The 115343-nt window shown below is 47.7% G+C and carries 97 protein-coding genes, 6 tRNA genes, 7 rRNA genes, 8 pseudogenes and 1 riboswitch (2 of these 119 cut by a window edge); of the genes and pseudogenes, 42 read left to right on the top strand and 76 right to left on the bottom strand.

The genetic code is table 11. The annotated features are described in order from the left end of the window. Nucleotides 1–266, bottom strand: a 16S ribosomal RNA gene (locus G7083_RS06725); it reaches 1292 nt to the left of the window's first position. Between the two features lie 602 nt (nucleotides 267–868). On the opposite strand from G7083_RS06725, the gene G7083_RS06720 reads away from it, so the two are divergent. Next, on the top strand, nucleotides 869–1324 hold the full coding sequence (locus G7083_RS06720; protein ID WP_166014090.1) for an RNA-binding protein: 456 nt from the start codon (nucleotides 869–871) through the stop codon (nucleotides 1322–1324). Here G7083_RS06720 and murI read toward each other — a convergent pair. The 3 genes from murI to btuB are packed head-to-tail and all read right to left on the bottom strand — an operon-like array spanning nucleotide 1290 to nucleotide 4696. Continuing rightward, nucleotides 1290–2087: a glutamate racemase gene (gene murI / locus G7083_RS06715; protein ID WP_166014089.1), complete on the bottom strand. Its 798-nt coding sequence runs from the start codon at nucleotides 2085–2087 to the stop codon at nucleotides 1290–1292. The genes G7083_RS06720 and murI overlap by 35 nt on opposite strands. A gap of 53 nt (nucleotides 2088–2140) precedes the next feature. Continuing rightward, nucleotides 2141–2809: an adenine nucleotide alpha hydrolase gene (locus tag G7083_RS06710; RefSeq protein WP_166014088.1), complete on the bottom strand. Its 669-nt coding sequence runs from the start codon at nucleotides 2807–2809 to the stop codon at nucleotides 2141–2143. A 51-nt stretch (nucleotides 2810–2860) separates the two neighbouring features. Next, the gene (gene btuB, locus G7083_RS06705; RefSeq protein WP_166014087.1) at nucleotides 2861–4696 is read right to left on the bottom strand and encodes a TonB-dependent vitamin B12 receptor; all 1836 of its coding nucleotides are present in this window, start codon (nucleotides 4694–4696) and stop codon (nucleotides 2861–2863) included. A 42-nt stretch (nucleotides 4697–4738) separates the two neighbouring features. Beyond that, a riboswitch (cobalamin riboswitch) is annotated at nucleotides 4739–4942 on the bottom strand. Between the two features lie 149 nt (nucleotides 4943–5091). Here btuB and trmA point away from each other — a divergent pair. Continuing rightward, nucleotides 5092–6201, top strand: a complete 1110-nt coding sequence (gene trmA / locus G7083_RS06700; RefSeq protein ID WP_166014086.1) for a tRNA (uridine(54)-C5)-methyltransferase TrmA — start codon at nucleotides 5092–5094, stop codon at nucleotides 6199–6201. 139 nt (nucleotides 6202–6340) lie between these two features. Here trmA and G7083_RS06695 read toward each other — a convergent pair whose 3' ends face one another. Continuing rightward, nucleotides 6341–7093: an SDR family NAD(P)-dependent oxidoreductase gene (locus G7083_RS06695; protein WP_166014085.1), complete on the bottom strand. Its 753-nt coding sequence runs from the start codon at nucleotides 7091–7093 to the stop codon at nucleotides 6341–6343. Between the two features lie 272 nt (nucleotides 7094–7365). Between G7083_RS06695 and G7083_RS06690 the strand changes: the two genes are divergently transcribed. Next, a complete protein-coding gene (locus tag G7083_RS06690; RefSeq protein WP_166014084.1) occupies nucleotides 7366–8682 on the top strand; it encodes an aspartate aminotransferase family protein in 1317 nt (438 codons plus the stop codon). A gap of 342 nt (nucleotides 8683–9024) precedes the next feature. Here G7083_RS06690 and G7083_RS06685 read toward each other — a convergent pair whose 3' ends face one another. Then, nucleotides 9025–10305 (bottom strand): PLP-dependent aminotransferase family protein, encoded by a 1281-nt coding sequence (locus G7083_RS06685; protein WP_240911890.1) that lies wholly within the window; start codon nucleotides 10303–10305, stop codon nucleotides 9025–9027. Between the two features lie 232 nt (nucleotides 10306–10537). On the opposite strand from G7083_RS06685, the pseudogene G7083_RS06680 reads away from it, so the two are divergent. The 3 genes and pseudogenes from G7083_RS06680 to G7083_RS06670 form a co-directional block, all read left to right on the top strand. Beyond that, nucleotides 10538–10921: pseudogene (locus tag G7083_RS06680) on the top strand (transporter substrate-binding domain-containing protein); the annotation flags it as partial. Continuing rightward, a pseudogene (locus G7083_RS06675) lies at nucleotides 10897–11429 on the top strand (ABC transporter permease subunit); the annotation flags it as partial. The pseudogenes G7083_RS06680 and G7083_RS06675, both read left to right, overlap by 25 nt. A 141-nt stretch (nucleotides 11430–11570) precedes the next feature. Continuing rightward, on the top strand, nucleotides 11571–12317 hold the full coding sequence (locus G7083_RS06670) for an amino acid ABC transporter ATP-binding protein (protein WP_166015004.1): 747 nt from the start codon (nucleotides 11571–11573) through the stop codon (nucleotides 12315–12317). Nucleotides 12318–12338: 21 nt separating this feature from the next. On the opposite strand, the gene fabR is transcribed toward G7083_RS06670, so the two are convergent. The 5 genes from fabR to ftsY all read right to left on the bottom strand — a co-directional run bounded on the left by fabR (nucleotide 12339) and on the right by ftsY (nucleotide 17116). Beyond that, nucleotides 12339–12980: an HTH-type transcriptional repressor FabR gene (fabR, locus tag G7083_RS06665; protein WP_166014083.1), complete on the bottom strand. Its 642-nt coding sequence runs from the start codon at nucleotides 12978–12980 to the stop codon at nucleotides 12339–12341. A gap of 217 nt (nucleotides 12981–13197) precedes the next feature. After that, nucleotides 13198–14058 (bottom strand): RNA polymerase sigma factor RpoH, encoded by an 861-nt coding sequence (gene rpoH, locus G7083_RS06660; protein ID WP_166014082.1) that lies wholly within the window; start codon nucleotides 14056–14058, stop codon nucleotides 13198–13200. A gap of 169 nt (nucleotides 14059–14227) precedes the next feature. Then, entirely contained in the window at nucleotides 14228–15211 is a 984-nt protein-coding gene (gene ftsX / locus G7083_RS06655) for a permease-like cell division protein FtsX (protein WP_166014081.1), read from the bottom strand. Then, nucleotides 15201–15875, bottom strand: a complete 675-nt coding sequence (gene ftsE / locus G7083_RS06650; protein ID WP_166014080.1) for a cell division ATP-binding protein FtsE — start codon at nucleotides 15873–15875, stop codon at nucleotides 15201–15203. The genes ftsX and ftsE overlap by 11 nt, the downstream gene beginning before the upstream one ends. Before the next feature lie 65 nt (nucleotides 15876–15940). Beyond that, nucleotides 15941–17116 carry a signal recognition particle-docking protein FtsY gene (gene ftsY / locus G7083_RS06645; protein ID WP_166014079.1) on the bottom strand — a complete coding sequence of 392 codons (1176 nt, stop codon included), beginning with the start codon at nucleotides 17114–17116 and terminating at the stop codon, nucleotides 15941–15943. A 202-nt stretch (nucleotides 17117–17318) separates the two neighbouring features. Between ftsY and rsmD the strand changes: the two genes are divergently transcribed. After that, on the top strand, nucleotides 17319–17918 hold the full coding sequence (gene rsmD, locus G7083_RS06640) for a 16S rRNA (guanine(966)-N(2))-methyltransferase RsmD (RefSeq protein ID WP_166014078.1): 600 nt from the start codon (nucleotides 17319–17321) through the stop codon (nucleotides 17916–17918). Then, nucleotides 17915–18181, top strand: a complete 267-nt coding sequence (locus G7083_RS06635; RefSeq protein WP_166014077.1) for a DUF1145 domain-containing protein — start codon at nucleotides 17915–17917, stop codon at nucleotides 18179–18181. Before rsmD ends, G7083_RS06635 begins: the two co-directional genes overlap by 4 nt. 887 nt (nucleotides 18182–19068) lie before the next feature. Here the strand turns inward: G7083_RS06635 and G7083_RS06630 are convergent. Next, complete coding sequence (locus G7083_RS06630; protein WP_166014076.1) at nucleotides 19069–19437, bottom strand: DUF4145 domain-containing protein; 369 nt, start codon at nucleotides 19435–19437, stop codon at nucleotides 19069–19071. A 190-nt stretch (nucleotides 19438–19627) separates the two neighbouring features. On the opposite strand from G7083_RS06630, the gene G7083_RS06625 reads away from it, so the two are divergent. Continuing rightward, complete coding sequence (locus tag G7083_RS06625) at nucleotides 19628–19957, top strand: DUF2500 domain-containing protein (protein WP_166014075.1); 330 nt, start codon at nucleotides 19628–19630, stop codon at nucleotides 19955–19957. Between the two features lie 141 nt (nucleotides 19958–20098). Then, nucleotides 20099–20569, top strand: a complete 471-nt coding sequence (locus G7083_RS06620) for a Dps family protein (RefSeq protein ID WP_166014074.1) — start codon at nucleotides 20099–20101, stop codon at nucleotides 20567–20569. 128 nt (nucleotides 20570–20697) lie between these two features. Here the strand turns inward: G7083_RS06620 and G7083_RS06615 are convergent, their stop codons facing one another. Both G7083_RS06615 and rhtB read right to left on the bottom strand, forming a co-directional pair. Further along, nucleotides 20698–21924 (bottom strand): EAL and HDOD domain-containing protein, encoded by a 1227-nt coding sequence (locus tag G7083_RS06615; RefSeq protein ID WP_166014073.1) that lies wholly within the window; start codon nucleotides 21922–21924, stop codon nucleotides 20698–20700. A gap of 38 nt (nucleotides 21925–21962) precedes the next feature. Then, complete coding sequence (rhtB, locus tag G7083_RS06610; protein ID WP_166014072.1) at nucleotides 21963–22580, bottom strand: homoserine/homoserine lactone efflux protein; 618 nt, start codon at nucleotides 22578–22580, stop codon at nucleotides 21963–21965. A 72-nt stretch (nucleotides 22581–22652) separates the two neighbouring features. Here rhtB and G7083_RS06605 point away from each other — a divergent pair, with 72 nt between their 5' ends. The 3 genes and pseudogenes from G7083_RS06605 to G7083_RS06595 form a co-directional block, all read left to right on the top strand. Continuing rightward, nucleotides 22653–23645: an alpha/beta fold hydrolase gene (locus tag G7083_RS06605; protein WP_166014071.1), complete on the top strand. Its 993-nt coding sequence runs from the start codon at nucleotides 22653–22655 to the stop codon at nucleotides 23643–23645. A 108-nt stretch (nucleotides 23646–23753) separates the two neighbouring features. Further along, on the top strand, nucleotides 23754–24581 hold the full coding sequence (locus G7083_RS06600; RefSeq protein WP_166014070.1) for a Cof-type HAD-IIB family hydrolase: 828 nt from the start codon (nucleotides 23754–23756) through the stop codon (nucleotides 24579–24581). A gap of 228 nt (nucleotides 24582–24809) precedes the next feature. Beyond that, nucleotides 24810–25916 (top strand): annotated as a pseudogene (locus tag G7083_RS06595) (hypothetical protein); the annotation flags it as partial. 8 nt (nucleotides 25917–25924) lie between these two features. Here G7083_RS06595 and G7083_RS06590 read toward each other — a convergent pair. The 6 genes from G7083_RS06590 to G7083_RS06565 form a co-directional block, all read right to left on the bottom strand. Then, a complete protein-coding gene (locus G7083_RS06590) occupies nucleotides 25925–28411 on the bottom strand; it encodes an EAL domain-containing protein (RefSeq protein ID WP_166014069.1) in 2487 nt (828 codons plus the stop codon). Between the two features lie 199 nt (nucleotides 28412–28610). After that, nucleotides 28611–29552, bottom strand: coding sequence for a tyrosine recombinase XerC (gene xerC, locus G7083_RS06585; protein WP_166014068.1), 942 nt, complete (start codon nucleotides 29550–29552; stop codon nucleotides 28611–28613). Next, a complete protein-coding gene (locus G7083_RS06580) occupies nucleotides 29512–30216 on the bottom strand; it encodes a DUF484 family protein (RefSeq protein ID WP_166014067.1) in 705 nt (234 codons plus the stop codon). Before G7083_RS06580 ends, xerC begins: the two co-directional genes overlap by 41 nt. 13 nt (nucleotides 30217–30229) lie before the next feature. Then, nucleotides 30230–31060 carry a diaminopimelate epimerase gene (gene dapF / locus G7083_RS06575; RefSeq protein WP_166014066.1) on the bottom strand — a complete coding sequence of 277 codons (831 nt, stop codon included), beginning with the start codon at nucleotides 31058–31060 and terminating at the stop codon, nucleotides 30230–30232. An 11-nt stretch (nucleotides 31061–31071) separates the two neighbouring features. Beyond that, a complete protein-coding gene (gene lysA / locus G7083_RS06570; RefSeq protein ID WP_166014065.1) occupies nucleotides 31072–32325 on the bottom strand; it encodes a diaminopimelate decarboxylase in 1254 nt (417 codons plus the stop codon). A 32-nt stretch (nucleotides 32326–32357) separates the two neighbouring features. Next, complete coding sequence (locus G7083_RS06565) at nucleotides 32358–32570, bottom strand: lipoprotein (protein WP_206212082.1); 213 nt, start codon at nucleotides 32568–32570, stop codon at nucleotides 32358–32360. On the opposite strand from G7083_RS06565, the gene cyaY reads away from it, so the two are divergent. Then, nucleotides 32550–32864 (top strand): iron donor protein CyaY, encoded by a 315-nt coding sequence (cyaY, locus tag G7083_RS06560; RefSeq protein WP_166014063.1) that lies wholly within the window; start codon nucleotides 32550–32552, stop codon nucleotides 32862–32864. The two genes, G7083_RS06565 and cyaY, sit on opposite strands and share 21 nt — an antisense overlap. A gap of 70 nt (nucleotides 32865–32934) precedes the next feature. On the opposite strand, the gene G7083_RS06555 is transcribed toward cyaY, so the two are convergent. Beyond that, nucleotides 32935–35466, bottom strand: a complete 2532-nt coding sequence (locus G7083_RS06555; RefSeq protein WP_166014062.1) for a class I adenylate cyclase — start codon at nucleotides 35464–35466, stop codon at nucleotides 32935–32937. A gap of 270 nt (nucleotides 35467–35736) precedes the next feature. Between G7083_RS06555 and hemC the strand changes: the two genes are divergently transcribed. The 4 genes from hemC to G7083_RS06535 are packed head-to-tail and all read left to right on the top strand — an operon-like array spanning nucleotide 35737 to nucleotide 39815. After that, on the top strand, nucleotides 35737–36669 hold the full coding sequence (hemC, locus tag G7083_RS06550) for a hydroxymethylbilane synthase (RefSeq protein ID WP_166014061.1): 933 nt from the start codon (nucleotides 35737–35739) through the stop codon (nucleotides 36667–36669). 32 nt (nucleotides 36670–36701) lie between these two features. Further along, nucleotides 36702–37466: a uroporphyrinogen-III synthase gene (locus G7083_RS06545; protein ID WP_166014060.1), complete on the top strand. Its 765-nt coding sequence runs from the start codon at nucleotides 36702–36704 to the stop codon at nucleotides 37464–37466. Continuing rightward, the gene (locus G7083_RS06540; protein ID WP_166014059.1) at nucleotides 37450–38643 is read left to right on the top strand and encodes a uroporphyrinogen-III C-methyltransferase; all 1194 of its coding nucleotides are present in this window, start codon (nucleotides 37450–37452) and stop codon (nucleotides 38641–38643) included. Before G7083_RS06545 ends, G7083_RS06540 begins: the two co-directional genes overlap by 17 nt. Further along, a complete protein-coding gene (locus tag G7083_RS06535) occupies nucleotides 38640–39815 on the top strand; it encodes a heme biosynthesis HemY N-terminal domain-containing protein (protein WP_166014058.1) in 1176 nt (391 codons plus the stop codon). Before G7083_RS06540 ends, G7083_RS06535 begins: the two co-directional genes overlap by 4 nt. Before the next feature lie 104 nt (nucleotides 39816–39919). Here the strand turns inward: G7083_RS06535 and hemN are convergent, their stop codons facing one another. From hemN to G7083_RS06510, 5 genes are all read right to left on the bottom strand, one after another. Then, nucleotides 39920–41308: an oxygen-independent coproporphyrinogen III oxidase gene (gene hemN / locus G7083_RS06530; protein WP_166014057.1), complete on the bottom strand. Its 1389-nt coding sequence runs from the start codon at nucleotides 41306–41308 to the stop codon at nucleotides 39920–39922. A 138-nt stretch (nucleotides 41309–41446) separates the two neighbouring features. Continuing rightward, the gene (locus tag G7083_RS06525; protein ID WP_166014056.1) at nucleotides 41447–41935 is read right to left on the bottom strand and encodes a DUF2489 domain-containing protein; all 489 of its coding nucleotides are present in this window, start codon (nucleotides 41933–41935) and stop codon (nucleotides 41447–41449) included. Nucleotides 41936–41944: 9 nt separating this feature from the next. Continuing rightward, a complete protein-coding gene (gene yihI / locus G7083_RS06520) occupies nucleotides 41945–42487 on the bottom strand; it encodes a Der GTPase-activating protein YihI (RefSeq protein WP_166014055.1) in 543 nt (180 codons plus the stop codon). Continuing rightward, entirely contained in the window at nucleotides 42487–43125 is a 639-nt protein-coding gene (locus tag G7083_RS06515; RefSeq protein ID WP_166014054.1) for a class I SAM-dependent methyltransferase, read from the bottom strand. Before G7083_RS06515 ends, yihI begins: the two co-directional genes overlap by 1 nt. Nucleotides 43126–43318: 193 nt before the next feature. Continuing rightward, nucleotides 43319–43936 (bottom strand): c-type cytochrome, encoded by a 618-nt coding sequence (locus G7083_RS06510; protein ID WP_166014053.1) that lies wholly within the window; start codon nucleotides 43934–43936, stop codon nucleotides 43319–43321. A gap of 151 nt (nucleotides 43937–44087) precedes the next feature. Between G7083_RS06510 and yihA the strand changes: the two genes are divergently transcribed. Next, on the top strand, nucleotides 44088–44744 hold the full coding sequence (gene yihA / locus G7083_RS06505) for a ribosome biogenesis GTP-binding protein YihA/YsxC (protein ID WP_166014052.1): 657 nt from the start codon (nucleotides 44088–44090) through the stop codon (nucleotides 44742–44744). Between the two features lie 771 nt (nucleotides 44745–45515). On the opposite strand, the gene polA is transcribed toward yihA, so the two are convergent. The 3 genes from polA to hemB form a co-directional block, all read right to left on the bottom strand. Further along, the gene (polA, locus tag G7083_RS06500) at nucleotides 45516–48311 is read right to left on the bottom strand and encodes a DNA polymerase I (RefSeq protein ID WP_166014051.1); all 2796 of its coding nucleotides are present in this window, start codon (nucleotides 48309–48311) and stop codon (nucleotides 45516–45518) included. 674 nt (nucleotides 48312–48985) lie between these two features. After that, nucleotides 48986–49423 (bottom strand): GNAT family N-acetyltransferase, encoded by a 438-nt coding sequence (locus tag G7083_RS06495; RefSeq protein ID WP_166014050.1) that lies wholly within the window; start codon nucleotides 49421–49423, stop codon nucleotides 48986–48988. Between the two features lie 178 nt (nucleotides 49424–49601). Further along, a complete protein-coding gene (hemB, locus tag G7083_RS06490; RefSeq protein ID WP_166014049.1) occupies nucleotides 49602–50645 on the bottom strand; it encodes a porphobilinogen synthase in 1044 nt (347 codons plus the stop codon). A 177-nt stretch (nucleotides 50646–50822) separates the two neighbouring features. Between hemB and G7083_RS06485 the strand changes: the two are divergent. From G7083_RS06485 to glpG, 3 genes and pseudogenes are all read left to right on the top strand, one after another. Then, a pseudogene (locus G7083_RS06485) lies at nucleotides 50823–51589 on the top strand (TatD family hydrolase). Nucleotides 51590–52066: 477 nt separating this feature from the next. Further along, a complete protein-coding gene (gene glpE / locus G7083_RS06480) occupies nucleotides 52067–52387 on the top strand; it encodes a thiosulfate sulfurtransferase GlpE (protein ID WP_166014048.1) in 321 nt (106 codons plus the stop codon). Between the two features lie 5 nt (nucleotides 52388–52392). Continuing rightward, complete coding sequence (gene glpG, locus G7083_RS06475) at nucleotides 52393–53220, top strand: rhomboid family intramembrane serine protease GlpG (protein ID WP_166014047.1); 828 nt, start codon at nucleotides 52393–52395, stop codon at nucleotides 53218–53220. Between the two features lie 70 nt (nucleotides 53221–53290). Here glpG and G7083_RS06470 read toward each other — a convergent pair whose 3' ends face one another. Beyond that, complete coding sequence (locus G7083_RS06470) at nucleotides 53291–53704, bottom strand: flagellar basal body-associated protein FliL (protein ID WP_166014046.1); 414 nt, start codon at nucleotides 53702–53704, stop codon at nucleotides 53291–53293. 203 nt (nucleotides 53705–53907) lie between these two features. Here G7083_RS06470 and G7083_RS06465 point away from each other — a divergent pair, with 203 nt between their 5' ends. Both G7083_RS06465 and ubiA read left to right on the top strand, forming a co-directional pair. Next, nucleotides 53908–54450, top strand: a complete 543-nt coding sequence (locus G7083_RS06465) for a chorismate lyase (protein ID WP_166014045.1) — start codon at nucleotides 53908–53910, stop codon at nucleotides 54448–54450. After that, nucleotides 54447–55307 (top strand): 4-hydroxybenzoate octaprenyltransferase, encoded by an 861-nt coding sequence (gene ubiA / locus G7083_RS06460; protein WP_166014044.1) that lies wholly within the window; start codon nucleotides 54447–54449, stop codon nucleotides 55305–55307. Before G7083_RS06465 ends, ubiA begins: the two co-directional genes overlap by 4 nt. A 108-nt stretch (nucleotides 55308–55415) precedes the next feature. On the opposite strand, the gene plsB is transcribed toward ubiA, so the two are convergent. Beyond that, nucleotides 55416–57842 (bottom strand): glycerol-3-phosphate 1-O-acyltransferase PlsB, encoded by a 2427-nt coding sequence (plsB, locus tag G7083_RS06455; protein WP_166014043.1) that lies wholly within the window; start codon nucleotides 57840–57842, stop codon nucleotides 55416–55418. 319 nt (nucleotides 57843–58161) lie between these two features. Between plsB and lexA the strand changes: the two genes are divergently transcribed. Both lexA and dinF read left to right on the top strand, forming a co-directional pair. Beyond that, nucleotides 58162–58791, top strand: coding sequence for a transcriptional repressor LexA (gene lexA / locus G7083_RS06450; protein WP_166014042.1), 630 nt, complete (start codon nucleotides 58162–58164; stop codon nucleotides 58789–58791). A 217-nt stretch (nucleotides 58792–59008) separates the two neighbouring features. Then, nucleotides 59009–60352: an MATE family efflux transporter DinF gene (dinF, locus tag G7083_RS06445; RefSeq protein ID WP_166014041.1), complete on the top strand. Its 1344-nt coding sequence runs from the start codon at nucleotides 59009–59011 to the stop codon at nucleotides 60350–60352. Nucleotides 60353–60405: 53 nt separating this feature from the next. Here dinF and tatC read toward each other — a convergent pair whose 3' ends face one another. From tatC to ftnA, 10 genes and pseudogenes are all read right to left on the bottom strand, one after another. After that, entirely contained in the window at nucleotides 60406–61155 is a 750-nt protein-coding gene (gene tatC, locus G7083_RS06440) for a twin-arginine translocase subunit TatC (protein WP_166014040.1), read from the bottom strand. A gap of 179 nt (nucleotides 61156–61334) precedes the next feature. After that, nucleotides 61335–61664, bottom strand: a pseudogene (gene tatB / locus G7083_RS06435) (Sec-independent protein translocase protein TatB); the annotation flags it as partial. 3 nt (nucleotides 61665–61667) lie between these two features. Continuing rightward, complete coding sequence (gene tatA / locus G7083_RS06430) at nucleotides 61668–61922, bottom strand: Sec-independent protein translocase subunit TatA (protein WP_166014038.1); 255 nt, start codon at nucleotides 61920–61922, stop codon at nucleotides 61668–61670. Nucleotides 61923–61978: 56 nt separating this feature from the next. Beyond that, entirely contained in the window at nucleotides 61979–63613 is a 1635-nt protein-coding gene (ubiB, locus tag G7083_RS06425) for a ubiquinone biosynthesis regulatory protein kinase UbiB (protein WP_166014037.1), read from the bottom strand. After that, nucleotides 63610–64215, bottom strand: a complete 606-nt coding sequence (locus G7083_RS06420; protein ID WP_166015003.1) for an SCP2 domain-containing protein — start codon at nucleotides 64213–64215, stop codon at nucleotides 63610–63612. The genes ubiB and G7083_RS06420 overlap by 4 nt, the downstream gene beginning before the upstream one ends. A 26-nt stretch (nucleotides 64216–64241) precedes the next feature. After that, a complete protein-coding gene (ubiE, locus tag G7083_RS06415; RefSeq protein ID WP_166014036.1) occupies nucleotides 64242–65024 on the bottom strand; it encodes a bifunctional demethylmenaquinone methyltransferase/2-methoxy-6-polyprenyl-1,4-benzoquinol methylase UbiE in 783 nt (260 codons plus the stop codon). Nucleotides 65025–65068: 44 nt separating this feature from the next. After that, nucleotides 65069–66601, bottom strand: a complete 1533-nt coding sequence (rmuC, locus tag G7083_RS06410; protein ID WP_166014035.1) for a DNA recombination protein RmuC — start codon at nucleotides 66599–66601, stop codon at nucleotides 65069–65071. A 145-nt stretch (nucleotides 66602–66746) separates the two neighbouring features. Further along, the gene (locus G7083_RS06405; RefSeq protein ID WP_166014034.1) at nucleotides 66747–67934 is read right to left on the bottom strand and encodes an NAD(P)/FAD-dependent oxidoreductase; all 1188 of its coding nucleotides are present in this window, start codon (nucleotides 67932–67934) and stop codon (nucleotides 66747–66749) included. A gap of 125 nt (nucleotides 67935–68059) precedes the next feature. Further along, nucleotides 68060–68383: a universal stress protein UspB gene (gene uspB, locus G7083_RS06400; protein WP_166014033.1), complete on the bottom strand. Its 324-nt coding sequence runs from the start codon at nucleotides 68381–68383 to the stop codon at nucleotides 68060–68062. A gap of 75 nt (nucleotides 68384–68458) precedes the next feature. Beyond that, complete coding sequence (gene ftnA / locus G7083_RS06395; protein WP_166014032.1) at nucleotides 68459–68986, bottom strand: non-heme ferritin; 528 nt, start codon at nucleotides 68984–68986, stop codon at nucleotides 68459–68461. 164 nt (nucleotides 68987–69150) lie between these two features. Here ftnA and G7083_RS06390 point away from each other — a divergent pair, with 164 nt between their 5' ends. Together G7083_RS06390 and G7083_RS06385 are read left to right on the top strand one after the other, a co-directional pair. Continuing rightward, a complete protein-coding gene (locus G7083_RS06390) occupies nucleotides 69151–69576 on the top strand; it encodes a universal stress protein (RefSeq protein WP_166014031.1) in 426 nt (141 codons plus the stop codon). 56 nt (nucleotides 69577–69632) lie between these two features. Beyond that, the gene (locus G7083_RS06385; RefSeq protein WP_166014030.1) at nucleotides 69633–70520 is read left to right on the top strand and encodes a carboxylate/amino acid/amine transporter; all 888 of its coding nucleotides are present in this window, start codon (nucleotides 69633–69635) and stop codon (nucleotides 70518–70520) included. Between the two features lie 111 nt (nucleotides 70521–70631). Here G7083_RS06385 and G7083_RS06380 read toward each other — a convergent pair whose 3' ends face one another. Next, on the bottom strand, nucleotides 70632–71009 hold the full coding sequence (locus G7083_RS06380; RefSeq protein WP_166014029.1) for a hypothetical protein: 378 nt from the start codon (nucleotides 71007–71009) through the stop codon (nucleotides 70632–70634). A 123-nt stretch (nucleotides 71010–71132) separates the two neighbouring features. Beyond that, nucleotides 71133–71918 (bottom strand): class I SAM-dependent methyltransferase, encoded by a 786-nt coding sequence (locus tag G7083_RS06375; protein WP_166014028.1) that lies wholly within the window; start codon nucleotides 71916–71918, stop codon nucleotides 71133–71135. A gap of 194 nt (nucleotides 71919–72112) precedes the next feature. Between G7083_RS06375 and asnC the strand changes: the two genes are divergently transcribed. Further along, nucleotides 72113–72568 carry a transcriptional regulator AsnC gene (gene asnC / locus G7083_RS06370; protein WP_166014027.1) on the top strand — a complete coding sequence of 152 codons (456 nt, stop codon included), beginning with the start codon at nucleotides 72113–72115 and terminating at the stop codon, nucleotides 72566–72568. A gap of 86 nt (nucleotides 72569–72654) precedes the next feature. Here the strand turns inward: asnC and G7083_RS06365 are convergent, their stop codons facing one another. Beyond that, entirely contained in the window at nucleotides 72655–72939 is a 285-nt protein-coding gene (locus tag G7083_RS06365) for a hypothetical protein (protein WP_166014026.1), read from the bottom strand. A 332-nt stretch (nucleotides 72940–73271) separates the two neighbouring features. Here G7083_RS06365 and G7083_RS06360 point away from each other — a divergent pair, with 332 nt between their 5' ends. Together G7083_RS06360 and G7083_RS15120 are read left to right on the top strand one after the other, a co-directional pair. After that, entirely contained in the window at nucleotides 73272–75068 is a 1797-nt protein-coding gene (locus tag G7083_RS06360) for an aminopeptidase P family protein (protein ID WP_166014025.1), read from the top strand. Between the two features lie 261 nt (nucleotides 75069–75329). Next, nucleotides 75330–75490 (top strand): annotated as a pseudogene (locus tag G7083_RS15120) (ATP-binding protein); the annotation flags it as partial. Nucleotides 75491–75620: 130 nt separating this feature from the next. Here the strand turns inward: G7083_RS15120 and crcB are convergent. Next, nucleotides 75621–76001 carry a fluoride efflux transporter CrcB gene (crcB, locus tag G7083_RS06355; RefSeq protein WP_166014024.1) on the bottom strand — a complete coding sequence of 127 codons (381 nt, stop codon included), beginning with the start codon at nucleotides 75999–76001 and terminating at the stop codon, nucleotides 75621–75623. Nucleotides 76002–76225: 224 nt separating this feature from the next. On the opposite strand from crcB, the gene G7083_RS15310 reads away from it, so the two are divergent. The 8 genes and pseudogenes from G7083_RS15310 (at nucleotide 76226) to G7083_RS15100 (ending at nucleotide 81310) form a co-directional block, all read left to right on the top strand. After that, the gene (locus G7083_RS15310) at nucleotides 76226–76696 is read left to right on the top strand and encodes an IS630 family transposase (protein WP_166014023.1); all 471 of its coding nucleotides are present in this window, start codon (nucleotides 76226–76228) and stop codon (nucleotides 76694–76696) included. Next, nucleotides 76650–77165 (top strand): IS630 family transposase, encoded by a 516-nt coding sequence (locus G7083_RS15305; protein WP_166015002.1) that lies wholly within the window; start codon nucleotides 76650–76652, stop codon nucleotides 77163–77165. Before G7083_RS15310 ends, G7083_RS15305 begins: the two co-directional genes overlap by 47 nt. 12 nt (nucleotides 77166–77177) lie before the next feature. Beyond that, a pseudogene (locus G7083_RS06340) lies at nucleotides 77178–77333 on the top strand (helix-turn-helix domain-containing protein); the annotation flags it as partial. A gap of 59 nt (nucleotides 77334–77392) precedes the next feature. Next, nucleotides 77393–78428 (top strand): IS630 family transposase gene (locus G7083_RS15110; protein WP_240911888.1). Its coding sequence is split into 2 segments (ribosomal slippage): nucleotides 77393–77851 and nucleotides 77853–78428, totalling 1035 coding nucleotides; the frame shifts between segments, so codons are not numbered across the junction. A 17-nt stretch (nucleotides 78429–78445) separates the two neighbouring features. Next, nucleotides 78446–78784 (top strand): annotated as a pseudogene (locus G7083_RS06325) (transposase); the annotation flags it as partial. Then, nucleotides 78763–78945 (top strand): hypothetical protein, encoded by a 183-nt coding sequence (locus G7083_RS06320; protein ID WP_166014021.1) that lies wholly within the window; start codon nucleotides 78763–78765, stop codon nucleotides 78943–78945. The pseudogene G7083_RS06325 and the gene G7083_RS06320, both read left to right, overlap by 22 nt. 215 nt (nucleotides 78946–79160) lie before the next feature. Further along, nucleotides 79161–80196 (top strand): IS630 family transposase gene (locus G7083_RS15105; RefSeq protein WP_240911889.1). Its coding sequence is split into 2 segments (ribosomal slippage): nucleotides 79161–79619 and nucleotides 79621–80196, totalling 1035 coding nucleotides; the frame shifts between segments, so codons are not numbered across the junction. Between the two features lie 78 nt (nucleotides 80197–80274). Continuing rightward, a protein-coding gene (locus G7083_RS15100) for an IS630 family transposase (protein ID WP_240911888.1) occupies nucleotides 80275–81310 on the top strand; the annotation gives its coding sequence in 2 pieces (ribosomal slippage) (nucleotides 80275–80733 and nucleotides 80735–81310; 1035 coding nt in all). Nucleotides 81311–81417: 107 nt separating this feature from the next. On the opposite strand, the gene G7083_RS06295 is transcribed toward G7083_RS15100, so the two are convergent. The 15 genes from G7083_RS06295 to G7083_RS06225 form a co-directional block, all read right to left on the bottom strand. Continuing rightward, nucleotides 81418–81508, bottom strand: a tRNA-Ser gene (locus G7083_RS06295). Nucleotides 81509–81610: 102 nt separating this feature from the next. Then, nucleotides 81611–81726: ribosomal RNA gene (gene rrf / locus G7083_RS06290) — 5S ribosomal RNA — on the bottom strand. A gap of 111 nt (nucleotides 81727–81837) precedes the next feature. Continuing rightward, nucleotides 81838–84724 (bottom strand): 23S ribosomal RNA (locus G7083_RS06285). Between the two features lie 286 nt (nucleotides 84725–85010). Beyond that, a tRNA-Ala gene (locus tag G7083_RS06280) sits at nucleotides 85011–85086 on the bottom strand. 8 nt (nucleotides 85087–85094) lie between these two features. Next, nucleotides 85095–85171, bottom strand: a tRNA-Ile gene (locus G7083_RS06275). 62 nt (nucleotides 85172–85233) lie between these two features. Continuing rightward, a 16S ribosomal RNA gene (locus tag G7083_RS06270) occupies nucleotides 85234–86791 on the bottom strand. Between the two features lie 377 nt (nucleotides 86792–87168). Next, a 5S ribosomal RNA gene (gene rrf, locus G7083_RS06265) occupies nucleotides 87169–87284 on the bottom strand. A gap of 111 nt (nucleotides 87285–87395) precedes the next feature. Further along, nucleotides 87396–90282, bottom strand: a 23S ribosomal RNA gene (locus G7083_RS06260). A 344-nt stretch (nucleotides 90283–90626) separates the two neighbouring features. After that, nucleotides 90627–90702: transfer RNA gene (locus G7083_RS06255), tRNA-Val, on the bottom strand. A gap of 30 nt (nucleotides 90703–90732) precedes the next feature. Next, nucleotides 90733–90808: transfer RNA gene (locus G7083_RS06250), tRNA-Lys, on the bottom strand. An 18-nt stretch (nucleotides 90809–90826) separates the two neighbouring features. Further along, a tRNA-Glu gene (locus G7083_RS06245) sits at nucleotides 90827–90902 on the bottom strand. Nucleotides 90903–90969: 67 nt separating this feature from the next. Next, nucleotides 90970–92526 (bottom strand): 16S ribosomal RNA (locus tag G7083_RS06240). Together the 16S, 23S and 5S rRNA genes with 6 tRNA genes alongside form the textbook arrangement of a ribosomal RNA operon. Nucleotides 92527–92997: 471 nt before the next feature. Continuing rightward, nucleotides 92998–93522: a menaquinone-dependent protoporphyrinogen IX dehydrogenase gene (hemG, locus tag G7083_RS06235; RefSeq protein ID WP_166014020.1), complete on the bottom strand. Its 525-nt coding sequence runs from the start codon at nucleotides 93520–93522 to the stop codon at nucleotides 92998–93000. A 36-nt stretch (nucleotides 93523–93558) separates the two neighbouring features. Further along, nucleotides 93559–95016 (bottom strand): TrkH family potassium uptake protein, encoded by a 1458-nt coding sequence (locus G7083_RS06230; protein WP_166014019.1) that lies wholly within the window; start codon nucleotides 95014–95016, stop codon nucleotides 93559–93561. Nucleotides 95017–95067: 51 nt separating this feature from the next. Then, entirely contained in the window at nucleotides 95068–95691 is a 624-nt protein-coding gene (locus tag G7083_RS06225) for a YigZ family protein (RefSeq protein WP_166014018.1), read from the bottom strand. Between the two features lie 205 nt (nucleotides 95692–95896). Between G7083_RS06225 and fadB the strand changes: the two genes are divergently transcribed. Together fadB and fadA are read left to right on the top strand one after the other, a co-directional pair. Continuing rightward, nucleotides 95897–98122, top strand: coding sequence for a fatty acid oxidation complex subunit alpha FadB (gene fadB / locus G7083_RS06220; protein ID WP_166014017.1), 2226 nt, complete (start codon nucleotides 95897–95899; stop codon nucleotides 98120–98122). Nucleotides 98123–98219: 97 nt separating this feature from the next. After that, nucleotides 98220–99383, top strand: a complete 1164-nt coding sequence (gene fadA, locus G7083_RS06215; protein ID WP_166014016.1) for an acetyl-CoA C-acyltransferase FadA — start codon at nucleotides 98220–98222, stop codon at nucleotides 99381–99383. 97 nt (nucleotides 99384–99480) lie between these two features. Here fadA and punR read toward each other — a convergent pair whose 3' ends face one another. Further along, nucleotides 99481–100386, bottom strand: a complete 906-nt coding sequence (gene punR / locus G7083_RS06210) for a DNA-binding transcriptional activator PunR (protein ID WP_166014015.1) — start codon at nucleotides 100384–100386, stop codon at nucleotides 99481–99483. A gap of 156 nt (nucleotides 100387–100542) precedes the next feature. Here punR and punC point away from each other — a divergent pair, with 156 nt between their 5' ends. Next, nucleotides 100543–101736, top strand: a complete 1194-nt coding sequence (punC, locus tag G7083_RS06205; protein WP_166014014.1) for a purine nucleoside transporter PunC — start codon at nucleotides 100543–100545, stop codon at nucleotides 101734–101736. A gap of 163 nt (nucleotides 101737–101899) precedes the next feature. Here the strand turns inward: punC and glmU are convergent, their stop codons facing one another. From glmU to mioC, 15 genes are all read right to left on the bottom strand, one after another. Further along, nucleotides 101900–103258: a bifunctional UDP-N-acetylglucosamine diphosphorylase/glucosamine-1-phosphate N-acetyltransferase GlmU gene (gene glmU / locus G7083_RS06200; RefSeq protein ID WP_166014013.1), complete on the bottom strand. Its 1359-nt coding sequence runs from the start codon at nucleotides 103256–103258 to the stop codon at nucleotides 101900–101902. Between the two features lie 240 nt (nucleotides 103259–103498). After that, on the bottom strand, nucleotides 103499–103921 hold the full coding sequence (locus G7083_RS06195) for a F0F1 ATP synthase subunit epsilon (RefSeq protein WP_166014012.1): 423 nt from the start codon (nucleotides 103919–103921) through the stop codon (nucleotides 103499–103501). Nucleotides 103922–103939: 18 nt separating this feature from the next. After that, the gene (atpD, locus tag G7083_RS06190) at nucleotides 103940–105343 is read right to left on the bottom strand and encodes a F0F1 ATP synthase subunit beta (protein ID WP_166014011.1); all 1404 of its coding nucleotides are present in this window, start codon (nucleotides 105341–105343) and stop codon (nucleotides 103940–103942) included. A 34-nt stretch (nucleotides 105344–105377) separates the two neighbouring features. After that, entirely contained in the window at nucleotides 105378–106244 is an 867-nt protein-coding gene (gene atpG / locus G7083_RS06185) for a F0F1 ATP synthase subunit gamma (RefSeq protein ID WP_166014010.1), read from the bottom strand. A 49-nt stretch (nucleotides 106245–106293) separates the two neighbouring features. Beyond that, a complete protein-coding gene (gene atpA / locus G7083_RS06180; RefSeq protein ID WP_166014009.1) occupies nucleotides 106294–107835 on the bottom strand; it encodes a F0F1 ATP synthase subunit alpha in 1542 nt (513 codons plus the stop codon). A gap of 13 nt (nucleotides 107836–107848) precedes the next feature. Continuing rightward, nucleotides 107849–108382 (bottom strand): F0F1 ATP synthase subunit delta, encoded by a 534-nt coding sequence (gene atpH, locus G7083_RS06175; RefSeq protein WP_166014008.1) that lies wholly within the window; start codon nucleotides 108380–108382, stop codon nucleotides 107849–107851. 12 nt (nucleotides 108383–108394) lie between these two features. Then, a complete protein-coding gene (gene atpF / locus G7083_RS06170; protein ID WP_166014007.1) occupies nucleotides 108395–108865 on the bottom strand; it encodes a F0F1 ATP synthase subunit B in 471 nt (156 codons plus the stop codon). Nucleotides 108866–108938: 73 nt separating this feature from the next. Continuing rightward, nucleotides 108939–109196 carry a F0F1 ATP synthase subunit C gene (gene atpE / locus G7083_RS06165; RefSeq protein WP_000450922.1) on the bottom strand — a complete coding sequence of 86 codons (258 nt, stop codon included), beginning with the start codon at nucleotides 109194–109196 and terminating at the stop codon, nucleotides 108939–108941. A 39-nt stretch (nucleotides 109197–109235) separates the two neighbouring features. Further along, on the bottom strand, nucleotides 109236–110048 hold the full coding sequence (gene atpB / locus G7083_RS06160; protein WP_166014006.1) for a F0F1 ATP synthase subunit A: 813 nt from the start codon (nucleotides 110046–110048) through the stop codon (nucleotides 109236–109238). A gap of 8 nt (nucleotides 110049–110056) precedes the next feature. Continuing rightward, nucleotides 110057–110446: a F0F1 ATP synthase subunit I gene (locus G7083_RS06155; protein WP_166014005.1), complete on the bottom strand. Its 390-nt coding sequence runs from the start codon at nucleotides 110444–110446 to the stop codon at nucleotides 110057–110059. Nucleotides 110447–110635: 189 nt separating this feature from the next. Further along, nucleotides 110636–111517 carry a ParB/RepB/Spo0J family partition protein gene (locus G7083_RS06150; RefSeq protein ID WP_166014004.1) on the bottom strand — a complete coding sequence of 294 codons (882 nt, stop codon included), beginning with the start codon at nucleotides 111515–111517 and terminating at the stop codon, nucleotides 110636–110638. A gap of 23 nt (nucleotides 111518–111540) precedes the next feature. Then, complete coding sequence (locus G7083_RS06145; RefSeq protein ID WP_166014003.1) at nucleotides 111541–112314, bottom strand: ParA family protein; 774 nt, start codon at nucleotides 112312–112314, stop codon at nucleotides 111541–111543. A gap of 14 nt (nucleotides 112315–112328) precedes the next feature. Further along, nucleotides 112329–112961, bottom strand: a complete 633-nt coding sequence (gene rsmG / locus G7083_RS06140) for a 16S rRNA (guanine(527)-N(7))-methyltransferase RsmG (protein ID WP_166014002.1) — start codon at nucleotides 112959–112961, stop codon at nucleotides 112329–112331. Next, complete coding sequence (gene mnmG / locus G7083_RS06135; RefSeq protein ID WP_166014001.1) at nucleotides 112961–114856, bottom strand: tRNA uridine-5-carboxymethylaminomethyl(34) synthesis enzyme MnmG; 1896 nt, start codon at nucleotides 114854–114856, stop codon at nucleotides 112961–112963. Before mnmG ends, rsmG begins: the two co-directional genes overlap by 1 nt. 484 nt (nucleotides 114857–115340) lie before the next feature. Next, on the bottom strand, nucleotides 115341–115343 hold the final stretch of the coding sequence (gene mioC / locus G7083_RS06130; protein ID WP_166014000.1) for an FMN-binding protein MioC. Its footprint extends 432 nt past the window's final position; only the last 3 of its 435 coding nucleotides appear in the window; its start codon lies off the right edge, out of view; it ends in the stop codon at nucleotides 115341–115343.

The raw sequence follows: 115343 nt of genomic DNA, 5'->3' as shown, positions 1-115343 counted from the left end.
CTAGCTAATCCCACCTGGGCATATCCTGACGCGAGAGGCCTTACGGTCCCCCTCTTTGGTTATCTTCGTTTATAGAAAACAACATCATGCGGTATTAGCCATCGTTTCCAATGGTTATCCCCCACATCAGGGCAATTTCCCAGGCATTACTCACCCGTCCGCCGCTCGCCACCCAAGGAACAAGTTCCTCTGTGCTGCCGCTCGACTTGCATGTGTTAGGCCTGCCGCCAGCGTTCAATCTGAGCCATGATCAAACTCTTCAATTAAAAGTTTTTTGAAGCTTTCGCTTCGGCTCAATGAATACTGACTTTAAATTACCTTAGTAATTCAAAGCTATTATCGTTCCAACAGAACGATAATGAATTGACTGTGCAAAGACTTGCGTCTCGTTTGGTCACTCAGTTCATTGATTAATCTTTTTGAGATCATCATCAACGAGTGCCCACACAGATTGATTGGTTTATATTGTTAAAGAGCGTTTTGCTTCGGCTTTCTTACCGAAGAGGCTGTGCATTCTAGCGAGATAATTTTCAGTGTCAAACACTTTTTTTCATCTTTTAGCATCGAAGCGTTTTGCCTAGCTGACTAGCCCGAAAGCCTTGCGGCGCCTGCCGTGTCAGTGAGGGCGCATTATAGGGATGATTTTGTTTCTGGCAAGACCCTAAATGCACTTTTTTTTAAAAAAATCATTCGTTAGTCTATAAAGTCAGCAACCCGGCTATTTATTGAATAAAATTTCAACATTTGAAGGGGGTCACACCATTCGATTGGAAAAATATCAATCATATACGTAAGATCCCTGTGTCTATTTTGTTAACTCATCAATAGACAATCAATCTTCTTTCTCTCAAATGCGTAGTAACTCAATATGAAATCTGACAAATCGATGTTATGGATCGCCCTACTTGCGGTTATTGGTGCTGGAGTTTTATCACAATTGGCGCTACACCCTTCTTTGGCTTTTTTAGTTGGTGTAGTTGCAACCACTGTAATTTGCAAACTGTCTACTCAAACTTCCGTTATTAGTGATGATGAAGAGACCTCTTCTACTACCAAAACGCTTTATGTCGGCAATTTGCCCTATAAAGCCAATGAGTCTCATGTCAAAGATCTGTTTTCCGAATATGGAGAAGTGTTTGTCGTACGGCTTATGAAAGATAAACGAACCGGCAAACGGCGCGGATTTGGGTTTGTCGTGATGGCAGCCAGTCAAGCTCAAGCTGCGATTGATGCACTCAATGAAAAGGAATATATGCAGCGCACCTTAAAAGTTAGGATCGCTAATGATCCTAAATCGGATGAGGAAATAGCTGCACAGGATTAAATCCTAACTGTTCGAGCTTTACATTCAGCGCACTGGCTTGCCAAGGTGGTGCGCTGGCGTAAATTTGATGTTTCTGATGTGAAGTTTGACCTTGCTCGATGGCCAATAACTCCTGTACACGCCGCGCAATAGCTTGCCCAGAATCAATCAATTGCACTTGCTCACCGAGCACTTGTTGAATCTCTTCTTTAATCAGTGGAAAGTGTGTACAGCCTAGCACCGCCACATCAATCTTGTGTTTAAGCGGTTGCAATATGCTTTCTAGCTCTGCGAGATTAAGTGGCTGACCGCGTAATTTTTCCTCAGCCATATTCACTAATCGCGTTGAACCTAATAACTCCACCGGTTTGTCAGCAGAAAAATGGCGGATCAAATCTTGTGTATATTGGCGCTTGACCGTTGCTGGTGTCGCGATCAGGCCAATCGCTTTACTGGCAATCAAAGACGCGGGTTTGATGGCTGGCACAACCCCGACTACTGGAATACTGAGTTTGGCTCGCAGCTGCGGCAGCACGATCGTGCTCGCAGTATTACAAGCAATCACGACCAGATCGATATGTTGTTGCTCGACCATGCGCGTGACCAGCCAATCGACACGCTCAAGTAAGGTCTCTTGCGCTAACTCTCCGTAGGGATAGGCCGCATTATCGAGTAAATACACATAATTGAGTTGCGGTAAACGCGCTTTAATTTCCTGATAAACGGAAAGGCCACCAACACCAGAATCAAAAATAAGTACACGGGGGTAAGATGAACAAGGCACGAGCACCACAATCTAGCTAGAAAAAACGCCTTGATAATACTCTCTCTACTAAATTAGGCAATCTGTGCCCGATACCTTTGATAACAGAAACGCTCAGTCTGATCTTGCCCCGCAAGACGTAAATCTAAACGTCCAGCCATACACGGTGCTTGAGTGACTAAGGTATGAAACTCACCATTTTCACCACACGGATCGATACCTTGAGGCAGCGCTTGAAGAAACTCTGCGTTATACCAAAGCCCACAATAATCGGCACTCAGCTGTTCATCATCGGTGGTGACCACTAAAGTTTGAATACCGCGCGTGATAATCTCTTGTGCCAGTTGCTTGGAACACTCCCCCATCAGTGGAAATAAGCATTGCCACCCCGCTGGCTCTAAGTAACTCTGACGATACTCAGCAATACCATTACAAAACAGATCACCAAACGCTAGCGCATCAAAGGTCAAACCTGAGTTTTTCAAGCCATCGACCACACTTGATTGATAAACCAGATTACTTGGGAAGATGCTGGGTAACTCGATTTTAATCAGCGGTAAACCAACCAGTTGTGCTTGCAGCTCTAATACCTCAAGGGGTGTAGCTTGAAAAGGCACTTCATCCCCGACATAGGTGGTCACCAGACCGACCACCTCAATATCCGGTCTTTCACGTAACCGCTCCAAGGTGAGTGTCGAATCTTTACCTGACGACCAACTAATAATGACTTTCTTTTTGTTCATGGGCGACTACCAATCATGCAAAGTAAAACCGCCCGAAGGCGGTTTGAAAGATTAGAATTGATAAGCGACATTGAAATAGTAGGCACGCTCAGCAGCAGGATAACCATTAGCGGTTTCGTACTTTTTATCCAACAAATTATCAATACGAGCACTGATGGTCATTGAATCCGTCGCATAATAGCTAATTGCAGTATCAATGAGCGAATACGCTCCTAATGTAATTGTTTGCTCTGGATACGTGTTGTAATCCAAATCCGGCCGTTTGCCAACATACTGATAACTGACCGACCAATCTAACTGCTCAAACGCTACTAATGCATTCCACTTATACATACGTTCCGCACGACGCTGTAATGATTGTCCTTGACTATCATCCGCATCTTTGAGGTCAGCACTCAACTGATGTTGCACAATGCCTGTAGTAAACTCTGCAGTTAATTCAACGCCTTGAATGTGACTCTCACCCATCACATTTTGATATTTGCTCGTTACTGAGTTGTAATCGATAAGATTGTTGATCTTGTAATCGTATCCAGTGATTGACCACTTTATATCAGATACTTGACCATAGACGCCGATTTCTGCCACATCCGCTTCTTCAGGCTTTAGATCGGCATTACCATAGGTGGGATCGTACTGCTGATATAAATTCGGGGCCTTAAATGCCGTACCGTAAGATGCTTTAATCCCCAATTCAGGGATGAACTGATACCCTAATACAATGTTATGAGTCGTTTGTGAACCATACTCTTGATTATCATCAAGGCGTAAACTAGCCTCGAGCAGCCACTGTTGCCAATCTGCTGAAAGCACACCAAATACAGCAGTGTTACTACGATCGAACTCTTTATTTGCTCTCTTATCAAGGTACGATTCATCGCGCCAATCCACTCCACCAGCTAGCGTCCATACATCATTCACTAAATAGCGGTTAATCCATTGGATATTTTGCTGCTCAAGCTTGTCTGATGAACCTGTATATTTTCCTTGAGATTGAGTGTAATCCCATGATTTTTGTCTCTGGGTAGTTAGCTGCAGTTCAGACAACCAACGTTCACTTTGATACTGAGAGCCCACAGTGAAAGAAAGGTCATCTTTTTCCGCCTCTTTATAGTCACGAGCACCGTAACTGCTGTCGTACTGGTAAATATTTTCATAAGCACGAGCATTGGCAAACAAAGACCAAGATGCATCAAATTGGTGCACGTAACCCAACAAAGCATTATCTGATCCGAAACCGTGACGATCACCCTCATTCAAACCAGAAATGGGGCGAACATTGTAGCCCTTATCGCTCTCCGTACCCAAAGCTAGATTAAGTTGTCCCTTTTCACCCACTTCAATACCTAAAGCAATGCTTAACTCTTGATAATCGAGAGATCCAAGCCCAGCACTTAACGCTGTTCCTTGTTGCTGTGAACGCGCTTTAGTGATGATGTTAATCACCCCACCAATCGCCTCAGAACCATATAAAGATGCACGAGCACCACGTACGTACTCGATACGTTCAACATAAGTTAACGGAATTTGGTTAAAATCGACGGCGCCTTTCGCCGCACGAGCAAAGCGGATACCATCAACCAGCACCAAAACTTGATCTGAACTTGTACCACGAACAAACAATGAAGCTAATTGACCACGACCACCATTTTGCGTGACTTGCACACCAGTTAAGCGACGCAACAAATCAGGCAATGTTTTAGCTTGAGTTTGCTCAATATCTTGACGAGTAATCACTTCAATATCGGCCAGGGTTGAACTTACCTTTTGCTCAAAACGATTGGCCGTTACCACAACAGTTTCTTCTGATTGGGCTTCGCTGGCGTGTAAATAAGAGATAGGGGTGAGCAGCGATGCTAGAGCGATCGCTAGTGCTGATTTTTGCATATTATTATCCTAAATCGCGTTAATCCTGCTGAGTGAAAACCACGGCATCACTCAGTGGCTGGCAGGTCTTCGGACTTGAGAGCACTTTACACCTACTGGCTCGACTTCCCACTCCAAGAGCAGTGTCATTTGAGCGTTCGTTCTCTCTTACCGCTGCGCGTCAGTTCCGGATTCACACCGGATTCCCTTTTCAGCTATTTTTAGCCATCCAAGCGTCTAAATAGCACCAGCTCGCCGCAAATAGTATTGAGTGAAGCAAAAATTGTCCAGTACAGATTCCGTGCCGATCGGTTTTACACTCAATATCCAGTCAATCATGGAGCAAAACTGGACAACTGGCCGAGATTGAATAAAATCTGCGCTCTTTCTGTAATAGCCCATAAAAAGGTACTCCAATGGCGACTCTTGATGTAAACCCACCGCTCTACCAAGCTCAATTGGCCGACAAAGTTGCTCGCTTAAAAGCAATGTTTGTTGACTACTCAATGCCTGAGCTGGAAGTGTTTGAGTCGCCACAGGCGAACTACCGAATGCGCGCTGAATTTCGAGTTTGGCATCAAGGTGATGACATGTACTACATCATGTTTAACCAACAGACGCGTGAAAAATATCGGGTCGACCAATTTCCCGCCGCCAGTCGCCTGATCAATGATTTGATGCCACTACTGATCGAAGCGATGAAAGACAGCCATATTCTGCGCCATAAATTATTCCAAGTGGATTTCCTCTCCACTCTCAGCGGCGAAATTTTGGTGTCGCTGTTATACCATCGTCAGCTCAGCGAAGAGTGGGTAACAGCAGCGCAAGCTTTGAAACAGCGTTTAAATGATGAAGGGTTTAATCTCAACCTGATTGGCCGTGCGCGTAAAATGAAAATGGTATTGGATCGTGACTACGTGGTTGAAAAATTACAGGTCAACGGCAAGCCATACATTTATAAACAAGTCGAAAACAGCTTTACCCAACCGAATGCCAAAGTGGCAGAAAAGATGTTGGAATGGGCGGTCGACTGTACTCAAGACAGTCAAGGCGATCTACTTGAGCTATATTGCGGCAACGGTAATTTTTCACTTGCTCTCGCACAAAACTTTGAACGAGTGCTGGCAACCGAACTGGCCAAGCCTTCCGTTGAAGCGGCACAATTTAATATCGCCGCCAACCAGATCGACAATGTACAAATCATCCGTATGTCAGCGGAAGAATTTACTCAAGCAATGGAAAGCAAACGCGAATTTAATCGCCTCAAAGATGCTGGTGTTGATCTGGCCAGCTACCGCTGCAACACCATTTTTGTCGACCCACCACGCTCAGGTATGGATATTGACACCTGCAAAATGGTGCAAGGTTATCAGCGTATTTTGTACATCTCTTGTAACCCTGAAACGCTGCAAGAGAATCTGCAACTGCTCAGCCAAACCCATCAAGTGGTACGCTTTGCGCTATTTGATCAATTCCCCTACACCCACCACATGGAAGCTGGCGTGTTGCTAGAGCGCATTCAATGAGGATGTGAACGAATTCTGCCTGTAGCAAAAAATGCTCTGGGTACGGCGTGGGGTAATGGACAATCCGCGCCGCTAATCATTCGATTTGAGATAAAGGCCACCAGCAAAACCGGTGGCCACTTGCGATACGGAATCCCTGCTAATCACGATCAATGGCAAAGGGTGACCAAGCTTGGCGGGTTGGCATCACCTCTACTCGGTTAATATTGATATGATGTGGCAGATTGGCGATATAAAACATCTGTTCGGCAATATCTTCTGCGCTTAACGGAGTTGTGCCTCGATATAACTTATCTGAAGCTGACTGATTGCCCTTAGTTCTGACCAAAGTAAATTCGGTTTCTGCAATTCCTGGGGCTAAATCGGTCACTCTCACCCCAGTACCTTGCAAATCACAGCGTAAATTATAGCTAAACTGCTTTACGAATGCCTTACTCGCACCATAAACATGACTACCAGGATATGGCCATTGCCCCGCTATTGAGCCAACATTGATGATGGTGGCTCCAGCCCCAACTCTCATCAAGGTTGGCAGCAAAGCATGCGTCACATTGACCAGCCCAGTACAGTTAGTGTCAATCATCGTATGCCAATCGGATAAAGCAACCTGCGCAGCACCCTCTGGCGCTAGAGCCAATCCAGCATTGTTGATTAATGTTGTTACTTGAGCAAATTCGCTCGGTAGAGCCTCAACTGCGTCTTTAACCGCCTTGGCATCTCGCACATCTAACGGAATAATGTGCGTCGGTACCTCAAGCATTTCTTGCAAATCGAGTAGCCTTTCCCATCGGCGACCCGCCAACACTAGCGACCAACCTTGACTGGCAAACTTTTGGGCCGCGGCACGTCCAAATCCTGACGTTGCGCCAGTAATAAATGCGATTTTCTTCATATTCATCTTCCTGATTAAACTCACTAGTTCCGTAGCACCAAGCCGATAAGCATTAGAGCCGTAGTTTACACCTTGAGCCTTCCATGCTTTACGTCTGCTTAATCTAAGCGGATGGGCGTGAACAGCGTAGAGCCAGTTTGCGAAATTACCTAGGGCAGAGCCTCGCTGCTGACCCATGACTTTCTTGAAACTGCCACTACTCCCGACTCAGAATTCATCGCCACAATATGCTTACCGCTCACCGAGAGCCTGCGTATTGCTAGGAGAAGAAAATGGATTTGTTATCATCTGAAGTCACAAACCAAGACGTTATCGAATTAGACCAATGTGTCTTCCACTCTTGGTCGGTTCAAGAGAGTGCGACACCATTGGCGATTGCCGGTGGACAAGGTTGTACCCTGTGGGATTTTGATGGAAAAAAATATTTAGACTTTAGCAGCCAGTTGGTTAATACCAATATTGGCCATCAGCACCCTAAAGTGATTGCCGCACTCAAAGCACAAGCGGACACACTAGCGACTATCGCGCCAGCCATGGCCAATCTAGCCCGCGGTATGGCCGCGAAACGTATCTTGGCACAGGCGCCAAGCGGCTTCCAAAAAGTGTTCTTTACCAATGCGGGGGCAGATGCCAATGAGAACGCAATCCGTATGGCGCGCCAGTTTACTGGCCGCGATAAAGTGCTTTCGGCTTATCGCTCATATCATGGCAATACAGGCGCAGCCATCGCCGCTACGGGTGATTTTCGTCGAATCCCCAACGAATACAGCCGAGGACATGTGCACTTTTTCAACCCTTACCTGTATCGCACCGAATTTGACGCCAAAACAGAAAGTGAAGAGTGTACTCGCGCTCTAGCTCACCTGAAACGAGTCATCGAATGTGAAGGCCCGAACTCGATTGCAGCAATCCTACTGGAAACCATTCCAGGTACTGCGGGCTTCTTGCTACCGCCAGAGGGTTATCTACAAGGTGTACGTGAAATTGCAACCCAATATGGCATTCAGTTAATCTTAGATGAAGTGATGGTTGGCTTTGGGCGCACCGGTAAATGGTTTGCGTTTGAACACTTCAATGTGATCCCTGATCTGGTGACCTTTGCGAAAGGCGTCAACTCTGGCTATGTGCCGGCAGGTGGAGTGATCGTCAGTCAAGCGATATGTGAGTTCTTCAAGCATGAATGCTTTATGGGTGGCTTAACCTATTCGGGACATCCCCTCGCCATGTCAGCGATTGTCGCCACCATTGATGCGATGGAGGAGGAGGGCATTGTCCATTATGCCGATCAAATTGGCCATACACTGCTCGGCCCATCGTTGATTGCGCTGATGGAACACCGTAGCGTGATTGGTAATATCCGTGGCAAAGGCATGTTTTGGGCGTTGGAGCTGGTTGAAGACCGAGCGTCCAAGCAACCACTGAGTAACCAGAAAATGGCACAGATCAAGCAAAAACTAACCGAGCGTGGTCTACTGACTTTTATCGTCAATAATCGAATTCATGTCACACCACCCCTTATCATCCAGCCAAATGAGATCAAACATGGCGTAGCAATCATCGATCAAGTGTTAGCCGAATTAGATGGCTAAGCGGCAACGTGCTAGGCCTCATCGCTTGGCACGTTCCTCTTATTTTATTTACCTTTATTGCTTTACCCTTAGTGACTTGAGCCTTAATAACTTTACTCTAGCTTATTGCAAGCCATCGAATGCTCTGGCTAACTCAATGATTCCAGGCTGGATCAGCGCCTTATCAATCGAGTGAAAACCCAACCTAAAATATCGATTCGCATCATGAGGCAATAGGGATTGAGATCTCTCGGTAGACGGTGATGAGGCGATAAAATGTGAAGCGCCGGTTTCAACCAAGACTCCGTGCTGCGCGGCCTTAGAAACTAACCGCTGACAACTGACCCTATCTGGGGTCTGTAATCACAGTGCATTACTGAGCTCATGCTTAGCTAACCGTTCACAGTAAGGAATATACCTTGCGACCGCTTGATTGATGATATCCCACCGCTGCCGAGTATTTTCACGCACACGGCGTACAAAACTGTCGTAGTAACCCTGTGCAATAAAATGTGCCATTTCCATCTGTAATCGGCTCGGCGGATGGCGAAACATCAGCCGACGCAATCCTCTTAGTTCATAGATCAGCTCTTCTGGTGCCACCACAAAACCGAGGCGCAGACCCGGCGCGAGAATTTTGGAAAAGCTACTCACGTAAATAACTCGCCCTGACTTATCTAATGCTTTCAAAGCTGGGACTGGATTGAGTTCAAAGTTACTGTTCGAGTCATAATCATCTTCAATGATGATCGCATCACTTTGCTCAGCGAGCGCCAAAATCTGTTTGCGCCGCTGCTGGCTCATAGTTACTGCGGTTGGCGCTTGATGACTTGGCGTGACATAGAAGTAATCACACAGGGCAGAACATGAGTTCAACTTTAACCCTTCAGTATCCACTTGGTGTGGGTATAACTGTGCACCCGCTAGGCTAAAAATATTGTAGGCTTCTTTATATCCGGGATTTTCAACCCCTACTCGAGAATCTCGATTCATTAACAACTGAGAGAGCAGATATAAGCCATTCTGAGAGCCTATCGTGATGAGAATTTCCTCACTGCTGGCATGAATTCCACGCTGAGGCAGCACTCGCGTGCGGATCTGCTCAATCAATAGCTCCACATCTTTATCGACTTTATCACACAGCCAGCCATGATCCTGAGCGTTGGCAATCACCTTGCGTGAAGCTTCTCGCCACTGAGACAAGGGGAAATCATTTATATAGGGCTGCCCATAAATAAAGGGGTATTTATAGCAACTCCATTGGCTGGGTTTGATGATGCGCGGAAATTGATGGGTATTAATTTTTATTCTATCGGCCCAATTTGGTGCATTGATTGCACTATTTTCTGCAACCGAATTGAATGCGATAGGGCTAGCTTGATCACTGACTTGATAAGCTTCCGCCAGATAATAGCCGCTGCGCGGTCGGCTAATTAAATAGCCGTCATCGAGCAAACTTTCATACACCAAAGAGACGGTATTTCGCGATACTTTTAATTGTTGAGAGAGCTTGCGACAAGACGGCAGCGCCTGTTGCGAAGCAAATATCCCCTCTAAAATCGCTTTGACAAGGTACTCTCTGACCTGCTGCTGTAGGCTTCTCGCGGAATCAAATTCAATCACGCACTGATAATTTATCGCCACTCCATCAACCTCCGATCATCCACGACCAAAGTCAGCCGATAAACCATCGTCAGCAAAAAATAGACCACAAAAAATGTAGGTATTTTTTAGAAAAAATCCAGCTTAGAAGATCAGGCTTAAAGCACACAGCTGTCCCATCAGGATGGATAAATTGGCTCTACCCCATCACCGTCGCCAATCTCTACAGTGCAAGTATTCAAGCGGCGTTCAACAGAGTTAAAAGGATGGATATATGAAACATGGAATGAGTGTTAAGAAATGGTTTTCTACCACGGTGATTGCGCTAGCCATCGGCACCTCAGCCAGTGCACTTGGCGCCGATCTGGCTGAAATCATCAAAACAGGGGTGCTTAAAGTCGCAACGGAAGATAACTACTCACCGTTTAATTACATTGCACAAGGCAAGGCGACCGGTATCAACCAAGATCTGCTCGAAGAGCTGCGTCACTACGCCAAATTTGAAGTGAAGCAAGATATTTTGCCGTGGACAGGCTTACTCGCTTCCGTTGCCGCAGGGCAATATGACCTCGCACTGACAGGGGCGATTGTTACCGACGCGCGCCTGCAAGTTTTTGATTTTACCCCACCGATTGCCTCAGCACAGCACTATTTTATGGCATTAGAGCCAGCATTAATATTATGCGCACCTTGCCTTTTCTTATTCTCGCCTACTTGCTTTATTACGGGCTACCTCAGCTCGGGATCGCATGGACGCGATCAGCGCCGGACTGGTTGCGCTTTGTCTTTACCACAGCACCTATTTCTGTGAAATTTTTCGCGGGGTAAGAAAAGATCTGGATGAGGGCTATATTGAAGCAGCCACATCATGTGGTTTCTCAAAGGTTAAAATCTTCACCCGCGTGATCACCCCAAATATCCTGTTTAAATCTCTACCTCTGATTGCCAATCAACTGATTATCTGTCTTAAAGATACCGCGTTTTTAAGCATCATTACCGTCAGCGAAATCACCGCGGCAGCAAACAGCGTGCAATCGAGCTACTTCATTCCACTTAACGCATTTATTGTTGCAATCGGCCTGTATTGGATAGTGAGTATTGCGGTTGAACAAATCACCCAACGCGTACTGTACAAGGTGCAACAAAGAGGGCTAAGTCATGCTTAAACCATACGTTAACAGACCCGAAATCTCGGTCACATCCGCTAAAGAGAATGCAGCATTGCACGTGGTCGAGACAAACCATCAACCAGTCACACCTCGTGGATCAATGCTCGACGCGACACGACACGACAAGAGCCAAACCCGATCATCAAAATTGTCAACCTTTCCAAACAATTTGATGGCATAGAAGTGCTGCGAGATATCAACCTTACTATCCACCAAGGACAAGTGGTGAGTATTCTCGGCTCTTCCGGCTCAGGAAAGTCAACTTTATTGCGCTGTATCAATTGGTTAGAGCAGCCAGAGCGCGGTTTTATCTACCTTGGTGAGCAGCCGATTGGGGTTAACCCACACACCAATAAGCCCTGCAAATATCCAGAACTGGCAAAAATACGCCAACGGATCGGAATGGTGTTCCAAAGCTTCAATCTATGGCCGCACCTTACGGTTCAACAAAATGTGATGGAAGCCTTGATCCATGTAAAAAAGTGGTCAAAAGAGGACGCTCAAAAGATGGCGCATATCCAGCTTGAGAAAGTCGGTATGGCGCACAAGCTCAACAGCTATCCGAATATGTTATCTGGTGGACAAAAACAGCGCATCGCGATCGCTCGTGCATTAGCCATGGAGCCAGAGGTTCTGTTATTCGATGAACCAACCTCAGCACTTGATCCCGAGTTGGTTGATGAAGTGCTATCAGTCATGCAACAGCTTTCAAGAGAGGGTTACACTATGGTGATCGTCACCCATGAAATGGCGTTTGCACGCCAAGTTTCAGACCAAGTGGTGTTTTTAGAAAAAGGCATCTTGATCGAAAATAGCCCACCAGAAAAATTCTTCACTAACCCAGACTCATTGCGCGTCAGGCAATTTTTAAAGCTGGATGGCTAGTGGATGGCGGGCGATTCGGCGTTATTCTAGAGTGCCTTTGAGACGATTGCGCTCACGCTCTTTACGATACCAGAGTGCGCCTTTCGCCAACATGCGCAGTTGCAAAATCAACCGCTCAGAGAGTTCATCGCGCTCACTGCGCTCCAAATCTAAAGCTTCTGCACCCGAGCTAAAGACCAAGATCACCGACGCTTCCGCTTGAGTCATCGCTTCTTCGCGGCTCATTCCGGTGGTGACCAGATATTCGGTGAGCTCGGCGGCAAAATGCTGAATTTCACGCACCACCGCAGCGCGAAACTCGCAGGAGGTACCAGAGCGTTCACGCAGCAGTAGGCGAAACACGTTCGGGCTACTCTCAATGAATTCCATAAAGGTTTCCACTGAAGTGCGGATCACGCTGCCCTCTTTAACGATCCGCTGCCGAGCTTGGCGCATCAATTGACGCAGCAGTAAACCACCTTCATCCACCATGGTTAAACCGAGCTCATCCATATCTTTAAAATGGCGATAAAACGAGGTTGGGGCAATGCCCGCTTCACGGGCGACTTCACGTAAACTCAAGTTCGAGAAACTGCGCTCAGCGCTCAATTGACTGAATGCGGCATCAATTAAAGAGCGGCGTGTTTTTTCTTTTTGTTGTGCTCGGATCCCCAGCGATTTCATACCCAGTCTGCTCTCGGCTAAGTCAAATAATTTGCTGCATACTATAACCTGATTGATAGGCTTGTCTAAGCAACAAAATGGCTGATTATGAAATCATCGACCTATTTTTCTATCATCGGTAATTGATCACTGCTGTTTTCAAGCGCTACCCGTAATAAAAAAGGCCTGGGATTAACCAGACCTCTTATATTTGATGATCGACTCAGCCAAGTTGCGATCAGAACTCACCAACCGCTTCTTTTAGCTTACGCATCGCATTTTTTTCAAGCTGGCGGATCCGCTCGGCAGAGACGCCATACTGTTCAGCTAAATCTTGTAGCGTGGTTTTATTGTCATCATCCAACCAACGGGCGCGCACAATATGCTGGCTGCGCTCATCGAGACTGGCTAAAGCCACACTCAGGCGCTGGGTGGTATGCGCCTCCCAGTTTTCCGCTTCTAGGTTATCCGCTAGATCCGACTGTTTATCTTCGAGATACAGCACTGGCGCAGTGTAGGCCATGCCGTTGTCATCATCTTCAGCGGACATTTCAAATGCTGCATCTTGCGCCGCCAGCCGCGATTCCATTTCACGCACTTCCGCAGGCTCAACGCCTAATTCGCGAGCCACGGTTTCCACTTCACCTGCGTTAAACCAGCCGAGGCGTTTTTTGGATTTACGCAGATTGAAGAACAATTTGCGCTGAGCTTTAGTGGTCGCGACTTTGACAATACGCCAGTTACGTAGCACATATTCATGAATTTCCGCTTTAATCCAGTGTACTGCGAACGAAACCAGTCTCACGCCCATTTCTGGGTTAAAACGCTTAACCGCTTTCATCAAGCCGATATTGCCTTCTTGGACTAAATCAGCAATCGGCAGACCATAGCCGGAATAGCCACGAGCAACGTGAACAACAAATCGTAAGTGCGACAAGATCAATCCTTTCGCCGCCTCGATATCCCCTTTGTAATGTAATCGCTCAGCCAGCTCGCGCTCTTCATCTGCGCTCAGCATCGAATAACCGTTTACGGAGCGGATGTAGCTATCTAAGCTGTCTTGTGTAACAAGAGCCATTGGATACGCTTGGTTAGTCATTCAATTCCTCATCATTCTCTGATCTGGACACAGGGTTTTATCGCAGCAAGCTTGAACCGAAAATTAATCAATTTCAAGTTTGACGGGTCATTATGCATAAACAAAAGTACAACTCAAGTCAAGCACTGTGGTGGCTGTTAATCGGCCGCTATTTTATGACCATTATCACCTAAAGCGGTTCAATTTCTTTTAAATGGCGCTGAGCAGAAACTTTAGCGGCCACGCAGCCAAGCAATACACCAAGCATCAGCAGCAGTAGCGATTCATCCCAACTGAGGCCAATTAAGCGAAATCGACTGTCATACAACATAGCGAGAGTGGCGACTGCGCCATTGAGCAACACAGTTATCAATGCGGTGAGCAGCCATGCCACCACCGCACCAAGCAGTCCAAACCACATACCAGAATAGAGATAAGGCCGTAAAATATAGCTATCGGTCGCGCCGATCAATTTCATGGTTTGGATCTCTTCCTTATTGGCTTGCACATTAAAACGCAGTGTATTGCCAACAATCAAAAATACCGACATCAGCATCAAACTCGACAAGCTGATCACCACTATGGTCGCTAAGTGTCGAATCGCATCGAGGCGAGCAAACCAATCCTCATCCATCCGCACATCAGTTACCCCATCTTCGGCTCGCAAGCTATGGGCCAGAGATTGCAACTGGTCACGGCTCTCGACTTGTGGTGTCACCACTAACACGGCCGGTAACGCAGCGTTATCGAGCAGACTGATCGCCTGTTCAAATCCGGCATATTGGCTTAACTCATCCAAGCCTTGTTGAGGTGAGATGTATTCCACTAGGCTGACTTCAGCACGCCGCTCTAGCGAATCTTTCAATACGATGATTCGCGGTTCTGGGATTTCGGTTTGTAAGTAAACACTCAACTGGGAAGGTACAGCGACCGGTTCGGCCACCGAAGCAATATTTTTACTCAGCAGATACAAACTGGCAGGCAAAGCTAACGCCATTGAGATCACGGCCAGAGTGAGAATATTACCAAGCGGACGTCGCCATAACGCGGCAAACGAAGTCTTGGCTTGCTTTAAATGGATTGCGATAAAGCTATCGTTTTTGCTCCGCTGTTGAGCGCGCGTTTTACTTTGACGGGTTTTAGTCATTTTTTGCTTGCTCGGTTTAACGGCCATGATCCGCCACCTCACTTAAAAAACCCTGATTGAGTTCGAGATGACGATACTGCGGACGCGAATTAACCAGATGAATATCGTGGGTAGCCAATAAAATGGTCACCCCAGCACGGTTAAACTCTTCAAATAGCCGCAGCACCAAATTGGACAGATCAGGATCTAAATTACCCGTTGGCTCATCCGCCAACAGTAAAGTCGGGCGATTGACCACTGCCCGAGCAATTCCCACCCGCTGCTGCTCACCACCAGAAAGCTGGCTCGGTAGACAGCGCGCTTTATCCAGCAAGCCGGTTTTATCGAGCGCAGCGCAAACTCGCCGTTTGATCTCATCTTCCGCGATCGATTCAATCCGCATCGGCAATGCCACATTGTCATATAAGGTGCGGTCCATCAACAGGCGATGGTCTTGAAATACAATGCCGATATTGCGCCGCAAGAATGGAATATCTTTACTAGGAATACGCGTAATATCGTGCCCATTAAAGCTGATCTTGCCGTCGGTTGGACGCTCAATAGCACAGATCAGTTTAAGCAATGTGCTTTTCCCTGCACCGGAATGGCCACCTAAAAAAGCCATTTCCCCACGCCGTAAGTGAAAATCCACTTTCTGCAGCGCTTGTCGTCCACCTCGGTATGCTTTACTGACTTGCTGAAACCTGATCACGCCCTCTCCCCCTTGGCAAGGCTGGCACACTGGCCAGCTCAGATTTGGTGACTGGTGGTGACCAGTTACTCTTCACGACTAAATAGTGCGTCGATAAACTCTTGGGTAGCAAATGGACGTAAATCGTCAATTTTTTCACCAACCCCAATATAGCGGATCGGGATCTGGAATTGATCAGCAATCGCGAAAATCACGCCACCTTTGGCAGTACCATCAAGTTTGGTCAAGGTGATCCCGGTTAACGGTGCCACTTCACTAAATAGCTTGGCCTGACTGATGGCATTTTGTCCGGTCCCGGCATCCAAGGTCAGCATAATTTCGTGGGGCGCACTACCATCAATCTTTTTCATCACCCGCACAATTTTACGCAGCTCTTCCATTAAGTGGCTCTTGTTTTGCAAACGACCCGCGGTATCGGCAATCACCACATCAATGCCACGCGCGGTGGCCGCTTCAATCGCATCATAAATAACCGATGCGCTATCTGCGCCAGTATGCTGGGCAATCACTGGTACTTGATTACGCTCACCCCAGACTTGCAGTTGCTCAACTGCAGCGGCGCGGAAAGTATCACCGGCGGCCAACATCACTTTGTGGCCCTGAGCTTGGAACTGCTTGGCCAGCTTACCAATCGTGGTGGTTTTGCCCACGCCATTGACTCCGACCATTAAGATCACGTACGGTTTTTTATCCGCCGCAATGACCAACGGCTGCTCGACTTGAGCCAAAATTTCCGCCATCTCTTCTTTAAGTAAGCCATACAGCGCTTCACCATCACGCAGTTGCTGACGAGAGGCTTTGGCGGTCAAATTGGCAATAATTTTACTGGTGGTTTCCATCCCAACATCGGCGATCAGCAGCTGCTCTTCAAGCTCTTCAAACAGCTCATCATCAATTTTTTTGCCTTTAAACAGACCAAAAAAACCTGCGCCAATATTGGCTTTGGTGCGGCTAAGGCTGCGCTTTAAACGAGTAAAGAAACTTTCGGTTGGCTTTTCTTGCTCGCTAATCCGCGTTAGCTCACTTTCATTTATTTCTGTTTCTGTTTCTGTTTCTGTTTCTGTTTCTGTTTCTGTTTCTGTTTCTGTTAACACAGCTTCGGCGACCAGCTCGACCGTGGCAACGTCAGCTTGAGTTGAGGGCTGATCTTGCGCTGGTGTTTCGCTTGCGCTGGTTGGATTATGCTCTTCATCACCAAAGCCAAGCCATGACAACAAACCACGCTTCTTTTTTTCCGTCATCTGGAACTGTCCTGAATCACTTTATTTGAATACCCACTTTTCTTGGCGATGGGCATCTGCCAGAAAAGAAAAATGACAAAGCAGTGAAAACTTTTTGCTGCACTTGCTACACTTTGTCCAATTTTTTATGTTAACTCGGGTTGTCACGCCGGATGGCGGACAGGTGGGTTATAGTAACACTTAATTAGCGGTCAAAAAATCTATGCAAAGACGTCGCCAGCCAAACTCATCACAAAAAAACGCCCCCAGCGGGCAAGTTCGAATCATCAGCGGCCTATGGCGTGGTCGAAAACTTCCGGTGCATGATGCAGAAGGATTACGCCCCACCACCGACCGAGTCAAAGAGACACTATTCAATTGGCTCGCTCAACACGTACCGAACGCACGTTGCCTCGACTTATTTGCTGGCTCTGGTGGCTTAGGATTTGAATGCGCCTCACGCCAAGCAGAACTGGTGACCATGCTGGAGCTCAACCCTCTCGCCTTTCAACAACTCAGCCGTAATGTGCAGAGCTTAAAAGCACAAAACATTGAACTTATTCACATGGATAGCTTAGCCTTTTTGCGACAATCCGCACAACCGTATGAGCTGGTGTTTATTGACCCACCATTTCGACAAGGTTTATTGCAACAAACCACTCAATTGTTAGAGCAAAACGGTTGGCTAAGTCCTGATGCGATGATTTATATTGAATGCGAAAAAGAGCTGCCGATGACGGAATTACCCACATCGTGGCGCTTGCATCGAGAAAAAATCGCTGGGCAAGTCTGCTATCGGCTATTTATAAGGGAAGCACAATGAAAGGATTAATCTGGTTAGCAAAGACTGCGATTGGCTTGGTGTGGCTGGTGTTACTACTCAATATCGCTATGCCTTTTCCAGGCAATGCTGCGATTGCACTGTATATTATGGCCGCATTTTTACTGATGATGCATGGCTTACAGATGCTGATTTTTATTGGCGCATTTGGCGATAAGTTACCATTAACACGTTGGGACAAATGGTCGATTCTGATCTTCGGTATCTTTGCGCTACTGGATATTCGTCGTAAGTACATGATGTAAGTGACAAGCTCATGATCTCCTCAAAGCCACCAGATTAATTTGGTGGCTTTTTTATGCTCAAGCTGCACATGCGGTTGTAGCTCAAAGCGCCGTTGTATGCCCGCGAAATCACCATTCTCTCTGCATACTGATGACCACACGACTCAATCACCAGAAAAGCCAACAAAATAACAACCAATCAAAATTAAATCATCAAAACACAATAAAACAAAAGTTAAATCATAGACAAGCCACACAAAAACACTATTAAAAATCACAAAAAAAACAAACAAAACGATTTAAATTCAACGAATTACAATAAAAAATATATTTAAGTAGAATAATTAAAGCTAAAAGATAGATAACATCCATTAAGACAAATGTAAGCAAAGAAAACCACTAACCAACAAAAGCAAATGATAATTCATATCAACAATCAGCAACTATCAGCGATAAACCGTTAATTACTCGATACCGACTATCAAATCCAGCCCAAGTAACAATAACTAACGTTAGTTTAAAGTTAAACCAGCCAAGCCAAATATAAAAAATAATTAAAAACAAAAAGATAAAAAGACAACCATTCAAAAAAACAACACATCGCTCATGATTACAACAGTACAAAACCATGACCTTTCCCTGACGAAATTCCATCACAACAGCAAAACAACTGTGTTTTTTTAAACTCTCACAATCAATCTATTGATCAAGCCTAATAAATGATCTATTCTTTTCGCCAGAATGATTAAACTAAAAAGGAGCAGTGTTATGATTTCTTCATCTCAAAAACAGGGACTCGTTATGATCGCAGTAATCATTGGCCTAATGACACTGCCCATGATGTACTAAGCTTATGTTTATAAACAAAAAGGACGCATATGCGTCCTTTTTGTTTTGCTGGTTAGCCATTAATGGAAATGTTGAGCAAGCTCAGGCCAGTACCAGTAATACACCAACAGCGCACCAAGGGTAACCAACGTCAGTAAGGTGATTGCCACCCGCCACACAAATTTTCCACTTCTGGGCGTTAACGCCTTCTCACACTCCTGACATGCGCTAAAAAAAGCATTGCGTGCTTCTAGCTGATAGTGATCTTCATGGATCACTTTGTTGCGAATCGTGGCAACATAGCGCAATTTTTTGACCATATGATTAGGTAAACGCTCTTCGCAACTGGTGACGAGCTGGTGCAGCCCCTTGCCTTGTGCATGATATTGTTCGCGCAATAGTGTTTCGAGTTTGCGCGTGCGTAGCACCACTTGCTCAATGTCTGACATATTCCCTCCCGCACTCTGTTTTGCTGTCTCGCTAGTCACTCGACAAACCCTAGCTGCGATGATCCATAAAGTGTGAAGTCAGCCGAAAAATCACCGTGAATAGCGGCCAAACGTCTCTTTCTCAGTAAAAATTAGTTGGCAAAATATGCTATTCGCTAAAATGGCTGCGTATCCCCGATTGGAGGCAGACATGCCCTACACTCTATTGATCTATCTAGTATTATTAATTATTGCTGCATTTTGGTTGTTCAGCCACTTCTACCGCCGTCACCTGCAAGGTGAAAATGCGCCACAGCGTACAGCAGAAGTGACGATTCTGGATAAGCAGATTATCGACGTTGCCAACCCACTGCCCGGTCAAGAGGATCAGGAGTGCTGGATTTACGTGCAAAAAGGTCTGTTTGGCCCAAAGCGCGAGTTTCAAATTGGTATTCACTACTATCATGCACTGAATCCTGGGGATAAGGGCATACTGACTTATCAGGGCCAACGTTTTTTACATTTTGCGCTACAGCGCTGAACTGGCCAATAACCATACTATTGATATGGATTGATAGTTTTTCTCTATCAAAAAAATCAGCCAATCCCAATTTGATCCCTACCTAAACTACACTATTCTTGGTGTATCAAAATAGAATTTAACACACTGAGAGGTGGAATTATGACAACCAATTTAATTGGTCTCGATAGCACACAAAGTCAAAAACTGGCCAATACTCTCAACCACTTGCTAGCAAATTATCAAGTTTTTTATATGAATACCCGTGGTTATCACTGGAATATTCAAGGCAAAGAGTTTTTTGAACTACATGTCAAATTTGAGGAAATCTATACCGATCTGCAACTCAAGATTGATGAAGTGGCAGAGCGTATTTTGACCTTAGGCGTTCGGCCAATGCACAGTTTTAGTGGCTACCTTAAAGCAACCCAAATTAAAGAGCACACCGATTCACTCGATGGCCGTAGTAGCATGCAAGGATTGGTGGATGGTTTTAGCGTATTGCTACACCAACAGCGCGATATTCTGGAATTTGCCAGTAAAAGTGGCGATGAAGGAACCGCCGCCTTGATGGGCGATTACATCCGCGAGCAAGAGAAGTTAATGTGGATGCTCAATGCTTGGCTGAAATAATCAACCCTTGGTCACCCATCAACACATAACCCGCGCTGACAAGTCAGTGAAGCGTTCTGGTCAACTAGCCTTTATTATCCAACCCTCAACGTCAGGCTGGTTGACCGCCAACACAACCGAACAACCATCTAAACCAAACGATGAATGTCTTGACTCCAACGCTGGGCGTCAATCAATCGGGGCTGCACTTCTTCAATCTCCAATCCCAATTGATGACAGTGTTGCGCTACACCTTGCCAATCTCCCTGTTCAAAACACTGCTCAAGGTTAAGCAAAGCTCCGAGAGATCCGCTCCGGTCACGCAGCGCCAGTTTCACTTCATCGCCTAACGGCAACTGCTCAACCAGCACGGCTAAACTGGTATCTAGTAACGCATCTAACACCGAAAACATCCCGATCAGAAAAGCTTGCTGTTGATAAGCCTGAAAAAGGGGCAAGGTCGTCATTAACTGACAAAATCGCGCTCTCTGCAACGATAACGTATAGAGCTGTTGCGGCTTTTTCGATGAGATGTAAGAAGCGACCGCCAATGAGATAAAAATCCGCAATCGGTCTTGACCCAGATAGACCAAAGCTTGACGAAACGAGGTGATCGAAACTGCAATCCGATCTGACATCGTATTGACAAAACGCAGCAACTGATAGGACAGCGCAATATCTTGAGCCACCAATCGCTCCGCTCGTTCATAATCGACCTCAGGCTGACAGACCTCATGGAACAGTTGCATCGCGATCACATGCTCAGGGCTGATGTAACGCTGCTCAATCAGCTCTGGTTTACTGAAAAAATAGCCTTGGAAAAAAGTAAACCCGGCATCACGTGCTTGGTGAAAATCGGCTTCGGTTTCCACTCGCTCGGCCAAAAAGCGCCGCCGACTACCATTCGCCAATCGCTCACGCACCAAAGCACACGCTTGATCAAGCCCCATCGCCATAATGTCGAGTTTGACAATATGCACATAAGGCAAGAAACGCTCCCAAGCGGGTGAATAGACAAAATCATCTAATGCCAGCAAATATCCACGCTGACGCAACTCTTGTACGGCCACCAACAGTTCATCAGTCGGCTGGCAAGTTTCGAGGATTTCAACCACGATCTGCTCACGCGGCAAAGTAAGCGGTAACCGGCGTAGCAAGCTTTTATGGGGGAAGTTGATAAAGCAACGCGAACGGGCAATCTGCGGATTGGTACCAATCGATAAGAAGTTTTCCACAATCAAGCGATAGGTTGCCCGATCCGCATCGACGTACTCAGGAAATGCGTTATTTTCGCCATCACGAAACAGCAATTCGTAGCCTAACGTGTGTTGTTTGCCATTTAATATCGGCTGGCGAGCAACATAAGTAGTGTACATAGTTTCCTTAACCGATCTGCTGAATCGATAACCGCGATTTAAGCTTTAGCACTAGCGAGCAACACCCCACAGCCGATAAACATCGAACCAAATAGTTTATTCATTCTGGTCATGACGCGAGGTGAGCGGATATAACGACCGAGCTGAGCCGCTAAGGCGGTATAGCTGAACATCACTATCGTATCGATGATGATGGTGGTGATGCCAAGGATCAAAAATTGTGGCGCCGCGTGGCTGGCCGGATTGATAAATTGCGGAAATAACGCCACCAAAAATACGATCGATTTAGGGTTGGTCAAATTAATCAACACCGCTTTACGCAATAATGCCGACTGTGATAATTCCGCTTGCTGAGTGACCGCAGTTAACGCTGTTTGGTCACGCCATTTTTGTACCCCAAGCCATAATAGATACGCTACCCCAACCCATTTGATCACGCTAAACGCGAGTGCTGACTGAGCCACCAGCGCGCCAATCCCCACTCCCACCAACACGATGTGGCAAATCAAACCGATTTGGAGGCCGATAATCGCCCCCAATGAATGGCGTGTGCCATAACTTAAACCATTGCTGATTGAGTTAACCGTACCCGAACCCGGAGCCAAACTGAACACAGTTGCAGTAACTAAATAAGCAAGCCAAACATGGATATCCATTGCAATTCCTTATTCCTGACTTATGCTAGCTGACAGGTAAACCGCCAATCTGCACAGTCATATCATCCACTTATGAACCGTTATTACCCTTATACGCAAGAGTCTACTCTGCAACAAGCACTCAACCTTGAGATAGCTCAACTGTGGCACACTCGCACTGAAGGCATGTATCACAGTTTTGATAAAAAACAGATTTATTGGTGCAGTTTGCAGCATCCGAGTCACCAAAAAGCCATCGTGCTGGTTAATGGACGCATCGAATCAAGCGCAAAATATCAAGAGCTGTGCTATGACCTATTTCGGCAAGGGTTTGATGTGTATACCTATGATCATCGAGGCCAAGGTTTATCACAACGGCTGACCGCCGATCGACAGATCGGCTATGTTGAGCAATTCGAAGATTATGTGACGGATTTACAAGGTTTGGTCGAGTTGTTCCAGCTAGGCCGCTATACACAGCGCTTGCTATTTGGTCATTCAATGGGGGGAGCGGTTGCCACACGCTATATTCAAACTCACCCCTCTCATCCGTTTGATGCGGTTGCACTCAGCGCGCCAATGTTTGGCATCGCGATGCCGTGGTATCTACGTCCATTTGCGTTCATCTTCAGCCAAATCATGGCCACAATAACCACACAGCCGAGCTATGCAGCTGGCTATGGCCCTTACTATGCAAAACCATTTGCCAACAACCTACTTACTCATAGCCAAATTCGCTATCAATCGTTTCGCGATTTGTACCAAAAGTACCCTGAGCTACAACTGGGTGGCCCCAGTTATCATTGGGTTTGGCAAAGTTTAATCGCCTGCAAACAATGCTTGCAGTTAACCCGCCAAATCAACATTCCACTGCTGATTTTACAAGCGGGTGAAGAAGCAATTGTCTCTAACCAAGTACAAAATCGACTATTCAAAAAACTCTTACACACCCAACCACATGCCCGACTATGCCAAATTGCAGGGGCACGCCATGAGTTGCTGTTTGAGCAGGATCGTTATCGTAAGCAGGCGTTAGATCACATGCTGCGCTTTTTTGCCGACCCAACCGCACCATCCCAAAATTGAGGAAAAACGGCAGGTACAATTTACCCTCTTTTTCCGGATTTAATTCCACTACACTAAGCAAGTCGAGGGTGAACATTCACCCTACCTACAGTGAAACATGAGAGTTTTATGACCACGTTAGCCACACAACATCCGTATAAAATCGTGGCGTCGGATCTCGACGGCACCCTACTCGCCCCCAATCATCAACTGAGCGAATTTTCCAAACAAACGCTTAAGCAACTGCATGATCAAGGGTTTACTTTTATTTTCGCCACTGGTCGCCACCATGTCGATGTGGCGGGGATCCGTGAGATTGCGGGGATCCCCGCGTATATGATTACCTCGAATGGGGCGAGAGTGCATGACCAAGACGATCAGTTGATGTACAGCAAAAACGTCCCACACGAGTTAGTGCAAGCCATCATCGATCTGGTCAAACAAGATGACCAATTGTATGTTCACCTGTATCGCAATGATGGCTGGTTGCTCAATAAAGAAGATGAAGTGCTGCGCGACTTCCATGAAGATTCTGGTTTTACTTATCAGCTATTTGATGTCAATCAAGCACCAACCGATGGCATCGCCAAGATTTTCTTTACCCACCAAAATCAGGATCACGAACACCTAGTGCATTATGAAATGCTACTTAATCAACGCTTTGGCGATAAGATTAATGTCGCATTTTCCACCCCTTGGTGTTTAGAAGTGATGTGTGCTGGCGTATCCAAAGGTGATGCTCTGCAAGCAGTCGCCGAATCATTACAACTCAGCTTAACCAACTGCATCGCATTTGGTGATGGCATGAATGATGTCGAGATGCTCTCGATGGCAGGCAAAGGCTTAGTGATGAGCACGGCGCATCAAAAAGTGTTCAATGCGCTACCGAATAATACCGTGATCGGCAGTAATGCAGATGATGCTGTCGCCCACTACCTACACCAACATCTGTTTTAACCCCTATGCTCTTGGCCGCTTCGGCCACATAACTAAGATGGCAGCACCCCGGCTGCCATCTTTATTTTTGGTGCGGGTGATCCACCAAACTGGGTACTGATCCGCAAACCGATCAATCCGATGTCGGCACTTTGTCAATTGCGCTGGCCAGTGGTTCAGCTTAACTCAGGCTTTATGCGATACTTAAGTCATCTAACTGCCCGCCATATCAGCCAAAGGAATCGAACCATGCGAGTGTTGCCTCTCGGCGCCATCTTATGCGCCATCTTGTTGCAAGCGTGCTCTAGCAACCGGTTATCAGACCCACAATCAGAGTCAACCCCAATCATCATCGCTACACTCGATAAACCCGAAACGATTCAACCGACGAGTTTTATGCTGCGTGGTGAGGTGGTCATCGGTCATGAATTACAGCGCTTTACCCCATGTGGCAGTCAGCAGCAGTATTGGCTCAATTTATCAGTCGAACAGTTACGCGATGCGCTCGCGCTTAATCTTAGCCCTTATCAACCACTGTACGGCGAGATAGTTGGCACCTTATTGCCACCGAGCCAAACTGGGTATAACGGCGATTATGTCGCACGTATTGCGGTGCAAAGGATTAACCAGTTGAGTAGAGAACAGCGTGGTTGTGAACAGCCGATCCGTCCAACCCGAGCCTTTGGCAATCAACCATTTTGGTCACTGCGCTTTATCGACGATGGCTTACAATTCCAGCCGCGAGGTGGTGCGAAACAGCACTTGTCCATTACTCGCACGCAAATCAGTGCCACTCAACGCCGTTACCAATTTGAGGGTGGAGAACTCGAACTAGAACCAGCAAAGTGCCAAAATGGTACAGAGCCAACGCTTTATCAATGGCGTTCTAAACTGTCATTGCAAGGTGATCATTATCAAGGCTGTGCCAGCTTAGCCAATCTCGATCCCACGTTGGAATGGAGTGGCGTATATTTTGCCCGCTCGACGGTACAAACCGGTTTTAGTGTTACTCTCAACTTGGAGCCAGACCATAGCGCGCAAACCCGCTATGAGTATACAGATGGGCAGCCGCCAATCATCGAACAAGGTTATTGGCAGCAGCTCAATCCCAATCAAATCCAAGTGGTGATGACACGTCACCAGCAGCAATATTTACTCTCAGAGCGGATTTTCACCCGTGATGGCGATCAACTGACCACCCACCAAGAAAAAGTCGGCCCATTGATCTACCCGATCGCCAATGGTGGCTTAGTGCTCTTTCGTTCCTTAGTCGAACTGAGTGATAGCATTGCGCCACCGGCAGTGGGTCAAGCCGCACTGTTCGCGCAACAGATCACCGGACAAACAGAGCTTAAACTGTAGATTTAACCTAATCGTGTCGGTCGACCGAGGAAATAACCCTGTAAGTAGTCGACCCCCATATCTTCACTGATCCGGCAAACGGCTTGGTTGTGCACAAATTCAGCCACGGTTTTGGCATTCAGGACCTGACACAATTTGACCAACTGCTCGGCAATCCGGCGCTGCTTAATGTCTTGATCGATATTGCGGATCAAACTGCCGTCTAGCTTAATCACTTGCGGCTCGAGTTTGACGATTTCATCAATATTGGAGTAACCGCTGCCAAAATCATCAACGATGATGGTGGCCCCTAATGAACGGAAATAGTTACACACCTCGATCATCCGCCCATAATCTTTAATCCGCTCACTCTCTAATACTTCCAACCCAACCCGGGTTGGATCGGCCAGTGATTGGATCGCCGCCTCTAAGTGCAGTAGCGTGCGCTCACTCATTAAATCCTGTGGGGACAGGTTGATTGAAAATGCTTCGGATCGATGACGCATCATTGTGAAAGTGTGGCTGATCATCTGACGACTCAAACGAGTATAGAGATGAGTATCAGTAATGATCGGTAAAAAATACCCCGGCAGGAGAATCTCACCGTCATCTTCAATCCGTACCAAACACTCATACGAGGCCACAATATGGTTATGCGCCTGGCAGATTGGCTGGGCGTACGCCACCACATCATCACGCAGTACTGCGCGACTCACGCGTGATAATCCATTGAGTCGCTCTTGACGCTCATTGTCTTGCACTTTAAGCCGAGCCGCATTACAAAAATGGCGATTATTATTGAACGCATGGCGGCGAGCCTCGATGGCACGCAACAGCAGCTCATCTGGAGTATGTCCGGCAAAATCATGCTGGCTGACTAATCCTGCACACAAAGATATCGACAGATAATCAACGGTCGGCAAGCCGCCCGGTTCGAAATTAACGTGCTCTAACTGTTCAACAAATTTATAGAAATGACTATGAATACGCAGCGCATCAGCCTGAGAATAAAATACCGTCGCCCACTCACCGACACCAATCGCATATAACCAACTACGTTCGTTTAATTTCAAATCCAAATATGCTTGAAACTGAGTGCTCAAATCACGCAGCAGCTCATCGCCAACCGGATAGCCGTATTTTTCATTGATTTGATTAAAATTGGTCACTTTCAGCACCACTAAATGCTCATGCTCAGTGAATGCCAATAAACGCTCACGCAGCACGACGCGATTAGGTAACCCGGTGCGTCGGTCACGCCGATAGCTGGCGGTCAATAATGCCGTTTGTGAACGGATCTGCTGGGCTAAGTTATCGGTCATTACATCTAAATCATAAAACGCATGACGGATCAGATTAAATAGCGGCGCAGTCATTCCTTGAGAGTAGTTGGGTAAACGAGCCAGCGGCTTGTTCTGCGGCTCACCTTCACGCAGTGCCAGAAAAGTCATGCTGTGATGCCTTACTTGTTGTTGACCATGCTCATACAGCAGTTCTCCCCAACAGTAACAACCATTCGTTTGTGCCACGACTTGCAGTGGCTGCAACTCATAGTTTTCGTGCATGAAATTCAAACGTAATGCGCAGTTAAACACCCACACTTGTTGATACTGTTGAGCCTGCAATTGCTGAGCGGTGAGACACACTCGCTCTAGGGTTAAACTCGGATGGTCAAAACAAAAACGGACTTTATCTTGCAGCGCAAGTGGGCGGTTAAAACGCAGTCCACCCTCTGGGGCGATACCCAGTGGCAGATAGATATCTTGCAGCCGACACTTACCTTTCATCAACGGAAAGCTGATCAGCCCACCATTGGCAAACTCGATCTGGGTACCTAAATTGCGTTGATACACCGCCTCGATCGGCTCATGATCGAGACTAAGCAGCCGATCGCCCTCAACGCCAGTAACATGATAACTACGTCCAACCGGCTGCCATTCGGTGTAACCACCTACTTCAACGCATAAGGTATCGCTATGTAACGCCACCGCCACCGTGGCTTGTTGATAGCACTCTTCATCCAATAGTACCCAATGTCCGGCTGAGGTTTGTTTAGCTGCACCACCGGCAACAGGCACCACAACACCACGGCTATTGTGCAGCGTAAAACGCGGCGCTTGTAAGGTTTCCATCTGCCATGAAAAGCACAGTACGGCTTGTGAGAGGTCATTAAGCTCTAATTGACGTGCTAAACACTGGCCATCCGCCACATAATCGTCACTGTAGGCTACCACGGTCGCGCTAAGCGCGGTTTGTTCAAAAACCGTTATTTGCAACAAGGTAGTTTGATGGTGAATTTCACCTTGGAAAATGACTTGCTCGGCACTGCAGCCAATCAGACAAGACAATGGAAATTTAATGCGGATCTGGCGAGCCAGTTGCTGTACTTGCTCACTACTCCATGGTGAAAAAATCTGCACCAATACAGACTGTCCATGAGCAAGATCGACGGTATCGAGCACTGTGGCTGCCGATACCAAATCAGGGATAAGGCGAGAAACCGTAAACATAAAAAATGGACAGACTGGTGAAGTATTGACCCATTATGCAATGCAATCGTTACCGCAGACTATACTCAATAATTAGGCAATGTGATTTTTGTGAACAAGCATTATGCACTTAATTTAACATCATTTGAGTGAGTGGATTGATTTTGCCCCAAACCAACGATGTGCTTAGTCAGATCACCCGATCTTCAATAGATAATGCCTAATCTTTACTCTTTTTGCGCGCCCGAGGATGGGCTTGATCGTACACCTGAGCCAGATGCTGAAAATCGAGATGAGTATAGATTTGCGTAGTAGCGATATTCTCGTGACCGAGCAGCTCTTGCACAGCACGCAGATTATTGCTCGACTCCAACATATGGGTAGCAAACGAGTGACGCAGTTTATGTGGGCTGATATGACTGGCTACCGCCTGCTTTTGCCCCCATTCGGCCATGCGTTTTTGCACACTACGGTGCGAAATCCGCGTCCCCAGCTTGGAGACAAACAGCGCCGCTTCATCATTGACCGCAAACTGGCTGCGCAGCTTAAGCCACTCACCAACCCACTTCTGGGCCTGTCCAGCAAACCAAACTTTACGCTGTTTATTACCTTTACCAATCACGCGGATTTCGCCTTCGCGCAGATTGAGATGTTTGACATCAATCGACACCAATTCCGCCAAGCGCAGCCCCGAACCGTACATCAGCTCCATCATCGCGCGATCACGGATCGCCAGCGGATCATCATCGGTCACTTCCAGTAACTGCGCCATTTCATCGACATCAAGATTTTTTGGCAAGGGGCGTTGCTTGCGTGGGGCAGATACCCCTTTAGCTGGATTGGCCTGTAGCTCACCACGTAAGATCAGAAAATCGAGAAAGCTACGCAGTGAGGACAAGCGCGTGGCAATACTGCTGGCTTTCATACCTTGCCGCTTGCCAAGCACCACTAACTGACGCACCCAACCCGCATCGAGCTGTGACCAATTAACCAGCCCAAGCTTGGCCAAATACTGCGCCATGCTTTGCAACTGCTGTTTATAGTTACGCTGAGTGTAAAGGCTGAGCCCCTTTTCACTATGCAGATAAGCATAAAAACGCGCCAACGGCTCGGCTAAGGTGTTAGGAAGCGGGGTGAATTCTTCGATCTTGCTCTTGGTCATAATACTGCCATGGTAACGTCTCGATTAAATGGACTAAAACTAACGCCAAATGACGTAAAAATAAGGTGTCCATACTCGGCTGAAAGTGACCGCCATCTTCACTGGCAAAGGCCAAAATACCTAAGGCAGAGTGACGCTGCAAAGGCAATACCACGTATGATCCCATTTCGGGAGCGGGTAGATCGCCCAGTAAACTTTGCCGATCCGCCTGACGTAAACGGCCCAAATAAGCCGATTTACCGTTAAAATGATTGGTCGCAAAACGCTGCCAATCTTCACTGGCCAAGCCATATTGATCATCATCGCGAGCCAATAAACGCAAATAAGCGCGCAGATTGAGCGTCTGTGCTTTCACCTCAATCGCTTGCACCACTTCTTGCAGTGATGCGCATTTGAGGATCTGCTCTTGCAAGGCCATAAATTCATGGAAAGTGCGATCATTGTTGGCTGCCAGCGACATCAGTGAGGCGATCTGCTGCTCGAGCTCTTCAATTCGCTGCCGCTGGCGTGCCAGTTGAATATGGGTCAGTGAGACGGCAGCCGAGCCGGAAGGCAACGTGAGGCGCTCAACCAGTTCGCTATGGCGCTGAAAAAAATCACCATGCCGCTCAAGATATTCGACTACCCTCTGCTCACTCAACGCATCGGTTGTTACCTGAAACAAAATTGCACCTCAATTAGCACGAGATTTGACCATCGTAGATATGGGTCGCAGGACCAGTCATATACAGCGGTTTACCGGGGCCTTGCCAACTGATTTCCAATTCACCACCCGGCAGATGCACTCGCACTTGTTCAGCCAACAGCCCTTGTACGATGCCCACCGCCACTGCGGCACAAGCACCACTACCACAGGCTTGGGTTTCACCTGCACCACGTTCATAAACTCGCAGCTTAATCTCGTCTCGGCTCACCACTTGCATAAAACCAGCGTTGACCCGCTCAGGAAAGCGTTCGTGCGACTCAAGCAACGGCCCCAAACTGGCGACTGCCGCAGTGCTGATCTCATCAACCACAGTCACAACGTGTGGATTGCCCATACTTACCGCGCCACAAAACAGGGTTTGCTCGCCAACTCGCAAAATATAGGTTTTTTCAGTTTGTTTAGCCCGAAATGGAATTTTACTCGGTTCAAATTCTGGCACACCCATATTGACGGTGATCAAATCTTCCTCTTCCACATTGAGCACCATCTTGCCTCTTTTGGTACTGACATTGATGGTATATTTGTTGGTCAACCCTTTCATGCGCACAAAGCGAGCGAAACAGCGCGCGCCATTGCCACACTGTTCAACTTCACTGCCATCAGCATTGAAGATCCGGTAATGGAAATCAGACTCTGGATCGTAAGGGGCTTCAACCACCAACAACTGATCAAAACCAACCCCGGTATGCCGATCCGCCAAGCGACGGATCAATTCCGGAGAGAAGAAGACGTTTTGGGTAACGCAGTCCACGACCATAAAGTCGTTACCCAAGCCGTGCATTTTAGAAAAATGGAAATGCATAGAAGATAACTTTACTCTGGTAAAACCGATTCTAATGCCCACAAACTGCTGAGCGATTCACGCTGACGCACCAAATAGGCTTGCTGGCCATCAACCATCACTTCTGCTACTCGTGGGCGAGTATTGTAATTCGACGCCATGGTAAAACCATACGCGCCAGAAGAGCGCACCGCCAATAGATCGCCCTCTTGTAACACTAAGTCACGATCTTTGCCTAAAAAATCACTGGTTTCACACACGGGCCCCACCAGATCATAGGTTTGCGCGACGCCAGTACGTGGGCGCAGTGGAATGATCGCCTGCCACGCTTGATATAGCGCAGGGCGGATCAGATCATTCATCGCCGCATCAATAATCGCAAAATTTTTATGTTCCGTGTGTTTGAGATACTCAACCTTGGTCAGTAACACACCGGCATTGGCGGCAATCGCGCGGCCTGGTTCAAAAATCAGCTCTAAATCTCGATGCAGCTCAAGGCGATCGAGCAACGCTTTGGCGTATTGCGAAGGCTGCGGCGGTAATTCATCGCGATACACCACCCCAAGGCCGCCCCCCACATCTAAGTGACGAATATGAATGCCTTGGGCTTGGAGTTTATCAATCAAGGCCAGCAACCGATCGGTAGCATCAATAAACGGTGCCAGCTCAGTTAACTGCGAGCCAATGTGGCAATCAATGCCATGCACCTGCAAATTGGGCAAACTGTGCGCCAACCGGTACACTTGCTCGGCACGCTCAAAGGTGATACCAAATTTGTTATCACGTAAGCCGGTCGAAATATAAGGATGGGTTTTCGCATCCACATCGGGATTGATGCGTAGCGAAATCGGCGCGCGAACCCCTAATTCTGCCGCAACTTGATTAAGGCGGAGCAGCTCAGGCTCCGATTCTACGTTAAAGCATTTGATCTGCAATTGCAGCGCACGGCGCATTTCGGCATCGGTTTTGCCGACCCCAGAAAACACTACCTTACTCGGATCGCCCCCAGCGGCCAGCACACGCTCTAACTCGCCAATCGAAACGATATCGAAACCTGAACCTAAACGCGCGAGCACATTCAGTACCCCAAGGTTCGAGTTGGCTTTCACCGCATAGCAAATCAGGTGTGGAAAATCGCCCAACGCCTGATCAAATGCGCGCCAGTGGCGCTCTAAGGTGGCTCTTGAGTAAACGTACAGTGGCGTGCCGTACTGGGTAGCCAAATCGGCCAGAGGTACTTGTTCCGCCCACAACTGACCATCGTCCTGATAATTGAAATAATCCAAAATGTGTTCCCTTTTTTATTCGGTCGTGTGATTTACTGAACTTGCTCACTCGATTTGGCATCATCGGGCATATACAGTGGTCCGGTTTGACCGCATCCCGCCAAGGTGAGAACCGACAACAAAAACAGTGCTGTGAATGTGTTTTTCATTGGGCATATCGTGCTTATTGAATCAATGCCCCCTATAATCGCACCACGATTAGGAAAAGCAATAGGATAGAGAAGATGAACGAAACTGAATTTCATCAAATCGTCGACCGCCAACTGCAATATATCGAAACCATGATTGATGAAGCAGGTGCCGATATCGACTATGAGACGGTGGGCAATGTCATGACGCTGGAATTTGATGATCGCAGCCAAATCATCATCAACCGTCAAGAACCAATGCGTGAGATTTGGTTGGCTTCAAAATCTGGTGGCTACCATTTTAAATGGACCGCTGGCGAGTGGATCTGCTCAAAAACTGGCTTGGAATTGCTGACCTTGCTCAAACAGGAATGTGACAAACAGGCTGATCAGCCGATTGAATGGTGCTAACCGGCACAATATGTCATAGCAAAAGAGCACCGCGGTGCTCTTTTTGACTGGCGCTTACGTTAACGGTCGCTTAAGCGTTGACCACTTGAGAAAGCTTGGAATACAAGGCGCTGTCGTTACGATACGGCACCACATAAGTTTCGCCCTCTTCAGGGTGAATAATTTGGTAGTACTGCGGTAGGTTAAAGTTGATGCTTTTGGCGCCGAGTTTATTGCTGTCATCTAGGATCGAAGTATAGAAACTGTTGACGCTGGCAATCATCTCATCTTTTTCGCCATTGAACTGGTGGTAGACCTCAACCCGATTGGCTTCATCCAACACATAGATGTTGAAACCTTTCTCGGTATCTTCAAAGAAAAATTGCACTAACCCTTCACTGGCAAAGCTATCGACCACCGCGGGTAACGGATAGTCTTCATCACGGTCTAGCATCAGCAACGGCGAGCCTTTGAGTTTATTGGTAGAAATACTGCGATAAAAGTCGACCGAATTTTCCAGCCTCTGCACCGAAACGCCACGCCGCTCAAAGAATAAGCCATACATTTGATCGCCCATCCGCAGCGCCTTAAAGCGGCGACGCTTCTCTTGCTCCATCGGTTTGAGGCGTAAATCAATGCATTCCGCCAACAGTTGATAAACCAAGTTACGCATCACGCCGCGTAAGTTTCTGCTGTAACAGAACACATCCACCGATTCCGGAGGTAGCGCATCTTGATGCATTTTGCCCAGCACGGTTTTCAATGCATCAAGCATCGCGGTCTGCCCTTCAAAATGCAGGGTGCGCACTTCTTGCCATGAGTTGCGGTACACTAAATCAACACTGCCCACCAAACATTTTTGCTCAGTGCTAAAACTGAAAATATCGATATTTTTCAGATCGACTTTTAACGCCTTACCACTGAGTTCGCTGGTGGGATCATGCTCAAAATTGATGAACATCGCCAGTTGGCTAATTTCACAAGGGTTGGCCAATGCTTGCATGGTCGGACGACGCTTGCGCAGTGAAAAGGTATTACGCAGATCGCTAACCATTTGGTAGAACTTATCAATATCTAGCTCGGCGGCACGCACCACTGCATGCAAGCGGGTCGATTCCGTGATCAGGCCGTTAAAAAATGCCCAAGCCACCAATTTACTGAGATATTCATTATGCTCAAGACAAGGCTGACCAATTAAGCGCTGCGCTTGTAGCGGCTGCTTATACAGATACCAACCTGGTTTATTGCTACGCCCAGCACATACTTCAATAAAGCTGAGGTCAGGCTCGTGCAAATCAGGGGAAATTTGTGGATTGAGTAGTGTCACCTTGCCCGGTAACACTTCAAATGCCGCGTACAGTTTGCGCGCCAGAATCGAAATATCTTGCGGACTGATCGCGGAGGTAATGTCATTACGTCGCGCAAACTGGATTAAATTACGGTAGCTGAGCATCAGCGCGTCCAGCAAGGCGTGGTGCACCACTTTGACTTGCTCAACTTTCCAGTGACGACGGCTATCCAATTCGGCAATCGCCGCAGGGCTCCACTGCCATCGAGTGGTGAGTTCACGCAAGGCTTCACGCCGCCACGGCATTGAACCTAGCCCCGGCTCGCGCGACAACTTTTCATGGGTTTTCAGGTAAAAACAGCGCCGCACCAAATCTAAGCGCATGGTATCGCCAATCCGCTCTAGATAGCGGGTGACTTTTTCTAGCATCAGATAGTAGGAATCCATGCCATACAGATCGGGCTCATCGGCAAAAAAACGTCGTTTGCTGTCGAGGCTCAATAACTGAGTATGAGGGTATTCCCACGAGTACGCTTCGAGCAGGATCGCTTTGAGTACCGATTTGTAAGGTGAATCAATGCTCTTATACAGTTGCCACAAATTGGCACCAAAATACTCTTCCGCGGGGATCCGATTCAGTTTGCCGAAATCAATCCACTCATTGCAGTCCAAATAGCCGTTGCAACACAGTTGCTCAACATATTGGTCGTAACACTCTTCCATTTCGGGTGGCACGATCTGCCACAGCAGCCGTTTACCAGCCAAGCGTACCGCAGAGCGATAAAATTCATCCAACAACAATAGATGCTGCGACGAACCACAGTTTTCACCACTTAACGCTTCCGAATAGTTATCCCGAAACCGCTGTTCATCAATAATGAAGAAATTGGCTTCCACACCTTGGCTTTTGGCCCAATCGGTGATCAGCAGACATTTACTCGATAAATTGTCGCGCGCCTCACCGCTCATGCTGGCTGCCACACAGACCCAAATATCCAGATCGCTAGAGGTGCTTTGGCCAATCGATGAAGTACTACCCATGGTGTAGAGGCCGAGGATCTGAGGCGACTGCGTCACAGCTAACCGCTCACCGAGCGTTAATTCAATATCATCAATAAATTGTTGCTGAATCGCATTAGCCGTGAACAGATGCACGCCACATGGCGTATCAGCAGAAAAATAACCGGGGATTAAAGGATGATTAAACTGAAATAGGGTAGGAATAAAATGGACAACGCGTTGGCTTTGCAAATCCATAAGAGCCAGCGCACGTTCGATACGTTGCCGGTTTAGCTTATCAAGTCGATGGATTAAGGTCTGAGTATAAGACTGCAAGTTTGCTTCCCTGAATACCAGATAGACGCCGCTTTTTGGTTATCTTTCACGCGACCATGCCAACAAAACGTGATCAATCTAACACTTATTTCACCTTCGGTAAAGCGCTCTTGGCAGCATATCACACCTTACCCACGCCACAAGCTGGACAAAATTCAGGCCATAAATCTTGCCCAACGCCCGCTGGTTATGGGCATTTTTAGTTGTAAGTATTTTTGGCTGCCAGTGATAGGATTAAGCCAGTTTAGATCAATGAACAGGAATATCACCATGAGCGAGAGGCCAATTCGAATTGCCACCCGTCAAAGCCCACTGGCATTATGGCAAGCCAACTATGTTAAAGAGGCCTTAATGGCCGCGCATCCTGGGTTACAGGTCGAGTTGGTGACTATGGTAACGCGCGGAGATGTGATTTTAGATACCCCGCTCGCCAAAGTGGGCGGTAAAGGCCTGTTTGTCAAAGAGCTGGAAATTGCCATGCTCGAAGGGCGTGCCGATTTGGCGGTACATTCGATGAAAGATGTGCCAGTTGATTTCCCGCCCGGACTCGGCTTAGTCACCATTTGTGAGCGCGAAGATCCGCGTGATGCCTTGGTTTCCAACCACTACGCTAGTCTCGATGATCTGCCGATTGGCGGCATGGTCGGCACTTGCAGCCTACGTCGCCAATCCCAATTAAAAGCGGCGCGTCCCGACTTAGTGATTAAAGAGCTGCGCGGCAACGTCGGCACCCGATTAAATAAGTTAGATGCCGGAGAATACGATGCGATTATTTTAGCGGCCGCCGGCCTGAAACGGCTCCAACTCGCCAGTCGAATCCGCAGTTTTATCGAACCGGAGCAATCTCTACCGGCGGTTGGCCAGGGCGCGGTTGGGATTGAGTGTCGTTTGGATGACCAACGGGTACGCGCACTGCTAGCGCCACTTAATCACCGTGATAGCGCAGATCGAGTACTCGCTGAGCGAGCCATGAATCTAACGCTACAAGGTGGCTGTCAGGTACCGATTGGTAGCTACGCCTTGCTCGATGGCGATCAAATCTGGTTACGCGCTTTAGTCGGTGAACCTGATGGCTCACAAATCGTGCGTGGTGAAATTCGCGGTCCACGCTCCGATGCAGAACAACTGGGGATTACCTTGGCCGAGCAACTGCTTAGCCAAGGCGCCCAAGAGATCCTGCAACGCCTCTATGAGCATCAATAAGCCGCGAACATCGCTAACCAATTGAGGGTGCTATGACAGTATTGGTCACTCGTCCGGCAGAGCAAGGTGCAGAGTTGTGCCAACGGCTACACCAGCAGGGCATTGCCGCTGTGCAGCATCCTCTGATCACGCTCTCAGCTAGCCCGCAACTGGTTACCCTGACCGATCATTTCGCATCCTGTGACATCATTATCGCTGTCAGCCAACACGCGGTTCATTTTAGCCACCAGTGGCTACAACGTCTGCACCACAACTGGCCGACCCGGCCGCTTTATCTTGCCGTTGGTCAAAAAACCGCGCATGTTCTCAGCAAAGCGTGCCAGCAATCAGTAGACTATCCCTCGATTAGCGACAGTGAACATCTACTGGCACTCAATGGATTGCAGCAGGTGGCCGGCAATCACATTGTGATTTTACGCGGCAACGGTGGGCGCGAACTGATCCATTCCACCTTAACCGATCGAGGAGCCAAGGTTGACTATCAAGAGGCTTACTGCCGTGAGCAAGTGAGGTTTTGTGCCAGTGAACAGGTTGCACAATGGCAGCAGGCCCAAGTAAGCTCACTAGTGATCACCAGTGCTGAACAACTGGATTTTTTTATTGGCCAACTGGATGGATTAAGCCTGATATGGGCGCAAGCCCTCAGGCTATTTGTCCCCAGTCAACGAATTGCGGCCCACGCCGCTAAGCTAGGATTTGATCAGATTGTGATCGCCGCCAGCGCGAGCAATCAAGATTTCGTGGCGGCACTCATGCCCCAAGCAACAGGAACTCTGAGCAATGACCGACCAGCATAAACCGCAACAAGAACCTGAAACCACTAACCCTAAGCCACCCACTCCGGCCTCAAGTACCGCCAGTAGTGCGAGTGATACCGCAACCAAACCGACCAGCGCGAAAGCCGCGCCGCCAAATCCAACTAAAGTAACCCCTCCGCCAGCAAACCAATCCGGTAAAAAGCTGGCCAGTCTCGCCTTAGTGTTGGTGTTGGCTCTAGGCGCTGGCCTTGCGTATTTGCACCAGCAGCAAACCAGCAAATGGCAAAGTGAGTTACAAGCCTTACGCACAGAGCTGCAGCAAACGCGATCCGATCTCACCGCTGAACTTGAACAAACGCAGGCCCGTACAACCTCGCAAACCACAACCCTTGCTCAGCGCACCGAAACTGAGCTCAAGCAACAACAGCAAAGTCTGGCCAGCTTGCAGCTTACCTTAGCCGATATTCAGGGCCGCCGTCCCAATGATTGGTTACTCGCCGAGGCCGACTATTTGGTCAAACTGGCCGGGCGTAAACTGTTTATCGAACAGGACGTCACAAGCGCGACTCAATTAATGCAAACCGCTGACCAACGGATCGCCACCCTCAATGATCCAAGCCTCACCCCACTGCGCAAAGCGTTTGCAAATGACATTACCACGCTCAAATCAATCCCCATCATTGACCGCGATGGCTTAGTGTTACGCCTGATCAGTTTACAGCAACAAGTGGCGAGCTTACCGTTGGCCAATGCGATGTTACCCACCGAACAACCACCTCTCGCAAGCCAAGCGGTGTCAGAGGATATTACCGATTGGCAAACCAATCTGCGTCGCTCACTCACCGCGTTTGCTGGCCATTTTATTACTTTTCGTTCCCGTGATGGCAATGCGATCCCATTACTGGCCCCTAGCCAACACTTCTACTTACAAGAGAATCTAAAAGCGAAATTAGAGACCGCAATCAAAGCGGTTTACGCTCAGCAACAGGTGATTTACCACACCTCACTGACCACGGCTGCGCAATGGTCGAGCGCTTTCTTTAATGCTGAAGATCCTGCGCTACAAGCTTTCAATAGCACATTAGAACAACTGGCTAAACTGCAAGTGCAAGTCGAATACCCGATCAAACTACAAAGTCAGCAACCACTCAGCGAAGCGATCAACCAACGCCTGCGTCGTAGCGTCACGCCACTGACAACGGAGCAGCAACCATGATCCGTCTAATTTTTCTGTTTGCGGTATTGGGTCTTGGCCTGTTTGTTGGCACTCAATACACCGGTCAACAAGGCTATGTGCTGATCTCGATTGCCAATCACACACTCGAAATGAGCGTCACCACATTAGTGATTTTTATCATTGCCGCTTTAGCTGGGCTATTTGCGCTCGAATGGGCGGTGAAAAAAATTCTGCGTACCGGTTTTTATACTTGGAACTGGTTTAGCGTGCGTAAACAGCGTCATTCACGTCGCTACACCAATCAAGCCATCATTAAATTGCTGGAAGGTGACTGGGCACAAGCGGAAAAAAAAGCGACACGCTGGGCCAATTATCATGATATGCCACTGCTGTGCTATCTGACCGCAGCCGAGGCCGCTCATGGGATGGGCAATCATAGCAAACGCGATCACTATTTAGCGCTGGCGGCCAAGCAACCACATGCCACCTTGGCCGTTGAGCTAACCCGCGCTAAACAGCAAATCAGCGAGGGGGATCACGCCGCCGCCCTCAACACATTAACGCAGCTAGAGCAGAGTTACTCGCAACATCCTCTGCGCCTTCGCCTACTGCAACAATGCTATCAAGCGTTAGCGAAGTGGCAAGCACAGCTCGATCTGCTCCCCCAATTAACCAAAGCCAAGCTCATCACTAACGCCGAAGCGCAGCAACTCGAACAGACCGCACAAGCGGCAATGGTGCATGAAGTGGCCAGCCAACAAGGTCATGACGGGTTAGTACAATATTGGTCGAAAATGCCCAGTAAGCTTAAAACTGACCCCGATCTGCTCGCGAGCGTGATCCCCCTGTTCATTCAGTATCAAGCGGATGAACAAGCATTTTCAATACTCAAACCATGTTTGAATAAACACAACCTGCCAGCGCTGTATGCGCTGCTGCCACAACTCAATCTTAGCGATCGCCAGCCGCTGATCCGCTTATTGCAACAGACTCTACAGCGTGATCAGCATAATGCGCCAGCACACAGCGCACTTGGCCAGCTGTATTTGCGTGAAGCACAGTGGGCTGATGCACAGCACCATCTGGAGCAAGCGCTATCACTACGCTCCGATGTCTCCGACTACGCTTATTTGGCAGAAGCATTGGATCAACAAACGTTAACCCGCGCCGCACATGATGTGGCACGCAAGGCGCTTTCTTTGCTCAAATAGCTTAAGTTCAAGATAACGTGAGTTAAAACTATTCAGGCCACGGTATTCCGTGGCCTGAATAGTTATGAGAGATTAGTGAAGAGAATAAAGCGATGGATAGAGGGTTAAATCACCCGTGAAAACTGCTGCTGCCGTGCCCGTTCACGCAGATATTTATCAAAACACATGCAGATATTACGGATCAGTAAACGCCCGCGCAGCGTCACTTCAATCATCTGTTCATCCACCGTCACTAATTGATCGTCAATAAAGGTCTGCAACAGTGCCAAATCTTGTCGAAAATAGTGGTTGAAACGCAGATTAAACTGACGCTCAAGCGCAGTTTTATCCAGCTTAAAGTTACAAATCAGCTGCTTAATCACTTCACGACGCAGTAAATCATCCTGATCGAGAGCCACTCCTTTCCACAGCGCGTGGCGCATTTCATCCACTTGTGCGTAGTATTTTTTCAGCTCTTTTTGGTTCTGAGCATAAACGTCACCAACCATGGAGATCGCCGAAACACCAAAACCGACTAAATCACACTCGCCTTGAGTGGTATAGCCCTGAAAATTGCGGTGCAAAATGCCATTACGCTGAGCAATGGCCAATTCATCATCTGGCAGGGCAAAATGGTCCATACCAATGAACTGATAGCCAGCATCGGTCAAAGTAGCAATCGTCTGCTGCAAAATCGCCAGCTTCTCTTGCGCTGCGGGCAAATCGATCTCTTTAATTTTACGCTGCGCCGCAAACAGTTGCGGCATATGTGCATAGTTAAAGACCGACAAACGCCCCGGGCGCATAGTCAATACTTGCTGTAGTGTCTTGGCAAAACTGGCCGCGGTTTGCAGCGGTAAGCCATAAATCAAATCCAGATTGGTCGAGTGAAAACCTAACTGTTTAGCTCGCTCGACTAAGGCAAAAATGAACTGCTCATCTTGCTCACGGTTAACCAGCTTTTGCACTTGTTTATCAAAATCTTGCACCCCAATACTGACTCGATTAAAGCCTTCTTGACGTAGGTGATCCAACACCTCTAATTCAATCTCTCGCGGATCGATTTCAATGCTGATCTCGGCCTGCTCAGCAAAATGAAATTCGCTGCGTAGCAGCGTCATCAAACGACTGATTTGCGAGTGAGTTAAGAAAGTTGGTGTACCACCACCAAAATGCAGTTGAGTCACGTTGCGATCCTGCAACAAAGAGGCGCGCTGGCGAATCTCCTGCTCCAACGCATCAAGATATTGATCCGCTTTGTGCGAATGACGGGTGATCACCTTATTGCAACCACAGTAATAGCAGAGCTGATGGCAAAACGGGATATGAATATATAACGACAATGGCCGCTCAGGGTACTGAGTACAAGCCATATCAAAATCAGCGATGGTAAAAGCTTCGTGAAACTCAACCGCCGTCGGGTATGATGTGTAGCGTGGACCGGAGTAGTTGTACTTATCCAAAATAGCCTGATCCCATACGATCTGTTGGCTGGGTACGACATACGACGACATAGTGAAACGTTCCGTTTTGCTCAATGGTTGGCCGATTATTGTGCCACACGACCTCGCTCGACGCCGGGTGACACAATAAGATTTGCTAACAAAATATCCGATTCTGCTAGCGCGATCACTCACCCTTTAGGGTTAGTTTCACACCATCTGCACCAAGATTTGTTTATTCAGCGGCTGAATGCGCTGTTTGAGAGCGCCAAGCTCTGCGATGATCGCATCCTGCAAACGACTTTCCGCCTTTTTACGCGCCAGATTGTGTTGCATCCGCTGAGGCTTGGGCAACTGCTGACGCGCTTCGCCGCGTGGCATCTCTTTGACCAAATGATACAGCTCACTCAGCGCCGGATAATCTTGTTCAACATCAACTCGCGATTCGCCTTGCACATAATTCATCATGCTGTAAATACGGATGCTGACTTCCGACAAATCACACTGACCTTGCATTCCGGCAGAGCAGAGAATAACTACACTGTCAAAAATATTGGCATTACGCTTGTCAATCGCTAGCTGTTGATGTTGGCGCTGCAAAGTTTGCTGTACCTTCACCTGCCATAGCAAATAAGCTGCGTAACTGGCGAGCGCCACCACAATTGCGCCCGCGACGCTAACCAGTAGCATTGCGTTCATCAGCGCTCCTTAGTCTTGGTATTTATCAACGTCCAGTTGTTCAAACTCGGCCAGCAGATCATCTTCCGTTTTATGCTTTTTGCTTGGTTGCACAACCGGAGCGGGCGCCGGTTCATCATCGAGCAGACCGAGTTGATCCATCAGCATTTCAATCCGATCGAGTTTCTCATCCACATATTTCTGCAAACCGGTACCCAATTTTTCGCCATTATCAAGCCGGTCGAGCAGTACGTTAAGTTGTGCATCTTTTTCTAATAATGCCAGCTCTTGCTCTGCCGCCAATTTGCGCTCTTGCTTATTGAGCTTTTTCGGCGCTTGCACAATCAATGGAATTTTTTTCTGACTGCCTAAACGTGGATCGCGCTGCTGCGCCGCTTGACGCATCTGGCTTTCACTGCCTTCAGAATGGCGGCTACCAGACTTTAAGCCTTTACGTTTTTTCATTTTTTTACGCAGGCGGCTTTCCAATTCGGATTCGCTACGTGTGCGCATTACCACCAGTTGATCGTTACTGTTGGTACCCGGTTTTCTCGATTTCTTTGAACGGCTCATTACTGGGCTTTCCTCAGTAAAATTACATCATTACCAATAAATTCAAGTTCGAGCTTATCCCGCTCGGCCAGATACTGAAACGTGGCACGACTAAAAAAGATCACATGGGTGAGATCATTTTTATAGTGCCAACCAGCAAATGCGTCTAAGTCTTTGACCATTTTCGTCATCAGACCAATCCAACCGCCTGGCTTAACTAAATTTAACCATTGCTGCCACACGCGGTGCGGATCATGCAGATGCTCAATCACCTCGGTCGCAGTCATAAAATCATATTGGCGGTGCAACACCGCCGTATCAGGATGATAGAAAATGTCGTACAGCGCGATGCGATGGCCGGCCTCTTCTAACATCAAGGATAAGGTTGGACCCGGGCCACAGCCAAAATCTAACCCTTCCGATTGGGGAGGGACTCGCTCCAGCATTGGCGCGGCAACGCGTGACAAAAAACGCCGATAACCTAAATCGGTTGGCGTATTCTGATGTAAATCATAGAAGCTTTTTTCACGATCGGCACTTAACCGCTGCGCAGGATCGACATACACCAGCGCACACTGTTGACATTGAAAATAGCGGCGCTGCGGATCGCTAAAATAAGCTTGGCTGTTTTCACTGTGACATAACGGGCATGAATGCATGCTGACCTCCTCCAACGGGATGCGCAACATACCAGAAACTGCCCATAGAGTGGAGTATAAAAGGCGATTTTCTCATCAACCTAACCAAAAAATACCGCATACACTCGCCGAATAAGTCGCTCGCGACCACTTAACCGGCAAAAGTGCCGACCTTATTTTTGACTGGCGCGACTCAATCGGCGCTAGACGCGGATCAGTGCAAGCCACCAACGTATTGCGACAGAGTATCGATATCCGCATCGGTCAGTTTATGTGCAATGTCACGCATCATCTCATTCATGTCATTACTGCGCGTGCTGGCACGAAATTTCTGTAACTGAGCCTTAATATAGTCGGCGTGTTGACCGGAAATTTTGGGAAACCCAGAGAGCTCACTACCATTGCCACGCGGACCATGGCACGCGATACAAGCCGTTAAACTGCGTGACGCATCACCGGCGCTATACAGCACTCGGCCTTGTTCAACCACCTCTGGCGGCGTGGTGTTCGATGAAATGGGTAAGGAAGAGAAATAAGCGGCTAAATCAGCGATATCTTGCTCGTTCAGTGGCATTGCCATTGCACTCATCACCGGATCGTAGCGACCTTGTTGGCCGCCACTGCTTGCCCCAAGCTTGAGATCGGTAAGTTGTTTATACAGGTATTTTTGATGCTGGCCAGCCAATTTGGGATAGTTGGTGAGTTGGCTATTACCATCACTACCATGACAGGCGGCACAGGTGATCGATTTCGCTTTACCCGCTTCGATATCCGCTTGAGCCCACACCGAGCCGCTGGCGAAAACCATTATAATGAGGGCTAATTTATTCATGACATTCCATTTATAATTATCAAGCTTCCAATACCACTCAGGGCCACCTCTCATGGTATAATCGGCGACCACATGCTAAGCACAGTTATTTTACACAATTTCACAAAAAAGTAATTAATCGACTACACAAAGTCGAGATGGAGTTAACATAGTGAGCGTAAAAATTCATTACCAAAACACGCATTTCATTACCAGTGCGCCAGATATTCGCCATCTTCCTGAAGATGAAGGTATCGAAATTGCGTTTGCAGGACGCTCGAATGCTGGTAAGTCAAGTTCCCTCAATCGCCTGACCAATCAGAAAAACTTGGCGAAAACCAGTAAAACTCCAGGTCGGACTCAGTTGATTAACCTGTTTAAAGTCACTGAAGGTTGCCATATTGTTGATTTACCGGGCTATGGTTTTGCACAAGTTCCGCTAGAGATGAAACTCAAATGGCAACGAGCGCTGGGTGAATATTTGCAAAAACGCCGCTGCCTAAAAGGCCTAGTGGTGCTGATGGATATTCGCCATCCAATGAAAGATCTCGATCAGCAACTGATCGTCTGGGCCATTGAGTGCGGTATTCCAGTACAAGTGATGCTGACCAAAGCCGATAAACTAAAAAGTGGCGCACGCAAAGCGCAAGTGCAGAAAGTGCGTGAAGATGCGGCTAAATTAGGTGGCGATGTGCAGGTCGATGCTTTCTCGTCATTAAATGGAATTGGAGTCGATGTACTGCGCGCCAAACTCGATCAATGGTACGCGCCGATGTTGGCCGCTCTAGCGCCTATGCCACAAGATGAGCCGTCTGCGCCAAGCGAGTAATAAGTGAACTGCCAACCCATGATTAACCTCGCCGTCGCGAGGTTTTTTATCTCGGCAAGATTAAATTTTGATCGCGATGGTTTTGGCAACAGACACCAGCGATAACCGCGCCATCACCCAGACTCGCAAACAAAAAATAAAGTCCCCACCAGCTTGGTGGGGCAACGGGAGAGAAAACAATCGTTATTATTATCTGCCAAGCATTCCGCAAAAATCTGCGTTTTTCAAGTCAGCATCCATCGAATTAAAACTAGCGTTCAAAAAAATAATCTTATTGATATTCAATAGAATGAATTAAAAATCCTGGATAATTATCGCGTTTTGGGGGACTTGATTTCTATTTAGAAATAATCAAAGTGTGAATGGTGTTTAATTACACAATCGACCTGAGATGATGGCCTCGCCAGCACTTACCCCAAGATTGCAGAGCACGCCAAATGCTGCCGTAAAGCCAGCCAACTAGGGGCTATAAAAGTTAAATTGCGCCCAATAAAAAACGCCCCAGTCAAATGGTGACTGGGGCGGCTGAATCAGCCTAATCCAATAACGTGAAACAAAAGGTCTGAAAGATAGAACATCTTACCTCTGTACCCTACGCGAGTTAATGTACAACAATTGATCAGGATTGAAAATATTTTTTGTAGTTAATTTTCATGAATTTTTCATTAAGCAACATAACAATCTGAACTCAGTATGATTTTTTCAGTACAAAAAAAAGCCAGCGAGCTGGCACTGGCTGAGGTAATCGCTATTTTTTGCTGATAGTTTAAGCTAGTGGGCTTGATCCCAGTTATCACCATGCCCAGCATCAGCAACGAGAGGCACATCCAGATCCGCCGCCGCTTCCATCAATTGTTGTACTTTACTTTCAATTTCGGATAAAGATGACTCTTCAACCTCAAATACCAATTCATCGTGCACTTGCATCAGTAATTTGACCCGCCCTGCGCCTTGTTGCTCAATCCACTCGGCAACTAACAGCATGGCTTTTTTAATGATGTCGGCTGCGGTGCCTTGCATCGGCGCATTGATCGCCGCACGCTCAGCCGCTTTCCGCCGCATGGCATTACGAGAAGTAATTTCTGGCAGGTGTAAACGGCGACCGAAAATGGTTTCAACATAACCCTGCTCGGCCGCGCGGCGACGTGTCTCTTCCATATACTGCATCACACCCGGATAACGTTCGAAATATTTATCCATGTACTGCTGTGCTTCACTGCGCGCAATGCCCAGCTGTTTCGCCAGCCCAAAGGCGCTCATTCCGTAAATCAAACCAAAGTTGACCGCTTTGGCGCGGCGGCGCTGTTCGCTGCTCACTTGATCAATCGGCACGCCAATGATTTCCGCTGCGGTGGCAGCATGAATATCTAGCCCAGAGCGGAAGGCGTTGAGTAACGCTTGATCGCCCGACAGATGCGCCATGATGCGCAGCTCGATTTGCGAGTAGTCGACCGCCATGATTTTCCAACCATGGGGAGCAACAAACGCTTGGCGAATGCGGCGTCCTTGCTCATTACGCACGGGAATATTCTGTAAATTGGGATCCGTCGAAGAAAGACGCCCGGTCGCGGTCACCGCTTGATGGTAGGAAGTATGCACGCGCCCAGTACTTGGGTTGATCATCTTCGGCAGCTTATCGGTATAGGTCGATTTGAGCTTGGCCAAACCGCGGTACTCAATCAGCACTTTCGGCAGTGGGTAATCGAGCGCCAACTCTTGCAGCACCTCTTCATTAGTAGAAGGGGTACCGGACGGCGTTTTTTGCAGCACAGGCAACTTCATCTGTTCAAATAAGATGGTTTGCAGTTGCTTGGGGGAGCTGAGGTTGAATGGCTGATCAGCCAGTTGATACGCTTGTTGTTCTAACTCATCGAGACGTAGCGCAATTTCTTGCGATTGAGCGCTGAGCAACATCTCATCAATCATCACCCCAGTGCGCTCAATGCGTGACAATACTGGCACCAACGGCATTTCGATTTCGCGATACACTTGGGCAAGCTTAGCGTCTTGTTCAATCAACGAGTTAATACGCTTATGCAAACGCAAAGTCACATCGGCATCTTCCGCGGCATACTGCGCAGCTTCTGGTAAAGCAATTTGATTAAAGGTGAGTTGGTTCTTGCCTTTACCCGCCACCTGTTCAAACGAGATACAGCTGTGCTGTAAAAAGCGCAGCGCTAAACTATCCATATCATGTTTGCCGCCCACGCTGTTATACACGTAGGATTGCAACATAGTATCGTGGTGAATACCGCGCAGCTCAACGCCGTAACGAGCCATCACACTCGCATCGTATTTGAGGTTTTGGCCAACTTTGGCTTTATTAGCATCTTCGAGCAACGGTTTCAGTTGGGCGATTACCCAAGCGCGATCCAACTGCTGCGGCGCATCCAGATAATCGTGCGCGACAGGTAGATAAGCCGCCTCACCTTCTGCGACCGCAAACGACATCCCGACTAAGTTAGCCACCATATAATCGAGGCTGTCGGTTTCGGTATCAAAGGCAAACAGCTCAGCTTGTTGTAACTTTGCTAGCCAATGCTGGAAATCTTGCTCATTGAGGATGGTTTGATACTGGCTACGGTCGATGTGTACCGCTGGACTTTCAACCAGCGCCGCCACACCGCTTAGCGCACTGGCACTCGCCGCTCGGTTTTGCTCATCGGCAACAACGATCCCTGTACCACCATCAAGCAGCTCACTCAACCAAGCTTTAAAGGCCATTTGTCCATAAAGAGCGATCAAGGCATCACGATCTGGCGTTTGCTTTAGCAGAGTTTGCGCAGATTCCTCAAGCTCGACATCACATTTGATGGTCGCCAGTTGATAAGAGAGCTCGGCATTGTCACGGTTTTCTTGCAGTTTTTGCGCCATGGTTTTTGAACCGCGAAAACCTAATCCGGCAATCTGATCTAAGTTGGCATACAGGGCCTCTAAACCACCAATGCCTTGTAAAAGCGCGGTCGCCGTCTTATCCCCCACCCCAGGCACACCGGGAATGTTATCGACTTTGTCGCCCATCAGTGCGAGGTAATCAATGATCAATTCTGGTGGAATGCCGAATTTTTCAATCACGCCATCACGATCCAGCACTACATTGGTCATAGTGTTGATCAGGGTGACGTTATCATCCACCAGTTGCGCCATATCTTTATCGCCAGTACTGATCAACACTGGCATCCCCGCTTGTGAGGCTTGTCGGGCTAACGTGCCGATCACATCATCAGCCTCAACACCTTCAATCGCGATCAGTGGTAAGCCCATCGCACGAATGACTTGATGCAGGGGCTCAACCTGACAACGTAGCTCATCGGGCATCGGCGGACGATTGGCCTTATATTGGTCATACAAATCATCACGAAAGGTTTTACCTTTGGCATCAAAAATCACCGCCATGCGATCAGATGCAAACTGGCGCATCATACTACGGATCATGTTTACCACCCCGTAAATGGCATTCGTTGGGATCTCACCATTACTCATGGTGCCCGGGTAAGCATGAAATGCACGATAGAGGTAAGAGGAACCGTCGATCAAAATCAGCGGATTGTCAGGTATACGAGCCATAGAAGGATTATCCAAACGTGAGTAAATGCGTCTAGGATGCCACGACTGCTGTTTGGATACCATTTTTGATTAATTCTGGGGATATTCTCGGTTGTACTCTCGCCGGACACTCTGTGGATAAGTCTGTTTATAGAATTTTTCATGTCGATTGAAAATCGCCAAAAACCGCGTGCAAATAAAATACAACTAAATGTTTTTAAACAATAAAAAAATGGATCAGCCACGCGGGAAATGATCTTTTTCAGATCATCAATTGTGGAAAAGACACTCGCTGCCCTTTTGCTCATACCATTTCACACCAATAAACTACGGTGGATGATTGTCACTCAAACACTCATTTGTCCACTTGATGCGCGAGAAATAACCGAGGTCAGTGGATAACTAAATCGGCACGATGGAATAAAGAAAAAGCGACACCGGAAGATGTCGCCTAGCAAAGATGGTTAAAGCTAAATTGTAAATCCACTTTACCAATAAGCTAAAAATTACACTGGAAGCAATGTGAGCAATGTCGTGTCAAAAAGAACAGCTGCCAATTCGGTCGTTACATCACGCCACACCGATGCCTCGATTGCGGGTAACTTAACATCCTTGTGAACTGTTGCTAGCTCCCTAAGACATGGTTAATAATAATAGTTCTCATTTGATAGTCAATAGCTAAATGATAAGAGATCTCATTTATTTTTAAGCACTTTGCCAAAATGGATCCGACTTTCTAACACTGGCGATTTTTTTTCATAATCTTCAATTAGATAGTTATTTTTAATCAATAGACGCAACATCGCCGGAAACTGGTTACGCGATTTAACGGTGATGCGTTGATAGCCTTGCTGCCCTGCCCATGCCTCTTGCGCGTCCAATAAGCGCTGTGCCACGCCACAGCCTCGTGCCGCAGGAGCAACACCACCAAACCAGCTATAAAAGGTTTCACTATCGAGCGCATAGCCAATTTTGAACCCAACTAATTGATCATGTTGTTGCGCCACCAAGACTAAACTTGGCTTATCAGCCAATCTCGCTTGTAAGCTCTGCTCATTTTCAGACTGGGCAAATTCGCTGATTTTTGCCACGATTTGCACCACCTCCGCTAAAGTCCCTACCCTTACTAACATAATGTTCTCTTATATAGTCACCGCTGACACGGCAGTTGGCCGCAGGCAGTAAAAAGGCAGACTTGTGTCAGCCTGATGATCGGTCGCTTAAAACACCTATTTTAAATCAAAATCTGCCAGCAAAAGAGTGCAATACAAAGTGTAAATCAAGCCTCTTTGCACAACCGAATTTAAGACTTTATTGTTTGATGAGAGATTGTGCTGCTTGAGCATTCTCTTCGGCTAACCACTCCGCAACCTGCTTGGCAAAATAGGTCAAAATGCCATCGGCACCAGCGCGTTTAAAGCAGAGTAACGATTCCAACACCGTTTCACGCTCTTTCAACCAACCGTTGAGGATCGCGGCTTTATGCATCGCATACTCACCGGACACTTGGTAAGCAAAAGTCGGCACTTGCAGCTCAGTTTTGACTCGGCGCACCACATCCAAATAGGGCATGCCCGGCTTAACCATCACCATATCCGCGCCTTCGCTGATATCGAGTGCAACTTCGTGCAAAGCTTCGTCCGAATTAGCCGGATCCATTTGGTAGTTTTTCTTGTTACCACCTTTTAAATTGGCCGATGAACCGACCGCATCACGGAAAGGACCATAGTAATTCGAGGCATACTTGGCCGAATACGCCATGATTTGGGTATGGATATAGCCCGCATCTTCCAAGGCCTGACGAATGCGCCCAATCCGGCCATCCATCATGTCAGAAGGCGCAATCACATCCGCCCCAGCCTGTGCATGGGACAACGCTTGTTTGATCAGCACTTCGGTGGTTTCATCATTGAGCACATAGCCTTGATCATCAATGATACCGTCTTGACCGTGGGTGGTAAAAGGATCCAACGCGACATCGGTGATCACACCGATTTGTGGTACATGCTCTTTCAAGGCACGCACCGCGCGCTGCACTAAACCCTCTGGATTATAGGCTTCTGTGGCACACAAGCTTTTCGCATCTTGATTGACCACCGGAAACAGCGCAATCGCTGGCACACCAAGATTGGCGAGGTATTGCGCTTCTTCAAGCATTAAATCAATCGACAAACGCTCAACGCCCGGCATCGAATCGATTTTCTCGCGACGATCTTTACCCATCAAAATAAACATCGGGTAAATCAGATCGCTGACCGATAACTGGTTTTCTGCCACCAGACGACGGCTAAAATCATGTTTGCGCAGACGGCGCAAACGACGTCCGGGAAATTGACCTTGCATGGATACCGACACTCGACTCTCCTTCTTATGTTATCTGAGCCTCAAAAATCAGCCACAGAGGGAAGTGTTGGGCAAAATCATATCACTCTCTCTCTCGCATGCCAGTGCTCAACCTACAAAAAGCCAAAAATGACCTTGAGCTCACACTCACGTATACTCGCCACATCGCCCAGCACTCGAAATGAAGCCATGATTGATAGCCACGCCCACATTTATGCCAGCGAATTTGATCACGATCGGGATGAAATGATCTCCCGTGCACGACAAGCGGGGTGGAAAAAATTCTAATGCCGAATATCGATCTGGCCTCACTCGCCCCAATGCTCGCCACCGAACAGGCCTACCCTGATCTTTGCTATTCGATGCTCGGTTTACACCCTTGCTATGTCGATGCCAATGTACAGCAAACTTTAGCGACCCTTTATCAGTGGTTTGCTCGCCACACTTTTATTGCGGTTGGTGAAATTGGTATTGATCTGTATTGGGATAAAACCTTCCAAGCCGAGCAAGAAATGGCATTTTTAACTCAACTCGGCTGGGCAAAAGAGTGGGATTTACCAGTAGTGATTCATACCCGTGATTCTCTAGCGCAAACCTTAGCGCTGCTCAAGCAGGCACAAGATGGTCGCTTACGCGGCGTTTTTCACTGCTTTGGCGGCAGTGTCGAGGACGCAAAAGCGATCAATGATCTGGGTTTTCATCTCGGTATTGGCGGTGTGAGCACCTTTAAAAACAGCGGCATGGATCTAGTGATCCCACAGCTCGATCTCAATTATGTAATTTTAGAAACCGACTGCCCTTATTTAGCGCCGGCTCCGCACCGTGGTAAACGTAATGAACCGATGTTTACAGGCTTAATTGCCGAGAAAATTGCCCAGCTACGCGGGCTAAGCGTAACCGAGGTCAAGCAAATAACCACCGCCAACGCAAACTTGCTCTTTAATTTAACTCGATGAAACTTAGCCACCAGTCACCGACGGCAGATGCTCAACTTGGCAATATGCTCGGTGACGAGTGGCGATGTGAATAACCCAATCCTACTTTTTCAGATCATAATAACGGCAAGCCTAAGCTTAAGCGCATGATCCCTCGATCCCTGCGCAGATGAAGATTGGGATCTTGTTGCGCAAATCATCTGTGGATAAGTCTGTGATGTATTTATTTATACCGTGTCATCAAACCGCCTATTTCAAGGCTTTGTTGGCCGAGATCGACTGGGGATACTTTTCTATTTACTCACAGAAAAATCAGGATCATCGCTATATGTTGTGGATCAAAAGCCACAAAACCACTTTATCAACGCAATCCACAGAATTACCCACAACTGCACTGATTTTAACCAGCCATCGATAACCTTACTGGTGACGAGTACTTGTTCAAGCTTGAATAGGTTACACTCAAGCCATGATTTGTATGTTTATGAGAGCACGGCTATGTCTGCATTTTTACACATTGATGTTCAAGCTGCCCAAGCGATGCTTGAGCGCGGCCAAGCCCGATTGGTCGATATTCGCGATGGGCAATCTTTCCAACGTGCGCACGCGCAAAGTGCTCTTCATCTGACCAATCAATCGGTGATCCAATTAATGGCACAAGTGGAGTTTGAACAACCGATTTTAGTGATGTGCTACCACGGCAATAGCAGCCAAGGGGCGGCACAATATCTGGTCAACCAAGGATTTGAACAAGTGTACAGCGTCGATGGTGGTTTTGAGGCTTGGCAACGCGCCAATCTCCCCACCGAAGCGAGTTAGCCAGCATGCACCTACTGATCAGCTTACATAATCCGCGCGCTGCGCAAGCGTTTATTGATTACATGGCAGCCCAGCACATCGAGATTCAGATCACGCCAGTGGCCAACGGTCTCTTGACACTATGGGTGACCCACGAGCAAGACTTTGCCGCAGCACAGGCAGAATTGCAGATCTTTTTACGCAACCCGACGGCGAAAAAATATCAAGCCGCTTCATGGCAACTTGCCAATCCACAACGCGCGCAATTTTCTTACGTGTCACCTAATTTATTCAGCCTGATTAAAGCGAAAGCTGGCGGCTTTACCTTATTGATCATGGCGCTGTGTCTGGTGATCTTTACCCTGCAAACCTTTGGCTCCGGTCAAGCAATGTTTAACGCACTGCACTTTCCAGCCCAAACCAACCAACAGTGGCAATTTTGGCGCTGGGTCAGTCATGCGGTTCTGCATTTTTCCGTGCTGCACATTGCCTTCAATTTGCTATGGTGGTGGCAATTGGGTGGTGATATTGAGCAGCGTCTTGGCAGCTTAAAGCTAATCAAACTGTTTGTGATCGCCGCCATCGTTTCCGGTGCTGGGCAATATTGGGTGGAAGGGGCCAATTTTGGTGGCCTATCTGGCGTAGTGTATGCCTTAGTCGGCTATTTGTGGGTTATTGGCCAACGTGCACCGCAACTGGGTTTATCAATACCTCGTCCACTGTTCGGCTTTATGTTGGCTTGGTTAGTGTTGGGATTTGTGCAACCTTTCCTCGCCATTGCCAATACGGCCCATTTAGCCGGATTAATCAGTGGCATCGTTGTGGCATGGTTTGAGAGTCAACACACGGCATAGGGTTAACTCTCAGCTACCCACCGCAAAGTGCTTGCGAAAAATCCAATCTAGCCAGTAAAACGGCGACTGGCTATTGGTAGATATACTTGGTAAACAGCAAATCGGCGATGATGGTACGCCCGACTTCGGGTAATAAAATATTGTTCAAACGGCCCACCAACGACTTACGGAGATCTTCACGCCCGGCCAGAGATTTAATGGTATCTTCGGTCTGTTTACCGAGCAGCTCTACCACCGCATCACGGATCAAGGGTTGATGACGATCGATAATCGGCAAATCCGCCGCATTAGCCACCATAATGTCAATCCGGACTTGGATATAACCTAATTTGTTGCCTTTAGTAAAAAAATTGGTGGTCAAATCCGGCTCTAAGGTGAAATAACCAAGTTGAGGGACGGTGTTGCTCTTCTGTTGCGCAACACTGACAAAAGACAACATGCAGCTTAAAGCCAGCATAATTTGGATTAAGTAACGTTTTGGCATCTTAGTATTTGCTCTTTATTCTGTTCGCCATACTCGAACCTGCGGAGTCTTGTTACAATAGAGCATCCATTGCGTAAATAAAATGCTTTCCGTGTTCGAACTCTTTGATTTGGAATCAAAACCTGAGCTTTATTGTATACCCAAACCGCTCAGAGTTGCAGGTAGAAATGGATTTCAGATCAAGCGTCACATTGAATAAGAATATGAATCAAATAACTTCGCTCTATTTAGCCACACTCAAACAAGCGATCTGGCAGCCACCGGATCACATTAAGTTTCCAAGTCATTTAGCCAAACAGTGGCTGCTTGAAGCCGGCTCATTATCACGTTGTATGGCCAATTCTTGTCATCAGTTGACGGTTGAAGTGCTGAATAACCAAATCATGCCGGCAACCTCACTGCAATCGGATGAACTGACATTACTGGCACACGAACAATACTTGCTGCGTCAAGTCGTGATTAGCGGTGACCAGCAACCTTGGGTATTGGGGCATAGCATCATCCCATACTCTTCGCTGCATCATCCGGAGTTTGATTTATCTCAGCAAGGTGACACGCCGCTCGGCTTAACTCTGTTTAGTGCTGAACATGTTGAACGAGATGAATTGCAAGTGGCTTGGGTCACCACGCCATCGGGGCCACTGTTAGCTCGACGTTCTCGTTTAGCAATCAATCACAAACCTATACTGGTGAGCGAAGTATTTCTCGCCAGCGCACCGATTTACGCTAAGGAGAGCGTGTTATGAACCAAGCGAAAGCCCGTGCATATTGGCAATTGATGCGAATGGATCGCCCGATTGGCTCACTATTGCTGCTGTGGCCAACCTTGTGGGCGCTATTTTTGGCGGCTGAAGGCCTACCCGATATTCGAGTGCTGGGCGTATTTGTCTGCGGGGTATTTTTAATGCGTTCTGCAGGCTGTGTGATCAATGACTACGCCGATCGTCATGTCGATGGCTATGTACAACGCACCCGCCAGCGGCCACTACCCGCAGGATTAGTCACCGCCAAGCAAGCGTTATGGCTGTTTACCTTACTGGTGGTGAGTGCTTTTGGCTTAGTTTTAACCATGAATAGCCTGACGATCCAACTCTCGTGCATCGGTCTGCTCCTAGCTTTTATCTACCCATTTATGAAACGCTATACCCATCTGCCTCAGCTAGTGCTTGGCTTAGCGTTCAGTTGGTCGATACCAATGGCGTGGGCAGCGCAAGCCAATGCCCTGCCTGCCTCGGTCTGGGCGCTGTTTACGATCAATGTACTGTGGACCATTGCTTACGATACACAATACGCGATGGTCGATAGAGAGGATGATGTCAAAATTGGCATCAAATCGACTGCGATCTTATTTGGGCGTTGGGATAAACGCATCATCGGCTTACTGCAGCTAGCCAGCTTAGGGTTACTGGTCACTTTAGGCCAAGCGCTGACACTCAGTTCTTACTATTACTGGGGAGTGCTGATCGCCGCAGGGCTGTTTGTCTATCAACAACATCTGATCCGTTACCGTGAGCGCAGCGCGTGCTTTCAAGCTTTTTTAAATAATAATTATGTGGGCATGGCGATCACGCTTGGCCTGTTACTCAGCGTCATCTATCCGTAATCCATCTACGCAATTCAAGCACGCTTGCCGCGGTCACTCAGGCAAGGCAACCAAAAAGGCATCACTAGGATGCCTTTGATTTTATTAGATAAGCAGCTTTAAGCTCGACTATTCATCCACCTGACACAAACTTTCTTGAATGGTCATGCGCACTTCTGGATAGATCAGCGCGTACAGTTGCCGTGCCAACGGTTGAGCACTGACCAACACACAGCGGCCGTGGCTATCTAAATAACCTTGCTGTTGTAGCGTGACAAACAGTGCCGCAAAAACCCCTTTATCAAAAAATTCTGGCGCATTAATGCCGTGCAAACGCCCCAAGCGCTGTGCGACTTCTTGGCTTTTCTCTTCCAGCTCAGTTTTATCTAAATGCGGGCGACTGACTAACAGATTCAGCGCAATCGCATAGCGTTCAAGTGTTTCGGCAATGGTTTGCCCTAACAGCATTAACACTTGAGTCTGAGCTTGATTATGCGTCAAGACATCGCCTTGCATACTCACCAAGCCTTGACTGACCAGCTCTTGCACATAGCGCAGCACCAGATCGTTAAGCTCATCTTGCTCAAAACGCAAAAACAGCTCTTGTTTTAAGAACGGATAAATCTGCGCCACAGTGGATTGTATTTTCTCTAATGACACACTCGGCTGACGCAGCAGCAATTGCGCAATCAGAGAAGGCAGCGCCAGCAGATGGATAATGTTATTGCGATAATAGGTCATCAGGATCGATTGATTGCGATCCAGTGAAATAATATCGCCCATGGTATCGGTTTCCACCACAAACTTATCCAACGATTCCGCATGCTCCACCAAGCGCTCTGCGCTATCGACCGGTACCGTTGAGGTTGCAGAATAAGGCACATTACGCAGCAACGATAAATAGCACTCAACCTGTTTGACCAGGTTATCCCGCGCCAAAGCTCGCTGACGAGAAGCCAGTAACGCGGTAGCACACAAGGTCATCGCATTGACGGCCGCCGCATCATTAATGTGAGTCATCATGCGCGTCGCCAATTGATTCACAGTTGGTGTCATCCACTGCGGCTTACTGGCGCCCATGGGATCAATATCTTGTGTCCACTGCGGTACTGTTTCATTCAAAAACTGGTTAAGAGGGATTGGCTCACCGAAGTTGACATAACCTTGGCCAAAATTGCGCAATTTACGCAAAGTGCGTAGCACTAAGCTGGCGTTTTCTTTCTCTTTGCGCTTACCACGCAGCTCTTTGGCATACGTCCCCACTTCCATCACATGCTCATAGCCAATGTAGACTGGCACTAAAGTGACCGGACGATTTAGGCCACGCAACATGGCTTGAATGGTCATCGCCAACATCCCAGTTTTCGCCGGTAGCAAGCGTCCGGTGCGCGAACGGCCGCCTTCACTGAAATACTCAACCGAATACCCTTTGGCAAAGAGTTCGGCTAAGTATTCACGAAACAGCGTGGAATAGAGTGGTGCGCCTTTAAAACTGCGGCGGATAAAAAAGGCCCCACCGCGGCGGAAAATCGGTCCAGCGGGGAAAAAGTTCAGGTTAATCCCCGCCGCAATATGCGGAGGCACCATACCTTCATGGTAGAGCACATACGACAGCAGCAGATAATCCATATGGCTACGATGACAAGGCACATACACAATCTCATGCCCATCCTGTGCCAAACGGCGTACGGTCGCAGCATTATTGATATTCAGGCCTTGGTAAATGCGATTCCACAACCAACCTAAAACGCGATCGCCTTTTTTCACCAGCGAATAGGAAAAATCCGCGGCAATTTCATCGAGCATGTCATGCGCGGCTTTGCGCGCTTTTTCAAGCGGGATCTGTTTTGCTTGCGCTTCATCGGCGATGGCTTTTTCAATCGCTGGCGAGTTCATCAACCGCGCGAATAACTGCGCGCGCTGCGGCAAATCCGGCCCAGAAGCCGCCAGTTTTTGGCGAGAAAAGTGAATGCGTGCCACGCGCGCCAGTTTATGCGCTATCGAGGCATCCGTACCATGAGTATCGGCCATATAACGCAAAGAGACGGCAGGGCTAAAGCGCACTAAACAGTCGCGACCAGCGGTCAGTACCGCTAGTGCTTTTTGCGCCCCATTCAAGGTTTGCAAATAAGGACGCTCTTGTCCCTCTTTACCCGGCTTACGCCCCCACAGCACAGTCGCAGGGATCACTTGCACATTCAATTCACTGTCTAATTTATGCACAGAAAGCAGATCGGAAAACAGCGTGATCGACTCATTCGGCACATGCTGATCACGACTGAGTAGCGTTGGACGCGAAGCAATAAACACATAGCGTTGATAGGCTTGACCATTGAGCACCAGTGGCTCAAGAGGATCCGGCAAACCAGCTTGTTTGGCGTGAGTTTGTAGCGTCAGCAAATCCACATTCGAGCGAAATGGTAACGCGTAAATGATCGGTTGGTGGCGATCAATCGCCAGATCATGAATTGGATCAGACGGAATTGCAGTCCCTTTCACCAGTGCCGACATCGGCAATTTCAGTAGTGAACGAGATAATAGGTGTCCTGAAGACATAGAGTTCAAAGCCTCAAGATTCTTGAAATAAGCTCGACTGTATGTGCTCTGATGCGCTTAGCGTGAGGCGATACACTCGTGCAGTCTGGTTTTTTGCGCGCCAAGAATACCAGAAACTGGTCAAACCTTTTAATTTTATTGCTTAGATTGGCAGCATTTCTGATGCACACTCGCCAACTGTCAAGACGAAGAGTGATGCATTTATGTGATTTTTCCGTGTGGTTAGCATCACTATCAGACAAAAAACCAGCAATTGGCTTGGCAATTTAACCGACACTGGATATACTCACAGTCAACTGTATAAAAAGACAGGTAACTCATGAAGCCGTTAACCCCTCGCCAACAACAAGTGTTTGATCTGATCAAAACCCAGATTGAGCAAACCGGAATGCCACCAACCCGCGCAGAAATTGCTAAAGAACTCGGTTTTCGTTCAGCGAATGCGGCTGAAGAGCACCTCAAAGCGCTAGCGCGTAAACAAGTGATTGAAATGGTGCCAGGTGCATCACGTGGGATCCGCATTCTCGTCGATCATGCCGCCAATCAAGAAGAGATTGAAAGCGGCCTGCCCTTAATCGGCCGAGTGGCGGCCGGAGAACCGATCCTCGCTCAAGAGCATGTCGAAACTCACTATCAGGTCGATCCCAACATGTTTCGCCCTCATGCCGACTTTCTACTCCGCGTACATGGTGAAAGCATGAAAAATATCGGTATTCTTGATGGTGACCTCTTAGCGGTCCACAAAACTCAAGATGTGCGTAATGGTCAAGTCGTCGTGGCTCGAGTCGAAGATGATGTCACCGTAAAACGCTTTGAGCGCAAAGGTGCCAAAGTGCGACTGCATGCTGAAAACGAAGAATTCGCGCCAATTGAGGTCGACTTAACCGCACAATCATTGACCATTGAAGGTATTGCCGTCGGTGTGATTCGCAGCAGTGACTGGATGTAACAGCGTTAGGATCCCCACCATTAAATAATAATGCCCATGTGCCATTTTCAACCATGGCGATGGGCTTTTATCTCGCGGTGTATCTCCATAAGTTAAGATCTATAACACTTCAAGTCCGCAGGCCACACCAATCACAATTGCCCCGATTAGCCACTCACCATAGCCGATCAAACAGCGCTCAGTTACACTAACCGCCAATCTAGATTGAGGTTTGGGTGTGTCATTGATCTTGCAAACTCTGCAACAAAAAAACGTCCATCGCCAAGTATTGGCGATCGCTTTACCTATGGTGTTATCAAATATTACCGTTCCACTGCTTGGTTTAGTGGACGCTGCGGTAATTGGCCACCTCGAACATGCTTGGTACTTAGGTGGCGTGGCACTGGGCAGCACTATGATTAGCGTCACCTTTTGGTTGCTCGGCTTTCTGCGCATGTCGACGACCGGCCTCTCCGCCCAAGCCCATGGCGCTCAAAACCCACATCAACTAGGGCAAGTATTACTGCAAAGCTGCGTGATCGCGCTTGGTTTAGCCGCGCTCTTTTTACTGGTGCATCGCCCCATCGCCGAGTTGATTTTTCAATTCAGCGCTGCCAGCCTGCCAGTCAAAACTCAAGCGGCAAACTATTTCTATCTTCGCGCTTGGAGCGCGCCAGCGGCACTGCTCAATTTGGTTTTGTTAGGCTGGTTACTCGGCACTCAAAATGCTCGCGCGCCAATGTGGATAGTGATCATCATTAACCTGACCAATATTGCGTTCGATCTCCTGTTGGTACTTGGCTTAGATTTAAAGGTTGAAGGCGCCGCGATGGCATCGGTGATCGCCGACTATACGGGTCTGATGTTTGGCCTGATGTTTGTCATTCGCTACTGGCGACAGCAGCAGTTACCTGCACTACTCGGCTTATTAACCACATTCAGTACGCAACTTTCACGGCTAGTCACCCTAAATCGAGACATTTTTCTGCGTTCACTTTGCCTGCAAGCCGTGTTTAGCTTTATGACCTTTCAAGGTGCGGCCCTCGGCGATCAAACCGTGGCAGCCAATGCGGTATTAATGAGTTTATTGATGATCATTTCCTACGGCATGGATGGATTTGCCTATGCGATGGAAGCGATGGTTGGCAAAGCGATAGGTGGCAAAGATAACCAGCAACTACGCGCTTCGATGATAGGTAGCACTTTTTGGGCACTGCTGATCTGTGCACTACTTAGTGCACTTTTCTTTAGCTTGGGAACGCAGATCATTCCGCTCATCACCAATATTCCCAGCGTACAAATCACTGCGGCTACCTATTTACCTTGGCTGGTGGCAATGCCGCTGATCTCCGTGTGGTGCTTTTTACTGGATGGGGTGTTTATTGGCGCGACCAAAGGGCGAGAAATGCGTAATAGCATGGCGATCGCGGCGGTGAGTTTTTTTGCGCTTTATTGGCTGAGTACCGATCTCGGCAATCATGCGCTGTGGTTTGCCATGCTCAGCTTTATGGCGCTACGCGCTATAACCTTAGGCATCACACTCTATCGCCAGTGGCGAGCAGGAACTTGGTTGTGGCAATAAAAAGTCGGGGCACATTATTTGCCCCATATTACCCATACCATAACCGCGACTCGCTAATCCTCATCTGAGGGGGGTGTGGTATTGTCTCGAGTATAAAATCTGGCAAAAAACAGCCCGACTTCAAATAACAAACACATCGGTATCGCCAGCAAAGTTTGCGAAATCATATCTGGTGGCGTCAAGAACATGCCCACGACAAACGCCCCAACGATAATGTATGGCCGTTTTTGCGACAGGCTGCTTGGCGTGGTGGCACCGGTCCAACACAGCAAAATGATCGCCACCGGCACTTCAAAGGCAATACCAAAGGCTAAAAACAGCGCCAACACAAAATCGAGATAGCTGGCAATATCGGTGGCGAACTCTACGCCACTTAAGGAAATCGCCGTGAAAAAACCGAACACTAATGGAAAAACCACAAAGTAAGCAAACGCCACCCCACAGTAAAACAACAGTGAACTTGAAACCAACAGTGGAAAAATTAACCGCCGCTCATGCTTATACAAACCCGGTGCAACAAAGGCCCAGACTTGATAAAGAATAAATGGCACCGAAATAAATACCGCGGCAATTAAGGTCAGTTTCAATGGAGTGAAAAACGGAGACGCCACATCGGTTGCGATCATCGTGGCCCCAGCCGGCAGCCTTTCCACTAACGGTTTGGAGACAAATTGGTAAATCTCATTGGAAAAATAGATCAAACCAATAAACACCACCACCACCGCCGCAACGGCTTTCAGTAGGCGATCACGCAGTTCCAATAGATGGCTGATTAAAGGTTGGGGTTGTTCAACGGAAGACATGCAAACCTCATGTAGCAGATCAAAAAAGAGTTATCGCACCGAGGATAACTCTTTGTGAAGACAGTTTAGTTTGGGAAGACAATCGAGTCAGCTCACATCGCCTAATCGGTCTTGTTAACCGGCGCTGGCGCGACACTCTCAAGATGCGGATCCGGCTCGACAGTCACATCCTTCTCACCACTCGTAGAGTCGGCTTGGGTGTCACTGGCTGATGGAGCCGCATAAGGCTGCTGTACTTGCTGCGCGGCTTGCTTGAGTGATTCGACCGATTGTTGCAGCTCTGGCGATAAATTTTGCATCCCCATCTGCTCAGCTTTGCGCAGGTTTTCTTGCAGTTCCTGCACTTTCAACTCGCGCGCCAGCTCGTCTTTAACGCTATTAGCCATGCTTTTCGCGGTGGAGACAAACTTAGCAACGCTGCGAATCGCATGCGGTAATCGTTCCGGACCGAGCACCACCAGTGCCACAATCGCGATCAACACCAGCTCCCAAAAACCGACATCAAACACGATTTAAGCCTGCTCTTTGTCTTTTTTCACTTCAGCGGTCGCATTGGTTTGCGGCTGCTCAAGGTTTTTGGTTGCAAAATCAGCATCTTTCTGTTGATTGGCGGTTGTGGGGTTTGTTTCATCTTCCGACATCGCTTTCTTAAAGCCTTTAACCGCACTACCTAAATCACCACCAATACCACGCAGTTTCTTGGTGCCAAACAGCAATACCACGATAACGGCGATGATAAGAAGTTGCCAAATACTGATACCACCCATTTTTTTTACCTCGGGTTATGTGAATAAATCTTCGAACACCACCAAGCGCCATTGCGCTACTGACGGTAAGCTCGCCAACTGAGCAGCCAACATAATGCGCCAAACGTTGCGCTACCGATAGCCAATAATTCCAACTGATTGGAGATCCATATCGCTGAGCATACGGCGAATGTTGCTCCAACACCAAATAAAAACTTCGCCGTTCCCTGCTGACGTTTTGATTGTCGATAGCCTTGATAAAAGCTCTCTAAACGCTGATTCAGATTACGACCTTGCTTTAAACTGTCATACAATAATTCTGGCAGCTCAGGCATTTTTTCAAACCATAGTGGTGCACGCTCTTTCAGCGTATGCCAAAAGGCTTGCGGCCCAACCTGATTGGCCATCCACTGTTCCAAAAATGGTTTAGCAGTTTGCCACAAGTCCAGTTGAGGATAGAGCTGACGCCCTAAACCTTCAACATACAACAGTGTTTTTTGCAGCAAAACCAACTGCGGTTGCACTTCCATATTGAAACGCCGCGCAGTGTTAAATAGGTTAAGCAGCACATGACCAAACGAAATTTCACACAACGGCTTGGCAAAAATCGGCTCGCACACCATACGGATCGCGACTTCAAACTCATCAACATTGGTATCCAGCGGAACCCAACCTGAATCGACATGCAACTGGGCCACTCGGCGATAGTCGCGATTGAAAAAAGCCAGAAAGTTTTCGGCCAGATAACGTTTATCTGCGCTATTGAGTGTACCCACGATGCCGCAATCCAAACCGATCCATTGCGGATTATCAGGATGTGCTGGATTGACGAACACATTGCCAGGATGCATATCGGCATGAAAAAAACTGTCGCGAAAAACTTGGGTGAAAAAAACCCTAACCCCGCGTTCAGCCAATAATTTCATATTGGTGCCATTGGAGTGCAATCTCGCCAAGTCAGAGACTTGGATGCCATATATTCGCTCAGAAACCATGACGGTTTGATTACAAAACTCGGTAAAGACTTCTGGTACATACAGCTCTTCACTGCCAGCAAAGTTGCGACGCAACTGAATCGCGTTAGCGGCTTCACGACGTAAATCCAACTCGGCAAGCAAAGTTTGCTCATATTCGCGTACCACTTCAACCGGTTTTAAGCGGCGCGCCTGCGGCAATGCTTTCGCCACAATACGCGCCACGCGATACATCAGTTTGAGATCCGCATCGATTTGCCGATGAATATCGGGACGGATCACTTTCAGCACCACATCGCGGCCATTACTTTTCAGCTTGGCGGTATGTACTTGGGCGATGGAAGCAGAGGCTAACGGTTTAATATCAAACTCATCGAACCAGGTTTCCAGGGCTGCACCCAGTTCTTGCTCCATCAGTTGTTTGGCTTGCAGGCCATCAAATGGGGCAACTTTGTCTTGTAGCATCGCCAATGGATCGGCGATGTGTGGCGGGAACAGATCACGCCGAGTTGACATCATTTGGCCAAATTTAATCCATACCGGACCTAGCTCTTGCAGTGCTAAACGTAAGCGCTCCCCCAACGGTAGCTCGCTATGCTGATTACGTAACCAGAATAGACATTGACGAACCAGCAGTGGCGTGCGCGTCAAATGATGGTTGGGCAACAACTCATCGAGGCCATATTCCAGTTGTACTTTGATTATGTGGTATAACCGTTTCAACTCTGCAGGTTTCATGCGGATCCCAATAACTGGCTGATGCGTGCTTCTAAGCGGGCGGTGTGACTGGTGAGCTCATCGACCTGATCACAAAAATAGGCAATTTCCAATGCGGGAGGGGCCATTCGCCACTCTTCGGTGAGTACCTGAGCCAAATGATGTTGAGATTGCGATGCTTGCCGTTTCAAAGTTTCAGCCATGCTTTTAACACTATGAACTAAGCTGTGTGCCAGCGCGTCACCCATCATGCGCGATAACCACTCTTCCATATCTGGCCGACAATCGCTGATCAGCGCTGCAAATTTTTGCGCCAGTTGCAGATCACCTTCCAATTGCAATTTATCTTGCTTAATCAGTTGGGTGATATTTTCTTGCTCGCGCAGTTGCCGCAAAATCGAGAGATCGAACGCTAAATAGCAATCTGCTTGACCTTCAAAACCGGTCATTACATCAATTTGCTGACTGAATACAAAAGTCACCGTTTGCTGCCATTCACGCAGATGCAGTGAGATCACTTTACCTTTGAGACGTTGCCGTTGGCGGATTAAACTGGAATCCTCACTGATCAGCGTGTTGAGCGTCGTTTCAAGCAGCGCAGTGAGCAGCGGTGCGAGTGGCATGGTCGCAAGCAATGACATAGCAGCCCTTAAAATTTGTAACCACGATGCAGCGCCACAATGCCGCCGGTCAGGTTGTAATAGGTAGTTTGTTCAAAGCCAGCCTGTTCCATCATGCCTTGCAGAGTATCTTGATCAGGATGCATGCGGATCGATTCGGCAAGATAGCGGTAACTGTCGGCATCGTTAGCGATCAATTGTCCCATCCTAGGCAGAATATGAAATGAGTAGGTATCGTAAAGTTTAGACAACGGCTCTAAGATCGGCTTGGAAAATTCAAGCACCAACAAACGACCACCCGGTTTCAATACACGAAACATCGAGCGGAGCGCTTTATCTTTATCGGTCACGTTACGCAGACAGAAACTGATGGTGATACAGTCAAAATAGTTGTCCGGAAACGGCAACTCTTCCGCGTTAGCCTGCACATAATGCACATTGCCAACAATGCCACTGTCGCGCAGTTTATCGCGTCCCACATTCAGCATTGAGTTATTAATATCCGCGAGGATGACATGACCTTTATCACCGACAATACGTGAAAACTTAGCGGTTAAGTCACCCGTGCCACCACCTAAATCGAGAATGCGTTGTCCAGCACGCGCTCCAGAGCAATCAATGGTAAAACGCTTCCATAAACGGTGAATACCACCAGACATCAAATCATTCATGATGTCGTACTTGGCCGCTACCGAATGAAATACTTGCGCGACTTTGTGGACTTTTTCGTCTTTAGGTACGGTAGTAAAACCAAAATGGGTGGTTTCTTGATAGTCTGGCTCAGTGTTTACGAGCACGTTGGTGTCGGTCATTGTTTTTCCTCTCTGGCCGTCATGGCGACGGCAACTGCGGGCAGTTAGTTTACTTTATCCTCAATCGGATGTCTTTCTACTAAAGGGGCATTTTCCATTTCCGCCGAGTGTTGCGCGCGGTCAATCAAAGGCTGGGCAATCGAGCGTTTGATCTCCACCCCAAGCTGCTTAAAACTTTCCGCTTGACGGATCGCGTTGCCACGCCCGGTGACCAACTTACTCATTGCTCCCTGATAGCTCTGATTGGCTTTATCTAGCGCGCCGCCCAGTGCTTGCATATCGTCAACAAATAAGCGCAATTTATCGTACAACTTGCTGGCTCGCTCTGCGATCACCTGAGCGTTTTGATTTTGCCGCTCATTGCGCCATAAATTATCAATGGTGCGCAGTGCCACCAACAGAGTGGTTGGACTGACCAAAATAATGTTCTGCTCCAGCGCGTCTTTAACTAAGCTGGGATCGGCCTGAATCGCAACTTGGAACGCTGGCTCAACCGGAATAAACATCAGCACATAATCAAGGCTCTGAATGCCTTGCAACTGATGATAATCTTTTTGGCTTAATCCACGAATATGGTTTCGCAGCGCAAGTAAGTGCTCACCTAGGGCACTATCACGCTCACTATCGGTTTGCGCATGGAAGTAGCGCTCATAAGCCACCAAGGCCATTTTTGAATCAACCACCACTTGTTTATTTTGCGGCAGGTAAACAATCACATCCGGCTGATAGCGTTTGCCTGCTTCGTTTTGTAAGCTGACTTGGGTTTGGTATTCATGTCCTTCACGTAGCCCAGATTCAGCCAGCACTCGCGCCAGCACCACCTCACCCCAGTTTCCTTGCTGCTTGTTATCGCCTTTTAATGCTTGGGTTAGGTTAAGCGCCTCTTGCGCCATCTGTTCATTGAGGCGCTGCAAGTTACGCAATTCATGCACTAAAGTATGGCGCTCTTTCGCTTCGTGATTAAAACTGTCATTGACCTGTTTTTTAAAGCCTTCTAACTGCTCTTTCAGTGGGGTCAACAAACCTTGCAAACTCTGGCGGTTTTGCTGATCAACGCTGATGGTTTTGTGCTCGAAGACTTGATTGGCTAACTGCTCAAACTGCTGCTTGAGGCGATCTTCTGCGCGCTCCAGTAACTGCAATTTTTCTTGGCTCGACACCAACTGTTGTTGATAACGCGCTTCTTGTTCGCGTAATTGACTATCGAGTTCAGCATTAGCCGCACGCAAGTGATTAAGTTGATCCGCATACTGCTGGCGCTCTTGCTTCACATCCTCGAAGTAACGCAGTTTTTCCAGCACCGCCATTAACTTGCCATGCAGCTGCTTTAGCTCAAACTCATTTTTATCACGTAGATTATCTAATTCATCTAACTCGTGCTGCGCGTTAGCCAGTTGCTGGTTAAGCTGCTGCATCTGCTGGGTATGCCAATCGTTTTGTTGTTCAAGTTGCTGGGTCAGCAGTTGTGTTTTCAATTGATAACGCTGCTTCATCCACCAACCTGCTGCCATCCCAGCCGTGCTAGCACTCACTAACCCCGACCACAATACGGTTTGATTTTCAAAAATCCATTGCATGTTGAACACTTACGGTGATTTATCTCGCTAACAAGGGTATTTCGACACTGGATAAATGTCCAGTTGGTTACAAATTTATTAACACCAAAGCAGCACAATCGACCCTAGCCTCAGCTTATCCAGTGAGCTTTAACCCGCGTTTTACTTAAACCCACTGACCCGCTACGTAGCCACTCGACCACGCCCATTGAAAGTTATAGCCACCAAGCCAACCAGCGACATCCATCACCTCACCAACAAAGAACAGTCCTTTGACGGTTTTACACTCCATGGTTTTTGAAGAGAGACAATCGGTATCAACGCCACCTAAAGTCACTTCGGCAGTGCGGTAACCTTCGGTGCCGTTTGGCACGATAGACCAGCTCTGCAAACGGCTTTGCACCACTTCCAACTCTTGCGGGGTATATTGTTTGAGTGGTTTATCGGCAAACATTTTTCGCTCAATGAACACTTCGACTAAACGCTTGGGCAGCACTTTGGAGAGGGTGTTTTTCAAGCTTTGATTTGGATGGTTTTGTTTCTCATCACCCAATAGCCGTGCTAAGTCAACTGCAGGTAACAAGTTAGTGGTAATGGCTTGACCCGGCTGCCAATAGGAGGAAATTTGTAGCACCGCAGGCCCAGACAAGCCGCGATGAGTAAACAGCAAGGCTTGTTTGAAGCTTTGACCGCCTTGCGTGCTCATTTCAACGGGGATCGCAATTCCTGATAATGGCGCGAAATCTTGTTTATCTTGCACATGTAATGTAAACGGCACTAAACCGGCACAGGTGCTGATCACGGGTAAGCCAAACTGCTCAGCAATTTTGTAACCCAATGGAGTCGCGCCCAGCGCGGGCATCGACAAACCACCGGTTGCTACGACCAGCGAACTGCATTCAATGGCTCCGAGTGTGGTTTGCAGCGCAAAACCCGATTCGATTTGGCTTATCGCACTAATCTCAACTTGATAATGCTGCTCAAGATTCGGTTGATTACATTCGCTCAGCAGCATATCAACGATCTGTTTCGCTGAATCTAAGCAAAATAACTGGCCGTGTTCACGCTCTTCATAATCAATAGCATATTTACTGACTAGCGAAATGAAATCCCAGTTGCTGTATTGGGAGAGTGCCGATTTCACAAAGTGTGGGTTTTGGCATACATAATTCGCTGCCGACACCTCATAGTTGGTAAAATTACAGCGACCACCGCCAGAAATGAGAATTTTCCGTCCCGGTTTTTTGGCATGATCGAGCAGTAACACTTGGCGGCCTCGCTGCGCTGCCTGCGCGGCACACATTAAACCAGCAGCACCAGCACCAATTATCACTACGTCAACTTTCTTGCTCATTACCGCTCTCTCATCCCATAAAAAAAGGATGTGCTGAGTGCACATCCTTACTCATTTTGGCGGTTATTGTAGCGGCAAACCACTACGATGCCAACGCGAGACCAAGTGCGGTTTAACGCGGCAGGCTAAAGCATAAAGGCAACAACCGTTGTGAGCACCAGCAAAGAACCGGATAATACAAACAGTTCACGCACTCGATCACATTTACCAATAAACAGCGGATCATGATGATGATGATACTCGCGACTTTTCAGGTAATGATACAAACGCACCTGCTTAGTCATATTGCCATGAGTAGTAAAAAAGCCGCGTCCATCGACTTGTTGATACAGTAGCGGATGCGCTTCACGCATGATGTAAAGCAACGAACGCAGCGCGGTAACATAACGCACCACATTAATTGCCGTAACACTCATAAGCGCCAATAGAATGGTATCTGCACCGATCATCTTTTCCTCCTTACACCTGGTGTTCAGCATGCCCGGAGTAAAAGATCACCACTTTAAGCTACCTCGTGGCTTATTTCACTCTGCAGGGACATCCATCACCGAAGATGGGCCTTTTTTCGCCAATGCTAAAAGATCTTTATCGATAAAGAACAGCGCCTTACCATCTTCACCGACCAGCTCTAGCTTATCTAAAATCCCTTTAAACAATTTCTCTTCCTCGTGCTGTTCAGCCACGTACCACTGCAGGAAGTTAAAGGTTGAGTAATCTTGGTTGCTAAACGCCACATGGGCCAGTTTGTTAATCTGTTGGGTGATCTTCTGTTCGTGTTGATAAGTCTCGCGAAACACCTCACCCAGTGAAGCGAAATCGTGGCGCGGTGCGGCGATGGCACCAAGAATGGGGAGCGCCCCAGTTTCGCTCACATAGGTAAACAAACGTTGCATGTGCTGCATTTCTTCCACGGCATGTGCACGCAAAAATGCAGCCGCACCGTCAAAGCCTTTGTCTTCACACCAAGCACTCATTTGTAAGTATAGATTGGATGAAAAAAATTCTAGGTTAATTTGCTGATTGAGATGCTCAACCATCGCTTGCGACAACATAAAAAGCTCCTAATTTACGCCAACTGTTTACACAAACTATAGCATAGCCACTGGCTATTGTAGTCGTTGCTCAAGCCAGCACGATCAAACTGAGATCGCTGCGACAAAAAATTACAGCCGCCAGTGCTACGCTGTATTAAGTCACCCGAACAGGAGCCTGAACAATGAGTTATCAACATCTTTTGGTCGCAGTCGATCTCTCTGAAGATAGCAAACTACTGGTTGAGAAAGCGGTGGCACTGGCCAAACCGCTTAATGCCGCCATTTCATTTATCCATATCGATGTAAACTATGCCGAGCTATATACCGGTCTAATCGATATTAATTTGGCGGAAACCCAACACCATTCAATGGAGTCATCACTCACGCAATTACAAAGTCTGGCGCAGCATGCCGATTATCCGATCAAGCATACGTTAGTCGGCAGTGGTGATTTAAGTAATGAACTGTGTGAAACCATCAATGAATTTAATGTTGACCTGCTGGTGTGTGGCCATCACCAAGATTTCTGGAGCAAACTGCTCTCTTCCACGCGTCAATTGATCAATAGCTCGCCGGTGGATATGTTGGTTGTACCACTCAACGACTGACGAACAGAAAAGACTCAGGTAGACTGCCATTTTCCATTCCTTTTATCGATGGCGTTATGGTTTATCTTTCTGCAGTCACCCTGTTATGGGCGTTTTCGTTTAGCCTGATCGGCGTTTATCTTGCTGGTCAGGTTGATGCTTGGTTTGCCGTTTGGATGCGCGTCGCGCTAGCTAGCCTAGTTTTTATTCCTTTCCTGCGTATTCAAGGCGTACCACGTGCCTTGATTGGCAAATTGATGGCGCTGGGTGGCATTCAGTTGGGCTTAATGTATTGCTTCTATTATCAATCTTTCTTGCTACTCTCCGTTCCGGAAGTACTACTGTTCACCGTATTCACACCGATTTATGTCACGCTGATTTATGATTTGCTCCATCGGCGTTTCTCACCCTGGTATCTACTAACCGCTTTGGTTGCGGTACTTGGCGCAGTGCTGATCAAATTCGCGGCAATTAGTCCGCACTTTTTCGCAGGTTTTCTGGTCGTGCAAGCCGCCAACCTTTGTTTTGCGATTGGCCAAGTCGGCTACAAATATGTGCTTGAACAGCAGCCGATCCGCCTGCCTCAACATGCCGTATTTGGCTATTTCTATCTGGGAGCTTTTGTCGTCGCCAGTGGTGCACTGTTACTGTTTGGCAATCTAAAACAACTGCCTACCACTCAACTGCAATGGGGTATTTTGCTGTATTTGGGGCTAATTGCGTCTGGACTGGGCTATTTTGCCTGGAATAAAGGCGCATGCATGGTCAATGCTGGAGCCTTAGCGATTATGAATAATGCGTTAGTACCGGCAGGTCTAGTGGTCAATATTCTGATCTGGAATCGCGATGTAGATTTGCTGCGTCTTTCACTCGGTGGTGTAGTGATCTTAGCTTCGCTGTGGCTTAATGAAACTTGGGTAAAACGTCGTGTAGAGCGCGATTATCAACGCCAATACCCTCAATAATCGGAAAAATGCACAGGGCCCAAACTCATCTCAGCCAGTGCTTCAAACCATCACCACCGCCCAAGGTGGTGGTGATGGGACGACAATAAAACATGGCGGAAATTTTACGGCTTAGTGCATACCAGCGGGTTGTGCACTTGGTTGAGTTCTCTGTGGATGGATTTTCTCAACTTTACTGGCTAACTTGTGCTGCTTTTTGATCAGCTTACGCTGTCTTTTCAACAGCTTTTCTAGTTTTTTATCAAACCTCTGCTGCTTAGTAGCGCCTTTCTTAGACACTACCACACTGGCCGCAACCGACAATTCGGTGTTAGCCACAGTGGCTAATGCTTGGCTACTGAGTGATTGTGGTTTGCACAAATACTTTTTATCCGCAGCTACGCGAGCGCAGCTACGACATAAAAATTGTGGTGATACCACCAACCGTTCAATCTCGCCCAGCGAGGTCACAAGCTCACTGCGACTCAGTTTGCATAGACGTTTAGCCACGTTAGCGCTCCAACTAAAATACGAACTATTCTCAGCTGCGGATATTACGTGGTTCACCCCAAAATACAACACCGATCCAGTAATATTGATCTCACTAAATCATGCCAGACTAAGCCAAAGTCGTTATTCACTGTCCATCGCAGCAAGTACATAAACATCAAAACGGTTTTTCTTGGTTTCAATCACCATAGTCGGTGGCTGCTGTTGCAGCCATGGTGCGTAGTCAGGTCGTTTGACCACTACCCGCTTACGAGCCAGTTGCAATGCGGGATCAAGTAAAGCATCCGCATCATTGTCCGCCCCCACCAACGATTGAAAAACTCGCATCTCTTTTTTAACCAGCGCACTTTTTTTCTTATTGTCTGGATGTGGGTACATGGGATCGAGATAAATCACATCCGGTGCCACAAAATTTGGCTCCGCCGCCAGTTGCTGTAATGCGGTATGACTTGATGCGTGCAACAGACACATACGCTCACTGACCCAAGCACCGATTTCACTGTCTTGCTTGGCGCGTTGTAAGCCATCTTCCAACAATGCCGCGACCACAGGATGGCGCTCAACCATCTGCACTCGACAACCCAAGGAGGCCAATACAAAAGCATCTCGTCCTAAACCCGCCGTCGCATCCAGTACGACAGGTGTGACTCCTTTATTGAGGCCAGCGGCTTTAGCAATCGACTGCCCTTTGCCACCACCAAATTTGCGGCGATGGGCGACCGCACCTGCAACCCAATCGACATAGATCGCCCCAAGTTTGGGTTCATCTAATTTGCGCAGTTCAAGACGCTGCTCACCCAGCACCAGAGCAAATAGACTGTCATCGCTCGCTTGCAGTTGCCAACGGCTAGCAATCTGCTCTAACTCTTGCGCGCGGTGTGGCGCTTCGCAAATCAATTGAATGAACAAAGGAACTCCGAAAACCGAGAGAAAACAGCGCTCAGTGTAGCGGATTTTGTCAGCAAACCCTACGCTTTCTCTTGTGATGATGTCACCGTTACAAGCTCTCAGCACAAGTCAGCGCAAAGCTTCCCTAACCGCACAATAATGGTAACATCAAGCCTCGCTATCGCCTGTCGGCATCACGGAGTATCAGGAACATAATGCAAACTAAACTCGATGATCTGGATCGCGCCATTTTGAAGATTTTGATGGATGACGCTCGCACGCCCTATGCCGAAATGGCTAAACAATTTAATGTGAGCCCAGCAACCATTCATGTACGAATTGAAAAGATGAAAGCGAGTGACGTCATTCAAGGCACAGAAGTGGTGGTTAACACCAAAAAGCTCGGTTACGACGTTTGCTGCTTTATTGGCATTAATTTGAATGCGGCGCGCGACTACCACTCGGCACTCGCCAAACTAAACGCACTCGATGAGGTGGTGGAAGCTTATTACACCACCGGTGCCTATAATATTTTTGTCAAATTGATGTGTCGTTCAATTGAAGAGTTACAGCATGTGTTGATTGACAAGCTACAAGCGATTGATGAAGTACAGTCCACTGAAACATTGATCTCATTACAAAATCCCATCAATCGCAACGTCAATCCCTAACGATTTAGCCGAGACAGCTATAAATCGTCTGGCTGCTTAAGTTAATAACATGAAACAAAAGATAACACTGTGGATGATGACTGCCGTTAACGTTTTTTGAGGTAATCGAGTAGTTCTTCTGCAGAAATGCCTTGTTGCACCAGTTGCTTAGCAATCGCTTCAACTTGCTCACCTTTGCGCGATTCGATGACTTGCTGGAACTGATAAATCAGATCGCGCAGCACCGTCAGAGGGACTTGTTTAGCGGCGCTGCGAATACGTTCGCTGCTTTGATTACCTAATTCATTAAGCAGTTTGCCATACATCACCTTCTCTGGAGATTCTTCTAGCTGCTCTAGAATGCGAGCCATTTCATAGGTGGTTAAAGACATGGTGTTTTGGGTTCCAAACGGTTAGTCAATAGTGAAAAGGCCCACAATATACACAGGAAGCACACTGAGTAAAATAGCGTTGGCACGCATTTTTCTGCACCATACTGCTTCATCTTTGGAAATCATGGCCAGAATGAATAAACAACCGAGAACAAACCTCTCTTATTTCAACCGATCACACCTGTTGATGTGCTGATCGAACCTTAAGTGATAGCCAGATATTTGCGCAGCATCGCTAAAAAGAGTAGCTTATTCTTTCTTGTTCACTCACAACCGATTGAATAGTTGTAAGCGATAAAACAACGGACTGTTTTGAAAAAGGATTATCTCAGATGCCAAACTGTCATGCTCAGCGCCTCGCCGATTTTCGTCTCTGGCTGCACACTCAACAACTCGATGCCTTTATCGTGCCTCATGAAGATGAGTATCTCGGTGAATATATCCCTGCGCATAATGAGCGCTTAAATTGGCTAACGGGTTTTACTGGCTCGGCGGGCGCGGCAGTCGTCACCACCCAGCATGCCGCCATTTTTGTTGATGGTCGCTATAGCGTACAAGTACGCAAACAGGTAGCTGCCGAACAGTTTGCCTATCATCACCTGATTGAAGAGCCCTACCTCACTTGGTTAATCGAGCAGCTGCCTGCTAGATCCAAGGTAGGCTATGACCCTCGAATGCATCGTGGTAGTTGGCTCACGCAAGCGCAAAAACAGCTAGCAGAGCATCAGATTACCTTATGCCCCGTAACAAGCAATCCAATTGATCAACTGTGGTATGACCGGCCAGCGCCAGCAGTATCTGAAATGCGTTTGATGCCATTGGCAAGTGTAGGACAAACTAGCTTAGACAAGCGTCAGTTGATCGCCAAAACCCTCGCTGATAAACATGCCGATTGTGTAGTGTTAACTGAGCTAGATTCGATCGCTTGGCTGCTCAACATCCGCGGTTTAGATGTATCACGCTTACCAGTTTTACTCTGTCACGCTATCGTCCACCGTGATACTAGCGTCGATTTTTTCCTCGACCCAACACGCTTAGCCGTCGGCTTTGCCTCCCATGTTGGTGGGACAGTGCGCGTACATCATCCGGCTCAATTGGAGCCACAGTTACACCAATTATCCACTCATCGAGTGATGATTGATTCTGCCACTAGCAACGCTTGGTTGACCCTTACTTTGCAAAGTAGCGGCGCGCAACTGATCAACCATAGCGATCCTTGCTTACTACCAAAAGCGGCGAAAAACAGTACCGAAGTTGCAGGTATGCAAGCTTGCCATATCCGTGATGGTGCTGCGATGGTGAATTTTCTTGCTTGGCTTGATCGTGAAGTGGCTAACGGCCAGCTACATAACGAAGCACAACTGGCCGCGCAGCTCGAAATATTCCGCCGCCAAGATCCAACTCTGGTCGATCTCAGTTTTGACACAATATCAGCTGCTGGCACTAATGCAGCAATGTGTCACTACAATCATCAAAATCAACCAGAAGCAGGGCAACTGACACTCAATAGCCTGTATTTAGTCGATTCAGGTGGCCAATACCTTGATGGCACCACAGATATCACTCGCACGATAGCAATTGGTGAAGTGAATGCGGAAATTAAGCAGCAATTTACTCTCGTGCTTAAAGGTCATATTGCTCTAGCTCGCGCACGCTTCCCCAAAGGCACCACTGGATCACAGCTTGACGTATTAGCTAGACAACATTTGTGGGCGCACGGTTATGACTATGATCACGGCACTGGACATGGTGTTGGCCACTTCTTAAGTGTGCATGAAGGTCCGCAGCGGATTTCAAAAGTAGCGAATAACATAGTTCTACTCCCAGGTATGGTGTTATCGAATGAGCCTGGTTATTACCGCACTGATGCATTTGGGATCCGCATTGAGAACTTAGAATTAGTAGCTGAATTTTCGACTCAAGGTGATTGTGCGATGCTTGGTTTTAAATCTCTCACCCGTTGTCCAATCGATAAACGAGCCATTGTAGTAGATTGGCTAACAAAGCCAGAGTTGGATTGGCTTAATCAATATCATCAAACGGTATGGCACGAAGTCAGTCCTCTGATCCACGATGAGCAGACTCGCCACTGGTTAGCTGAAGCGACGTCACCGCTCCGCCATACATAACTAATTGGTTTCAGTAATAACAGTAGATAAGGAAACCGCCAATAAGGCGGTTTTTTTGTTTATCAGCCATCGATAATAGAATACGGTTCGGAATTAAGTATATGTTTCACGTGAAACATCCTGAGTCTAACATATCGCAGCTCGAGCAAGAGACAATGCATATTCGAGCGGAAAATCTGAGACCAAAGTCAATAAAATGTAAACTAGGAGCTGCTGTTGCCGATCACTAAACATTATGAGTCCTGCAGTAGTATTTCGGCCAGCAATTTATCCTTTGACCAATAGCCGAGCACTTTTGCGAATAATATGACGCTAACAGCTGTGATGTTGGTCCGGCTACTGCCCATTCTCATATTCTTCAATTAAGTGGTGTCAGTTATCGCTTGAAAGATAAACGTCGTTGGGGAGTAATACCTGAGTGAATTGGAATAGTTTTCGGTGATCGTTGACAGATCCCAAAGAAAGCGTTTTAACTAGATGGCATGTCGATAAATGGCGACATTATAATAGCAAAGCTTATCGGTTGGCCAAGTAACATACTTGAGTCTCTGTTCAACTTTTTATTAACCAGTAAAAACCCAACCATGCAGCAGAAATACTCAATAGAACGTTCAAAAGGATATTTGCTGCCATCTTCACAAACGCACCTTGCTGCATTAAAAATACATTATCGATTGAGAAAGTAGAAAAGGTCGTCAATGCCCCAAGAAAACCAAAGCCAATGACAGCTCTCCATGGATAGGGACTTAACCATTCATTTTCAATACATGCGATAAGTAGCCCCGTAATAAATGAACCGATAACATTCACTGCTAACGTACCAATCGGGAAACCACGTCCAAACAGGGTAATACACATTTCAGAAACCAAGAAACGCGCACACGCACCTAACGCACCACCTAATGCAATAAAGCCTAATACCGATAACGACATAACAAGCATCTCCCAATCATTCTAAACACTTATTAGCATAACTTAGTCAAGGCTCTACGAAAATGCTTTCTCATTAGCAGCATATGATCCAACTGAAAATCATATTTTACTAAGTTACGAGAAATACTTAATTCACGATTATTTCTATGCATACTTTATTCTTATACCAATCAAAGAAAAAATATGATCTAATTGAGGGCATTCAACGATAGAACTTATTCACTATGGACAGCCTCAATAATATCGACTTTAAAAAGCTCGCAAGCCAGCAGAAATCTATTCAGATGAAAATGAGACTGCTGGCCCTCGACCATTTCAAAGATGGGCACTCTCGCACCCAAATCGCCAAGTTTCTTAAGGTCAGCCGAACCAGTGTTAATCGGTGGGTTCACACTTTTCTTGAGGAAGGATTAGAAGGCCTCAAGGAAAAACCAAGAACGGGACGACCACCATTCTTAACATCCAAGCAAAGAGAGCAATTGAGCCAATACATCAAAGATAAAGCCAATGATACACTAGGCGGACGACTCACTGGGGCCGACATCCACGCTTATATCGTGAAAGAATTTGGCCAGCACTACCACCCTGATTCTATCTATTACCTGCTCGAGCACATGGGGTTCTCTTGGGTAACTTCTCGCTCCAAACATCCTCGTCAATCCCAGCAAATCCAAGACGATTTTAAAAAAATTTAAAATTGAAACGATCCTGAAGATCCCAGGGCATATCGCTTTAGAACGGGTTGATGTCTGGTTTCAGGATGAAGCCAGATTTGGGCAACAAAACACCACCACACGGTTATGGGCAGAAAAAGGAACACGTCCCAGAGCCGTGAAGCAACAACAATTTGAATATGCGTATCTGTTTGGTTCTGTCTGTCCCGCTAGAGGCATTGGCGAGGCGATGGTCGTTCCTTGGGTTAACAAGGACCTTATGGTTGAGCATCTTAGGCAGATCTCCGCGGTGACCGAAAAAGGTCGTCACGCAGTGGTCATTATGGATGGTGCAAGCTGGCACACAGAAGATATTGCCAATGAATTTCAGAACCTCAATGTCATCAAACTCCCGCCCTATTCCCCTGAGTTGAATCCAATAGAACAAGTATGGAGTTGGTTATACCAATCAAAGAAAAAATATGATCTAATTGAGGACATTCAACGATAGAACTTATTCACTATGGACAGCCTCGATAATATCGACTTTAAAAAGCTCGCAAGCCAGCAGAAATCTATTCAGATGAAAATGAGACTGCTGGCCCTCGACCATTTCAAAGATGGGCACTCTCGCACCCAAATCGCCAAGTTTCTTAAGGTCAGCCGAACCAGTGTTAATACCAATCAAAGAAAAAATATGATCTAATTGAGGGCATTCAACGATAGAACTTATTCACTATGGACAGCCTCGATAATATCGACTTTAAAAAGCTCGCAAGCCAGCAGAAATCTATTCAGATGAAAATGAGACTGCTGGCCCTCGACCATTTCAAAGATGGGCACTCTCGCACCCAAATCGCCAAGTTTCTTAAGGTCAGCCGAACCAGTGTTAATCGGTGGGTTCACACTTTTCTTGAGGAAGGATTAGAAGGCCTCAAGGAAAAACCAAGAACGGGACGACCACCATTCTTAACATCCAAACAAAGAGAGCAATTGAGCCAATACATCAAAGATAAAGCCAATGATACACTAGGCGGACGACTCACTGGGGCCGACATCCACGCTTATATCGTGAAAGAATTTGGCCAGCACTACCACCCTGATTCTATCTATTACCTGCTCGAGCACATGGGGTTCTCTTGGGTAACTTCTCGCTCCAAACATCCTCGTCAATCCCAGCAAATCCAAGACGATTTTAAAAAAATTTAAAATTGAAACGATCCTGAAGATCCCAGGACATATCGCTTTAGAACGGGTTGATGTCTGGTTTCAGGATGAAGCCAGATTTGGGCAACAAAACACCACCACACGGTTATGGGCAGAAAAAGGAACACGTCCCAGAGCCGTGAAGCAACAACAATTTGAATATGCGTATCTGTTTGGTTCTGTCTGTCCCGCTAGAGGCATTGGCGAGGCGATGGTCGTTCCTTGGGTTAACAAGGACCTTATGGTTGAGCATCTTAGGCAGATCTCCGCGGTGACCGAAAAAGGTCGTCACGCAGTGGTCATTATGGATGGTGCAAGCTGGCACACAGAAGATATTGCCAATGAATTTCAGAACCTCAGTGTCATCAAACTCCCGCCCTATTCCCCTGAGTTGAATCCAATAGAACAAGTATGGAGTTGGTTAAGACAACACTATCTAGCCAACCAGTCTTTTACGGATTACGAAGACATTGTCTCCAAAGTATGTCGGGCTTGGAATAGTTTTTTGGAATGCTCGGCCAGAGTCAGACAGATGTGTTCGAGAAGGTGGACAGAGCTGACCAGTTAATTTTCCAGATTGGTATTAACAAGGACCTTATGGTTGAGCATCTTAGGCAGATCTCCGCGGTGACCGAAAAAGGTCGTCACGCAGTGGTCATTATGGATGGTGCAAGCTGGCACACAGAAGATATTGCCAATGAATTTCAGAACCTCAGTGTCATCAAACTCCCGCCCTATTCCCCTGAGTTGAATCCAATAGAACAAGTATGGAGTTGGTTAAGACAACACTATCTAGCCAACCAGTCTTTTACGGATTACGAAGACATTGTCTCCAAAGTATGTCGGGCTTGGAATAGTTTTTTGAAATGCTCGGCCAGAGTCAGACAGATGTGTTCGAGAAGGTGGATAGAGCTGACCAGTTAATTTTCCAGATTGGTATAAGACAACACTATCTAGCCAACCAGTCTTTTACGGATTACGAAGACATTGTCTCCAAAGTATGTCGGGCTTGGAATAGTTTTTTGAAATGCTCGGCCAGAGTCAGACAGATGTGTTCGAGAAGGTGGATAGAGCTGACCAGTTAATTTTCCAGATTGGTATTACGAAGACATTGTCTCCAAAGTATGTCGGGCTTGGAATAGTTTTTTGGAATGCTCGGCCAGAGTCAGACAGATGTGTTCGAGAAGGTGGATAGAGCTGACCAGTTAATTTTCCAGATTGGTATTATTGCTCAGTTTAATACCAATCAAAGAAAAAATATGATCTAATTGAGGGCATTCAACGATAGAACTTATTCACTATGGACAGCCTCGATAATATCGACTTTAAAAAGCTCGCAAGCCAGCAGAAATCTATTCAGATGAAAATGAGACTGCTGGCCCTCGACCATTTCAAAGATGGGCACTCTCGCACCCAAATCGCCAAGTTTCTTAAGGTCAGCCGAACCAGTGTTAATCGGTGGGTTCACACTTTTCTTGAGGAAGGATTAGAAGGCCTCAAGGAAAAACCAAGAACGGGACGACCACCATTCTTAACATCCAAGCAAAGAGAGCAATTGAGCCAATACATCAAAGATAAAGCCAATGATACACTAGGCGGACGACTCACTGGGGCCGACATCCACGCTTATATCGTGAAAGAATTTGGCCAGCACTACCACCCTGATTCTATCTATTACCTGCTCGAGCACATGGGGTTCTCTTGGGTAACTTCTCGCTCCAAACATCCTCGTCAATCCCAGCAAATCCAAGACGATTTTAAAAAAATTTAAAATTGAAACGATCCTGAAGATCCCAGGACATATCGCTTTAGAACGGGTTGATGTCTGGTTTCAGGATGAAGCCAGATTTGGGCAACAAAACACCACCACACGGTTATGGGCAGAAAAAGGAACACGTCCCAGAGCCGTGAAGCAACAACAATTTGAATATGCGTATCTGTTTGGTTCTGTCTGTCCCGCTAGAGGCATTGGCGAGGCGATGGTCGTTCCTTGGGTTAACAAGGACCTTATGGTTGAGCATCTTAGGCAGATCTCCGCGGTGACCGAAAAAGGTCGTCACGCAGTGGTCATTATGGATGGTGCAAGCTGGCACACAGAAGATATTGCCAATGAATTTCAGAACCTCAGTGTCATCAAACTCCCGCCCTATTCCCCTGAGTTGAATCCAATAGAACAAGTATGGAGTTGGTTAAGACAACACTATCTAGCCAACCAGTCTTTTACGGATTACGAAGACATTGTCTCCAAAGTATGTCGGGCTTGGAATAGTTTTTTGAAATGCTCGGCCAGAGTCAGACAGATGTGTTCGAGAAGGTGGATAGAGCTGACCAGTTAATTTTCCAGATTGGTATAATACCAATCAAAGAAAAAATATGATCTAATTGAGGGCATTCAACGATAGAACTTATTCACTATGGACAGCCTCGATAATATCGACTTTAAAAAGCTCGCAAGCCAGCAGAAATCTATTCAGATGAAAATGAGACTGCTGGCCCTCGACCATTTCAAAGATGGGCACTCTCGCACCCAAATCGCCAAGTTTCTTAAGGTCAGCCGAACCAGTGTTAATCGGTGGGTTCACACTTTTCTTGAGGAAGGATTAGAAGGCCTCAAGGAAAAACCAAGAACGGGACGACCACCATTCTTAACATCCAAGCAAAGAGAGCAATTGAGCCAATACATCAAAGATAAAGCCAATGATACACTAGGCGGACGACTCACTGGGGCCGACATCCACGCTTATATCGTGAAAGAATTTGGCCAGCACTACCACCCTGATTCTATCTATTACCTGCTCGAGCACATGGGGTTCTCTTGGGTAACTTCTCGCTCCAAACATCCTCGTCAATCCCAGCAAATCCAAGACGATTTTAAAAAAATTTAAAATTGAAACGATCCTGAAGATCCCAGGACATATCGCTTTAGAACGGGTTGATGTCTGGTTTCAGGATGAAGCCAGATTTGGGCAACAAAACACCACCACACGGTTATGGGCAGAAAAAGGAACACGTCCCAGAGCCGTGAAGCAACAACAATTTGAATATGCGTATCTGTTTGGTTCTGTCTGTCCCGCTAGAGGCATTGGCGAGGCGATGGTCGTTCCTTGGGTTAACAAGGACCTTATGGTTGAGCATCTTAGGCAGATCTCCGCGGTGACCGAAAAAGGTCGTCACGCAGTGGTCATTATGGATGGTGCAAGCTGGCACACAGAAGATATTGCCAATGAATTTCAGAACCTCAGTGTCATCAAACTCCCGCCCTATTCCCCTGAGTTGAATCCAATAGAACAAGTATGGAGTTGGTTAAGACAACACTATCTAGCCAACCAGTCTTTTACGGATTACGAAGACATTGTCTCCAAAGTATGTCGGGCTTGGAATAGTTTTTTGGAATGCTCGGCCAGAGTCAGACAGATGTGTTCGAGAAGGTGGACAGAGCTGACCAGTTAATTTTCCAGATTGGTATAATCAAATACATATGTATCACCTATTTGTATTAGGTGACATTTGATCGTCTTAAAACGAGAAAAGCCCTTGATAAATCAAGGGCTTGAATGTGGCGGAGAGATAGGGATTTGAACCCTAGGATAGCTATTAACCATCGCCGGTTTTCAAGACCGGTGCTTTCAACCACTCAGCCATCTCTCCGCAAATTTTGTGCTAACAGTATGCTTACACTACTAGCTTAGACGTTTCGTCTACTGTTTTGCCTTTAGATTTTTCTTAAAAATCTAAAAACAACAACTCAAAGCCTGGCGATGTTCTACTCTCACATGGGGAAACCCCACACTACCATCGACGCTGTTTCGTTTCACTTCTGAGTTCGGAATGGAGTCAGGTGGGTCCAAAACGCTATGGTCGCCAAGCAAATTCTTTCTCTCTATTTCTAGAGAATAATCTGGAAAGCTGTCTTCGTTCTCTCAACACATTCTTATGCGCTTAGCTTTGAGTCCACTACAAAACCCCTTGGGTGTTGTATGGTTAAGCCTCACGGGCAATTAGTACAGGTTAGCTCAACGCCTCACAACGCTTACACACCCTGCCTATCAACGTTCTAGTCTCGAACAACCCTTTAGGACAGTTAAACTGTCAGGGAAGACTCATCTCAGGGCTCGCTTCCCGCTTAGATGCTTTCAGCGGTTATCAATTCCGAACTTAGCTACCGGGCAATGCGTCTGGCGACACAACCCGAACACCAGAGGTTCGTCCACTCCGGTCCTCTCGTACTAGGAGCAGCCCCCTTCAATCTTCCAACGCCCACGGCAGATAGGGACCGAACTGTCTCACGACGTTCTAAACCCAGCTCGCGTACCACTTTAAATGGCGAACAGCCATACCCTTGGGACCGACTTCAGCCCCAGGATGTGATGAGCCGACATCGAGGTGCCAAACACCGCCGTCGATATGAACTCTTGGGCGGTATCAGCCTGTTATCCCCGGAGTACCTTTTATCCGTTGAGCGATGGCCCTTCCATTCAGAACCACCGGATCACTATGACCTGCTTTCGCACCTGCTCGAACCGTCATTCTCGCAGTTAAGCGGGCTTATGCCATTGCACTAACCTCACGATGTCCAACCGTGATTAGCCCACCTTCGTGCTCCTCCGTTACTCTTTGGGAGGAGACCGCCCCAGTCAAACTACCCACCAGGCACTGTCCTCAACCCCGATAAGGGGCCTAAGTTAGAACATCAAACATACAAGGGTGGTATTTCAAGGACGGCTCCACGACAACTAGCGTCATCGATTCATAGCCTCCCACCTATCCTACACATGTAGGTTCAATGTTCAGTGCCAAGCTGTAGTAAAGGTTCACGGGGTCTTTCCGTCTAGCCGCGGGTACACTGCATCTTCACAGCGATTTCAATTTCACTGAGTCTCGGGTGGAGACAGCGTGGCCATCATTACGCCATTCGTGCAGGTCGGAACTTACCCGACAAGGAATTTCGCTACCTTAGGACCGTTATAGTTACGGCCGCCGTTTACCGGGGCTTCGATCAAGAGCTTCGCTTGCGCTAACCCCATCAATTAACCTTCCGGCACCGGGCAGGCGTCACACCGTATACGTCATCTTGCGATTTTGCACAGTGCTGTGTTTTTAATAAACAGTTGCAGCCACCTGGTATCTGCGACTCTCGTCAGCTCCATCCGCTAGGGACTTCACCATCAAGAGCGTACCTTCTCCCGAAGTTACGGTACCATTTTGCCTAGTTCCTTCACCCGAGTTCTCTCAAGCGCCTTGGTATTCTCTACCCGACCACCTGTGTCGGTTTGGGGTACGATTTCTGACTATCTGAAGCTTAGAGGCTTTTCCTGGAAGCAGGGCATCAATGACTTCACTGCCGTAGCAGCTCGACGTCGTGTCTCAGCCTTACAAAGAGCCGGATTTGCCTAACTCTTAAGCCTACGCACTTGAACCAGGACAACCGTCGCCTGGCCCACCTAGCCTTCTCCGTCCCCCCATCGCAATAGTCAAAAGTACGGGAATATTAACCCGTTTCCCATCGATTACGCCTTTCGGCCTCACCTTAGGGGTCGACTCACCCTGCCCCGATTAACGTTGGACAGGAACCCTTGGTCTTCCGGCGAGGAGGTTTTTCACCCCCTTTGTCGTTACTCATGTCAGCATTCGCACTTCTGATACCTCCAGCAAACCTTACAGTTCACCTTCAACGGCTTACAGAACGCTCCCCTACCCAATATCTAAAAGATATTGCCGCAGCTTCGGTGTATTGCTTAGCCCCGTTACATCTTCCGCGCAGGCCGACTCGACTAGTGAGCTATTACGCTTTCTTTAAATGATGGCTGCTTCTAAGCCAACATCCTAGCTGTCTGAGCCTTCCCACATCGTTTCCCACTTAGCAATACTTTGGGACCTTAGCTGGCGGTCTGGGTTGTTTCCCTCTCCACGACGGACGTTAGCACCCGCCGTGTGTCTCCCGGATAGTACTTACTGGTATTCGGAGTTTGCAAAGGGTTGGTAAGTCGGGATGACCCCCTAGCCTTAACAGTGCTCTACCCCCAGTAGTATTCGTCCGAGGCGCTACCTAAATAGCTTTCGGGGAGAACCAGCTATCTCCGAGTTTGATTGGCCTTTCACCCCTAGCCACAAGTCATCCGCTAATTTTTCAACATTAGTCGGTTCGGTCCTCCAGTTGATGTTACTCAACCTTCAACCTGCCCATGGCTAGATCACCCGGTTTCGGGTCTATATCCAGAGACTGAACGCCCAGTTAAGACTCGCTTTCGCTACGGCTCCCCTATACGGTTAACCTTGCCACTGAATATAAGTCGCTGACCCATTATACAAAAGGTACGCAGTCACACCACGAAGGTGCTCCTACTGCTTGTACGTACACGGTTTCAGGTTCTATTTCACTCCCCTCACAGGGGTTCTTTTCGCCTTTCCCTCACGGTACTGGTTCACTATCGGTCAGTCAGGAGTATTTAGCCTTGGAGGATGGTCCCCCCATATTCAGACAGGATATCACGTGTCCCGCCCTACTCGATTTCACGCTCGATGAAGCGTCGGTTACGGGGCTATCACCCTGTTTCGCCAAGCTTTCCAGCTTGTTCACCTACTTCAACGAGTGCTTAAGGGCTAATCCAGGTTCGCTCGCCGCTACTACCGGAATCTCGGTTGATTTCTTCTCCTCGGGGTACTTAGATGTTTCAGTTCCCCCGGTTTGCCTCACTAGACTATGAATTCATCTAGTGATAACTGCTTATGCAGCTGGGTTTCCCCATTCGGAAATCGCAGACTCAAACGGCTCTTACTGCCTCATCTGCGCTTATCGCAAGTTAGTACGTCCTTCATCGCCTCTGACTGCCCAGGCATCCACCGTGTACGCTTAGTCACTTAACCATACAACCCGAAGGAGTTTCGGGTTGTTGTTTAAACAACCTAAGTTGTCTCGCGTTTATTTACATGAGTGCGAGACAGATTTTGCCGGACTCAAATTTTGAACAAGACCTTAGCCTTATTCGATACCAAGCACACTTGAATGTGTTGTTGGTGTTTATCTTTCGATAAACATTGAGAACTTTACAAACAACAAACGAATTTGTTGTTTTGTCAGCTTTCCAAATTGTTAAAGAGCAAGATTCATCAAGAACCATTTTTAAACATTCTCAGCGAAAACGCTTAAAGATGGTGGAGTTATGCGGGATCGAACCGCAGACCTCCTGCGTGCAAGGCAGGCGCTCTCCCAGCTGAGCTATAACCCCATCGTTAGTGGTGGGTCTGAGTGGACTCGAACCACCGACCTTACGCTTATCAGGCGTACGCTCTAACCACCTGAGCTACAGACCCACTTCATGCTCAAATCTAAACCATATCAATCTGTGTGGACACTCATCACGATAATCATCGTGTAAGGAGGTGATCCAGCGCCAGGTTCCCCTAGCGCTACCTTGTTACGACTTCACCCCAGTCATGAACCACAAAGTGGCAAGCGTCCTCCCGAAGGTTAAACTACCTGCTTCTTTTGCAGCCCACTCCCATGGTGTGACGGGCGGTGTGTACAAGGCCCGGGAACGTATTCACCGCAACATTCTGATTTGCGATTACTAGCGATTCCGACTTCATGGAGTCGAGTTGCAGACTCCAATCCGGACTACGACGTACTTTCTGAGATTCGCTCCACCTCGCGGTATCGCTGCCCTCTGTATACGCCATTGTAGCACGTGTGTAGCCCTACTCGTAAGGGCCATGATGACTTGACGTCGTCCCCACCTTCCTCCGGTTTATCACCGGCAGTCTCCCTGGAGTTCCCACCATTACGTGCTGGCAAACAAGGATAAGGGTTGCGCTCGTTGCGGGACTTAACCCAACATTTCACAACACGAGCTGACGACAGCCATGCAGCACCTGTCTCAGAGTTCCCGAAGGCACTCCAGCGTCTCCGCTAGATTCTCTGGATGTCAAGAGTAGGTAAGGTTCTTCGCGTTGCATCGAATTAAACCACATGCTCCACCGCTTGTGCGGGCCCCCGTCAATTCATTTGAGTTTTAATCTTGCGACCGTACTCCCCAGGCGGTCTACTTAACGCGTTAGCTCCGAAAGCCACGGCTCAAGGCCACAACCTCCAAGTAGACATCGTTTACGGCGTGGACTACCAGGGTATCTAATCCTGTTTGCTCCCCACGCTTTCGCATCTGAGTGTCAGTATCTGTCCAGGGGGCCGCCTTCGCCACCGGTATTCCTTCAGATCTCTACGCATTTCACCGCTACACCTGAAATTCTACCCCCCTCTACAGTACTCTAGCTTGTCAGTTTCAAATGCAACTCCTAGGTTGAGCCCAGGGCTTTCACATCTGACTTAACAAACCACCTGCATGCGCTTTACGCCCAGTAATTCCGATTAACGCTCGCACCCTCCGTATTACCGCGGCTGCTGGCACGGAGTTAGCCGGTGCTTCTTCTGTCGCTAACGTCAAATCATAACGCTATTAACGCTACAACCTTCCTCACGACTGAAAGTACTTTACAACCCGAAGGCCTTCTTCATACACGCGGCATGGCTGCATCAGGCTTGCGCCCATTGTGCAATATTCCCCACTGCTGCCTCCCGTAGGAGTCTGGACCGTGTCTCAGTTCCAGTGTGGCTGATCATCCTCTCAGACCAGCTAGGGATCGTCGCCTTGGTGAGCCATTACCTCACCAACTAGCTAATCCCACCTGGGCATATCCTGACGCGAGAGGCCTTACGGTCCCCCTCTTTGGTTATCTTCGTTTATAGAAAACAACATCATGCGGTATTAGCCATCGTTTCCAATGGTTATCCCCCACATCAGGGCAATTTCCCAGGTATTACTCACCCGTCCGCCGCTCGCCACCCAAGGAACAAGTTCCTCTGTGCTGCCGCTCGACTTGCATGTGTTAGGCCTGCCGCCAGCGTTCAATCTGAGCCATGATCAAACTCTTCAATTAAAAGTTTTTTGAAGCTTTCGCTTCGGCTCAATGAATACTGACTTTAAATTACCTTAGTAATTCAAAGCTATTATCGTTCCAACAGAACGATAATGAATTGACTGTGCCAAGACTTGCGTCTCGTTTGGTCACTCAGTTCATTGATTAATCTTTTTGAGATTATCATCAACGAGTGCCCACACAGATTGATTGGTTTATATTGTTAAAGAGCTTAGCTTTCAGTGCGTTAACACTTCAGCGAGGTGCGTATAATACGCTTTCCGCTTTGAAAGTCAACATAATACTCTAAATATTCTTAGAATCTTATGGTGACTCGTCTATCTCTAGACCAGTCGAACCTTTTGTCTTCACTTTTTAAAAAGTGAAAATAAATAGGAGCCTGGCGATGTTCTACTCTCACATGGGGAAACCCCACACTACCATCGACGCTGTTTCGTTTCACTTCTGAGTTCGGAATGGAGTCAGGTGGGTCCAAAACGCTATGGTCGCCAAGCAAATTCTTTCTCTCTATTTCTAGAGAATAATCTGGAAAGCTGTCTTCGTTCTCTCAACACATTCTTATGCGCTTAGCTTTGAGTCCACTACAAAACCCCTTGGGTGTTGTATGGTTAAGCCTCACGGGCAATTAGTACAGGTTAGCTCAACGCCTCACAACGCTTACACACCCTGCCTATCAACGTTCTAGTCTCGAACAACCCTTTAGGACAGTTAAACTGTCAGGGAAGACTCATCTCAGGGCTCGCTTCCCGCTTAGATGCTTTCAGCGGTTATCAATTCCGAACTTAGCTACCGGGCAATGCGTCTGGCGACACAACCCGAACACCAGAGGTTCGTCCACTCCGGTCCTCTCGTACTAGGAGCAGCCCCCTTCAATCTTCCAACGCCCACGGCAGATAGGGACCGAACTGTCTCACGACGTTCTAAACCCAGCTCGCGTACCACTTTAAATGGCGAACAGCCATACCCTTGGGACCGACTTCAGCCCCAGGATGTGATGAGCCGACATCGAGGTGCCAAACACCGCCGTCGATATGAACTCTTGGGCGGTATCAGCCTGTTATCCCCGGAGTACCTTTTATCCGTTGAGCGATGGCCCTTCCATACAGAACCACCGGATCACTATGACCTGCTTTCGCACCTGCTCGAACCGTCATTCTCGCAGTTAAGCGGGCTTATGCCATTGCACTAACCTCACGATGTCCAACCGTGATTAGCCCACCTTCGTGCTCCTCCGTTACTCTTTGGGAGGAGACCGCCCCAGTCAAACTACCCACCAGGCACTGTCCTCACCCCAGATAATGGGGCTAAGTTAGAACATCAAACATACAAGGGTGGTATTTCAAGGACGGCTCCAACGCAACTGGCGTCACGTCTTCATAGCCTCCCACCTATCCTACACATGTAGGTTCAATGTTCAGTGCCAAGCTGTAGTAAAGGTTCACGGGGTCTTTCCGTCTAGCCGCGGGTACACTGCATCTTCACAGCGATTTCAATTTCACTGAGTCTCGGGTGGAGACAGCGTGGCCATCATTACGCCATTCGTGCAGGTCGGAACTTACCCGACAAGGAATTTCGCTACCTTAGGACCGTTATAGTTACGGCCGCCGTTTACCGGGGCTTCGATCAAGAGCTTCGCTTACGCTAACCCCATCAATTAACCTTCCGGCACCGGGCAGGCGTCACACCGTATACGTCATCTTGCGATTTTGCACAGTGCTGTGTTTTTAATAAACAGTTGCAGCCACCTGGTATCTGCGACTCTCGTCAGCTCCATCCGCGAGGGACTTCACCATCAAGAGCGTACCTTCTCCCGAAGTTACGGTACCATTTTGCCTAGTTCCTTCACCCGAGTTCTCTCAAGCGCCTTGGTATTCTCTACCCGACCACCTGTGTCGGTTTGGGGTACGATTCCTGACTATCTGAAGCTTAGAGGCTTTTCCTGGAAGCATGGCATCAATGACTTCACTGCCGTAGCAGCTCGACGTCGTGTCTCAGCCTTAGAGAGAGCCGGATTTACCTAACTCTCAAGCCTACGCACTTGAACCAGGACAACCGTCGCCTGGCCCACCTAGCCTTCTCCGTCCCCCCATCGCAATAGTCAGAAGTACGGGAATATTAACCCGTTTCCCATCGATTACGCCTTTCGGCCTCACCTTAGGGGTCGACTCACCCTGCCCCGATTAACGTTGGACAGGAACCCTTGGTCTTCCGGCGAGGAGGTTTTTCACCCCCTTTGTCGTTACTCATGTCAGCATTCGCACTTCTGATACCTCCAGCAAACCTTACAGTTCACCTTCAACGGCTTACAGAACGCTCCCCTACCCAATATCTAAAAGATATTGCCGCAGCTTCGGTGTATTGCTTAGCCCCGTTACATCTTCCGCGCAGGCCGACTCGACTAGTGAGCTATTACGCTTTCTTTAAATGATGGCTGCTTCTAAGCCAACATCCTAGCTGTCTGAGCCTTCCCACATCGTTTCCCACTTAGCAATACTTTGGGACCTTAGCTGGCGGTCTGGGTTGTTTCCCTCTCCACGACGGACGTTAGCACCCGCCGTGTGTCTCCCGGATAGTACTTACTGGTATTCGGAGTTTGCAAAGGGTTGGTAAGTCGGGATGACCCCCTAGCCTTAACAGTGCTCTACCCCCAGTAGTATTCGTCCGAGGCGCTACCTAAATAGCTTTCGGGGAGAACCAGCTATCTCCGAGTTTGATTGGCCTTTCACCCCTAGCCACAAGTCATCCGCTAATTTTTCAACATTAGTCGGTTCGGTCCTCCAGTTGATGTTACTCAACCTTCAACCTGCCCATGGCTAGATCACCCGGTTTCGGGTCTATATCCAGAGACTGAACGCCCAGTTAAGACTCGCTTTCGCTACGGCTCCCCTATACGGTTAACCTTGCCACTGAATATAAGTCGCTGACCCATTATACAAAAGGTACGCAGTCACACCACGAAGGTGCTCCTACTGCTTGTACGTACACGGTTTCAGGTTCTATTTCACTCCCCTCACAGGGGTTCTTTTCGCCTTTCCCTCACGGTACTGGTTCACTATCGGTCAGTCAGGAGTATTTAGCCTTGGAGGATGGTCCCCCCATATTCAGACAGGATATCACGTGTCCCGCCCTACTCGATTTCACGCTCGATGAAGCGTCGGTTACGGGGCTATCACCCTGTTTCGCCAAGCTTTCCAGCTTGTTCACCTACTTCAACGAGTGCTTAAGGGCTAATCCAGGTTCGCTCGCCGCTACTACCGGAATCTCGGTTGATTTCTTCTCCTCGGGGTACTTAGATGTTTCAGTTCCCCCGGTTTGCTCTGTTAACCTATGTATTCAGTTAACAGTAACTGCTTATGCAGTTGGGTTTCCCCATTCGGAAATCGCAGACTCAAACGGCTCTTACTGCCTTATCTGCGCTTATCGCAAGTTAGTACGTCCTTCATCGCCTCTGACTGCCCAGGCATCCACCGTGTACGCTTAGTCACTTAACCATACAACCCGAAGGAGTTTCGGGTTGTTGTTTAAACAACCTAAGTTGTCTCGCGTTTATTTACATGAGTGCGAGACAGATTTTGCCGGACTCAAATTTTGAACAAGACCTTAGCCTTATTCGATACCAAGCACACTTGAATGTGTTGTTGGTGTTTATCTTTCGATAAACATTGAGAACTTTACAAACAACAAACGAATTTGTTGTTTTGTCAGCTTTCCAAATTGTTAAAGAGCAAGATATTTCTTATCACTAAGAGACACTTTCTAAAGACTCTCGGCGGCAAAAAACCGAACCACACAACAATTGGTGGTTTGGAATTGCATTCCAAAAGTATTTAGAGAGTGGTGGGCGATACCGGGTTCGAACCAGTGACCCCCTGCTTGTAAGGCAGGTGCTCTCCCAACTGAGCTAATCGCCCACGTATTTTACTTCCCGTGGCGGAAGAGTTTGGTGGGTCGTGCAGGATTCGAACCTGCGACCAATTGATTAAAAGTCAACTGCTCTACCGACTGAGCTAACGACCCCTTTACTTCACAAGGAAGTGGTATCCCGTAGGGGAGTCGAACCCCTGTTACCGCCGTGAAAGGGCGGTGTCCTAGGCCTCTAGACGAACGGGACACTATGTTTGCTTCTCTAATCTAAACCATATCAATCTGTGTGGACACTCATCACGATAATCATCGTGTAAGGAGGTGATCCAGCGCCAGGTTCCCCTAGCGCTACCTTGTTACGACTTCACCCCAGTCATGAACCACAAAGTGGCAAGCGTCCTCCCGAAGGTTAAACTACCTGCTTCTTTTGCAGCCCACTCCCATGGTGTGACGGGCGGTGTGTACAAGGCCCGGGAACGTATTCACCGCAACATTCTGATTTGCGATTACTAGCGATTCCGACTTCATGGAGTCGAGTTGCAGACTCCAATCCGGACTACGACGTACTTTCTGAGATTCGCTCCACCTCGCGGTATCGCTGCCCTCTGTATACGCCATTGTAGCACGTGTGTAGCCCTACTCGTAAGGGCCATGATGACTTGACGTCGTCCCCACCTTCCTCCGGTTTATCACCGGCAGTCTCCCTGGAGTTCCCACCATTACGTGCTGGCAAACAAGGATAAGGGTTGCGCTCGTTGCGGGACTTAACCCAACATTTCACAACACGAGCTGACGACAGCCATGCAGCACCTGTCTCAGAGTTCCCGAAGGCACTCCAGCGTCTCCGCTAGATTCTCTGGATGTCAAGAGTAGGTAAGGTTCTTCGCGTTGCATCGAATTAAACCACATGCTCCACCGCTTGTGCGGGCCCCCGTCAATTCATTTGAGTTTTAATCTTGCGACCGTACTCCCCAGGCGGTCTACTTAACGCGTTAGCTCCGAAAGCCACGGCTCAAGGCCACAACCTCCAAGTAGACATCGTTTACGGCGTGGACTACCAGGGTATCTAATCCTGTTTGCTCCCCACGCTTTCGCATCTGAGTGTCAGTATCTGTCCAGGGGGCCGCCTTCGCCACCGGTATTCCTTCAGATCTCTACGCATTTCACCGCTACACCTGAAATTCTACCCCCTCTACAGTACTCTAGCTTGTCAGTTTCAAATGCAACTCCTAGGTTGAGCCCAGGGCTTTCACATCTGACTTAACAAACCACCTGCATGCGCTTTACGCCCAGTAATTCCGATTAACGCTCGCACCCTCCGTATTACCGCGGCTGCTGGCACGGAGTTAGCCGGTGCTTCTTCTGTCGCTAACGTCAAATCATAACGCTATTAACGCTACAACCTTCCTCACGACTGAAAGTACTTTACAACCCGAAGGCCTTCTTCATACACGCGGCATGGCTGCATCAGGCTTGCGCCCATTGTGCAATATTCCCCACTGCTGCCTCCCGTAGGAGTCTGGACCGTGTCTCAGTTCCAGTGTGGCTGATCATCCTCTCAGACCAGCTAGGGATCGTCGCCTTGGTGAGCCATTACCTCACCAACTAGCTAATCCCACCTGGGCATATCCTGACGCGAGAGGCCTTACGGTCCCCCTCTTTGGTTATCTTCGTTTATAGAAAACAACATCATGCGGTATTAGCCATCGTTTCCAATGGTTATCCCCCACATCAGGGCAATTTCCCAGGCATTACTCACCCGTCCGCCGCTCGCCACCCAAGGAACAAGTTCCTCTGTGCTGCCGCTCGACTTGCATGTGTTAGGCCTGCCGCCAGCGTTCAATCTGAGCCATGATCAAACTCTTCAATTAAAAGTTTTTTGAAGCTTTCGCTTCGGCTCAATGAATACTGACTTTAAATTACCTTAGTAATTCAAAGCTATTATCGTTCCAACAGAACGATAATGAATTGACTGTGCCAAGACTTGCGTCTCGTTTGGTCACTCAGTTCATTGATTAATCTTTTTGAGATCATCATCAACGAGTGCCCACACAGATTGATTGGTTTATATTGTTAAAGAGCGTTTTGCTTCGGCTTTCTTACCGAAGAGAGCTGTGCATTCTAGCGAGATAATGGTCAGTGTCAAACACTTTTTTTCATCTTTTTGCATCGAAGCATTTGCCTAGCTGACTGGCCCGAAAGCCTTGCGGCGCCTGCCGTGTCAGTGAGGGCGCATTATAGAGATCTGCTTCACACTGGCAAGTGTTTTTTGTGCTTTTTTTCCTTCCTTTTGACTGTTTGATGAAAAAGCCATCAGCAAACCCCAGAAATGATGGTTTTTGCTACCAATTGCGGAATTGTTCAGCAAATTTAACGACTTTATCCCAGTTGGTATACTCGACTTCTTGACTCGTATCGGTCTCGCCGCCAGTTAAGGTCATGATCAGGCGGATCATCATTTTATCGAACCAGCGGTAACGTGGATAATAAAGCGCGCCAGCAAATACTGCGATTCGCTCTGGCTGCCAAGCCGACTTTTTCAGAAAAGTTTGGATATAGGCACTGCCCTGTGGAGTATCTTTTCCTTGCTGTTCTTTTCTAGCGGTTAAATTGACACAAAAGAAGGCGGCTTTGCGGCTGGTCAATCCCACTAGGTGATGCTCAATAAAACGGTACAAGGCGGGATTAAGTCGACCATAGCGAATTGACGCCCCAATCAGTACTTTGTCGTATTCCGCCCAGTCAATATCGATGCTTTGATGTAAGTCTTGCACCTCACAAGTATATTCTGGCATCTGTGCGGCGATACGTTGGATAATTTTACGCGTTTGCCCTTCTTGGCTTGAATACAGTAATAACGCTCTCACCCATTCCTCCTAAGCTGCTGCTATTTATAGTTATGATCAGTTACGCCAGAATGTGGGGGTGAACAAAATCAATAACGTGAAAATCTCTAGCCGACCAAACAGCATAGAAACAATCAAAATCCACTTAGCGTGGTCATTGATATCAGCAAAGTGTACTGCAACTTCACCAAGACCTGGTCCCAAGTTATTCAGCGTAGCCGCTACCGCGGAAAACGCGCTCAATTCATCCATTCCGGTCGCAATCAAGGCCAGCATGCACACCACAAACACTAATGCATAGGCCGAAAAAAATCCCCACACCGCATCAACCACGCGCTGTGAAAGTGCTAGACCACCTAATTTGATGGAGTAGATGGCTCGCGGATGCACCAAGCGTTTCATCTCCCGCGCGCCTTGCAAGGTGAGTAGCAGTATTCTAATCACTTTCATGCCGCCTCCTGTCGAGCCGGCACAGCCGCCAATAAAAGCAGAGAAGAGCAATAGCACCGGTAGGAACAGTGGCCAATCGGCAAATCCAGTGGTGGTAAATCCGGCCGTGGTCGATATTGATACCGTTTGGAATAGTGCTTGGTCAAAAGCTTGATAAAAGCTGTCATAAGTATGATGTTTAAACAGAATCAAAAAACAAACCATAAACAGTAAGATTTGAATTACCATAAAAGCGCGAAACTCAGGATCGCGCCAGTAGTATTTAGGGTGTACACCACCGGTCGCAAACGCTGCATAGTGCAGGGTAAAGTTACATGATGAAATCAGCAAAAACACCACAGTGATCAGGTTAATCGCGTAGCTGTCAAAATAGCCCATGCTGGCATCATGCGTTGAAAAGCCACCGATCGCGATGGTGGAAAAACTATGGCAAATGGCATCAAACAAGGTCATGCCGGCCATCCAAAATGCGCCAGCACATGCAATAGTTAGGCTTAAATAGATATACCAAAGCGCTTTGGCCGTTTCGGCAATGCGCGGGGTCACTTTGGTGTCTTTAACTGGGCCTGGAATTTCGGCACGATACAACTGCATGCCACCAATCCCTAAGACTGGCAAAATCGCCACCGCCAGTACAATAATCCCCATACCACCAAACCATTGCAAAAATTGGCGATAGAACAAAATCGCTTTGGGGAGTTCATCTAACCCAACAATCACGGTGGCACCAGTGGTGGTTAAAGCCGAAAAGGACTCAAAAAAAGCATCCGTCACCGAAACACCCGGATTATCGGAAAGTAGAAATGGTAATGAGCCCGCACTACCGATAACCGTCCAGAACAGGACGACAATCAAAAAACCGTCACGCGCTTTCAGTTCATGTTTATGACGTCGATTAGGAAACCAAAATAGTGCGCCACACAACAACAACACAAAAAAGGTCGAGATAAATGGTACGCCGGCACCATCGCGATAAATTAACGCCACCAGCGCGGGTGCCAACATCGAGATACTAAACAGGGCGAGCAAAAGCCCAACAATACGAATAATTGAACGAAACTGCATGACGGTGGCGATATTCCGATTTAGGGTATTTAAAGCCCAGTGATGGGCAGATTAATCATTATCTAAGTGTTCAATAATAACCTTAGCGCTGCTTTTATTGATCACCGCCTGACAAAAAGTGGCGACTTGTAACACTTCTAGCTCGACCACCCAATGTACCTGTTGGCCATAATCGCCAGCGATCTGTTGCGCAGAGAACTCCATCAACAGCGCCTGCATCAGTGGGATCATCGGGTAGTCTAACGTCAGGCTTAATTGGGTGGTGATTTTTTTCTCAATGGTTTGCAGTTGTTTCAGCGCTTGCTGCACCCCACCACCATAAGCTTTCACCAATCCACCCGTGCCCAGTAAAACACCGCCATAATAACGGGTCACCACCGCACAGATTTCACCGATCTGAGAACCGGTCAGTTGAGCCAGCATCGGTTTGCCTGCGGTACCGGAGGGCTCACCATCATCACTAAATCCCCATAACATCGAGTTTTCAGGGCGCCCAGCCACAAAAGCCCAACAATGATGACGGGCACCAATATGGCGTTGCTTAATCTGCTCAATAAAAGCTTTCGCACTGGGGCTGTCTGGCGTATGGGCTAACGTAGTGACAAACAAGCTCTTCTTAATCTCTTCTTCAAATTGTACCGAAGCGATGGGAATACGGTAAGGATCGAGCTTCATAACTTAGCGTCTCCACAAAAACTGGCTGAGTGTAACACAGGCTTGCCACAAGCTCGAATTAGCCCACGCCACTTGTTAACCGGTTGTTTGCAATCCGTGTTGAATTTGACCGATATCGTGTCCAAACTTAGGTCACCCGTCAAATCTGCATATTCAAAATATCATCGTTGTTTCAATCACTGATTGCATGTCACGGAGATAGACCATGATTTACCAAGCAAAAAATCTACAGGTAAAACCACTGGCGAATGGCCTTGCCGAGCTGTGCTTTTGCGCTCCAGCTTCAGTCAACAAGCTGGATCAGCACACCATTCAATCTCTTGATGCGGCACTCGATGCGTTGGCCGCTGATCCCAGCATCAAAGGTCTAATCTTAAGCTCTGATAAGCCAGCTTTTATCGTCGGGGCGGACATTGGCGAATTTCTCAGTATGTTTGCTAAGCCAGAAAGCGATTTAGACCAATGGTTGCAGTTTGCCAATAGCATTTTTAACAAACTGGAAGACTTACCGTTCCCAACTATTGCGGTATTAAAAGGTCACGCGCTTGGTGGTGGCTGTGAGTGTGTGCTCGCCACTGATTTTCGCATTGGCGATCACACTACCAACATCGGCTTACCGGAAACCAAACTCGGCATCATGCCTGGATTTGGTGGTTCGGTTCGTTTACCTCGTTTACTGGGCGCCGACACGGCATTAGAAATCATTACTCAAGGCAAAACCTGCCCAGCCGAGCAAGCGCTACAACTCGGATTGTTGGATGCGATTGTCGAGAGTGATCAACTGATCGCCAGTGCGATCGCAATATTGACTCAAGCATTCAGCGGAAAATTGGACTGGCAACAACGCCGCCAACAAAAAATCGCGCCACTCACCCTAAGCAGACTCGAAGCACTGATGTGTTTTACCACTGCCAAAGGGATAGTCGCTCAGGTCGCAGGCCAACATTACCCCGCTCCGATGACGGCCATCAATGCGATTGAACAAGCGGCAAGTTTATCTCGGCAAGCCGCGCTCGACATCGAGCGTAAGCACTTTATCCAGCTTGCAAAATCGAGCCAAGCCGAAGCGCTGGTCGGCATTTTTCTTAATGATCAATATATTAAAGGGCTCGCCAAACAATCCAGCACTGCGGCTAGCCAACCAACCCACCATGCTGCCGTCATCGGTGCAGGTATAATGGGGGGAGGGATTGCCTATCAGTCAGCCTTTAGCGGCGTACCCGTTTTTATTAAAGACCTCTCTCCAACCCGTTTAAAACAAGCGATGACTGAAGCAGCCAAATTACTGAATAAACAGTTAGCACATGGCAAATTAGACAGTTTCAAAGTCACGCAAATTCTCGCTGAAATTACTCCATCGTTACACTATGCCGGCATTGAACAAGCAGAGGTGGTGATTGAAGCGGTAGTAGAAAATCGCCAAGTCAAGGCGGCGCTGCTCAGTGAGGTCGAAACTTACCTCAAACACAACGCTATTTTAGCCTCTAACACCTCGACTATTCCGATTAATTGGCTGGCTAAATCATTGCAGCGGCCGGATAACTTTTGCGGTATGCACTTTTTTAACCCTGTACACCGCATGCCGTTAGTCGAAATCATTCGAGGAGAGCACACCTCACCAGATACGATCCACCGTATGGTGGCTTATGCCACCAAAATGGGGAAATCACCGATCGTGGTCAATGATGGACCAGGATTTTTCGTTAATCGCGTGCTATTTGCATACTTGGCGGGCTTTAGCCTGCTGATGCGCGATGGCGCGAGTTTTACTGCCATCGACCACGTCATGGAACAACAATTTGGCTGGCCAATGGGACCGGCCTATCTACTCGACGTGGTTGGAATTGACACCGCGCATCATGCACAAGGAGTGATGGCACAAGGCTTGCCTGCCCGAATGGCCAAACTAGCCCCCGATGTGATTGACGCTCTATACCAAGCACAGCGATTAGGCCAGAAGAGTGGCCGCGGCTTCTATCACTATACCGCCGATGATAAAGGTAAACCGACAAAAACTTTCGATACTGATGTACTTACCATTTTGGCTTCAGTGTGCGGTGCGGCACAGCACTTTGATCCACCAACCATCATTGAACGCACCATGATCCCGATGATTAACGAAGTGGTGATATGCCTTGAGCAAGAGATTATTGCCTCAGCGGCGGAAGCCGATATGGCATTAGTTTACGGACTCGGTTTCCCTGCATTTCGGGGGGGAGTATTGCGTTATCTCGATCAGTTAGGCATCGCCAATTATGTCACCATGGCACAGCAATACGCGCACCTTGGTCCGCTCTATCATGTGCCAGCACGACTTAGCGTAATGGCCAAACAGGGGGAATATTTCTATCACTCATCGCCCATCGGCACGCTATCTATACCCAAACAACTTGGAGTTGCAGGTAGGCGGCAAGTGAGTGAGTCCCCATGAGCATAGGCAAACTATGTGATTGGGGTGAACGAACATCGCCAACACTGCTGCAGCTTCAAGTAGGAAGGGGATATCGGTTTAGAACAGGAGTAACACCATGAATACGGTCGTGATTGTTGATTGTTTGCGAACTCCGATGGGGCGCTCTAAAGGTGGCGCGTTTCGCCACCAACGCGCCGAAGATCTCAGTGCCCATTTAATGCAAGGAATTCTGGCGCGCAACCCATCGGTTAACCCTATTGAAATCGAAGATATTTATTGGGGCTGTGTTCAGCAAACCCTTGAACAAGGCTTCAATGTGGCACGTAATGCCGCACTGCTGGCTGGATTACCGATTGAAATTGGCGCGGTGACCGTAAATCGTTTATGTGGATCATCAATGCAAGCGCTGCACGATGCGGCACGGGCAATTATGGTGGGTGATGCCGAAATTTGTTTAGTCGGTGGCGTCGAACATATGGGACATCTGCCGATGACTCACGGGGTAAACTTCCACCCAGCGATCGGTAAACGCATTGCAAAAGCCTCCGCCATGATGGGATTAACCGCCGAACTACTCGGAAAATTGCATGGTATCAGTCGTGAGCAGCAAGATCAGTTTGCGGCACGCTCACATGCGCGTGCTTACGCGGCCAGCATGGCTGGGCACTTTGACCACGAAATCTTACCGACCCAAGGGCACACTAGCGATGGAACGCTGTTTATGCTCGACCACGATGAGGTGATCCGCTCCGATACCACGTTGGCAAAATTAGCCGCACTTAAACCCGCATTCGATCCCGCCGCTGGCACCGTTACCGCGGGAAGTAGCTCGGCACTTTCTGATGGAGCAGCCTGTTTGTTGATCATGAGTGAGCAAAAAGCCCACGCTCTCGGCTTAACTATTCGCGCCCGGATTAAAGCCATGGCGATAGCCGGTTGCGATCCCTCGCTCATGGGTTATGGTCCTGTCCCTGCCACCCATAAAGCCCTCAAGCGGGCCGGCTTAACCATGCAACAGATTGAGGTGGTTGAGCTCAACGAAGCTTTTGCGGCTCAGGCTCTACCTTGCATCCATGATTTGGATTTGCTCGCAGATCTGGATCAAAAGGTCAATCTCAATGGAGGCGCGATCGCGCTTGGCCATCCACTCGGGTGCTCGGGTGCTCGCATCACCACCACCTTGATCAATATCATGGAAGCCAAACAGGCTAAATATGGCCTTGCGACAATGTGTATTGGTTTAGGTCAGGGGATCGCGACCATTTTTGAGCGTCCATAAGTCAATGCTGAATCTCACTCACACGAGCGCTTGGTGGCCAGTTGGTGTAGAGGCTGGCCACTAAAACAGCGCTCAATACTCGATAGAGCCAGCGCTGTTATTGGGCTTGTAGCCAATCGCGATACAGTTGTTCACTACTGCCCAAATAATTCACCATCCACTCAATCAATTTATGATGCTCATCTTTACGCCAGACCAAACAGCAGTGGCTCAATTGTGCCGGCTCGGGCAACACATGCTCAACCAACTCACCACTCGCCAACAGTGGCTGGGCCATATGTCTTGGCATATAGCCGACTCCCAAGCCATTTTTTAAACTTTCGGTTGCGCTATGCCAATTAGGCAACAGTAAACGTCGCTGCTTAGGATAGTGCTCAGTATGCCGTTTAGGTAACACGCTTGAGGTATCGTCGAGGCAGATCGCCAAAAACTGGCTAATAAATTCTTGGCTAAAATTTTGCTGTTGCACACAAGGATGCTGTGGGGACATCACAAATGCCCAATCCAGTATACCCATATCGCGTACTTCAAAATCTCCGCCGACCGGCACCGCGGCCGTTGCACCAATCACAATATCAGCACGCCCCTGTGCAATCGCTTCCCACGAGCCATTAAACACTTCCATGTTGATCTGCAACTCAGCAAAGTCAAAGGTTTGGTAAAAAGCTTCCACCATTGGCTTCATCTTATCCAGCTTGACCACATTATCGAGAGTTACTTTCAAGGTCTTACGCCAACCATGCGCAGCCCGTTTGGTTTGTGCTCGGATATCTTCCATCTGGCGCAGCAATTGTCTTGCTTCAAGCATAAATAGCTCACCTGCGGGGGTCAGCTCCACTTTACGCGGCAAGCGACGAAACAGCATCACACCAAGTTCACGCTCAATTTGGCGTACGCTATAACTGATGGCTGACGGCACTTTGTGCAGCACTTCTGCCGCAGCAGTAAAACTGCCTAAGCGTGCCACCACATCCAATAGCTCTAAAGAGGATTTAGAAAACATCACTCACCTACCTATCAAATTTTTTGCATGATAACCGAAAAAATTGCCGTTTCTCTTCATAGCCAGACAAAAATAGAATGTAAGCACAGCAAAATCCTAGCTCAGGCGAATGGATCTTGAAAAATTTATGTGTGAATAGTTTTGATGGATAAAAAAATGAACGTCTCTTTCTGGCAATTAGTGTATCTCGCCGCGCTGTCGATGCTCGGTTTTATCGCTACTGATATGTATTTACCCGCGTTTAAAGTGATGGAAGTTGCGCTAAGCACTGGACCTGAGCAAATTGCGCTCTCTTTAACCGTGTTTTTGGTCGGAATGGCATTAGGCCAACTGATGTGGGGATTGGCCAGTGATAAATTTGGCCATCGTAATACGCTATTGGCCGGTCTGTTGCTGTTTACGCTTGCCTCTACAGGTCTCGCATTCAGCACCTCAGTGTGGCAACTATTACTGCTGCGTTTTATCCAAGCGATTGGGGTGTGCGCCCCGGCGGTGATCTGGCAAGCGATGGTGATCAAGCGCTATTCTAGCTCGGTGAGCCAACAAGTGTTTGCCACGATTATGCCGTTAGTGGCGCTCTCTCCTGCTCTCGCACCACAACTTGGCGTATTGCTTAGCGATCACTTGGGTTGGCCGAGTATTTTTTTCAGCTTAGCCTTAATGGGCATAGTGTTGGTGGTCAGTACTGGCTTGCAAACCAATCAAGTTGCTGAACCGAAAACCACTTCGATCGCCCAAGATATTAAAGGCTTACTGCACAGCAAAGTCTATCTTGGCAATGTAATGATGTTTGCTTGTGCTTCTGCGGCCTTTTTCGCTTACCTAACTGGCATGCCAGAAATTATGACCCAGCTTGGTTATCAAGCGCGTGATATTGGCCTAAGCTTCGTTCCACAAACCATCGCCTTTATGACGGGAGGCTACTTAGGTAAAAAAGCGGTTAACCGATATGGTGATGGCTTGATACTCAAACTACTGATGGCTTTGTTTACCCTCTCCGCGACGATGATTTTGGTTGCATCACAATGGCAACTCAGCTCTATTTGGCCAATTCTGGCACCCTTTTGCTTGATTGCCGTCGCCAACGGTGCGCTGTATCCGATCGTAGTTAACCGCGCTCTTTCCAGTGCCAAACACAGCCCAGCTACCGCGGCAGGATTACAAAATAGCTTACAGATCAGTATCAGCAGTTTATCCAGTGCGTTAGTGGCTGCGCTGGCGAGTCAAGCGCAACCCGTCACTGGGATTGCGATTGTGCTATGCACGGCGGGATTATGGTTCGGTTATAAAATGGCTCATGGCGAGCCGACTGGGTCATTCACGGTGGAGAACCATGTGAGTCACCACTAATCCCTCTCCCTATAGCCATCGAGTGTGACTTTACCAGCTGGTAGGGATAACAATGGTGAAAAAGAGCTAGAGCCGCATTCGCGGCTCTAGCTTTATGGTGCATCCCATTCGCTGATCAAGCGAAACACTATTTTTCAGTGAGAGATTATTTTTCAGCGAGAGATTATTTTTTCAGTGGACGCTGCCAATCGGCAATTTTACGCTCAGCAGCACGAGTGATGACCAATTCACCCTCGGCCACATTTTTGGTTAGGGTAGTACCCGCACCAATGGTTGCCCCATGACCAATGGTGACCGGTGCAATCAATTGGCTATCGGAGCCAACAAACACATTATCACCAATCACAGTTTTATGTTTATTCACACCATCGTAGTTACAGGTGATCACGCCGGCACCAACATTAACCCCAGTACCAATCTCCGCATCACCAAGATAGCTCAGGTGATTGGCTTTGGAACCTTCCCCGAGGCGGGCATTTTTCATTTCGACAAAGTTGCCCACATGCGCGTTATTACGTAGCTCAGCACCCGGGCGCAGACGAGTAAAAGGCCCAACGGTGCAATCTTCGCCGACCGTAGCACCTTCAATCACACTGTATGGGCGGATCACCGTGTTATCGTCAATCTCACAATCTTTCAGCACTGAACCTGCGCCAATCAGCACATTATTACCGATCGAAACATTGCCCTCGATGATCACATTGACATCAATTTCAACATCATAGCCACATTGCAAGGTACCGCGCAGATCAAAACGAGCCGGATCACGCAGCATCACCCCTTGTTCGAGCAGTTTTTTGGCTTGGCGCGCTTGGAATGCACGCTCTAAACGAGCTAACTGGATACGATCATTAACCCCTTCCACTTCAATCGAATGTGCTGGATTAACCGCTTCCACTGCCCGACCTTCACTATGCGCGGCCGCAATCACATCAGTGAGATAGTATTCACCCTGTGCATTGTTATTGTTTAAACCAGCCAGCCAACGTTTTAAATCACGCCCAGTCGCCACCAATACCCCGGTATTGACTTCTTTGATCAATTTTTGCTCTTCACTGGCATCTTTTTGCTCAACAATCGCCACCACGGGGCCACGTTTACGCACGATACGCCCATAACCGGTTGGGTCATCCAGCACTACGGTCAGCAGCGCAATACCATCATTCGGTTGTGCTTCGAGTAAACTTTCTATAGTTTCTTCAGAAATCAGTGGTACATCGCCGTACAGGATCAGAATTTTTTCATCATCGTGAAAATGGGCCGACGCTTGATCAACTGCATGGCCGGTGCCCAATTGCTGGGCTTGCAAAACCCAGTTCACGTTTTCACTAGCCAAGGCTTGCTGCATCTGGTCACCAGCGTGGCCATACACCAAATGGATATTTTGCGCACCGAGGTTATTACATGCATCAATCACATGTTTAACCATGGGTTTACCCGCTAAGGTATGCAGCACCTTCGGCATATTCGAATGCATACGCGTTCCTTTGCCTGCTGCGAGAATTACCGTACTGAATTTCATGTGTCGTTTACCTAGTACCTAATTATTGTTCTGCGTTGTATTTTAAACAGCAAATCGAAAATAGTTAATTGGTGGCTATCTCGAAAATAAGAAGAGTGATCATTTTTATTCAGCAGTGCCTACATTAATGATCTATCACTCAATAATTCGATAGCAACCGGTTGTTATGGGTGAGATATGATTTAATCGCAACAAAAAAGCCTGACATCCGTCAGGCTTTTGATCAGCTTATCTGCATGATTAACGACGCTTTTTGGTCAATTCAATCACACGAAGCTGCGCGATGGCTTTAGCCAGTTCACTGGCCGCTTGTGCAAAGTCCATATCGCCATGCTGGTTAAGAATTCGCTCTTCCGCACGACGTTTGGCTTCTTCAGCCTTAGCTGCGTCTAGGTCTTCTCCACGAATTGCCGTGTCAGCCAACACAGTTGCTGTGCCTGGCTGAACTTCAACGATACCACCCGAGACATAAATGTACTCTTCGTGGCCGTGCATTTTCACAATACGCACCATTCCAGGCGTGATAGCGGTCAGCAGCGGTGCATGGCCGTGGAAAATACCCAGCTCACCTTCGCTACCGGTCACCTGAAACGTTTCCACTAAGCCAGAGAACAATTTTTTCTCTGCGCTTACCACGTCCAGATGAAAGGTTATTGCTGCCATATCGCCTCCTAGTCAGCCTTATAGCTTCTTCGCATTCTCAATCGCATCGTCGATAGTACCGCAGTACATAAACGCTTGCTCTGGAATGTCATCGTAGTCACCCGCCAGCAACCCTTTGAAACCACGTAAGGTTTCTTTTAGGGATACATACATACCCGGTGCACCGGTGAAGACTTCTGCTACGTGATAAGGCTGAGTTAAGAAACGCTCAATCTTACGCGCACGAGCAACAACTTGCTTGTCCGCTTCAGACAGTTCGTCCATACCCAGAATCGCGATGATGTCTTTCAGCTCTTTATAACGCTGCAGAGTGGCTTGCACGCCACGCGCTACATCGTAGTGCTCTTGACCAACCACTAATGGATCCAATTGACGTGAAGTCGAATCCAATGGGTCGATCGCTGGGTATAGACCCATAGCAGCGATGTTACGGTTCAGAACTACGGTGGCATCTAAGTGCGCAAACGTGGTGGCCGGTGATGGGTCAGTCAAGTCATCCGCAGGTACGTATACCGCTTGTACTGACGTGATCGAACCTTTATTGGTTGAGGTGATACGTTCTTGCAGCACACCCATCTCTTCCGCCAGCGTTGGCTGATAACCCACCGCGGAAGGCATACGGCCAAGCAGAGCCGAAACTTCGGTTCCCGCTAGGGTATAACGGTAGATGTTGTCAATAAACAGCAGTACGTCACGGCCTTCATCACGGAAGCGTTCTGCCATGGTCAAACCGGTCAACGCCACGCGTAGACGGTTGCCTGGTGGCTCGTTCATCTGACCATACACCATCGCTACTTTTGACAGCTCTGGTTGCTCAATGTTAACTACACCGGCTTCCTGCATTTCATGGTAGAAGTCGTTACCCTCACGAGTACGCTCACCAACCCCTGCAAATACCGACAAACCAGAGTGTTGCAGTGCGATGTTGTTGATAAGCTCCATCATGTTGACGGTTTTACCAACACCTGCACCACCAAACAGACCAATTTTACCGCCTTTCGCAAACGGACAGATCAGGTCGATAACCTTAACCCCAGTTTCCAAAAGTTCGGTAGCACTTGACTGCTCTTCATAGCTTGGCGCAGGACGGTGAATTGAATACACCTCTTCTGCACCAATCTCGCCACGTTCGTCAATCGCATCACCAAGCACGTTCATGATACGACCTAGGGTTTTAGTACCTACTGGTACTGAAATTGGAGCGCCAGTGTTTTGTACTGTCATTCCACGACGTAAACCATCCGAGCTACCCATCACGATAGCGCGAATCACGCCACCGCCTAATTGCTGTTGAACTTCCAGAACCAGACGTTCGTTGGAATCCACAACATTCAGAGCATCATAAACACTAGGTACTTCGCTCTGTGGGAACTCTACGTCGACTACTGCACCGATGATCTGTACGATCTTACCTGTAGCCATCGTTAATCCTCTAAACTGTTAGTTTTACCTAAGCTTAAACCGCAGCCGCGCCGCCTACGATTTCCGTCAATTCTTGTGTAATCGCCGCCTGACGGGCTTTGTTATACACAAGTTGTAAATCATCAATCAGGTTGCTCGCGTTATCGGTAGCAGCTTTCATTGCCACCATTCGGGCGGCTTGCTCACACGCCAGATTTTCTACTACCCCTTGATAAACCTGAGACTCAATAAAGCGCAGTAACAGCGCATCTAATAGAGGCTTAGGTTCTGGTTCGTAGATGTAATCCCACATGTGATCGCGCTGCATCTCTGCGCTGTCCGATTTTGGCAAAGGTAGCAATTGATCGATCTTGGGTTGTTGCACCATGGTGTTCACAAACTGATTGAACACCAGATAAAGGCGATCTAATTCCCCTTTATCGTATTTCTTCAGCATCACGCCGACCGAACCAATCAGATCTTCCAAACTTGGGCTATCGCCTAAGCCAGAAACCTGTGCAGCGACTTTAGCGCCACTATTGTTGAAAAAGGCAGTCGCTTTTGAGCCGATAATCGCTAGCTCAATCTCAACACCCTTTTCTTTCCAGTCTTGCATATTGGTAATGGCTTTCTTGAATAAGTTAATATTCAAGCCACCACACAAGCCACGATCTGTCGAAATAATGATGTAACCCACTCGCTTCGCTTCGCGCTCTTCTAGATACGGATGACGATACTCTAGACTTGCGCTGGCGACATGACCGATCACTTTACGTATCGTTTGCGCGTAGGGGCGTGATGACTCCATGGCGTCCTGTGAACGACGCATTTTTGAAGCAGCCACCATCTCCATCGCTTTGGTAATCTTCTGAGTGCTTTTTACACTCCCGATTTTAGTACGTATCTCTTTTGCGCCGGCCATCGTTACTCTCCATTAGTTGGTGGCAGTGCTAACACTGCCACCGACCTCATTACCAAGTTTGGGTTGCTTTGAAATCGTCAACCAGTTGCTTTAACTGAGCTTCGATGTCGTCGTTATAAGCACCTGTCTTGTCAATTTGCGCTGCCAATTCAGCGTAATGAGCACGAGCATACGATAGTAGAGCTGCTTCGAAATCGAGCACTTTATTTAGCTCAACATCGGTGAGATAGCCACGTTCAGCGGCAAAGATCACCAGCGCCTGATCAAATACAGACATTGGCGCGTACTGTTTCTGCTTCATCAGTTCAGTCACTTTCTGACCATGAGTCAGCTGACGCTTGGTCGCTTCATCCAAATCAGAAGAGAACTGAGCAAATGCCGCTAGTTCGCGATAAGCCGCCAGAGCAGTACGAATACCACCAGACAGTTTCTTAATGATCTTAGTTTGCGCTGCACCACCAACCCGCGAAACAGAGATACCAGGGTCAACCGCTGGACGTACGCCCGAGTTGAATAGCTCTGTTTGTAGGAAGATCTGACCATCGGTAATCGAAATTACGTTGGTTGGTACGAAAGCCGATACGTCACCTGCTTGAGTTTCGATAATCGGTAACGCAGTCAGCGAACCGGTCTTACCTTTCACTTCGCCATTGGTGAAACGCTCTACATAAGCTTCGTTGACACGAGCAGCACGCTCGAGTAGACGAGAGTGGAGGTAGAATACGTCGCCAGGGAAAGCTTCGCGGCCTGGTGGGCGACGCAGCAACAGTGAAATTTGACGGTAAGCGACCGCTTGTTTAGACAGGTCATCGTAGACAATCAGTGCATCTTCACCGCGATCGCGGAAATATTCACCCATCGCACAACCTGAGTAAGGTGCCAGGTATTGCAGTGCCGCGGATTCCGACGCGGAAGCCACCACGACAATGGTGTTTTTCAGTGCGCCGTGCTCTTCCAGTTTACGCACCACGTTGGCAATGGTTGATGCTTTCTGGCCGATCGCGACATAGATTGAGTAAATACCCGAATCTTTCTGGTTGATGATCGCATCAATCGCCAACGCGGTTTTACCGGTTTGGCGGTCACCGATGATCAGCTCACGCTGGCCACGGCCGATTGGGATCATCGAGTCGACGGATTTATAACCCGTCTGTACTGGTTGATCGACCGACTTACGATCGATAACACCCGGTGCGATCACTTCCACTGGTGAAGTCAAGCTGGCACCTAGTGGGCCTTTACCATCAATCGGTTCACCAAGGGTGTTCACGACTCGACCGAGCAGTTCTGGACCGACTGGCACTTCCAAAATACGGCCAGTACCCGTGACTTTCATACCTTCACGCAGATCAGCGTATGGCCCCATCACCACCGCACCAACCGAATCACGTTCAAGGTTAAGTGCCAGTGCATAACGGCTGCCTGGTAATTCAATCATTTCACCTTGCATAACATCCGCAAGGCCGTGAATACGAATGATACCATCGCTAACTGACACGATAGTACCTTCGTTACGCGCTTCACTCACAACGTGGAAAGATTCAATACGTTGTTTGATCAGATCGCTAATTTCCGTGGAATTAAGTTGCATGCTCCAATCCCCATCAAGACTGCAATGCATCGCTCAGACGCTTCAAACGTCCGCGTGCTGAGTTATCGATGACTAAGTCTCCGGCTCGAATAATAACTCCGCCAAGCAGAGTCTCATCTACACTGCAATTCAGCTGAACTTTGCGCTCTAAACGCTGCTCAAGCTTGCTGCCAATATCTGAACGCTGTTGTTCACTGAGTTCGGTGGCGGAAATCACATCCACATCCACTTGTTTCTCATATTCCTGCTTTAGCACCAAAAAATGCTCATAAAGCGCAGGAATCGCCAACAGACGTCCATTTTCTGCCATTACCTTAATCAGGTTTTGACCATGGTCATCAAGCTGTTCGCCACAAACTGCAATAAACATCTCCGCCAACTTGGTGGCCGATCCGGAACTGGTTAACAGTTCGTGCATTTGTGCGTTTTTTGCGACTTCAGCGGCGAAAGCCAGCATCTGATCCCAATGGCTCAGCTGCTGTTTTTCCACCGCAAAATCAAAGGCTGCTTTAGCGTAGGGGCGTGCGATTGTAGTCAAATCAGACATGAGCCCCCTCCATTAAAGTTTTGCAGTAATGTTGTCGAGAATATCTTGGTGCGCCTCTTTATCGATGGCACGTTCAAGAATTTTCTCCGCACCAGCAATTGCCAGAGTTGCAACCTGCTTACGCAGCTCATCACGAGCACGGTTACGCTCAGCTTCAATCTCTGCTTCAGCTTGAGTAAGGATTTTCTGGCGTTCAGCCTGAGCTTCCCCACGAGCTTCATCAATGATTTGTGCTTTACGTTTATTCGCTTGCTCAATGAGCTCAGTTGCTGTGCGTTTTGCTTCTTTTAACTGATCAGAAGCATTGGCTTGTGCTAGATCTAGATCTTTCTTTGCTCGCTCAGCGGCTTGCAGACCATCAGCAATTTTCTTCTGACGATCTTCAATCGCTTTGATGATCGGTGGCCAGACATATTTCATGCAGAACCAGACAAACATACCAAAGGCAAGAGCTTGACCTAGCAGAGTTGCGTTCATATTCACAACAGCTACCCCCTAAAATGGACTTAGTGTTAATCAACGACAAATCGAAACGATTTATCAGGACAAGGCTTGATTAACCAGCTAGCTGACCAACAAATGGGTTTGCGAATGTGAATAGCAGAGCAATTACGATACCGATCATTGGAACCGCGTCCAGCAGACCTGCGATGATAAACATCTTAACTTGCAGCATCGGAGCCATTTCAGGTTGACGCGCAGCGCCTTCCAAAAACTTTCCGCCCAATACAGCAAAGCCAATCGCAGTACCAACCGCACATAGACCAACAATAATAGCTACAGCGATTGCAGAGAAGCTCAATACAGTTTCCATCTAATTTCTCCAAAGATTCAATGGGTATTACAATTTCAATTAATGATCGTTATCTTCATGAGCCATCGACATGTACACGATGGTCAACATCATAAATACAAACGATTGGATCAAAATAACCAAGATATGGAAGATAGCCCAAGGTAGGGATCCCATCCATTGCAAGTACCATGGCAGCATAGCTGCACAAAGAATAAACACCACTTCACCGGCAAACATGTTACCAAACAGACGCATACCAAGTGATAGAGGCTTCGCTAGTAGCGAAACAACTTCAATCAGTAGGTTGAATGGGATCATGATCCAGTGATTAAACGGATGTAGTGCTAACTCTTTTGCAAACCCGCCCAAGCCTTTTACTTTGATGCTGTAGTAAATCATCAGAGCAAATACGCCTAGAGCCATAGCCATAGTGATATTCACATCAGCAGAAGGTACCACTTTTAGGTAAGGGATACCAAGCCAATGCTCTGCTGGGTAAGGTAAGAAATCGATGGGTACTAAGTCCATCAAGTTCATTAAAAATACCCAACAAAAGATAGTCAGTGCCAAAGGCGCTATCAGTGGATTGCGACCATGGAAAGTATCTTTGACGTTTTTATCAACGAACTCTACCACCATCTCAACCGCACACTGCAGCTTACCCGGAACACCCGTTGTCGCTTTTCTGGCTACTGCACGAAATATTCCAAGGAATATCAGTCCAGTCAAAACAGAGAAGAACAGGCTATCAATGTGTACATTCCAGAAACTCGACTCTTCCGCCACTAACCCAAACTTATAGGTTGAAAGGTTAGTTAGGTGGTGAGTGATATAACTGGAAGATGTGAGCGCTTCACCTGGCGCAGCCATAACTCATCCTATTTTTTGTTGTTAATGAATAGCACTGGCGCACAGATATTAATCCCTAGAGCCAGCAAATAGGTTAGCTTCAGTGGAACAAGTTCCAACTGCATATACACGTAGACAACCGAAAACAGCACTATGGTGATCAAAATTTTCAGCGCTTCGCCGGTATAAAACGAAATGGCGACCATTTTTAACGCTCGCGCTCCTGCAAACAGAAAAGCACAATACGCAAAAACGGCATTGGCAACGACAAAAATACCGCCACCCACTAACGCAGAAAGCCCCCAAGCACCATTAACAACCACTGCAAATACGATTGCCATAACCATAACTGCACTTAACTGGATCAACAACAATCGCTTTGCAAGCTCTCGTCCTTGCCTTGCTAGCACAGCTACCATGTATTCTTACCTCAAGTAATTCCCCCAGTTCAAACGACCTCTAGAACTGAGAAATCGGCGAAAATTATACGACTGCAGTAACTGCCAGCAATCAACACACCGCCAACAGTTACAATTATGCATACAATCCGACAACTTTCACGTAAACAACGGGGTTTTGCATAATTGATAAATATCAATTATCTCAACTTAATTCTGTAGCTTACTAATTAGTAACTGCAATTGATGAGGTTCATCAAAACTGATTGTCACTTTAGATTTACCGTTCACAGATCTCACTATAGAGACTTTTGCGGCTAATTTCTTACTTAAATTTTGTGACAATTGTTGTATTTCTAAATCCTCTACGCCATTTTTTACGACAACAGGATCCGCTAAACATTTTTTGACCAGCTGTTCAGTTTGACGAACACTCAACTGTTTCTTTGCCACCGCATGGGCAATTTCACCTTGTTGATCGCCACTGAGCATCAGTAGCGCACGGGCATGACCCATTTCCAATTGCTTGTTGGCCAACAACTGCTTGACCTCATCACTTAGCTGATTCAAGCGCAATAAATTGGTGACGGTAGTGCGAGATTTACCAATCACTTCCGCCACTTGTTGATGAGTCAGACTAAACTCGTGCTGTAAACGCTCTAAAGCTTGCGCCTCTTCCATCACATTGAGATCTTCGCGCTGAATATTTTCAATCAAAGCCATCGCGATCGCGGCGCGATCATCAACTTGTTTAATCAAACAAGGCACTTGTTTTAACCCTGCCTGCTTAGCCGCACGCCAACGTCGTTCACCAGCAATAATTTCATAGCCACCAGAGACTAATTGACGCACCACGATCGGTTGAATGATCCCTTGCGATTGAATCGAGGCGGCTAACTCTTCCAGTGCTTGTGGGGAAAGATCTTTACGCGGTTGGTAGACACCGGGTTGCAAATTAGCCACGGAGAGATCGGCCAACTCACCTTCATTCGACATTGACTGGCTGATTGAAGCCGTGTGCTGCTTTTCTCGCGCCAATGAACTGGTAGCCAGTAGTGCATCCAACCCTTTTCCTAAACCACGTTTCGTCATCCAAACCGATTCCTATTGTTGTGTTATGCGGGCACTTCTTCACGACGTAACATTTCACCTGCCAAAGCCAGATAAGCTTTGGCCCCCGCCGATTGCTTATCATAATACATCGCCGGTTTGCCATGGCTTGGCGCTTCAGCCAAACGAACGTTACGTGGAATAACCGTACGATAGACTTTGCTACCAAAGTGCTTTTTCAGTTGATCGGAGACTTCATTGGCGAGTCGATTACGCGGGTCGTACATAGTACGCAAGATACCTTCAATTTTGAGGTTATCGTTCACTACCGCGGCGAGTTTGCTGATGGTATCCATTAACGCGGTTAAGCCTTCCAGTGCGAAATACTCACACTGCATAGGAACCAGCACCGAATCAGCAGCTGCCATTGCGTTAATTGTAAGGAGGTTTAAAGACGGCGGACAATCAATAAAGATGAAATCATAGTTATCACGCACTGCAGAAAGTGCATTTTTTAAGCGCACCTCGCGGGCGAACACTTCCATCAACTTGATTTCAGCGGCAGTCACATCACCATTGGCGGCAATCAAATCATAATGGCCGGTGGTTTTATGACACACCACTTGCTCAAAAGGGGCATCTTCGACTAACAGCTCATAGGCCGTGGATTCAACTTGATACTTGTCAACCCCGCTGGCCATAGTGGCATTGCCTTGTGGGTCAAGATCCACCACCAACACTTTGCGTTTGGTGGCTGCCATTGACGCCGCTAGATTGATACACGTTGTCGTTTTCCCTACTCCGCCTTTTTGATTGGCGATTGCTACGATTTTACCCACGGTATGCCTCGCTGTTATTCCTTGCGCGCTAAGATTACAAGATGACGCTCACCTTCTAACTCAGGAACGTGCAAAGCTTTGATATCGATCACACAACACCACTCGGGAAGCTGGGTAATTTCATCATCCGGCCGCACTCCTTTCAACGCCAGAAACAAACCACCACCCGATTTAGGTAAATGTTGGCACCAATTAACCATATCGGTCATCGAGGCAAAAGCTCGACTTAATACTCCATCAAAGCCTTGCTCAGGATCAAACTCTTCGACTCGACTCTGCACTGGCAGCACATTGCTGATCTTTAACTCATGGATCACCTGTTTAAGAAAACGGATCCGTTTACCAAGACTATCCAGTAACACAAACTGTTTGTCTGGATGCATGATCGCCAGTGGGATCCCTGGCAATCCAGGGCCGGTACCCACGTCAATAAAACGCTCACCAACCAGATGTGGACTGACCGCCAAACTATCGAGAATATGTTTTACCAACATTTCAATCGGATCACGAACAGAAGTCAGATTATAAGCTTTATTCCATTTATCAAGCAGTTGTACGTAACCGACCAACTGTTCACGCTGCGGTTCTGTCACCAATAAATCGGTTTGGGCGATCAAAGCATCGAGTTTGATTCGTAATTGATTCATTACGCCGCGTCTCCCTTTTTCAGTAGACCATGCTTTTTCAGGTGTACCAATAAAATCGAAATCGCTGCAGGCGTAACACCGGAGATCCGCGAAGCAATTCCGATGGTTTCCGGTTTAGCCGTATTGAGTTTGAGCACCACTTCGTTCGATAACCCTTTCACTTGTTGATAATCCAAATCGACGGGCAATTTAGTGTGTTCATGGCGCTGTGATTTTTCAATTTCATCCTGCTGACGCTGGATGTAACCCTCATATTTGACTTGAATTTCAACCTGTTCTGCCGCTTCAGCATCTTGCAACGCAGGACTAAAAGCGGTCAGCGTGGTGAGCAGATCATAATTCATCTCAGGGCGGCGCAATAAATCTTCACCACTGGCTTCACGTGAGATTGGGGTTTTCAATAGCGCATTAAGCTGCTCTACGCCAACCGAAGTGGGATTGATCCAAGTTTGTTGTAAACGTTGACGTTCTTGTGCCATCTGTTCAACTTTTTGATTAAAACGCGCCCAACGTTGATCATCTACCAAGCCTAACTCACGGGCTTTTTCGGTCAAACGCAGATCGGCGTTATCTTCACGCAGCAGCAAACGATATTCGGCACGCGAAGTGAACATGCGGTACGGCTCTTTAGTGCCAATGGTCGAGAGGTCGTCAATCAATACCCCCATATAAGCTTGATCACGACGTGGGCTCCAGCCCTCTTTGTCTTGACTGTACAAACTGGCATTGAGGCCAGCCATTAAGCCTTGCGCGGCCGCTTCTTCATAACCTGTGGTGCCATTGATTTGCCCCGCAAAGAACAAACCATGAATAAATTTGCTTTCATAGGTCTGTTTTAAATCACGTGGGTCAAAGAAATCGTATTCAATTGCATAACCCGGACGCACAATGTGTGCATTCTCAAAACCTTTCATTGAGCGGACAATTTGCACTTGTACATCAAAGGGCAAGCTGGTGGAAATCCCATTCGGGTACAACTCACTGGTGCTTAATCCTTCTGGCTCAATAAAGATCTGGTGACTGTTTTTATCGGCAAAACGCATCACTTTATCTTCAATTGACGGACAGTAACGAGGACCGATCCCTTCGATGATCCCAGCGTACATTGGGCTACGATCAAGGTTGGCACGGATCACATCATGGGTGCGTTCATTGGTATGGGTGATATAACAAGGGATTTGCCGTGGGTGCTGCTCACGTTGGCCGATAAAGGAAAATACCGGCGTTGGGTTATCACCGTGTTGTGCCTCTAACACAGAAAAGTCGACACTGTTGGCATCAATTCGTGGTGGGGTGCCAGTTTTTAAACGATCGATCCGCAATGGCAGTTCGCGCAAACGATGTGCCAAAGTGATCGAGGCAGGATCCCCAGCTCGACCTCCCGCATAATTTTCAAGACCAATGTGGATCTTACCACCTAAGAAAGTTCCAACGGTTAATACCACCGCTTTGGCATGGAACTTAAGACCCATTTGCGTCACTACGCCGCGGATATGATCTTGTTCAACGATCACATCATCCACCGCTTGTTGGAATAGGGTGAGATTCGGAGTGTTTTCTAACACATTACGTACATACGCTTTATAAAGTGCGCGATCTGCTTGTGCGCGTGTTGCGCGTACCGCGGGACCTTTAGAAGCGTTTAAGGTACGAAATTGAATACCTGCGTGATCGATGGCTTGTGCCATCAAACCGCCCATCGCATCGACTTCTTTGACTAAATGTCCTTTGCCGATCCCGCCGATCGCTGGATTACAGGACATTTGGCCTAAAGTATCAATATTATGGGTCAGCAATAATGTACGTTGTCCTGTACGTGCTGCAGCGAGAGCGGCTTCCGTTCCTGCGTGACCGCCACCAACGACGATGACATCAAATGTTTCGTGATAAAGCATGAACGACCTCAGGTATTCATTGAAACTAGGGTTAGCAAAAGAGACGTATTCTAACCTCTTTCGTGTGGCTAGAAAATCGCTTTCCCATTTTTTCCAATCCTGATTGCTAATTAATATATATAAAGATCTTTATAGAGATCTTTTTATTAGATCTATTATTAAGCAAGAGGATCTTTGTGGATAAGTGAAAAATGATCAACAAGATCATTCAGATTGAAAGGATCATATCGTGTGATCAAGCATTGATCTACTCAAGGATTAGCTGGGATCAAAATGATTAGTTATGCACAGTGCCTTGGGGGTGATTAAGTTGTTATATGGATAACTATAGGAATATCACAGGATAATAATAGATTTATCCACAATATTTTTGGATGAAATATCAGCAATTCAACCATTTTTAGATTGCGCTGTTATCCACAGAACATCAATAGCAGCTAAAAAAAAGAGCGGCTTTCGCCGCTCATGATCGAATATTGATGGTTTA

Origin of the sequence: Vibrio sp. HDW18 (assembly GCF_011306175.1) — a bacterium.
GTDB classification, from domain to species: domain Bacteria; phylum Pseudomonadota; class Gammaproteobacteria; order Enterobacterales; family Vibrionaceae; genus Vibrio; species Vibrio chanodichtyis.
This window is presented reverse-complemented; position numbering and strand designations above follow the sequence as displayed.

Coding starts and splice junctions, on each gene's coding strand:
- G7083_RS06155 (WP_166014005.1), bottom strand. CDS start 110,446: ATGGTAGCTGTGCTAGCAAGGCAAGGACGAGAGCTTGCAAAGCGATTG.
- fadA (WP_166014016.1), top strand. CDS start 98,220: ATGAATACGGTCGTGATTGTTGATTGTTTGCGAACTCCGATGGGGCGC.
- G7083_RS06690 (WP_166014084.1), top strand. CDS start 7,366: ATGGATTTGTTATCATCTGAAGTCACAAACCAAGACGTTATCGAATTA.
- atpA (WP_166014009.1), bottom strand. CDS start 107,835: ATGCAACTTAATTCCACGGAAATTAGCGATCTGATCAAACAACGTATT.
- G7083_RS06150 (WP_166014004.1), bottom strand. CDS start 111,517: ATGACGAAACGTGGTTTAGGAAAAGGGTTGGATGCACTACTGGCTACC.
- G7083_RS06465 (WP_166014045.1), top strand. CDS start 53,908: ATGAATCAAATAACTTCGCTCTATTTAGCCACACTCAAACAAGCGATC.
- punR (WP_166014015.1), bottom strand. CDS start 100,386: ATGTTTTCTAAATCCTCTTTAGAGCTATTGGATGTGGTGGCACGCTTA.
- G7083_RS06365 (WP_166014026.1), bottom strand. CDS start 72,939: ATGTCTTTAACCACCTATGAAATGGCTCGCATTCTAGAGCAGCTAGAA.
- G7083_RS06625 (WP_166014075.1), top strand. CDS start 19,628: ATGCCCTACACTCTATTGATCTATCTAGTATTATTAATTATTGCTGCA.
- punC (WP_166014014.1), top strand. CDS start 100,543: ATGAACGTCTCTTTCTGGCAATTAGTGTATCTCGCCGCGCTGTCGATG.
- rsmD (WP_166014078.1), top strand. CDS start 17,319: ATGCAAAGACGTCGCCAGCCAAACTCATCACAAAAAAACGCCCCCAGC.
- hemN (WP_166014057.1), bottom strand. CDS start 41,308: ATGTCGTCGTATGTCGTACCCAGCCAACAGATCGTATGGGATCAGGCT.
- rpoH (WP_166014082.1), bottom strand. CDS start 14,058: ATGACTAACCAAGCGTATCCAATGGCTCTTGTTACACAAGACAGCTTA.
- G7083_RS06600 (WP_166014070.1), top strand. CDS start 23,754: ATGACCACGTTAGCCACACAACATCCGTATAAAATCGTGGCGTCGGAT.
- trmA (WP_166014086.1), top strand. CDS start 5,092: ATGGCGACTCTTGATGTAAACCCACCGCTCTACCAAGCTCAATTGGCC.
- ftsY (WP_166014079.1), bottom strand. CDS start 17,116: ATGACGGAAAAAAAGAAGCGTGGTTTGTTGTCATGGCTTGGCTTTGGT.
- crcB (WP_166014024.1), bottom strand. CDS start 76,001: ATGTCGTTATCGGTATTAGGCTTTATTGCATTAGGTGGTGCGTTAGGT.
- G7083_RS06540 (WP_166014059.1), top strand. CDS start 37,450: ATGACCGACCAGCATAAACCGCAACAAGAACCTGAAACCACTAACCCT.
- G7083_RS06605 (WP_166014071.1), top strand. CDS start 22,653: ATGAACCGTTATTACCCTTATACGCAAGAGTCTACTCTGCAACAAGCA.
- polA (WP_166014051.1), bottom strand. CDS start 48,311: ATGGCTCGTATACCTGACAATCCGCTGATTTTGATCGACGGTTCCTCT.
- G7083_RS06420 (WP_166015003.1), bottom strand. CDS start 64,215: ATGCCACTCGCACCGCTGCTCACTGCGCTGCTTGAAACGACGCTCAAC.
- G7083_RS06630 (WP_166014076.1), bottom strand. CDS start 19,437: ATGTCAGACATTGAGCAAGTGGTGCTACGCACGCGCAAACTCGAAACA.
- G7083_RS06525 (WP_166014056.1), bottom strand. CDS start 41,935: ATGAACGCAATGCTACTGGTTAGCGTCGCGGGCGCAATTGTGGTGGCG.
- G7083_RS15310 (WP_166014023.1), top strand. CDS start 76,226: ATGGACAGCCTCAATAATATCGACTTTAAAAAGCTCGCAAGCCAGCAG.
- G7083_RS06695 (WP_166014085.1), bottom strand. CDS start 7,093: ATGAAGAAAATCGCATTTATTACTGGCGCAACGTCAGGATTTGGACGT.
- G7083_RS06635 (WP_166014077.1), top strand. CDS start 17,915: ATGAAAGGATTAATCTGGTTAGCAAAGACTGCGATTGGCTTGGTGTGG.
- ftsX (WP_166014081.1), bottom strand. CDS start 15,211: ATGGCCGTTAAACCGAGCAAGCAAAAAATGACTAAAACCCGTCAAAGT.
- G7083_RS06620 (WP_166014074.1), top strand. CDS start 20,099: ATGACAACCAATTTAATTGGTCTCGATAGCACACAAAGTCAAAAACTG.
- glmU (WP_166014013.1), bottom strand. CDS start 103,258: ATGAAATTCAGTACGGTAATTCTCGCAGCAGGCAAAGGAACGCGTATG.
- plsB (WP_166014043.1), bottom strand. CDS start 57,842: ATGTCTTCAGGACACCTATTATCTCGTTCACTACTGAAATTGCCGATG.
- G7083_RS06565 (WP_206212082.1), bottom strand. CDS start 32,570: ATGAAATTCAGTTTCGTTCATCTTCTCTATCCTATTGCTTTTCCTAAT.
- G7083_RS06720 (WP_166014090.1), top strand. CDS start 869: ATGAAATCTGACAAATCGATGTTATGGATCGCCCTACTTGCGGTTATT.
- rmuC (WP_166014035.1), bottom strand. CDS start 66,601: ATGCAATGGATTTTTGAAAATCAAACCGTATTGTGGTCGGGGTTAGTG.
- btuB (WP_166014087.1), bottom strand. CDS start 4,696: ATGCAAAAATCAGCACTAGCGATCGCTCTAGCATCGCTGCTCACCCCT.
- xerC (WP_166014068.1), bottom strand. CDS start 29,552: ATGACCAAGAGCAAGATCGAAGAATTCACCCCGCTTCCTAACACCTTA.
- ftnA (WP_166014032.1), bottom strand. CDS start 68,986: ATGTTGTCGCAAGCGATGGTTGAGCATCTCAATCAGCAAATTAACCTA.
- cyaY (WP_166014063.1), top strand. CDS start 32,550: ATGAACGAAACTGAATTTCATCAAATCGTCGACCGCCAACTGCAATAT.
- rhtB (WP_166014072.1), bottom strand. CDS start 22,580: ATGGATATCCATGTTTGGCTTGCTTATTTAGTTACTGCAACTGTGTTC.
- G7083_RS06470 (WP_166014046.1), bottom strand. CDS start 53,704: ATGCCAAAACGTTACTTAATCCAAATTATGCTGGCTTTAAGCTGCATG.
- G7083_RS06710 (WP_166014088.1), bottom strand. CDS start 2,809: ATGAACAAAAAGAAAGTCATTATTAGTTGGTCGTCAGGTAAAGATTCG.
- glpG (WP_166014047.1), top strand. CDS start 52,393: ATGCACCTACTGATCAGCTTACATAATCCGCGCGCTGCGCAAGCGTTT.
- G7083_RS06510 (WP_166014053.1), bottom strand. CDS start 43,936: ATGAATAAATTAGCCCTCATTATAATGGTTTTCGCCAGCGGCTCGGTG.
- G7083_RS06360 (WP_166014025.1), top strand. CDS start 73,272: ATGCCAAACTGTCATGCTCAGCGCCTCGCCGATTTTCGTCTCTGGCTG.
- atpB (WP_166014006.1), bottom strand. CDS start 110,048: ATGGCTGCGCCAGGTGAAGCGCTCACATCTTCCAGTTATATCACTCAC.
- G7083_RS06385 (WP_166014030.1), top strand. CDS start 69,633: ATGGTTTATCTTTCTGCAGTCACCCTGTTATGGGCGTTTTCGTTTAGC.
- yihI (WP_166014055.1), bottom strand. CDS start 42,487: ATGAGCCGTTCAAAGAAATCGAGAAAACCGGGTACCAACAGTAACGAT.
- G7083_RS06405 (WP_166014034.1), bottom strand. CDS start 67,934: ATGAGCAAGAAAGTTGACGTAGTGATAATTGGTGCTGGTGCTGCTGGT.
- ubiB (WP_166014037.1), bottom strand. CDS start 63,613: ATGAAACCTGCAGAGTTGAAACGGTTATACCACATAATCAAAGTACAA.
- G7083_RS06515 (WP_166014054.1), bottom strand. CDS start 43,125: ATGCATTCATGCCCGTTATGTCACAGTGAAAACAGCCAAGCTTATTTT.
- G7083_RS06225 (WP_166014018.1), bottom strand. CDS start 95,691: ATGAAGCTCGATCCTTACCGTATTCCCATCGCTTCGGTACAATTTGAA.
- ubiA (WP_166014044.1), top strand. CDS start 54,447: ATGAACCAAGCGAAAGCCCGTGCATATTGGCAATTGATGCGAATGGAT.
- dapF (WP_166014066.1), bottom strand. CDS start 31,060: ATGCATTTCCATTTTTCTAAAATGCACGGCTTGGGTAACGACTTTATG.
- G7083_RS06545 (WP_166014060.1), top strand. CDS start 36,702: ATGACAGTATTGGTCACTCGTCCGGCAGAGCAAGGTGCAGAGTTGTGC.
- fabR (WP_166014083.1), bottom strand. CDS start 12,980: ATGAAATCGCTGGGGATCCGAGCACAACAAAAAGAAAAAACACGCCGC.
- G7083_RS06230 (WP_166014019.1), bottom strand. CDS start 95,016: ATGCAGTTTCGTTCAATTATTCGTATTGTTGGGCTTTTGCTCGCCCTG.
- asnC (WP_166014027.1), top strand. CDS start 72,113: ATGCAAACTAAACTCGATGATCTGGATCGCGCCATTTTGAAGATTTTG.
- G7083_RS06390 (WP_166014031.1), top strand. CDS start 69,151: ATGAGTTATCAACATCTTTTGGTCGCAGTCGATCTCTCTGAAGATAGC.
- G7083_RS06615 (WP_166014073.1), bottom strand. CDS start 21,924: ATGTACACTACTTATGTTGCTCGCCAGCCGATATTAAATGGCAAACAA.
- uspB (WP_166014033.1), bottom strand. CDS start 68,383: ATGATCGGTGCAGATACCATTCTATTGGCGCTTATGAGTGTTACGGCA.
- G7083_RS06590 (WP_166014069.1), bottom strand. CDS start 28,411: ATGTTTACGGTTTCTCGCCTTATCCCTGATTTGGTATCGGCAGCCACA.
- hemC (WP_166014061.1), top strand. CDS start 35,737: ATGAGCGAGAGGCCAATTCGAATTGCCACCCGTCAAAGCCCACTGGCA.
- tatA (WP_166014038.1), bottom strand. CDS start 61,922: ATGGGTGGTATCAGTATTTGGCAACTTCTTATCATCGCCGTTATCGTG.
- atpH (WP_166014008.1), bottom strand. CDS start 108,382: ATGTCTGATTTGACTACAATCGCACGCCCCTACGCTAAAGCAGCCTTT.
- fadB (WP_166014017.1), top strand. CDS start 95,897: ATGATTTACCAAGCAAAAAATCTACAGGTAAAACCACTGGCGAATGGC.
- tatC (WP_166014040.1), bottom strand. CDS start 61,155: ATGTCTTCCGTTGAACAACCCCAACCTTTAATCAGCCATCTATTGGAA.
- ubiE (WP_166014036.1), bottom strand. CDS start 65,024: ATGACCGACACCAACGTGCTCGTAAACACTGAGCCAGACTATCAAGAA.
- lexA (WP_166014042.1), top strand. CDS start 58,162: ATGAAGCCGTTAACCCCTCGCCAACAACAAGTGTTTGATCTGATCAAA.
- G7083_RS06495 (WP_166014050.1), bottom strand. CDS start 49,423: ATGTTAGTAAGGGTAGGGACTTTAGCGGAGGTGGTGCAAATCGTGGCA.
- atpD (WP_166014011.1), bottom strand. CDS start 105,343: ATGGCTACAGGTAAGATCGTACAGATCATCGGTGCAGTAGTCGACGTA.
- G7083_RS06195 (WP_166014012.1), bottom strand. CDS start 103,921: ATGGCAGCAATAACCTTTCATCTGGACGTGGTAAGCGCAGAGAAAAAA.
- G7083_RS06535 (WP_166014058.1), top strand. CDS start 38,640: ATGATCCGTCTAATTTTTCTGTTTGCGGTATTGGGTCTTGGCCTGTTT.
- mnmG (WP_166014001.1), bottom strand. CDS start 114,856: ATGCTTTATCACGAAACATTTGATGTCATCGTCGTTGGTGGCGGTCAC.
- rsmG (WP_166014002.1), bottom strand. CDS start 112,961: ATGAATCAATTACGAATCAAACTCGATGCTTTGATCGCCCAAACCGAT.
- atpG (WP_166014010.1), bottom strand. CDS start 106,244: ATGGCCGGCGCAAAAGAGATACGTACTAAAATCGGGAGTGTAAAAAGC.
- glpE (WP_166014048.1), top strand. CDS start 52,067: ATGTCTGCATTTTTACACATTGATGTTCAAGCTGCCCAAGCGATGCTT.
- atpE (WP_000450922.1), bottom strand. CDS start 109,196: ATGGAAACTGTATTGAGCTTCTCTGCAATCGCTGTAGCTATTATTGTT.